The 110,798-nt window shown below is 71.6% G+C and carries 109 protein-coding genes and 8 pseudogenes (2 of these 117 cut by a window edge); 56 read left to right on the top strand and 61 right to left on the bottom strand.

Annotation, left to right across the window (positions count from 1 at the left end; all coding sequences use genetic code 11):
- The 5 genes and pseudogenes from glgB to LN251_RS31125 form a co-directional block, all read right to left on the bottom strand.
- Nucleotides 1-1,188 carry the 5' portion of a 1,4-alpha-glucan branching enzyme gene (glgB, locus tag LN251_RS31145; RefSeq protein ID WP_458247493.1) on the bottom strand. 1,020 nt of this gene lie to the left of the window's left edge, so only the first 1,188 of its 2,208 coding nucleotides appear in the window; its start codon is at nt 1,186-1,188; its stop codon lies beyond the left edge, outside the window.
- A 4-nt stretch (nt 1,189-1,192) separates the two neighbouring features.
- Nucleotides 1,193-2,515 (bottom strand): maltokinase N-terminal cap-like domain-containing protein, encoded by a 1,323-nt coding sequence (locus tag LN251_RS31140; protein WP_458247492.1) that lies wholly within the window; start codon nt 2,513-2,515, stop codon nt 1,193-1,195.
- A 28-nt stretch (nt 2,516-2,543) separates the two neighbouring features.
- On the bottom strand, nt 2,544-4,262 hold the full coding sequence (gene treS / locus LN251_RS31135) for a maltose alpha-D-glucosyltransferase (protein ID WP_458247491.1): 1,719 nt from the start codon (nt 4,260-4,262) through the stop codon (nt 2,544-2,546).
- 25 nt (nt 4,263-4,287) lie between these two features.
- Nucleotides 4,288-6,256: pseudogene (locus LN251_RS31130) on the bottom strand (alpha-1,4-glucan--maltose-1-phosphate maltosyltransferase).
- A 119-nt stretch (nt 6,257-6,375) separates the two neighbouring features.
- Complete coding sequence (locus LN251_RS31125; protein WP_058928620.1) at nt 6,376-6,627, bottom strand: DUF5133 domain-containing protein; 252 nt, start codon at nt 6,625-6,627, stop codon at nt 6,376-6,378.
- Nucleotides 6,628-6,870: 243 nt separating this feature from the next.
- On the opposite strand from LN251_RS31125, the gene LN251_RS31120 reads away from it, so the two are divergent.
- Both LN251_RS31120 and glgX read left to right on the top strand, forming a co-directional pair.
- Nucleotides 6,871-7,374 carry a hypothetical protein gene (locus LN251_RS31120; protein ID WP_058927355.1) on the top strand — a complete coding sequence of 168 codons (504 nt, stop codon included), beginning with the start codon at nt 6,871-6,873 and terminating at the stop codon, nt 7,372-7,374.
- A complete protein-coding gene (gene glgX, locus LN251_RS31115; RefSeq protein ID WP_458247490.1) occupies nt 7,371-9,518 on the top strand; it encodes a glycogen debranching protein GlgX in 2,148 nt (715 codons plus the stop codon). The genes LN251_RS31120 and glgX overlap by 4 nt, the downstream gene beginning before the upstream one ends.
- Nucleotides 9,519-9,521: 3 nt before the next feature.
- On the opposite strand, the gene LN251_RS31110 is transcribed toward glgX, so the two are convergent.
- A complete protein-coding gene (locus tag LN251_RS31110; RefSeq protein ID WP_458247489.1) occupies nt 9,522-10,322 on the bottom strand; it encodes a VOC family protein in 801 nt (266 codons plus the stop codon).
- A 195-nt stretch (nt 10,323-10,517) separates the two neighbouring features.
- Here LN251_RS31110 and LN251_RS31105 point away from each other — a divergent pair, with 195 nt between their 5' ends.
- Complete coding sequence (locus tag LN251_RS31105; RefSeq protein WP_458247488.1) at nt 10,518-10,838, top strand: ANTAR domain-containing protein; 321 nt, start codon at nt 10,518-10,520, stop codon at nt 10,836-10,838.
- A gap of 36 nt (nt 10,839-10,874) precedes the next feature.
- Here the strand turns inward: LN251_RS31105 and LN251_RS31100 are convergent, their stop codons facing one another.
- Nucleotides 10,875-11,669 carry a SigB/SigF/SigG family RNA polymerase sigma factor gene (locus LN251_RS31100; RefSeq protein WP_458247487.1) on the bottom strand — a complete coding sequence of 265 codons (795 nt, stop codon included), beginning with the start codon at nt 11,667-11,669 and terminating at the stop codon, nt 10,875-10,877.
- Nucleotides 11,670-11,929: 260 nt separating this feature from the next.
- On the opposite strand from LN251_RS31100, the gene LN251_RS31095 reads away from it, so the two are divergent.
- The 4 genes and pseudogenes from LN251_RS31095 to LN251_RS31080 all read left to right on the top strand — a co-directional run bounded on the left by LN251_RS31095 (nt 11,930) and on the right by LN251_RS31080 (nt 14,791).
- The gene (locus LN251_RS31095; RefSeq protein WP_458247486.1) at nt 11,930-12,382 is read left to right on the top strand and encodes a MarR family winged helix-turn-helix transcriptional regulator; all 453 of its coding nucleotides are present in this window, start codon (nt 11,930-11,932) and stop codon (nt 12,380-12,382) included.
- Nucleotides 12,379-13,261: pseudogene (locus LN251_RS31090) on the top strand (ATP-binding cassette domain-containing protein). The gene LN251_RS31095 and the pseudogene LN251_RS31090 overlap by 4 nt, the downstream one beginning before the upstream one ends.
- Complete coding sequence (locus LN251_RS31085) at nt 13,221-14,075, top strand: ABC transporter permease (protein ID WP_458247485.1); 855 nt, start codon at nt 13,221-13,223, stop codon at nt 14,073-14,075. Before LN251_RS31090 ends, LN251_RS31085 begins: the two are co-directional and overlap by 41 nt.
- A gap of 194 nt (nt 14,076-14,269) precedes the next feature.
- Nucleotides 14,270-14,791: a hypothetical protein gene (locus tag LN251_RS31080; protein ID WP_058927361.1), complete on the top strand. Its 522-nt coding sequence runs from the start codon at nt 14,270-14,272 to the stop codon at nt 14,789-14,791.
- A gap of 12 nt (nt 14,792-14,803) precedes the next feature.
- On the opposite strand, the gene hemC is transcribed toward LN251_RS31080, so the two are convergent.
- The 3 genes from hemC to LN251_RS31065 form a co-directional block, all read right to left on the bottom strand.
- The gene (gene hemC, locus LN251_RS31075) at nt 14,804-15,739 is read right to left on the bottom strand and encodes a hydroxymethylbilane synthase (protein WP_458247484.1); all 936 of its coding nucleotides are present in this window, start codon (nt 15,737-15,739) and stop codon (nt 14,804-14,806) included.
- Nucleotides 15,740-16,055: 316 nt separating this feature from the next.
- Complete coding sequence (gene ligD / locus LN251_RS31070) at nt 16,056-17,036, bottom strand: non-homologous end-joining DNA ligase (protein WP_458247483.1); 981 nt, start codon at nt 17,034-17,036, stop codon at nt 16,056-16,058.
- A 71-nt stretch (nt 17,037-17,107) separates the two neighbouring features.
- Complete coding sequence (locus LN251_RS31065; protein WP_458247482.1) at nt 17,108-17,857, bottom strand: SDR family oxidoreductase; 750 nt, start codon at nt 17,855-17,857, stop codon at nt 17,108-17,110.
- A 114-nt stretch (nt 17,858-17,971) separates the two neighbouring features.
- On the opposite strand from LN251_RS31065, the gene LN251_RS31060 reads away from it, so the two are divergent.
- Nucleotides 17,972-18,673, top strand: a complete 702-nt coding sequence (locus LN251_RS31060) for a TetR/AcrR family transcriptional regulator (RefSeq protein ID WP_458247481.1) — start codon at nt 17,972-17,974, stop codon at nt 18,671-18,673.
- A gap of 272 nt (nt 18,674-18,945) precedes the next feature.
- On the opposite strand, the gene LN251_RS31055 is transcribed toward LN251_RS31060, so the two are convergent.
- Nucleotides 18,946-20,424: an MFS transporter gene (locus tag LN251_RS31055; RefSeq protein WP_458247480.1), complete on the bottom strand. Its 1,479-nt coding sequence runs from the start codon at nt 20,422-20,424 to the stop codon at nt 18,946-18,948.
- 287 nt (nt 20,425-20,711) lie between these two features.
- On the opposite strand from LN251_RS31055, the gene LN251_RS31050 reads away from it, so the two are divergent.
- The 3 genes from LN251_RS31050 to LN251_RS31040 all read left to right on the top strand — a co-directional run bounded on the left by LN251_RS31050 (nt 20,712) and on the right by LN251_RS31040 (nt 22,306).
- Nucleotides 20,712-21,362 (top strand): TetR/AcrR family transcriptional regulator, encoded by a 651-nt coding sequence (locus tag LN251_RS31050; protein WP_458247479.1) that lies wholly within the window; start codon nt 20,712-20,714, stop codon nt 21,360-21,362.
- Between the two features lie 96 nt (nt 21,363-21,458).
- Entirely contained in the window at nt 21,459-21,839 is a 381-nt protein-coding gene (locus tag LN251_RS31045; protein WP_403954333.1) for a DoxX family protein, read from the top strand.
- Complete coding sequence (locus LN251_RS31040; RefSeq protein WP_458247478.1) at nt 21,836-22,306, top strand: peroxiredoxin; 471 nt, start codon at nt 21,836-21,838, stop codon at nt 22,304-22,306. Before LN251_RS31045 ends, LN251_RS31040 begins: the two co-directional genes overlap by 4 nt.
- A gap of 57 nt (nt 22,307-22,363) precedes the next feature.
- On the opposite strand, the gene LN251_RS31035 is transcribed toward LN251_RS31040, so the two are convergent.
- From LN251_RS31035 to LN251_RS31020, 4 genes are all read right to left on the bottom strand, one after another.
- Complete coding sequence (locus LN251_RS31035; protein WP_458247477.1) at nt 22,364-22,798, bottom strand: cupin domain-containing protein; 435 nt, start codon at nt 22,796-22,798, stop codon at nt 22,364-22,366.
- Between the two features lie 116 nt (nt 22,799-22,914).
- Nucleotides 22,915-23,064: a hypothetical protein gene (locus LN251_RS31030; RefSeq protein WP_458247476.1), complete on the bottom strand. Its 150-nt coding sequence runs from the start codon at nt 23,062-23,064 to the stop codon at nt 22,915-22,917.
- A gap of 6 nt (nt 23,065-23,070) precedes the next feature.
- Nucleotides 23,071-23,688: a DNA polymerase ligase N-terminal domain-containing protein gene (locus LN251_RS31025; protein WP_458247475.1), complete on the bottom strand. Its 618-nt coding sequence runs from the start codon at nt 23,686-23,688 to the stop codon at nt 23,071-23,073.
- A gap of 55 nt (nt 23,689-23,743) precedes the next feature.
- The gene (locus tag LN251_RS31020) at nt 23,744-24,574 is read right to left on the bottom strand and encodes an aldo/keto reductase (RefSeq protein WP_458247474.1); all 831 of its coding nucleotides are present in this window, start codon (nt 24,572-24,574) and stop codon (nt 23,744-23,746) included.
- A gap of 125 nt (nt 24,575-24,699) precedes the next feature.
- Between LN251_RS31020 and LN251_RS31015 the strand changes: the two genes are divergently transcribed.
- The gene (locus LN251_RS31015) at nt 24,700-25,674 is read left to right on the top strand and encodes a TauD/TfdA dioxygenase family protein (RefSeq protein ID WP_458247473.1); all 975 of its coding nucleotides are present in this window, start codon (nt 24,700-24,702) and stop codon (nt 25,672-25,674) included.
- A gap of 2 nt (nt 25,675-25,676) precedes the next feature.
- Here the strand turns inward: LN251_RS31015 and LN251_RS31010 are convergent, their stop codons facing one another.
- On the bottom strand, nt 25,677-26,705 hold the full coding sequence (locus LN251_RS31010; RefSeq protein WP_458247472.1) for an LLM class flavin-dependent oxidoreductase: 1,029 nt from the start codon (nt 26,703-26,705) through the stop codon (nt 25,677-25,679).
- A gap of 92 nt (nt 26,706-26,797) precedes the next feature.
- Nucleotides 26,798-28,303: a metallophosphoesterase family protein gene (locus LN251_RS31005; RefSeq protein WP_458247471.1), complete on the bottom strand. Its 1,506-nt coding sequence runs from the start codon at nt 28,301-28,303 to the stop codon at nt 26,798-26,800.
- A gap of 115 nt (nt 28,304-28,418) precedes the next feature.
- Between LN251_RS31005 and LN251_RS31000 the strand changes: the two genes are divergently transcribed.
- Entirely contained in the window at nt 28,419-30,695 is a 2,277-nt protein-coding gene (locus LN251_RS31000; protein ID WP_458247470.1) for a zinc-dependent metalloprotease, read from the top strand.
- Nucleotides 30,696-30,735: 40 nt separating this feature from the next.
- Here the strand turns inward: LN251_RS31000 and LN251_RS30995 are convergent, their stop codons facing one another.
- From LN251_RS30995 to LN251_RS30980, 4 genes are all read right to left on the bottom strand, one after another.
- On the bottom strand, nt 30,736-31,875 hold the full coding sequence (locus LN251_RS30995; protein ID WP_458247469.1) for a site-2 protease family protein: 1,140 nt from the start codon (nt 31,873-31,875) through the stop codon (nt 30,736-30,738).
- 186 nt (nt 31,876-32,061) lie between these two features.
- Nucleotides 32,062-33,114: a class I fructose-bisphosphate aldolase gene (locus tag LN251_RS30990; RefSeq protein WP_458247468.1), complete on the bottom strand. Its 1,053-nt coding sequence runs from the start codon at nt 33,112-33,114 to the stop codon at nt 32,062-32,064.
- Nucleotides 33,115-33,231: 117 nt separating this feature from the next.
- Entirely contained in the window at nt 33,232-34,257 is a 1,026-nt protein-coding gene (locus LN251_RS30985) for a 6-phosphofructokinase (protein ID WP_458247467.1), read from the bottom strand.
- Nucleotides 34,258-34,506: 249 nt separating this feature from the next.
- Nucleotides 34,507-35,049 carry an FABP family protein gene (locus LN251_RS30980; protein WP_458247466.1) on the bottom strand — a complete coding sequence of 181 codons (543 nt, stop codon included), beginning with the start codon at nt 35,047-35,049 and terminating at the stop codon, nt 34,507-34,509.
- Nucleotides 35,050-35,840: 791 nt separating this feature from the next.
- On the opposite strand from LN251_RS30980, the gene LN251_RS30975 reads away from it, so the two are divergent.
- Nucleotides 35,841-38,234, top strand: a complete 2,394-nt coding sequence (locus tag LN251_RS30975; protein ID WP_458247465.1) for a M4 family metallopeptidase — start codon at nt 35,841-35,843, stop codon at nt 38,232-38,234.
- Between the two features lie 50 nt (nt 38,235-38,284).
- Here LN251_RS30975 and LN251_RS30970 read toward each other — a convergent pair whose 3' ends face one another.
- The 4 genes from LN251_RS30970 to LN251_RS30955 all read right to left on the bottom strand — a co-directional run bounded on the left by LN251_RS30970 (nt 38,285) and on the right by LN251_RS30955 (nt 41,647).
- Nucleotides 38,285-39,484: a glycoside hydrolase family 64 protein gene (locus tag LN251_RS30970; protein ID WP_458247464.1), complete on the bottom strand. Its 1,200-nt coding sequence runs from the start codon at nt 39,482-39,484 to the stop codon at nt 38,285-38,287.
- 161 nt (nt 39,485-39,645) lie between these two features.
- Nucleotides 39,646-40,401 carry a dienelactone hydrolase family protein gene (locus LN251_RS30965; protein WP_458247463.1) on the bottom strand — a complete coding sequence of 252 codons (756 nt, stop codon included), beginning with the start codon at nt 40,399-40,401 and terminating at the stop codon, nt 39,646-39,648.
- A gap of 121 nt (nt 40,402-40,522) precedes the next feature.
- On the bottom strand, nt 40,523-41,143 hold the full coding sequence (locus LN251_RS30960) for an L-threonylcarbamoyladenylate synthase (RefSeq protein ID WP_249837811.1): 621 nt from the start codon (nt 41,141-41,143) through the stop codon (nt 40,523-40,525).
- 9 nt (nt 41,144-41,152) lie between these two features.
- Nucleotides 41,153-41,647, bottom strand: coding sequence for an FBP domain-containing protein (locus tag LN251_RS30955; RefSeq protein WP_458247462.1), 495 nt, complete (start codon nt 41,645-41,647; stop codon nt 41,153-41,155).
- Nucleotides 41,648-41,719: 72 nt separating this feature from the next.
- Between LN251_RS30955 and LN251_RS30950 the strand changes: the two genes are divergently transcribed.
- The 7 genes from LN251_RS30950 to LN251_RS30920 all read left to right on the top strand — a co-directional run bounded on the left by LN251_RS30950 (nt 41,720) and on the right by LN251_RS30920 (nt 48,320).
- Nucleotides 41,720-42,298, top strand: a complete 579-nt coding sequence (locus LN251_RS30950) for a TetR/AcrR family transcriptional regulator (protein ID WP_458247461.1) — start codon at nt 41,720-41,722, stop codon at nt 42,296-42,298.
- Between the two features lie 16 nt (nt 42,299-42,314).
- Nucleotides 42,315-43,502 carry a GDSL-type esterase/lipase family protein gene (locus LN251_RS30945; RefSeq protein ID WP_458247460.1) on the top strand — a complete coding sequence of 396 codons (1,188 nt, stop codon included), beginning with the start codon at nt 42,315-42,317 and terminating at the stop codon, nt 43,500-43,502.
- A 103-nt stretch (nt 43,503-43,605) separates the two neighbouring features.
- Entirely contained in the window at nt 43,606-45,138 is a 1,533-nt protein-coding gene (locus LN251_RS30940; protein ID WP_458247459.1) for a helix-turn-helix domain-containing protein, read from the top strand.
- A 283-nt stretch (nt 45,139-45,421) separates the two neighbouring features.
- Nucleotides 45,422-46,771, top strand: a complete 1,350-nt coding sequence (locus tag LN251_RS30935; protein WP_458247458.1) for a transaminase — start codon at nt 45,422-45,424, stop codon at nt 46,769-46,771.
- Nucleotides 46,772-46,853: 82 nt separating this feature from the next.
- Nucleotides 46,854-47,294 carry an Lrp/AsnC family transcriptional regulator gene (locus LN251_RS30930; protein ID WP_383679131.1) on the top strand — a complete coding sequence of 147 codons (441 nt, stop codon included), beginning with the start codon at nt 46,854-46,856 and terminating at the stop codon, nt 47,292-47,294.
- A gap of 63 nt (nt 47,295-47,357) precedes the next feature.
- Nucleotides 47,358-47,594, top strand: a complete 237-nt coding sequence (locus LN251_RS30925; protein ID WP_458247457.1) for a hypothetical protein — start codon at nt 47,358-47,360, stop codon at nt 47,592-47,594.
- Between the two features lie 198 nt (nt 47,595-47,792).
- Nucleotides 47,793-48,320, top strand: coding sequence for a hypothetical protein (locus LN251_RS30920; RefSeq protein WP_458247456.1), 528 nt, complete (start codon nt 47,793-47,795; stop codon nt 48,318-48,320).
- Between the two features lie 78 nt (nt 48,321-48,398).
- Here LN251_RS30920 and LN251_RS30915 read toward each other — a convergent pair whose 3' ends face one another.
- On the bottom strand, nt 48,399-48,965 hold the full coding sequence (locus LN251_RS30915; RefSeq protein WP_458247455.1) for a hemerythrin domain-containing protein: 567 nt from the start codon (nt 48,963-48,965) through the stop codon (nt 48,399-48,401).
- Between the two features lie 178 nt (nt 48,966-49,143).
- Here LN251_RS30915 and LN251_RS30910 point away from each other — a divergent pair, with 178 nt between their 5' ends.
- Nucleotides 49,144-50,340, top strand: coding sequence for an amidohydrolase (locus LN251_RS30910; RefSeq protein ID WP_458248201.1), 1,197 nt, complete (start codon nt 49,144-49,146; stop codon nt 50,338-50,340).
- Between the two features lie 523 nt (nt 50,341-50,863).
- Here LN251_RS30910 and LN251_RS30905 read toward each other — a convergent pair.
- Nucleotides 50,864-51,736, bottom strand: coding sequence for an SCO6745 family protein (locus tag LN251_RS30905; protein ID WP_458247454.1), 873 nt, complete (start codon nt 51,734-51,736; stop codon nt 50,864-50,866).
- Nucleotides 51,737-51,933: 197 nt separating this feature from the next.
- On the opposite strand from LN251_RS30905, the gene LN251_RS30900 reads away from it, so the two are divergent.
- The 6 genes from LN251_RS30900 (at nt 51,934) to LN251_RS30875 (ending at nt 58,130) form a co-directional block, all read left to right on the top strand.
- Complete coding sequence (locus tag LN251_RS30900; protein ID WP_458247453.1) at nt 51,934-53,310, top strand: diacylglycerol/lipid kinase family protein; 1,377 nt, start codon at nt 51,934-51,936, stop codon at nt 53,308-53,310.
- A complete protein-coding gene (locus tag LN251_RS30895) occupies nt 53,307-53,933 on the top strand; it encodes a phosphatase PAP2 family protein (protein WP_458247452.1) in 627 nt (208 codons plus the stop codon). The genes LN251_RS30900 and LN251_RS30895 overlap by 4 nt, the downstream gene beginning before the upstream one ends.
- A gap of 227 nt (nt 53,934-54,160) precedes the next feature.
- Nucleotides 54,161-55,069, top strand: a complete 909-nt coding sequence (locus tag LN251_RS30890) for a peptidoglycan-binding domain-containing protein (protein WP_458247451.1) — start codon at nt 54,161-54,163, stop codon at nt 55,067-55,069.
- 93 nt (nt 55,070-55,162) lie between these two features.
- The gene (locus LN251_RS30885; RefSeq protein ID WP_458247450.1) at nt 55,163-56,086 is read left to right on the top strand and encodes a PfkB family carbohydrate kinase; all 924 of its coding nucleotides are present in this window, start codon (nt 55,163-55,165) and stop codon (nt 56,084-56,086) included.
- 93 nt (nt 56,087-56,179) lie between these two features.
- Nucleotides 56,180-57,016 (top strand): lysozyme, encoded by an 837-nt coding sequence (locus tag LN251_RS30880; protein WP_458247449.1) that lies wholly within the window; start codon nt 56,180-56,182, stop codon nt 57,014-57,016.
- A 49-nt stretch (nt 57,017-57,065) separates the two neighbouring features.
- Entirely contained in the window at nt 57,066-58,130 is a 1,065-nt protein-coding gene (locus tag LN251_RS30875; RefSeq protein ID WP_458247448.1) for a P1 family peptidase, read from the top strand.
- A gap of 18 nt (nt 58,131-58,148) precedes the next feature.
- Here LN251_RS30875 and LN251_RS30870 read toward each other — a convergent pair whose 3' ends face one another.
- A complete protein-coding gene (locus tag LN251_RS30870) occupies nt 58,149-58,358 on the bottom strand; it encodes a DUF4177 domain-containing protein (RefSeq protein WP_200699863.1) in 210 nt (69 codons plus the stop codon).
- Between the two features lie 134 nt (nt 58,359-58,492).
- Here LN251_RS30870 and LN251_RS30865 point away from each other — a divergent pair, with 134 nt between their 5' ends.
- Nucleotides 58,493-59,260, top strand: a complete 768-nt coding sequence (locus LN251_RS30865) for a DUF4097 family beta strand repeat-containing protein (RefSeq protein ID WP_458247447.1) — start codon at nt 58,493-58,495, stop codon at nt 59,258-59,260.
- A 48-nt stretch (nt 59,261-59,308) separates the two neighbouring features.
- Here LN251_RS30865 and LN251_RS30860 read toward each other — a convergent pair whose 3' ends face one another.
- Together LN251_RS30860 and LN251_RS30855 are read right to left on the bottom strand one after the other, a co-directional pair.
- Nucleotides 59,309-61,375 (bottom strand): SpoIIE family protein phosphatase, encoded by a 2,067-nt coding sequence (locus LN251_RS30860; RefSeq protein WP_458247446.1) that lies wholly within the window; start codon nt 61,373-61,375, stop codon nt 59,309-59,311.
- A gap of 170 nt (nt 61,376-61,545) precedes the next feature.
- The gene (locus LN251_RS30855; RefSeq protein ID WP_458247445.1) at nt 61,546-62,061 is read right to left on the bottom strand and encodes a GIY-YIG nuclease family protein; all 516 of its coding nucleotides are present in this window, start codon (nt 62,059-62,061) and stop codon (nt 61,546-61,548) included.
- Between the two features lie 455 nt (nt 62,062-62,516).
- Here LN251_RS30855 and LN251_RS30850 point away from each other — a divergent pair, with 455 nt between their 5' ends.
- The 3 genes from LN251_RS30850 to LN251_RS30840 all read left to right on the top strand — a co-directional run bounded on the left by LN251_RS30850 (nt 62,517) and on the right by LN251_RS30840 (nt 63,532).
- Complete coding sequence (locus tag LN251_RS30850) at nt 62,517-62,834, top strand: hypothetical protein (RefSeq protein ID WP_458247444.1); 318 nt, start codon at nt 62,517-62,519, stop codon at nt 62,832-62,834.
- Nucleotides 62,835-62,967: 133 nt separating this feature from the next.
- Entirely contained in the window at nt 62,968-63,324 is a 357-nt protein-coding gene (locus LN251_RS30845; protein WP_458248200.1) for a PRC-barrel domain-containing protein, read from the top strand.
- 34 nt (nt 63,325-63,358) lie between these two features.
- Entirely contained in the window at nt 63,359-63,532 is a 174-nt protein-coding gene (locus LN251_RS30840; RefSeq protein ID WP_458247443.1) for a hypothetical protein, read from the top strand.
- A 155-nt stretch (nt 63,533-63,687) separates the two neighbouring features.
- Here LN251_RS30840 and LN251_RS30835 read toward each other — a convergent pair whose 3' ends face one another.
- Nucleotides 63,688-63,828 carry a hypothetical protein gene (locus LN251_RS30835; RefSeq protein WP_458247442.1) on the bottom strand — a complete coding sequence of 47 codons (141 nt, stop codon included), beginning with the start codon at nt 63,826-63,828 and terminating at the stop codon, nt 63,688-63,690.
- 115 nt (nt 63,829-63,943) lie between these two features.
- Here LN251_RS30835 and LN251_RS30830 point away from each other — a divergent pair.
- The 3 genes and pseudogenes from LN251_RS30830 to LN251_RS30820 form a co-directional block, all read left to right on the top strand.
- Nucleotides 63,944-64,399, top strand: a pseudogene (locus tag LN251_RS30830) (discoidin domain-containing protein); the annotation flags it as partial.
- 699 nt (nt 64,400-65,098) lie between these two features.
- Nucleotides 65,099-65,296, top strand: a pseudogene (locus LN251_RS30825) (hypothetical protein); the annotation flags it as partial.
- 82 nt (nt 65,297-65,378) lie between these two features.
- Nucleotides 65,379-66,368, top strand: a complete 990-nt coding sequence (locus LN251_RS30820) for an alpha-L-rhamnosidase C-terminal domain-containing protein (RefSeq protein ID WP_458248199.1) — start codon at nt 65,379-65,381, stop codon at nt 66,366-66,368.
- A 21-nt stretch (nt 66,369-66,389) separates the two neighbouring features.
- Here the strand turns inward: LN251_RS30820 and LN251_RS30815 are convergent.
- A pseudogene (locus tag LN251_RS30815) lies at nt 66,390-66,740 on the bottom strand (MMPL family transporter); the annotation flags it as partial.
- A 118-nt stretch (nt 66,741-66,858) separates the two neighbouring features.
- Here LN251_RS30815 and LN251_RS30810 point away from each other — a divergent pair.
- Nucleotides 66,859-67,677: an SAM-dependent methyltransferase gene (locus LN251_RS30810; protein WP_458247441.1), complete on the top strand. Its 819-nt coding sequence runs from the start codon at nt 66,859-66,861 to the stop codon at nt 67,675-67,677.
- Between the two features lie 110 nt (nt 67,678-67,787).
- Here the strand turns inward: LN251_RS30810 and LN251_RS30805 are convergent, their stop codons facing one another.
- Nucleotides 67,788-68,708, bottom strand: a complete 921-nt coding sequence (locus LN251_RS30805) for a helix-turn-helix domain-containing protein (protein WP_458247440.1) — start codon at nt 68,706-68,708, stop codon at nt 67,788-67,790.
- Between the two features lie 94 nt (nt 68,709-68,802).
- Entirely contained in the window at nt 68,803-69,024 is a 222-nt protein-coding gene (locus LN251_RS30800) for a DUF397 domain-containing protein (RefSeq protein ID WP_458248198.1), read from the bottom strand.
- A gap of 252 nt (nt 69,025-69,276) precedes the next feature.
- Here LN251_RS30800 and LN251_RS30795 point away from each other — a divergent pair, with 252 nt between their 5' ends.
- Nucleotides 69,277-69,732, top strand: coding sequence for an ATP-binding protein (locus tag LN251_RS30795; protein ID WP_458247439.1), 456 nt, complete (start codon nt 69,277-69,279; stop codon nt 69,730-69,732).
- A 1-nt stretch (nt 69,733) separates the two neighbouring features.
- A complete protein-coding gene (locus LN251_RS30790) occupies nt 69,734-70,261 on the top strand; it encodes a hypothetical protein (protein WP_458247438.1) in 528 nt (175 codons plus the stop codon).
- 14 nt (nt 70,262-70,275) lie between these two features.
- Here LN251_RS30790 and LN251_RS30785 read toward each other — a convergent pair whose 3' ends face one another.
- Entirely contained in the window at nt 70,276-71,064 is a 789-nt protein-coding gene (locus LN251_RS30785) for an SAM-dependent methyltransferase (RefSeq protein WP_458247437.1), read from the bottom strand.
- Nucleotides 71,065-71,475: 411 nt separating this feature from the next.
- On the opposite strand from LN251_RS30785, the gene asnB reads away from it, so the two are divergent.
- From asnB to LN251_RS30760, 5 genes and pseudogenes are all read left to right on the top strand, one after another.
- A complete protein-coding gene (gene asnB / locus LN251_RS30780) occupies nt 71,476-73,317 on the top strand; it encodes an asparagine synthase (glutamine-hydrolyzing) (protein WP_458247436.1) in 1,842 nt (613 codons plus the stop codon).
- Between the two features lie 116 nt (nt 73,318-73,433).
- Complete coding sequence (locus LN251_RS30775) at nt 73,434-74,165, top strand: hypothetical protein (protein WP_458247435.1); 732 nt, start codon at nt 73,434-73,436, stop codon at nt 74,163-74,165.
- A 68-nt stretch (nt 74,166-74,233) separates the two neighbouring features.
- Nucleotides 74,234-75,298 (top strand): YihY/virulence factor BrkB family protein, encoded by a 1,065-nt coding sequence (locus LN251_RS30770; RefSeq protein ID WP_249837842.1) that lies wholly within the window; start codon nt 74,234-74,236, stop codon nt 75,296-75,298.
- A 131-nt stretch (nt 75,299-75,429) separates the two neighbouring features.
- A pseudogene (locus LN251_RS30765) lies at nt 75,430-76,151 on the top strand (flavodoxin family protein).
- Nucleotides 76,152-76,239: 88 nt separating this feature from the next.
- Nucleotides 76,240-76,779, top strand: coding sequence for a MarR family winged helix-turn-helix transcriptional regulator (locus LN251_RS30760; RefSeq protein WP_058927405.1), 540 nt, complete (start codon nt 76,240-76,242; stop codon nt 76,777-76,779).
- Nucleotides 76,780-76,807: 28 nt separating this feature from the next.
- On the opposite strand, the gene LN251_RS30755 is transcribed toward LN251_RS30760, so the two are convergent.
- Nucleotides 76,808-77,572: a DUF4142 domain-containing protein gene (locus LN251_RS30755; RefSeq protein WP_458247434.1), complete on the bottom strand. Its 765-nt coding sequence runs from the start codon at nt 77,570-77,572 to the stop codon at nt 76,808-76,810.
- A gap of 169 nt (nt 77,573-77,741) precedes the next feature.
- Nucleotides 77,742-78,215 (bottom strand): annotated as a pseudogene (locus LN251_RS30750) (CBS domain-containing protein); the annotation flags it as partial.
- Between the two features lie 203 nt (nt 78,216-78,418).
- Between LN251_RS30750 and LN251_RS30745 the strand changes: the two are divergent.
- Nucleotides 78,419-78,820: a hypothetical protein gene (locus LN251_RS30745; RefSeq protein WP_458247433.1), complete on the top strand. Its 402-nt coding sequence runs from the start codon at nt 78,419-78,421 to the stop codon at nt 78,818-78,820.
- Nucleotides 78,821-78,869: 49 nt separating this feature from the next.
- Here LN251_RS30745 and LN251_RS30740 read toward each other — a convergent pair whose 3' ends face one another.
- A complete protein-coding gene (locus LN251_RS30740) occupies nt 78,870-79,220 on the bottom strand; it encodes a hypothetical protein (RefSeq protein ID WP_458247432.1) in 351 nt (116 codons plus the stop codon).
- A 115-nt stretch (nt 79,221-79,335) separates the two neighbouring features.
- Complete coding sequence (locus tag LN251_RS30735; RefSeq protein ID WP_458247431.1) at nt 79,336-81,108, bottom strand: glycoside hydrolase family 15 protein; 1,773 nt, start codon at nt 81,106-81,108, stop codon at nt 79,336-79,338.
- Between the two features lie 526 nt (nt 81,109-81,634).
- Between LN251_RS30735 and LN251_RS30730 the strand changes: the two genes are divergently transcribed.
- The 3 genes from LN251_RS30730 (at nt 81,635) to LN251_RS30720 (ending at nt 83,244) form a co-directional block, all read left to right on the top strand.
- Complete coding sequence (locus tag LN251_RS30730; protein WP_458247430.1) at nt 81,635-82,651, top strand: YihY/virulence factor BrkB family protein; 1,017 nt, start codon at nt 81,635-81,637, stop codon at nt 82,649-82,651.
- 163 nt (nt 82,652-82,814) lie between these two features.
- Nucleotides 82,815-83,009 (top strand): hypothetical protein, encoded by a 195-nt coding sequence (locus LN251_RS30725; protein WP_458247429.1) that lies wholly within the window; start codon nt 82,815-82,817, stop codon nt 83,007-83,009.
- A complete protein-coding gene (locus LN251_RS30720; protein WP_458247428.1) occupies nt 82,963-83,244 on the top strand; it encodes a hypothetical protein in 282 nt (93 codons plus the stop codon). The genes LN251_RS30725 and LN251_RS30720 overlap by 47 nt, the downstream gene beginning before the upstream one ends.
- 25 nt (nt 83,245-83,269) lie before the next feature.
- Here LN251_RS30720 and LN251_RS30715 read toward each other — a convergent pair whose 3' ends face one another.
- From LN251_RS30715 to LN251_RS30705, 3 genes and pseudogenes are all read right to left on the bottom strand, one after another.
- Nucleotides 83,270-83,521 carry a DUF6069 family protein gene (locus LN251_RS30715; protein ID WP_458247427.1) on the bottom strand — a complete coding sequence of 84 codons (252 nt, stop codon included), beginning with the start codon at nt 83,519-83,521 and terminating at the stop codon, nt 83,270-83,272.
- A 6-nt stretch (nt 83,522-83,527) separates the two neighbouring features.
- On the bottom strand, nt 83,528-83,770 hold the full coding sequence (locus tag LN251_RS30710) for a hypothetical protein (protein WP_458247426.1): 243 nt from the start codon (nt 83,768-83,770) through the stop codon (nt 83,528-83,530).
- A gap of 92 nt (nt 83,771-83,862) precedes the next feature.
- A pseudogene (locus LN251_RS30705) lies at nt 83,863-84,277 on the bottom strand (VOC family protein).
- Between the two features lie 143 nt (nt 84,278-84,420).
- Between LN251_RS30705 and LN251_RS30700 the strand changes: the two are divergent.
- Nucleotides 84,421-85,398 (top strand): helix-turn-helix transcriptional regulator, encoded by a 978-nt coding sequence (locus LN251_RS30700; protein WP_458247425.1) that lies wholly within the window; start codon nt 84,421-84,423, stop codon nt 85,396-85,398.
- 84 nt (nt 85,399-85,482) lie between these two features.
- Here the strand turns inward: LN251_RS30700 and LN251_RS30695 are convergent, their stop codons facing one another.
- The 4 genes from LN251_RS30695 to LN251_RS30680 form a co-directional block, all read right to left on the bottom strand.
- Nucleotides 85,483-86,334 carry an MBL fold metallo-hydrolase gene (locus LN251_RS30695; protein ID WP_458247424.1) on the bottom strand — a complete coding sequence of 284 codons (852 nt, stop codon included), beginning with the start codon at nt 86,332-86,334 and terminating at the stop codon, nt 85,483-85,485.
- 8 nt (nt 86,335-86,342) lie between these two features.
- Nucleotides 86,343-86,846 carry a winged helix-turn-helix transcriptional regulator gene (locus LN251_RS30690; protein ID WP_458247423.1) on the bottom strand — a complete coding sequence of 168 codons (504 nt, stop codon included), beginning with the start codon at nt 86,844-86,846 and terminating at the stop codon, nt 86,343-86,345.
- Between the two features lie 117 nt (nt 86,847-86,963).
- Complete coding sequence (locus LN251_RS30685; protein ID WP_458247422.1) at nt 86,964-87,833, bottom strand: class II glutamine amidotransferase; 870 nt, start codon at nt 87,831-87,833, stop codon at nt 86,964-86,966.
- Nucleotides 87,834-87,997: 164 nt separating this feature from the next.
- Nucleotides 87,998-88,876, bottom strand: coding sequence for an AraC family transcriptional regulator (locus LN251_RS30680; protein WP_458247421.1), 879 nt, complete (start codon nt 88,874-88,876; stop codon nt 87,998-88,000).
- Between the two features lie 143 nt (nt 88,877-89,019).
- Between LN251_RS30680 and LN251_RS30675 the strand changes: the two genes are divergently transcribed.
- The 3 genes from LN251_RS30675 to LN251_RS30665 all read left to right on the top strand — a co-directional run bounded on the left by LN251_RS30675 (nt 89,020) and on the right by LN251_RS30665 (nt 91,078).
- Nucleotides 89,020-89,874 carry an alpha/beta fold hydrolase gene (locus tag LN251_RS30675; RefSeq protein ID WP_458247420.1) on the top strand — a complete coding sequence of 285 codons (855 nt, stop codon included), beginning with the start codon at nt 89,020-89,022 and terminating at the stop codon, nt 89,872-89,874.
- Between the two features lie 131 nt (nt 89,875-90,005).
- Nucleotides 90,006-90,380, top strand: coding sequence for a hypothetical protein (locus tag LN251_RS30670; RefSeq protein WP_458247419.1), 375 nt, complete (start codon nt 90,006-90,008; stop codon nt 90,378-90,380).
- A gap of 41 nt (nt 90,381-90,421) precedes the next feature.
- A complete protein-coding gene (locus LN251_RS30665; RefSeq protein WP_458247418.1) occupies nt 90,422-91,078 on the top strand; it encodes a hypothetical protein in 657 nt (218 codons plus the stop codon).
- Nucleotides 91,079-91,114: 36 nt separating this feature from the next.
- Here LN251_RS30665 and LN251_RS30660 read toward each other — a convergent pair whose 3' ends face one another.
- Together LN251_RS30660 and LN251_RS30655 are read right to left on the bottom strand one after the other, a co-directional pair.
- Entirely contained in the window at nt 91,115-92,380 is a 1,266-nt protein-coding gene (locus LN251_RS30660) for a cytochrome P450 family protein (protein WP_458247417.1), read from the bottom strand.
- 146 nt (nt 92,381-92,526) lie between these two features.
- Complete coding sequence (locus LN251_RS30655; protein ID WP_458247416.1) at nt 92,527-93,288, bottom strand: 2-phosphosulfolactate phosphatase; 762 nt, start codon at nt 93,286-93,288, stop codon at nt 92,527-92,529.
- 236 nt (nt 93,289-93,524) lie between these two features.
- Between LN251_RS30655 and LN251_RS30650 the strand changes: the two genes are divergently transcribed.
- Nucleotides 93,525-94,628, top strand: coding sequence for an ABC transporter substrate-binding protein (locus tag LN251_RS30650; protein ID WP_458247415.1), 1,104 nt, complete (start codon nt 93,525-93,527; stop codon nt 94,626-94,628).
- A 177-nt stretch (nt 94,629-94,805) separates the two neighbouring features.
- Nucleotides 94,806-95,480 carry a phosphate signaling complex protein PhoU gene (gene phoU / locus LN251_RS30645; protein ID WP_458247414.1) on the top strand — a complete coding sequence of 225 codons (675 nt, stop codon included), beginning with the start codon at nt 94,806-94,808 and terminating at the stop codon, nt 95,478-95,480.
- A gap of 38 nt (nt 95,481-95,518) precedes the next feature.
- On the opposite strand, the gene LN251_RS30640 is transcribed toward phoU, so the two are convergent.
- From LN251_RS30640 to LN251_RS30625, 4 genes are all read right to left on the bottom strand, one after another.
- Nucleotides 95,519-96,451 carry a L,D-transpeptidase gene (locus LN251_RS30640; protein WP_458248197.1) on the bottom strand — a complete coding sequence of 311 codons (933 nt, stop codon included), beginning with the start codon at nt 96,449-96,451 and terminating at the stop codon, nt 95,519-95,521.
- A gap of 152 nt (nt 96,452-96,603) precedes the next feature.
- On the bottom strand, nt 96,604-97,791 hold the full coding sequence (locus LN251_RS30635) for a DUF2235 domain-containing protein (protein ID WP_458247413.1): 1,188 nt from the start codon (nt 97,789-97,791) through the stop codon (nt 96,604-96,606).
- Nucleotides 97,792-97,984: 193 nt separating this feature from the next.
- A complete protein-coding gene (locus tag LN251_RS30630; protein WP_458247412.1) occupies nt 97,985-98,680 on the bottom strand; it encodes a polysaccharide deacetylase family protein in 696 nt (231 codons plus the stop codon).
- Nucleotides 98,677-99,339 (bottom strand): glycoside hydrolase family 11 protein, encoded by a 663-nt coding sequence (locus LN251_RS30625; RefSeq protein WP_458247411.1) that lies wholly within the window; start codon nt 99,337-99,339, stop codon nt 98,677-98,679. Before LN251_RS30625 ends, LN251_RS30630 begins: the two co-directional genes overlap by 4 nt.
- A gap of 862 nt (nt 99,340-100,201) precedes the next feature.
- Between LN251_RS30625 and LN251_RS30620 the strand changes: the two genes are divergently transcribed.
- The gene (locus tag LN251_RS30620) at nt 100,202-101,743 is read left to right on the top strand and encodes a lysyl oxidase family protein (RefSeq protein WP_458247410.1); all 1,542 of its coding nucleotides are present in this window, start codon (nt 100,202-100,204) and stop codon (nt 101,741-101,743) included.
- 125 nt (nt 101,744-101,868) lie between these two features.
- Here the strand turns inward: LN251_RS30620 and LN251_RS30615 are convergent, their stop codons facing one another.
- Nucleotides 101,869-102,630 (bottom strand): hypothetical protein, encoded by a 762-nt coding sequence (locus LN251_RS30615; RefSeq protein WP_458247409.1) that lies wholly within the window; start codon nt 102,628-102,630, stop codon nt 101,869-101,871.
- A 225-nt stretch (nt 102,631-102,855) separates the two neighbouring features.
- Nucleotides 102,856-103,734, bottom strand: coding sequence for an SDR family oxidoreductase (locus LN251_RS30610; RefSeq protein WP_458247408.1), 879 nt, complete (start codon nt 103,732-103,734; stop codon nt 102,856-102,858).
- A gap of 223 nt (nt 103,735-103,957) precedes the next feature.
- Between LN251_RS30610 and LN251_RS30605 the strand changes: the two genes are divergently transcribed.
- On the top strand, nt 103,958-104,515 hold the full coding sequence (locus tag LN251_RS30605) for a phosphatase PAP2 family protein (RefSeq protein WP_458247407.1): 558 nt from the start codon (nt 103,958-103,960) through the stop codon (nt 104,513-104,515).
- Between the two features lie 9 nt (nt 104,516-104,524).
- On the top strand, nt 104,525-104,908 hold the full coding sequence (locus tag LN251_RS30600) for a hypothetical protein (RefSeq protein WP_458247406.1): 384 nt from the start codon (nt 104,525-104,527) through the stop codon (nt 104,906-104,908).
- Between the two features lie 15 nt (nt 104,909-104,923).
- Here LN251_RS30600 and LN251_RS30595 read toward each other — a convergent pair whose 3' ends face one another.
- The 7 genes from LN251_RS30595 to crtI form a co-directional block, all read right to left on the bottom strand.
- Nucleotides 104,924-106,030: an AI-2E family transporter gene (locus LN251_RS30595; RefSeq protein ID WP_458247405.1), complete on the bottom strand. Its 1,107-nt coding sequence runs from the start codon at nt 106,028-106,030 to the stop codon at nt 104,924-104,926.
- A 56-nt stretch (nt 106,031-106,086) separates the two neighbouring features.
- Nucleotides 106,087-106,956 carry an alpha/beta fold hydrolase gene (locus tag LN251_RS30590; RefSeq protein WP_458247404.1) on the bottom strand — a complete coding sequence of 290 codons (870 nt, stop codon included), beginning with the start codon at nt 106,954-106,956 and terminating at the stop codon, nt 106,087-106,089.
- Between the two features lie 78 nt (nt 106,957-107,034).
- Nucleotides 107,035-107,922, bottom strand: coding sequence for an oxygenase MpaB family protein (locus LN251_RS30585; protein ID WP_458247403.1), 888 nt, complete (start codon nt 107,920-107,922; stop codon nt 107,035-107,037).
- Between the two features lie 157 nt (nt 107,923-108,079).
- Nucleotides 108,080-108,250, bottom strand: coding sequence for a DUF5670 family protein (locus LN251_RS30580; protein ID WP_058927432.1), 171 nt, complete (start codon nt 108,248-108,250; stop codon nt 108,080-108,082).
- A gap of 125 nt (nt 108,251-108,375) precedes the next feature.
- Entirely contained in the window at nt 108,376-109,371 is a 996-nt protein-coding gene (locus tag LN251_RS30575; RefSeq protein ID WP_458247402.1) for a DUF5914 domain-containing protein, read from the bottom strand.
- Nucleotides 109,368-110,399, bottom strand: a complete 1,032-nt coding sequence (locus tag LN251_RS30570) for a phytoene/squalene synthase family protein (protein WP_458247401.1) — start codon at nt 110,397-110,399, stop codon at nt 109,368-109,370. Before LN251_RS30570 ends, LN251_RS30575 begins: the two co-directional genes overlap by 4 nt.
- Nucleotides 110,396-110,798 carry the 3' end of a phytoene desaturase family protein gene (gene crtI / locus LN251_RS30565; RefSeq protein ID WP_458247400.1) on the bottom strand. 1,142 nt of this gene lie beyond the right edge of the window, so 403 of the gene's 1,545 nt are visible here — the last part of the coding sequence; its start codon lies off the right edge, out of view; it ends in the stop codon at nt 110,396-110,398. The genes LN251_RS30570 and crtI overlap by 4 nt, the downstream gene beginning before the upstream one ends.

Raw genomic sequence — 110,798 nt, 5'->3', positions numbered from 1 at the left:
GAAGTTGCGCACCTCGGTGCGCGCGTAGTCGAACTCGTACGTCCCCCAGTCCGGGTGCTCGGCCCGTCGCGCGTCCCCGGGCTCGTACAGGGGGTCGCCGTCGAAGCGCGCCAACGCCCAGTCGTCCTTGGGGAAGTGGGCCGGCACCCAGTCCACGATCACGCCGATGCCGGCCCGGTGCAGGGCGTCCACCAGATACTTGAAGTCGTCGGGCGTGCCCAGCCGAGAGGTCGGGGCGTAGAACCCGGTGACCTGGTAGCCCCAGGAACCGGCGAACGGGTGCTGGGCGACGGGCATGAACTCGACGTGCGTGAAGCCGAGGTCCTTGACGTACGACGGCAGCTCCTCCGCCAGCTGACGGTAGGTCAAGCCCGGCCGCCAGGAGGGGAGGTGGACCTCGTACACCGAGAAGGGCGCCTCGTGCACCGGGACGTCACCGCGGTGCGCCATCCACTTCGCGTCACCCCACTTGTGATGGGAGGCGTGCACGATCGACGCCGTGTCCGGCGGCACCTCCGCACAGCGCGCCATCGGATCGGCCTTGAGGAAGCGGTGGCCGTGACGGGAGGTGATCTCGAACTTGTAGCGCGCGCCCTCACCGATGCCGGGCACGAACAGCTCCCAGACGCCCGAGGAGCCCAGTGAGCGCATCGGCAGGGCCGTGCCGTCCCAGCAGGTGAAGTCACCGGCGACACGCACGCCTTGGGCGTTGGGGGCCCACACCGTGAACCTGGTGCCGGCCACGCCCTCGTGGGTCATCGGCTCGGCGCCGAGCGCCTTCCAGAGCTGCTCGTGCCGCCCCTCGGCGATCAGATGCAGGTCCAGTTCGCCGAGGGCGGGCAGGAAACGGTATGGATCGGCCGTCTGGTGCTCGCCGTCCTCATAGGCCACCGCCAGCTTGTACTTGCGCGGGATCGACTTCAGCGGGAGCACGCCGGAGAACAGACCGTCGCCCTCCGACGTCAGCCGGTGGCGCTTCCTGCCGATCACGACGCTCACCGCGCGGGCGTAGGGCCGCAGGGTCCGGAACGCGATGCCGCCGGGGACCGGATGGGCGCCGAGCAGCGCGTGCGGATCGTGGTGGCGGCCGGACAGCAGCCGCTCACGGTCGCCGTCGTCCATCGGCGGGGCGGCCCCGGACAGGGCAGGGCCGGAGGGCTCGGGAAGCGAGGTCTCGCGCAGAGCCATGGGGTCAGCCTCCTCTTACGGCGAGACGCTCGATCGCCGCCATTGGTACGGGTAGCCAGTCGGGTCGGTGCCGGGCCTCGTAGAGCACCTCGTACACCGCCCGGTCGGTCTCATAGGCACGCAGCAGGCCGTGCTTCTTGCGCGGGTCCCAGCCGGCCCGGTCGGCGTAGCCCGCGCAGTACGCCTCCCGGCAGCGGCGCGCCCACTCCGGGCGCCAGGGGCGGCGCTGCCGGGCCGCGTAGTCGAAGGAGCGCAGCATCCCGGCGATGTCCCGCACCGGCGACTGGGCGCCGCGCCGCTCGGCGAGGGGCCGGGACGGCTCGCCCTCGAAATCGATGACGAACCACTCCCGGCCGGCCCGCAGGACCTGACCGAGGTGCAGGTCGCCGTGGACGCGCTGGGCGGGCGGCCCGGGGTCGCAGGCGACCAGGGCGCCGAACGCGGCGCGCAGCCCGGGGACGTACGGGCGCAGCGCGGGGACGGCGTGGGCGGCGGCGTCCAGGCGCTCGGACATCGCCGCGGCCGTGCGCGCCCCCTCGTCATGGGTGCCGGTGGGAAAGGCGGCGCTCAGCGCCAGGTGCACCTCCGCCGTCGCCCGGCCCAGCTCGCGGGCCTGCGCGGCGAAGTCGTCGCCCGTGGCCAGCGCGCGCAGCGCCAGCGTCCAGCCGTCGGAGGCACTGCGCAGGAAGGGCTGCAGCACTCCCAGCGTCGCCTCGTGCGGATAGGTCGTCCGGAACCACGCCACCGGCGCCGGCACCCGCCGGCAGCCCTCGTCGGCCAGCGCGACCGGCACCTCCAGGTCGGGATTGACGCCCGGCTGGATGCGCCGGAAGACCTTGAGGATGAACTCCTCGCCGTACACCAGCGACGAGTTGGACTGCTCGGCCTCCAGGACCCGCGGAACAAGCCCGGCGGGCACCGGCATGGAGGGCGCCGCCTCGAAGAGCAGCGGACCCGACCTGCCGGGGCACCGCAGCCGCTCCAGCAGCAGCTGGGCCGACCGGGGGTCCTGCAGCGCGTCGTACACCGTCAGGCCGGCCAGCGGACCGGTCTCGGCCCTGCCGATCAAAGCCCGGCCCAGACGCGGCGAGACATGCTCCCGTACGCCGAGCAGCAGCTGGTAGCAGTCCGGTCCGGCCTGCACCAGCAGATGCAGACAGCCCGGAAACACCTCGGTCAGGGACAGCAGGTCGAGTTCGGTGACCGGCCGGTCCTTGCCCGCGAACCAGCGCTGCCTGGGCAGCCACTCGCGCAGCAGCCCGTCGAGCGAGGCCATGGGATCGGTGACGACGGCCTGTCTCGGACTCAGTGATGCGGTCTTCGGCATGGTGACGCGTCCTTTCCTCGGCGCACGTTCAAAGGCGTCGGCCGATGCGGGATGCGACTCGGGAGAGCCGGAACCAGTAGAAGCCGTGGCCTGCGAGGGTCAGCAGGTAGGGGAGTTCGCCGATGGCGGGGAAGCGCACGCCGCCGATGAGCTCCACCGGGTGCCGGCCGTCGAACTCGCGCAGATCGAGCTCGGTGGGCTGGGCGAACCGGGAGAAATTGTGCACGCACAGGACGAGATCGTCCTTGTACTCGCGCAGGAACGCCAGCACCGCCGGGTTGGAGGACTGCAGTTCGGTGAAGGTGCCCAGTCCGAACGCGGGATTCTGCTTGCGGATCTCGATCATGCGGCGGGTCCAGTGCAGCAGCGAGGAGGGCGACGACATCGACGCCTCGACGTTGGTGACCTGGTAGCCGTAGACCGGGTCCATGATCGTGGGGAGGTAGAGCCGCCCCGGGTCGCAGGACGAGAAGCCCGCGTTGCGGTCCGGTGTCCACTGCATCGGGGTGCGGACGGCGTCGCGGTCGCCGAGCCAGATGTTGTCGCCCATGCCGATCTCGTCGCCGTAGTACAGGATCGGCGAGCCGGGCAGGGACAGCAGCAGGGCGGTGAACAGCTCGATCTGGTTGCGGTCGTTGTCGAGGAGGGGGGCCAGCCGCCGGCGGATGCCGATGTTGGCGCGCATCCGCGGGTCCTTGGCGTACTCGGCCCACATGTAGTCGCGTTCCTCGTCGGTGACCATCTCCAGGGTCAGCTCGTCGTGGTTGCGCAGGAAGATGCCCCACTGGCAGCTCGACGGGATCGCGGGGGTCTTGGCAAGGATTTCCGACACGGGATAACGGGACTCACGGCGTACGGCCATGAAGATGCGTGGCATGACGGGGAAGTGGAACGCCATGTGGCACTCGTCGCCGCCGGACTGGTAGTCGCCGAAGTAGTCGACGACGTCCTCGGGCCACTGGTTGGCCTCGGCCAGCAGCACGGTGTCCGGGTAGTGGGCGTCGATGTCGCGGCGGACGCGTCTGAGAAACTCGTGAGTGGCGGGCAGGTTCTCGCAGTTGGTGCCTTCCTCGGCATAGAGGTAGGGCACGGCGTCGAGGCGGAAGCCGTCGATGCCCAGGTCTAGCCAGAACCTCAGCGCGGCCAGGATCTCCTCCTGGACGGCCGGGTTCTCGTAGTTGAGGTCCGGCTGGTGGGAGAAGAACCGGTGGAAGAAGTACTGGCCCCGCACGGGGTCGAAGGTCCAGTTGGACGCCTCGGTGTCGACGAAGATGATCCGGGCGTCTCCGTACTGCTTGTCGTCGTCGGCCCACATGTAGTAGTCACCGTAGGGGCCGTCGGGATTGTTGCGGGACTCCTGGAACCACGGGTGCTGGTCGCTGGTGTGGTTCATGACGAAGTCGATGATGACCCGCATGCCGCGCTGGTGGGCGGCGTCGACGAACTCGACGAAGTCGGCGAGGTCGCCGAACTCCGGCAGGACGGCCGTGTAGTCCGAGACGTCGTATCCGCCGTCACGCAGCGGTGACTGGAAGAAGGGCGGCAGCCACAGACAGTCGACGCCCAGCCATTGCAGGTAGTCGAGTTTGGCGGTGAGGCCCTTGAGGTCGCCGACGCCGTCGCCGTCGCTGTCCTGGAAGGAGCGGACGAGGACCTCGTAGAAGACCGCGCGCTTGAACCACTCCGGGTCCCTGTCCTTGGCGGGGGTGTCCTCGAAAGTGTCCTGGACGGGCTGGTTGACAGTCATGAGGCTCTGGCCCTCCGATAGGTGACTACGCCGACGACCTCTGGATGTGGAGCACGTGGGCCGGGGTCCGCCCGGGCTCGAGCCGCACATAGTTGTCCCTGCCCCAGTGATAGGTCTCACCCGTCAGTTCGTCGCGTGCGGACATGAACGTGTGCCACTCCAGGCCGAGTTGCGGCATGTCCAACGAGACCGTGGCCTCCTGGGTGTGGTGGGGGTCCAGATTGGCGACAACGAGGATCGTGTCCTGGCCCGCGGTCTTGCTGTAAGCGATGACCGCGTCGTTGTCGGTGCTGTGGAAGCGTAGATTGCGCAGGCGCTGCAGAGCCGGATGACGCCGCCGGATGGTGTTGAGTTTTGTGATCAGGGGGGTGATGGTGCGGCCCTGGCGTTCGGCGGCTTCCCAGTCGCGGGGTTTGAGCTGGTACTTCTCCGAGTCGAGGTACTCCTCGCTGCCCTCGCGCAGCGGGACGTTCTCGCACAGTTCGTAGCCGGAGTACACCCCCCAGGTCGGCGAGAGGGTGGCGGCCAGGACGGCGCGGACCTCGAAGGCGGGCCGGCCGCCGCGCTGGAGGTACTCGTGCAGGATGTCGGGGGTGTTCACGAAGAAGTTCGGCCGCATATAGGCGGCCGTCTCCTTGGACAGCTCGGTGAGGTAGTCGGTCAGCTCCTGCTTGGAGGTGCGCCAGGTGAAATACGTGTACGACTGCTGGAAGCCGACCTGGGCCAGGGTGCGCATCATCGCCGGCCGCGTGAACGCCTCGGCCAGGAAGATCACGTCCGGGTCGGCGGCGTTGATCTCGGCGATCACCCGCTGCCAGAACACCACCGGCTTGGTGTGCGGGTTGTCGACCCGGAAGATCCGCACCCCGGCCGCCATCCACACCCGCAGCACCCGCAGCGTCTCGGCGACCAGACCGTCCATGTCGGCGTCGAAGGCGATGGGGTAGATGTCCTGGTACTTCTTCGGCGGGTTCTCGGCGTAGGCGATGGTGCCGTCGCTGCGGTGATGGAACCACTCCGGGTGCTTGTGCACCCACGGATGATCCGGAGAGCACTGCAGGGCGAAGTCCAGGGCGATCTCCAGCCCCTGGGCCCGGGGCCTGCTCCACGAACCAGGTGAAGTCCTCCATCGTGCCCAGCCGCGGATGCACACTGTCGTGCCCGCCCTCCGGCGAACCGATCGCCCACGGCACCCCCACATCCGCCGGCCCCGGCGTCAGGGTGTTGTTGCGGCCCTTGCGGAACGTGGTGCCGATCGGATGGATCGGCGGCAGATACACCACGTCGAAACCCATCGCCGCGATCGCCGGCAACCGCCGCGCCGCAGTGCGGAAACTGCCGTGCGGCTCCTCCGCGGTGCCCTCCGAACGCGGAAAGAACTCGTACCAGGCGCCGTACAGCGCCCGCTCCCGCTCCACCAGCAACGGCAACGTCTCCGAAGCCGTCACCAGCTCCCGCAACGGATGCGCCGCCAGCACCGCGTCCACCTCCGGCGTCAACGCCGCCGCCAGACGCGTGGCGACGGGCAGCGTGTCGTCGCGCATCACTTCCGCCGCCGCCAGCACGGCCGCGCGCCCGGCTCCCGCGGGCACTCCGGCGGCCACCCGCTGCATGAGGTCGGCGCCCTCCTCCAGGACCAGGCCGACGTCGATGCCGGCCGGGACCTTGATGCGGGCGTGGTGGCGCCAGGTGGCGACCGGGTCGCTCCAGGCCTCGACGCGGTAGGTCCACCGGCCCTCGGAGATGGGCGTGACCTCCGCGCCCCACAGGTCGGTCCCGGGGGCCAGTTCGCGCATCGGCGTCCACGGGCCGTGCGTGCCCTCCGGATCGGTCAGGACGACGTTGGCCGCGACCGCGTCGTGGCCCTCACGGAAGACGGTCGCGGTGACCTCGAAGGTCTCACCCGCGACCGCCTTCGCCGGACGTCTTCCGCACTCCACGACCGGGCGGACATCACGCACCGGGATTCGGCCGATGGCCGGGATCGAACTCATGGGTCTCGCCTCCGCCGTGCTCAGGACCGGGCCGTTCGCCCGATCTGGGATTTCCAGCCGCGCCGGAAGGACCTGCCTCCCCGCGGGTCATGCCGGTCCGCCGACGGCGGACCTCCGAACTAGGCGGTGCCTGCCCGGGGCCGCTCGTTCTGCTCCCCGAGGTAGGCGCCCAGGCTGCTGCGCAGATAGCGCTCGGCGGCGTCCGCGGCCTCGCGGGCACAGCGTTTGCCCATCAGCACGCACAGCGTGTAGCCGGAGTCCTCGAAGGTGGCCCGCACGGTGCGGTCGGTGGGGGAGGCGAGCATGACGCGCTCCCAGGCCCGGTACCGCCGCAATTGCCGGGCCACTTCGGCTTTGGCCGGTAGCAGCATGACGCCGTTCACCTTCCGGGATGTGACGAGCACGGGCAGAGAGAGGTCTTCACACATGGTGCATGTATGGCCACGCAACGTCTTGTTGGGGCTTCAACAACGCGCTCGTGTTGCACGAATGGCGTACCGCTCTCACGCTTGAGGTGACTCAGAAGCGATCAGTGCTCACGCTCCGCGTTCGGTGGCCCCGTCCCGCCCGGGACGAGGAGGAGCGGGAGCTTCGCCGGTGAGGAGCCAACGAAGATGAAGACCGCAGTGCCCTGCTACTACCACCTCGACGTGGAAGTCAGTCCGGAGCGGGTCGGACAGGTCAGGCGCATCCTGGCCGCACACCTCAGGCTCTGGGACCTGGAAACACTGGTCGAGCCGGTCTGCCGCGGCGCCGAGCTGCTGCTGAAGGCCATCGACGAACACGCCACGGACAAGAACACGTCGATCGAGTTGTGGTGGAACGGTCAGCACCTGATCACCGCCATCGGGGAGAACGACTGCGAACTGCGCCCGGACCAGGACCTGCGGGCCTGCCTGGAGCACATCGCCGTCATGAGCGACGGCTGGGGGTGCTGTGCCACCGACACCGGCTGCAAGGTCATCTGGTTCTCGCAGCGCGCCCGCGCCGGCGAACGTGTGCCGCTGGTCCCCGTGGCCCCCGCGCCCAGCCTGCGCGAGGTGCTGCAAGTGCCCCGCGAGGTGCCGGTCGCGGCTCTCGCGAGCGAGTCGGGCGGCGTTCTGGAGGCCGCCCGGTGACCGCGAAGCGCCGCCGCAAGGCAGGGGTGCCCGTGTGGAGCGGGCACCCCTACCCGTTGGGAGCGTCCTTCGACGGCGAGGGCACCAACTTCGCCCTCTTCAGCGAGGTCGCCGAACACGTCGAACTGGTGCTGGTCGAGGAGGACGGCGCCGAGCGCCGCGTCCCGATGGCCGAGGTCGACGGCTTCGTCTGGCACTGCTACCTGCCGAAGGCCGGCCCCGGCCAGCGCTACGGCTACCGGGTGCACGGGCCGTGGCAGCCCGAGCTGGGCCACCGGTGCAATCCGGCGAAGCTGCTCCTCGACCCGTACACCCGGGCCGTGGACGGCCAGGTCGACAACCACGCCTCGCTCTTCGAACGGGCGTCGCACGGCCGCTCCCGGGCCGACAGCGCCGGCCACACCATGCTCGGCGTGGTCACGGACGCGGCCTTCGACTGGGGCGACGACCGGCCGCCGCAGCATTCGTACGCCGAGACGGTCATCTACGAGGCCCACGTCCGCGGACTGACCCGCACCCACCCCGACGTCCCCGCCGAACTGCGCGGCACCTACGCCGGTCTCGCCCACCCCGCGGTCACCGAGCACCTGGCCGCGCTGGGCGTGACGGCCGTCGAACTGATGCCGGTGCACCAGTTCGTGCAGGACGGCGTGCTGCAGGACCGCGGCCTGTCCAACTACTGGGGCTACAACACGATCGGCTTCTTCGCCCCGCACAACGCCTATGCCGCCCACGGCACCCGCGGCCAGCAGGTCACCGAGTTCAAGGCGATGGTCAAGGCGCTGCACGCGGCCGGCCTCGAAGTGATCCTCGACGTCGTCTACAACCACACCGCCGAGGGCAACGAGAAGGGCCCCACCCTGTCCTTCCGCGGCATCGACAACGCCTCCTACTACCGTCTGGTGGACGGCGACTGGCGGCACTACTACGACACCACCGGCACAGGCAACAGCCTGCTGATGCGGCACCCGTACGTGCTGCAGCTGATCATGGACTCGCTGCGGTACTGGGTGACCGAGATGCACGTCGACGGCTTCCGCTTCGACCTCGCGGCCACCCTGGCACGGCAGTTCCACGAGGTGGACCGGCTGTCGGCGTTCTTCGACCTGATCCAGCAGGACCCGGTCATCAGCCGGGTGAAACTCATCGCGGAACCGTGGGACGTGGGCGAGGGCGGCTACCAGGTGGGCAACTTCCCACCGCTGTGGTCGGAGTGGAACGGCAAGTACCGTGACGCCGTACGGGACTTCTGGCGCGCGGAGGAACACACGCTCGGCGAGTTCGCCCTGCGCCTGACCGGCTCCTCCGACCTCTACCAGCACAATCGGCGCCGCCCGCGCGCCAGCGTCAACTTCGTCACCGCGCACGACGGATTCACCCTGCGCGACCTGGTGTCGTACAACGACAAGCACAACGAGGCCAACGGCGAGGGCAACCGGGACGGCGAGAGCGACAACCGGTCCTGGAACTGCGGCGCCGAGGGCGACACGGACGTGCCCGGCGTGCTGGAACTGCGCGCCCGCCAGCAGCGCAACTTCCTCGCCACACTGTTGCTTTCGCAGGGCATTCCGATGCTCTGCCACGGCGACGAACTCGGCCGCACCCAGCACGGCAACAACAACGCCTACTGCCAGGACAACGAGGTCTCCTGGATCGACTGGCGGCTGACCGGCGACCAACGCGAACTGGTCGACTTCACCCGGTACGTCATCGGGCTGCGCGCCGCCCACCCGGTGCTGCGCCGGCGGCGCTTCTTCCGCGGCGAGACCGCGACCCACGCCGGCCAGCCGCTCCCGGACCTGGTGTGGCTGGCGCCGGACGCGCGGGAGATGACGGAGGAGGACTGGCGGCGAGGCGACGCGCACTCCGTCGCGGTGTTCCTCAACGGCGACGCCATCGTCGAACCCGACCCGTGCGGCCGCCCGGTCGTCGACGACTCCTTCCTGCTGCTGTTCAACAGCTACTGGGAGCCGGTGGAGTTCGTGCTGCCTGACGTTTCCTACGGCGAACGGTGGACGACAGTCCTCGACACCGCGATCCCGCAGGGGCCCCCGGACGAGGCCGAGCACAAGGCGGGCGCGCAGACGACCGTCGAGGCGCGCAGCCTGGTCCTGCTGACCCGGCCCTCGCGCACCGCCCGCTGAGGCTCAGCGCTCCTTGCGCGAGGTCACCGTGAACTGCGCGCCGTCCGTGTCGCGCAGCACGGCCTCGTCGCCGCCCTTGGACAGGACGCTGCCACCGTGCCGCTCCGCGGCCCGCACACAGGCCGTCACGTCCTCGACCGCGAAGTGGATCTGCCAGTGCGGCCGAATGGTGGGGTCGGGGGCCGCCCCCAGCGCACCCGACTCGATGCGGGCCACGATCGCGCCCTGGCTGCGCAGCACCACCTCGCCGCCCTCGTAGCGGACCTCGCAGCAGCCGGGGCGCTCGGTCGCCCAGTCCAGGACCTCGCCGTAGAAGATGGCGGCGTCGAAGGCGTCGCGGGTGTGCAGCCGGATGAAGGCCGGGGCGGCCGCGCGCCACTTCTCCCAGTCGGAGAACAGCTCGCCCTCCCAGATCCCGAAGGTCGCGCCGTCCCGGTCGGCGAGCAGCGCCGCCCGGCCGGGCGGGAAGGAGAGCGGTCCGACGGCCGCCGTGCCCCCGCGCTCCTGGGCACGGGCCGCGGCCTCGTCGGCGCTCGGCACGGCGAAGTAGGGGGTCCATGCCACGGCCATCTGCCACATGGAGGCAACGGCTCCGATTCCCGCCACCGGGGTGTCGCCCACCATGGCGATCCGGAAGCGGTCGCCGAGCTTGGCGGGGCGCAGCCGCCAGCCCAGAACGGCGCGGTAGAAGTCCTCGGTGACGTCGAGATCACGGCTGGTCAGGCTCACCCAGCAGGGTGCGCCGAACACGGAGTGCGAGGAGACCACCTCGGTGGTGGCGGGGCGTGTCGTGTCGTCGTTCATGGCAGTCGCGTCCTGGTCTCGTCGACGGGCCGTCACCGGTCTGCCACCAGTGTCCGGCCGGAATCGCCCCGTGCGCCTGCCGAGTACCCCCGCCAGGGCTGCGAAACGGCTGACGAGCCCGGTGGCGCGGGCCTGCGGGAGTGGCGACCATGGAGGTGACCGGCAGCGTTGTGAACAGGCGCCTGGGAGGTGGCGATGCCCACGAACGGGGGCTCGGACCGGATCTTCGAACTGCAGGAGGAAGTGCAGCAGCTCAAGGAGGCGGTCGCTTCGCACGCCGTCGTCGATCAGGCGATCGGCATGGTCGTCGCGCTCGGCCGCGTGGGACCCGACGAGGGCTGGCAGGTGCTGAAAGAGGTCTCCCAGCACACGAACATCAAGCTGCGGAACGTGGCGGAGCTCATCCTCATCTGGGGCCGCAGCGGGGTCATGCCCGAGGAGATACGGGCGGAGCTGGAAGACGCGCTGGACCGCTTCGGCCCCACGCAGATCCCGGGGGAGCCACCGGAGAAGTGACCGCTTCGGTCCGCGCGGGGCCGCCGGGCACGGCGCTCAGCCGGTCTTGGCGAGGAGTTCCTCCCGCAACTGGGCGAAGCATCCGCTGAGCAGCCGGGACACGTGCATCTGCGAGATGCCGAGGTGCTGGGCGATGTGGCTCTGCGTCATGCCGCGGAAGAACCGCAGATAGAGGATGGTGCGCTCACGCTCGGGCAGTGCCTGCAGGCAGGGCGCGACCGCCACGCGGTCGACGACGACGTCGTACGCCGGATCGGGGCCGCCGATCGCGTCCGCGAGGGCGTACCCGTCGGTGCCGGGCATCTCGGCGTCGAGGGAGAGGGCGGAGAAGCACTCCAGGGCCTCCATGCCGATGCGCACCTCGTCCTGGCTCAGCCGCGTGTGCAGGGCGATCTCGGCGACGGTCGGCGGCCGGCCTGAGATGGTCTGGGACAGCTCCTTCGTGGCCTGCCGGACCCGGTTGCGCAGGTCCTGGACCCGGCGGGGCACGTGCAGCGTCCACATGTGGTCGCGGAAGTGCCGCTTGATCTCGCCGGTGACGGTCGGCACCGCGTACGCCTCGAAGGCGTGCCCGCGGGCCGGGTCAAAGTGGTCGACGGCCTTGACCAGACCGAGGGCCGCGACCTGATAGAGGTCCTCGAGGGTCTCGCCGCGCCCCTTGAAGCGGACGGCGATCCGCTCGGCCATGGGCAGCCAGACCCGGACCAGCTCGTCCCGCAGCGCCTTGCGCTCGGGGCCGTCGGGGAGCTCTGCCAGCCGTCGGAAGGACGCGGCCGTGTCGGGGGCGTCGTCGTGCGGGTGGGGCTTGTTTCTACCGGTGGTGACGCGCATCGCGCGCACCTCCCTCGGGCGGTGCCGGGTGGACAGACACCATGGGAGGAACGGAGGCGGACCAGCGAAGACATCCGGGACCCGGCCGGCTCCCACGGACGTGCCTCCTGTCCGAAGCACTCAGTGCACATGCCCGGAGTGGGCACATCCGAAACAAAAAGGGCATTCCGTCCACGTGTGGTGCGACGTGGCGCGGGTCGCCGTGGGGCTTGACCGTCCCTTGGGTTCATTACCTCTGCTACAGAGGTAAAAGTGGGAACGTGGACTCGGAAACCTTCCCGGACGAACTGGTCGACGCCCTCGTCGGCCTCCAGCGGCTCCTCAGGCGCAGGCTGCGCCGGCAGATCGCCCCGCAGGTGCGCGGCGCCGAGGCCGAACTGCTGCGCCTGGTCGTGTCCCGGCCCGGCATCGGCATCTCGGACGCCGCCAAGGACCTCCGCCTGGCGGGCAATTCGGTGTCCACACTGGTCAACCAGCTGTCCCGGCAGGGCTACCTGGTCCGCGAGACCGACCCCGCCGACCGGCGGGCCGCCCGGCTCCTGCCGACCCCCACCGCCGAGGCGCGGATTGCCGAATGGCGCAAACGGCGCGGAGAACTCGTCCGTGACGGACTGTCCGGACTGGACGAGGCGGACCGGGAGGCGCTGCGCGCCGCCGTCCCCGCGCTGCGCAAGCTCGCCGGGAACCTGCACGAGGAGGCGGAGGAGTCATGACGAACGACGCGGGCGCACCCCAGGCGGGGGTGGACGCCGCAGGCGGCGCGGGCAGCGCACCGGCCGACGCCGTCACCTGCACCGGACTCGCCTACGAGTTCGGCGAGACCCGCGCGGTCGACGGCCTCGACCTGTCGGTCGCGAAGGGCGAGGTCTTCGGACTGCTCGGCCCCAACGGAGCGGGCAAGACCACCGCGATCCGCTGCATCACCACCCTGCTTCCGGTCCCCGCCGACATGGTCCGGGTCTTCGGCCACGACGCCGCCAAGGAACGCATGGCCGTACGCCGCCTGCTCGGCTACGTGCCCCAGCAGCTCTCCGCCGACGCCGGTCTCACCGGACGCGAGAACGTCGCCCTGTTCGCCCGCGTCTTCGACGTCTCCCGCCGTGAACGCGGCGAGCGGGTCGCGCAGGGCCCTGGCCGCCGTCGACCTCACCGACGCCGCCGACCGGCTCGCCGGCACCTACTCCGGCGGCATGATCCGCCGCCTCGAACTCGCCCAGGCCCTGGTCAGCGCGCCCCGGCTGCTGATCCTCGACGAGCCCACCATCGGCCTCGACCCCATCGCCCGCACCGGCGTGTGGGAGCACGTCAACGCCGTACGGGACGCCACCGGCATGACCGTGCTGGTGACCACGCACTACATGGACGAGGCCGACCAGTACTGCGACCGCGTCGCCCTGATGCACCGCGGCCGCATCCGGGCCCTCGGCACCCCGGACGAACTGCGCCAGGGCCTCGCCGAACGCCGGGGGACCGAGACCCTGCCCACCCTGGAGGACGTCTTCCGCGACGTCGCCGGCAGCGGCCTCGACGACACGTCAGGAGATTTTCGAGATGTCCGAAGCACCCGCCGCACCGCCCACCGCGTCGGCTGACCGCGCCGACGGCATCGACCTGCTGCTGCGCCCGCCCCAGCCCCGTGCCGGCTGGCGTGTGCTGCCCGCCCGCGTGGCGGCGATGTGCGCCGTCGAACTGCAGAAACTGCGCCACGACCGCACCGAGCTCTACACCCGCGCCGTGCAGCCGGCCCTGTGGCTGCTGATCTTCGGCCAGACCTTCACCCGGATCAAGGCGATCCCGACCGGCGGCATCCCCTACGTCGACTACCTCGCACCCGGCATCATCGCCCAGTCCGCGATGTTCATCGCCATCTTCTACGGCATCCAGATCATCTGGGAGCGCGACGCCGGCATCCTCAACAAGCTCCTGGTGACGCCCACTCCACGCTCGGCGCTGATCACCGGCAAGGCCTTCGCCGCGGGCGTGAAGTCGCTGATCCAGGCCGTCGTCGTCATCGTGATCGCCGCCCTTCTCGGCGTGGCGCTGACGTGGAACCCGCTCAAACTCCTCGGCGTGGCGGCCATCGTCGTCCTCGCGTCCGCCTTCTTCTCCTGCCTGTCCATGACCATCGCAGGCGTGGTCCTCAGCCGCGACCGGCTCATGGGCATCGGACAGGCCATCACCATGCCGCTGTTCTTCGGCTCCAACGCCCTGTACCCGGTGTCCGTCATGCCCGCCTGGCTCCAGGCGATCAGCACGTTCAACCCGCTGAGCTACCAAGTGGACGCCCTGCGCGGCCTCCTCCTCGGCACCCACGCGCACGTCGCCCTCGACCTCGCGGTGCTCCTCGTGTCCGCCGCGCTGGGCATCACCGCCGCCTCCTCACTGCTCGGTCGCCTCGCCCGCTGATCACACCGTTCGGAACGTGATGTGCGGCACGCCCCCTCGCAGGAGTGCGTGGCACATTTCGCCGATTGTTCCTGCGCACGGCTTGATCAGTGATCAAAGGGGATGAATTCGCTGGCCACAGCGCATTCTGCTCATTTGACAGTGCGCTGAGCACACAGATAGGAAGCAGCTCTCTGAGGTCGAAGAGGTGGATTGTGTACGAGCCGAACGTGGTCGGGGACTGGCAGGAGTACGACGAGCATGCCGGTCTGCGTGTCCGCGTCCACCGTCTGGAAGCCGCCGAGCCGCCGCGCGGCCGGGACGACGCGGCCGCCGGCCTCACCTACTTCTGCGTCCGCGTGACCGTTGAGAACCGCGGCGAGCGGCCCTCGACCATCCACCTCGAGGACGGTCAGATCGACGTGCGGACCGGCCCTGACGGCGAGGCCGCGTTCATCGACTGGCGCAACTCGCAGTTCATCGAGGGCTTCGACGTCTATCCGCTGCGCCGGGCCACCGCCGTGCTGTTCGCGGCCGGCCCGGAGGCCTCGTTGAGCCAGGTCGACGTGCAGATCCAGCTGCGTGTCGACGAGGAGTGGGCCGACCGCCGGCTGTGGGCCGGCGGTATCGGACTGCACGAGGAGACGGTGGGCGCCCACGCGGTCTCCGCGCGGGACGTCCTGGCCCACCAGGTCAGCACCTTCCTGCGCGAACAGGCGGAGGAAGGCACCGCCTGATCCGCGCCCGCGTCAGTGCGGGATGCCGTCGATGATCTCGCGGGCACCCTGACGCAGCAGCGCCACGGCGACCGACGTGCCCAGCGTGGCCGGATCGAGCCGGCCGGCCCATTCGTGGGCGTTCAGCCGCGTCTTGCCGTCGGGCGTGAACACGCAGGCCCGCAGGGACAGTTCGCCGCCGTGTTCCACGCGCGCGTATCCGGCGATGGGGCTGTTGCAGTGCCCCTGCAGCACATGCAGGAACATGCGCTCCGCCGTCGCCTCACGACGCGTGTCCGGGTCCCCGAGTCCGCTGACCGCGTCGATGAGATCGGTGTCGTCCTGCCGGCACTGCAGGGCCAGGATGCCCGCGCCGATCGGCGGCATCATCGTCTCCACGGAGAGAACGTCCGTGATCACGTCCTGGCGTCCGATGCGCTCGAGGCCGGACACCGCGAGCAGCAGCGCGTCCGCCTCGCCGGCCTCCAGCTTCGCCAGCCGCCGGTTGGCGTTGCCGCGGAACGGCACGCACTCCAGGTGCGGATGGCTGGCGGCGAGCTGGGCGACGCGGCGCACCGCGGAGGTGCCGATGCGCGTGCCCTCCGGCAGCTCGTCCAGCGTCAGACCGCCCGGATGGACGAGGGCGTCGCGGACGTCGTCGCGCTTGAGGAACGCGGCGAACGTCGTGCCCGCCGGTAGCGGCCGGTCGGCCGGAACGTCCTTGACGCAGTGCACCGCGAGATCGGCCTGGCCGGCCAGCAGCGCGGCGTCCACCTCCTTGGTGAACGCCCCCTTGCCCTCCACCTGGGACAGCACGCCCATCCACTTGTCGCCGGTCGTCTTCACCGGCACGACCTCGGTGCGCACACCGGGGTGCAGGGCCGCCAACTCGGCGCGGACACGCTCCACTTGGGCGAGCGCCATGGGCGAGTCGCGGGAGACGATACGGATCATTTCGGGGACGGACATGCGGACACGATAGACCCCCCGAAGGGCGCGTCCGGACGGTACCGGCCCATTCGGGCGCGCATCACACAGGCGTGGGGCCGACGCCGCAGCCGCCCGGATCGGCCACCGGCTGCCGCCGTCGCCTTGGCGCGAAGCCACCACCTGCGCAGTCCCACCCGGTCGGCGCCCGCGGCGGTGAACCCGGGTCGTGCGGGCGGGAGTCGGACGCGGCTCGCCGCCCGCACGCACACGGTTTCGTTTGTCTGCCTCTGGAATGCCCACGGTTGCCCAGGAGCCACTGCCGCCGGGTGTTCGATGAGCCGGCCATGACGGCGGGTCAGAGCAGGTCGTCCGGGAAGTTCGCCGCCGCCTCCTCGGGGGTCAGGTCCGGGCGCAGTCGCAGCCAGGAGGGCTGGCGCAGCATTCCGGCGCGGGTCCGCGTGCTGTAGCGGACCTCGCCGACCAGCCGGGGCACCACCCAGTGGGCGCCGGGCACCGAGGGGACGGGATCGAAGGGGCACACGGGGGTCCCGGCATCCCGCAGCAGCCCGGCGAGCCGGACGCGCTCGGCCTCGCTCCAGCCGGTGCCCACCCCGCCGACGTACCGCAGCCGCCCCGCCGCCCGCTGTCCCACCAGGACCGCACCGGGCAGCCCCGACAGCCGCCCCTTGCCCGCCAGCCAGCCGCCCACGACGACGTCCTCGCTGCGCATGTTGCGGATCTTGATCCATGCCCGGGAGCGCACCCCGGGTTCGTACGCCGAGTCCAGCCGCTTGCAGACCAGGCCCTCCATGCCGTGCTCGCGGGTGGCGCTCAGCGCCTGCCGTCCGTGCCCGACGAGGGCGGCGGGCACGGACCAGAAGGGCCCGTCGAGCCCCAGCTCCTCTAGAAGCCCCCGGCGCCGGACGTAGGGCAGAGCGGTGAGGTTCTCGCCGGCCAGGTGCATCACGTCGAAGAGCACCAGGTGAGCGGGCACCTTGGCGGCCTGACGTGCCGCCCGCGCGGGCGCGTGTGCGAGGCCCATCCGGGACTGCAGCAACTGGAAGTCGGCACGACCGTGTTCGTCCAGCGCCAGCACCTCCCCGTCCAGCACCGCGGCGGTGGCCCCCAGCGCCGCGCCGAGCTCCCGAAGCTCCGGATACGCGCCGGTGATCTCCTCCCCGGACCGGGCGCGCAGCCGCACACGGCCGTTCCCTTCGAGGTAGGCCACGACCCGCTGGCCGTCCTGCTTGGTCTCGTAGGCCCAGCGGGCGTCCTGCGACGCGGGCGGAAGTGTGCCCGGCGTGGCGAGCATGGGCGGGATCAGGGGGAGGGTCACGGGTGAGTTCTCGACGCTGCCGCCCGCCGTCACGCGCCCGGCCCACCGGTTTCCCCTGAACGGCGCTGCCGTCAGATGATGCCGCCGTTGGCCCGCAGCACCTGCCCGTTGACCCAGCGGCCCTCGCGGCCCACGAGGAAGGACACGACACCGGCTATGTCCTCCGGCGTCCCGAGGCGTTCCAGCGGCGGCTGTGCGGCCAGCCGGGCGACGGTCTCCTCGTCCTTGCCGTCGAGGAAGAGGTCGGTCGCCGTCGGGCCGGGTGCCACGGCGTTGACCGTGACGTCACGGCCCCGCATCTCCCGGGCGAGGATCAGCGTGAGCGCCTCGACCGCGCCCTTGCTCGCGGCGTAGGCGCCGTAGCCGGGGAAGGCGAGTCCCACGACGGAGCTGGAGAAGTTGACGAGTGCTCCGCCCGGTCGCAGCCGGCGCGCGGCCTGCTGGTCGACCACGAACGTGCCGCGGATGTTGGTGCGGTACAGGGCGTCCAGCTCGTCCAGATCGAGCTCGGAGACGGGGGACAGGGGCATCCGTCCGGCCGCGTGCACGACCGCGTCGACACCGCCGTAGGTGGCCTCCGCCAGATCGAACAGGGCGGCGACCTCGGCCTCGTCGCCGACGTCCGCGCGGGCGGCGTACGCCGTGCCACCTGCCGCCTCGACCGCCTGGACGACCTCGTCCGCGGCGTCCTTGTTGCCCGCGTACCCGACGACGACCGCGAACCCGTCGGCGGCGAGCCGCCGGGCGACCTGCCGCCCGATGCCGCGTGATCCACCGGTCACGATCGCCACCGGCCGGTCCTGCTGGGTCTGAGTGGTCATGACGTCATCCTTTGTTATCGCCGTTACGGCTTCTTCGTATCGACGATAACACGGCTGCGTAGCGTTGGTACAGGAGATTTCGTATCGACGCTACGCGTGGCGTACGGTGGTCCCATGGATGCGCGGGAGAAGATCCTGGAAGCGGCCACCGAGCTGCTGGCCGAGGCGTCGGTCGCCGACGTCTCCACACGGGCGGTGTGCGAGGCGGCGGGTGTGGGCGCGCCGATGCTCTACCGGTTGTTCGGGGACAAGGCCGGGCTGCTGGCCGCCGTCGTCGACCACGGCTTCGAGGCGTACCTCGCCTCCAAGCGGGCGGCGCGGCCCGGTGACGATCCCGTCGCCGACCTGCGCAGTGGCTGGGACAACCACATGCGCTTCGCGCTGGAGCACCCCAACCACTACCGGCTGATGTACTCACCCGAACTGACGGTCCCGCCCGCCGCTGCGCAGGAGGCGCACGCCCTGCTGCACGGGATTCTGGAACGCTGCGCCGCCGCCGGCCGGCTCACCGTCCCGCCCGCCCTCGCCACACAGATGATCATGTCCGCCAATGTCGGGGCGGCCTTGTCCCTGCTCACCAGACCGGAGCAGTACCCGGACCCGGCGTTCGCCGAGCGGCTGCGCGACGCCGTGCTCGACTCGGTCACCCGGCCGCCCTCCGACGAGTCGGCCGGCCCCGCGGGCGACGGGGACACGGGCGTGCCGGTTGCCGCGGCCACACTGGCGGCCCGGCTGCGTGCCGCGCGGTCCCCGTCCTTCACCCCGGCCGAATCGGCCCTCCTGGGCCAGTGGCTGGACAAGCTGTCCGCCGGCTGACCGGCGGGCCACTACGGGAGGGGGCGCCGTTCGCCGCGCGGCCTCGTAGCGCTCCCGCGGTGCACGGACGCCGAGGTTCCGTGGGGCGACGCGGCTTCGCGCGGGCTGCCGGGCGCGGCCTTCATGCGGTGGTCGCGAATGCGCCCTGGAGATCCGCCGGGGGAGCTTGCCGGCCCCTCGAAGACCCCCGCAAAAGGCCCCACAGTACGACCCGCAGAGGGCGCGGCTGGTGGCCGCGGGCCGTCGGTCCGCGGCCACCGGTGGCAGGCGGGTCAGCCCACCTTGGAGGTGTCGGCCGAAGGCTGGGCCGCGGGTGCCGGCGCGTCCGTGACGGCGGTTCGGCGGTTCGGGATGAACCACGCCACGGCGAAGGCCAGCAGCGCGGCTCCGGCGCCGAGGGCCATGACGACCTTGAAGCCGTTCTGCGACGGCAGCGCGTAGCCGCCGAGGTCGATCGTCAGGTGGGACAGGACGACACCGGCGAGCGCACTGGCCACGGAGGTGCCGATCGACCGCATCAGCGTGTTGAGGCTGTTGGCGGCCGCGGTCTCCGACGGGTCCACGGCACCCATGATCAGGGCCGGCATGGCGCCGTAGGTGAAGCCGATACCGGCGCCGATGACGCACGACACCAGCACCAGGTGCCACACCTCGGACATCAGCACGATGTTCAGGCCGTACCCGCAGGCCACGATCAGCGCGCCGATCATCAGCGTCACCTTCGGTCCCTTCGCCTTGGAGACGGCCGCGGACACCGGAGCGAACGCCATCATCACCAGACCGGACGGCGCCATCACCAGGCCGGCGGTCAGGAGCGACTTGCCCAGGCCGTAGCCCGTCTGCGAGGGCAGCTGCAGCAGTTGGGGCAGGACCAGGGACATCGCGAACATCGAGAAGCCGATCGCGATCGAGGCGAGGTTGGTCACCAGGACCTGACGGCGGGCGGTGGTGCGCAGGTCCACCAGGGGTTCGGCCGTACGCAGTTCGAAGAAGCCCCACGCGAGGAGCACCACGACCGCCACGGCGAACAGCCCGAGGGTCGTGCCGTCGGTCCAGCCCCAGTCGGCGCCCTTGGATATGGCCAGCAGCAGGGACACGAGCCCCACCGCCATGCCGACGCCGCCGACGGCGTCGAAGCGGCCCCCGGAGCGCACCTGGGACTCGGGCACGAAGAGCAGGACCAGCGCCAGGGCCACCGCGCCCATGCCGGCCGAGGCCCAGAACAGTACGTGCCAGTCGAAGTGGTCCGCGATCAGTGCCGCCGTCGGCAGGCCCAGAGCGCCGCCGACGCCGAGGGAGGCGCTCATCAGCGCCGTGGCCCCGGCCAGCCGCTCGGTGGGCAGCTCGTCGCGCATGATGCTGATGCCCAGCGGCACGACCGCCGCCGCAAGTCCCTGCACCGCCCGTCCGACGATCATCGGGGCCAGCGACTCGCTGAGCGCGCAGACGACCGAGCCCGCAACCAGCAGCACCACGCTGACCAGCAGCATGCGCCGCTTGCCGAACATGTCGCCGAGGCGGCCCACGACGGGCGTCGCCACCGCGGCGGCCAGCAGCGTGGCGGTCACCGCCCAGGCCGTGTCCGCGGCGGGGGCGTCCAGCAGCTTCGGCAGCTCCGGGACGATCGGGATGACCAGCGTCTGCATCAGCGATACGACGATGCCGGCGAAGGCCAGCACGGCCACCACGGCGCTGGACCGCGGTGCGGCCGGTCCGCCCGGGATCGCCGGACTGGGAAGGACGTCGGACATGAAGAAGCCTCCATGGGCAGGGAGAAGCCGGAAACCCGATCTGCTTTTAAGGCAGGCGATTGACTTAGTTTACGGGTTCGGTGCGCCCGGCGTCCGCCGGGTCCTCGCCGGACGTGCGTGAAGGGCGCGGCGATGGGCGGCTCGGTCCGGCGGGGAGCCGCAATCCGTCCTGAACAGGGGATTGCGTAGGCTTCCCTAGCTGGAACCCGCCGCACGCGCGGCGGACCTGCGACGGCTCGAGGGACTGGTCGGCGCGGGCTGAACGAAGTCCCGGTGCGGTGGTGAGCATGGCGGCCAGGACGGCACGGGCGGAACAGGTCAGCGCGACCAGGGAGCTGATCCTGACCGCCGCCGAGCGGCTGTTCGCCGAACGCGGGGTCAACGCCGTCTCCAACCGTCAGGTCAGCGAGGCCGCCGGACAGGGCAACAACACCGCTGTCGGCTACCACTTCGGCACCAAGGCCGACCTGGTGCGCGCCATCGTCCGCAAACACGCGACGCAGATCGAGGAGATCCGCGCCCGGCTGCTGGCCGGCATCGGCGACTCACCGGACGTGCGCGACTGGGTGGACTGCCTGGTGCGCCCCGTCCCGCAGCACCTCGCGGCCTTGGACGGTCCCACCTGGTACGCCCGCTTCTGCGCGCAGATCATGACCGACCCCGTACTGCACCAGATCGTCGTCGAGGAGTCCCTCACCTCCCCGTCGCTTCGGCGGATCATCGACGGACTCACCGCCTGTCTGCCCGACCTGCCGCCCGAGGTCCGCGCCGAGCGGGGCGAGATGGCACGTCATCTGATCGTGCAGATGCCCGCCGAACGCGAGCGCGCGCTCGCCGAGCACCGGCCCACCCCGCGGGCCACATGGGACGACGCCGCGACCGGTCTCGCCGACGCGCTCGTCGGCCTGTGGCTGGCGCCCGTGGCGAACCGGCCCTGACGCGGTCGGCAATCCCGGCTGCCTTGTGGGGAGGGCGATCACGAGGCCTCTCTACCCTCCGGTAACATCGCCCGGCAGGTCATCAGAGGAGGAACCGTGCCACGGTCCGAACGCTCGCCCCTGCTGCTCGCCGGTCTGCTTGCCGCCGCGGGCACCGCCCACTTCGCCGTTCCCCGCCAGTTCGACGCGATCGTCCCGCGCTCCCTGCCGGGTGCGCCGAGAACCTGGACGTACGTCAGCGGTGCCGCGGAACTCGCGCTCGCGGCGGGCATCGCGCTGCCCCGCACCAGGAAGACGGCGGCCCTCGCCGCCGCCGCGTTCTTCGTCGGCGTCTTCCCCGCCAACGTCAAGATGGCCGTCGACTGGGCGGACCGGCCCGCGCCGCAGAAGGCCGCCGCTCTGGGGCGGCTGCCGCTGCAGTTGCCCCTCGTCCTGTGGGCCCGCAGCGTCGCGAAGAACGGGGAGGGTGCCGCATGAGCCGGTCCGTGAACCTCGGCGACAAGGTCGACGACTTCGAACTGCCCGACGAGACCGGCACCGTCCGCACCCTGTCCGAACTGCTCGCCGACGGACCGGTCGTGCTCTTCTTCTACCCCGGCGCGCTCACCGCGGGCTGCACCGCGGAGGCATGCCACTTCCGCGATCTGGCCGCCGAATTCGCCGAGGCCGGCGCCCGGCCGGTCGGCATCAGCGGCGACACCGTCGAACGGCAGCAGGAGTTCGCCGACCGGCACACTCTCGGCATGCCGCTGCTGTCCGACGCCGACGGCGCGATCCGGGAGCGGTTCGGCGTCAAGCGGGGCTTCTCCCTGGCGCCGACCAAGCGGGTCACCTTCGTCATCGGGCAGGACCGCACCGTCCTCGAGGTCGTCCGCAGCGAGCTGCGCATGAACACCCACGCCGACCGGGCCCTCGAGGCCCTGCGGGCCGCACGACAGAAGTGACCGCACGGAAACGGAGGGCCGTGCCGGCCCTCCGTTTCGCCGCCGCCCCCGGTGTGGTCACTGGAAGGAGCAGCCCGGGTTCGGGACGTCCTCCGAGTACGGCGCGCCGTGCGGCAGCACGTACAGCACGTCGAGGACCAGCGGGGTGTCGCCCTCGTTGCGGCCCAGGTGGACGTCGCCGGGGCCGCCCGGCTCGCGGACCGTGGTGCCCTTCCGGTAGACGCCGTCGCGGGCGCAGTCGGCGTGGTAGTGGTTCAGCGTGCCCTGGCGGACGAAGCCGTAGACCACGCCGTCGTGGTAGTGCCAGCCGGTGCTCTGGCCCGGTGGGACGGTGATCTCGCGCAGCACGTAGTCGGTGTCCCCGACGGTGGTCGTGCTGATCAGCTTCGCGGTCACCCCCGGTCCGGGCGGCGTGGCCCCGGCGGTGCCGCAGGTCAGGACAGAACCGGTGACGATCGCGCCGACGACGGCGCTGCGGAGTGCGGTGCGCATGCTTGAACGGCCTTCCGGACGAGGGGCGAAGATCGAGTACCGCCGTGAAGATAGAGGCCCGGAAGGGCCGTTGGGGCCGGAACGCGTCAATCCGGCCACCTCGTCACCCGGTTCGCTCAAGCCGAGTCCCACTCGCCCGCCTCGGAGAACTCCCGCCGGTCGCTCAGCGTGGCCGGCATGGGCCGTGCGGCGATGTCCGTCCCCGAACGCGACGTGCGCAGCAGCCCGCGCTGTTCCTCGGAGAGCGAGTCGAACAGCCCCGGCACGGCCGCTCACTTCCGTCCGTCGTCGTCCGCGGCGACCTGCGCGAGCGTACGGCCGCTGGTCACCGAGCGGGCCCGCCGCGGATCGGGCGTCCCGTGCCCTTGGCCCCGTTCGCCGCCGGCCTTCACCAGCAGCCAGGACTCCCGCCCGTCCTCGTCCTTGCCGCCGCGGAACCGGGTCAGCGCGTACTCGCCGTGGAGTTTGGCGCCCTTCAGCCGGAACCGGGCGTGCCCGTGCTCCAGTGACTCCTCGAAGTCGACCGGCCGCCCTCGGCGGTCGTGGCTGAGCGGCTGATAGGTGCCGTGGTCCCAGACGATCACGGTGCCGCCGCCGTACTCGCCCTCCGGGATGACGCCCTCGAACTCCTCGTACCGCAGCGGATGGTCCTCCGTGGGCACGGCCAGCCGCTTGTCGTGGGGGTCGTCGGAGGGGCCCTTCGGGACGGACCACGACTTCAGCACGTCGCCCACCTGGAGCCGGAAGTCGAAGTGCAGGGTGGAGGCGTCGTGGATCTGCACGACGAAGCGGGGTGCGCCGTCCGCGGACGCGGACCGTCCCTCCGGCTCCCCGCTCCGCCGGACATCGCGTTTGCCGCGGTACTCCCGCAGCCGGTCCCGGTCACCCACTTCCGCTCCCTTCGTGCGTCCTGCCTCGCGGGCCCGCGAGTACCCCGCGGGCGCCTCAGAACTCCTCGTGCACCTCGGGGTCACCGCCCAGGCGGCGGTGGGCCCGGCCGGCGACGGCCCGCATCTGCCCCGCGTCCAGTTCGAAGCCGAACACGTCGAGGTTCGCGCGCTGCCGCCCCGGGTCCGACGACTTCGGGATGGGCACCGCGCCGAGCTGGATGTGCCAGCGCAGCACGACCTGGCCGGGGCTCACGCCGAGGTCCTCGGCGATCGAGACGAGCGCCGGGTCGTCGAGCAGGTCGCTGCCGCGGCCCAGCGGGCTCCAGCTCTCGGTGAGGATGCCCTTGGCGGTGTGGAAGGCGCGCAGCTCCTCCTGCGGGAAGAGCGGGTGCAGCTCGATCTGGTTGACGGACGGCAGGACTCCGGTCTCCTTCTCCAGCCGCTCGATGTGCCCCGGGGTGAAGTTGGAGACGCCGACGGAGCGGACCAGGCCGTCCTCGCGGAGCTTGATCATCGCCCGCCACGCGTCGACGTACCGGTCGACCCGGGGAAGCGGCCAGTGGATCAGATACAGGTCCACGTACTCCAGGCCGAGCCGGCGGCGGGAGGCCTCGAAGGAGGCGAGGGTCTCCTCGTAGCCGTGGTCGCGCCCCGGGAGCTTCGTGGTGACCACGATCTCCTCGCGGGGCACGCCGCCGCGGGCGATGCCGAGGCCCACTCCGGACTCGTTGCGGTAGTTGGTGGCCGTGTCGACCAGGCGACAGCCCAGGCCCAGCGCCTCGGCGACGGCGCGTTCCGCCTCGGCGTCGCTCATCGGCCAGGTGCCCAGGCCGACCGCGGGAAGCCGTGTGCCGTCGTTGAGCGTGTGCGTCGGGATGCTGACCACGGGGGGGACCCTTCCCTCGACTGTGCCGGACCTCCAGCGTCACGCACGGAACGGGGCTTGATCAAACGCACAGGTGGGGATGAGGGGCGTGGGGGAGAACGATGCGCACGAGTGACGGAGTGGCTATGACGACGGAGTGGGACGCGGTGGCGGAAGCGGGCCGGGCCGCGGGCGTCGAGGTGCAACCGGTCGCCGGACACATCGGAGCCGAGATCACCGGCGTCGACCTGGCCGACGCCCTCGACGACGCGGTGGTCGCCGCGATCCGGGCGGCCGTGCTGCGCTGGAAGGTGGTGTTCTTCCGCGGGCAACGGCTCGACCACGCCCGGCACGTGGCCTTCGCGCGCCGCTTCGGCGAACCCGTCGTCCTGCGCAAACGGGGCAGCGCCTCACCACCGGACGTCCCCGAGGTGGAGACCACCGCCGACCGGCTGGAACTGGGCGGACGGTTCGGCATGGAGCACGACGAGTGGCTGCAGCGCCGGCGCCACACCCTGCTGCGCGGCTGGCACTGCGACCACGGTGCCCGGATCGACCCGCCCGCCGCCACGATCCTGCGCGCCGAGACCGTACCGCCCTACGGCGGCGACACGACCTGGGCCAATCTGGCGGCCGCGTACGCCGGGCTGTCCGCGCCGGTGCGGGAGTTCGTCGACGGACTGCGCGCCGAGCACCGGCTCGGGGTGGGCTACCAGCCCCGGCCCGGCGACGACGCGTACCTGCGGCACCTGCTGGACCACCAGGTCGCCTCCGTCCACCCGCTGGTGCGCGTGCACCCGGAGACGGGGGAGCGGGTGCTGTACGTCAACGGCTACTACGTCGAGCAGATCGTCGACGTGTCCCGGCCGGAGAGCCGGGCCCTGCTGGAGATGCTGCTGGAGCAGGCGGTGCGGCCGGAGTACACCGTGCGTTTCCGCTGGGAGCCGGGCAGCGTCGCCTTCTGGGACAACCGGGCGACCATCCATCTGGCGCCCGGCGACAACGCCCACCTCGGCTTCCCGCGGATCATGCACCGGGTCATGCTCACGGGCGACGTACCGGTCGGCGTGGACGGCACGCCGTCGCAGCCCGTGGTCGGCACCGAACCCGGGAAGTGGTGAGCTCAGACGGAGGGCCGCCACCCCAGCGCCGGGCCGAGCCGCGTCGCCATGTCGGTCAGGATCTGCACATAGTCCTCGTGCGCGAAGGTGAACGGCAGGGCGAACGCCACCTCGTCCACCTCGCGGAACGCGGCATGCGCGTGCAGCCGCTCGGCGATCTCCTGCGAGGTGCCGACGATGTCCGGTGCGAACAGCAGCCGTGCCGGTCCCTGCGGTGACGTCGTGCGAGGGGTGCGTCCGGCGGCGTACTCCTCGTACCTGGCTCGCTGTTCGGGCGAGGCGGAGTCGGTGGGGATGACCACCAGGCCCTGGGACACCCGGGCGTGCTCGCCGTCGGGGTGGTGGGCGCGGAAGGCGCGGATGTGGGACAGCTGGATCTCGGCGAAGTCGAACGGCCCGTCCGCCGCCTCGGCCTTGACGACGCTGCTGGTCAGGAAGTTCATGCCGTGCTCGCCCGCCCAGCGCGCCGAGCTCAGGCTGCCGCCGCCGTACCACAGGCGCTTGCCCAGACCGGGCGAGTGCGGCTGCACGCGGTCGGAGAACACCTCGAAGCCCCGCACCCCGCTGAAGTCGGTGGCTCTCGTGCCGCGCACCAGGTCCAGCAGCCGCCGCACCCGCTCGTAGGAGAAGTCCTCGGCGGCGGCCGTGTCCGGGTAGAGCGCCTCCTTGACCTGGTCGAAATGCATCGGCGGGCCCACGCTGACGCCCGGGTTGACCCGGCCGCCGGACAGGATGTCCACGGTCGCCAGGTCCTCGGCCAGCCGCAGCGGGTTCTCCCAGCCCAGCGGGATGACCGCGGTGCCGAGTTCGATGCGTCGGGTGCGCTGCGAGGCCGCCGCCATGACGGCGACGGGGGAGGAGATGCCGTACTGCAGATGCCGGTGGCGCAGCCAGGCGCTGTCGAAGCCCAGCCGCTCACCCAGCTCGATGATCTCCAGGGTGGATTCGTGGCCCCGGCGGGGATCGTCCTCGTCGAACAGGCCGATGGTCAGGAAACCGAGCTTGCGCAGAGGACGGGAGATCGGCGGCACCGGCTGCTCCGTAGGTGTTTGACGTGTCAAGCAGTACGGCAGTGCCAACCAGGTCCCCGCGGCAGGTGTTCCCCGCCGCCGGGAGCGCATGGTCAGGCCAGCGGAATGGTCACCTCGTCCTCGACGGGCGGCTCGATCTCCTGGGCGAGAGTGCCGGTGGCCGCGAAGCACCGCAGCCGGACGGCGTCGGGGGTGACATCCAGGCGCAGGAACTGCTTGAAGAAGGGCGGGCTGTAGGTGGCCGAACCGGGGGAGAACAGCTGCGTGTAGATCTTGCGGACCGGGAGGCGGAAGCGGGAGGTGCGGTCGGGGCGACCGCCCGCGCCGAGCAGGCTCGCCACGAGGCGGATGCGGCGGGTCACGCGGACGGGGCCGCCGGGCGCGCGCGTGGGCGTGATGCCCAGCCGTTCGGCGACGACCGCCGTGGCCTCGGCCTCGGTGAGGGTGAAGAAGCGGCGCAGGCGCAGGCGGCGCCCGTAGAGCCGGCTGTAGAAGGCCAGGGAGTCACCGCGCAGCGGATAGCAGCGGAAGTCCTTCTCCGTCACGTTCGCGATGTTCACACGGGGGATGGTGTGGGTGGCGTGCATGAACGCCCCGCCGCCGCCCGAGACGACGTACTGGATGGTGCGGCCGTCCACCTGGACCGGATAGCGCTGGTAGTTGTGGATGTCGCCGCCGATCGCCGCCACGAAGTGGTGCTCGGGGTCGCGGACGATGTCGTCGACCGTGCCGCCGCCCCCTTCGATCGTGCACGGGTGGTGTTCACCGTCGACGTACAGGGGCGAGCCGGTGATGAGGATCTTCGGGCGGGGTCCCTGGGAGACCTCCCGCAGCCAGGCGCCCTGTTCGGCGTCGATGGTGCCGAGCAGACCCGTGTCGATGCCTATGAGCCGCAGCGGACCGGCGTCGATCGCCCAGTACGGGCCCGGCTGGACGGACTGTTGTGTGACGGCGGACCGCAACCGCCGCGCCTCGTCGAGATGCTGACCGTCCGTCGGGCGCGGGCGGTGCCACAGCAGCGACCTCCACCAGGCCCGGCTGAGCCGTCGCGGCGCGGGCTCCGCGGGAAGCGGCGGGGCGTCCCCGCAGAAGACGCGCATGAAGGCGCCGAGGCCCTCGTACCAGTCGTGGTTGCCGGGTATCGCGTAGATCGGCGCAGGGTAGTCCCGGTAGGGGCGGAAGAACTTGGTGCCGTAGTCGTCGGCGCTGCCCACCGGGTAGATGACGTCGCTGGTGATGACCGCGAAGTCCGTGCCCTGACCCACCTTCAGGAAGCCCGGCACGACGGCGTACTGGGGGGCGTCGCCCTCACCGGTGTCGCCGACGACCATGAAGGAGAACCGGTCCGGGTCCGCGCGCCGGATCACCTTGTCGGCCGGGGCACCGGCCGCTTCCCGCTCGGCCACCCAACGGCTGCGGGTCTCGCCTGTGGGGTCGCCGAACCAGGAGGCCAGTACACCGTTGCGGGCGGACCACAGCGTCCTGGGGTCGAGCCAGGAGAGCTTCTCGACCTTGGCGGGCATCAGCCGCTTGTACTCGCCGGGTTCCGCGGCGCCCCAGCCGGCGCCCTCGGCGGTATCGCGTGAGGAGTCAGACACCGGTGCACGGTAACAACGATCAAGCGGCGGACGAGAGGGGGGTGCGTCGCCATGGCGGCGGTGCCGGGCCTGAGGGAGGATCACGACCGAGGTCCGTCCGCGCGAAAGGTCCCGTATGACCGCCGACTTCATCGACCTGGTGCCCGATCCGGACCGGCCGGGCGGCCGGCTGCTGCTGGGCATCCGCCACTTCGACGAGCCCTTCCTGCTCACCGTCTCCCTCTCCCAGGGCCTGGGCTCCAGCGAGTTGCGGCTGGACCGGGGGAGGGCGGGCAAGACGCGGCTCGCGGAGTTCCGGCGGATCGGGGACCGGGCGCTGCTCGTCGTCCGCAACAAGCACTTCCAGACCTACGGCGACGCGGCCGCCGTGCGCGCGGGGCAGGAGTCGTTCCCGGTGTCCGTGGTGTGGAGCGGCCCGGTGCTGAGCGAGGAGAACGGCGCGGCGGTCGTGGACGCCACCGGCCTCGCCCTGGCCGACCACGACCGGATCGCCCAGTACCTGTACGACGAGGACCAGGGAGAGTACGCCGTCGACGACTCCCGCAGTCTGCCGCTCGTCGCGGACAGCCGCACCGGCCCGTCCGGCACCCGGCTGCCCGCCCTTCTCACCTTCGCCGGACCCGGCCGCGGCACGGCGGTCCGAGCGGTCGCCGCCGACCCCCGTGCCCTTACGGTCGTCCAGCAGCTCAACCTGGTCCGCCTGCCGTCCGAACCGCTGCCGGTGCGGCGCTTCCACCCCAACTCCGGCGGATACGGGATCGGTTACGCCGATCACGGCCGGATCGGCGTGGGCGACACACAGGTGAGGATGCAGCCGCGCTTCCGGGCCGGCCCGGAAGCCGAGCCGATCGTGTTCCGGGTCGACCCTGCCGTCCCGGAGCCCTTCCGCTCGGCGGTGATCGAGGGCGGCAACTGGTGGCGGGAGGCCTTCGCGCTGATCGGGCTGCCGGACGCCTACCGGGTCGAGGCCGGCGACGAGACGTTCGACCCGTACGAGGTGGGCGTCAACGGCGTGGTGTGGGTGCACCGTTCGGGCCGCGGCTGGTCGCTCGGGCAGGGACTGACCGACCCTCGCACCGGCGAGATCCTGCACGCCCGGGTCCGCCTCGGCTCCCAGCGCCTGGAGCAGGTCCGCGCCCTCGGCGAGGCCCTGCTCGCCCCCTACGGGCAACCCGACGAGGCCGAACGGCTCGCGGCCGTCGAGGAGTTGGTGCTCGCGCGACTGCGTCACCTGGCCGCCCACGAGATCGGCCACGCGCTGGGGTTCATGCACAACTTCGCCAGTACGACCCACCCGAAGCCGTCCGTCATGGACTACCCGCACGCCCGCGTCACCGTCACCGGCGACGACCGCATCGGCCTGTCCGACGCGTACAGTACCGGGCTCGGCCCCTGGGACCACTTCCTCGTCGCCCACGCCTACGGGCAGTTCGCCGACGAGGACGCGGCCCTGGCCCAACTGCGCGCCGAGGCCGCCGGATCGGGTCTGCGCTTCGTCTCCGACGAGGACGCCCAGGGCTCCCGGGCGGCCCACGCGGACGCCGTCACCTGGGTGACGGGCGGGGACGCGCCGCAGGCCCTGGAGACGATGCTGCGGGTCCGGCGCATCGCGCTGGAGGGGTTCTCGCGCGGTGTTCTCCCACCCGACCGGCAGACCGGCGAACTGGAGGAACGGCTGACGCTCCTGCACCTCCTGCACCGCCACGAGGTGATCGCCGTGGCCCGGCTCGTCGGCGGGGTCCGTTACGCCTACGGCCTGGCCGGCGAGGACGGCCACGGCACCGAAGCCGTGGACGCGGCCATCCAGCGGACGGCCCTGACCGGCCTGGCCGGGCTCCTGCGCGCCGAACAACTCGGCCTGCCACAGGCGGCGTTGAGTGCCGTGACGCCGCCGGCGATCCGCTACGGCCGCACGGATCAGTACCTCGACAGCGCCGCCGGACGGATCTTCGACCCGCTCGACGCCGTCCGGGTCGCCGTCACCCTGGTCACCGAACAGCTCCTGGAACCGGCTCGCCTCAACCGGGTCGCCTGGCAGCACGCCACCGACCCGGCCTCCCCCGGCGTCACCGAGCTCGTCGACACGCTGCTGACCGTCACCTGGCGCCGCACGGACCCGGTGCCGACGGATCTCCCCGGTGGAGTCGCCGTCCAGTACACGGCCGCCTGGACGCTGCTGAACCACCTGCTGACCGTTCTGCGGGAGGGCGCTCTGCACGCCGCCGTCCGCACGGCACTGCGCAGCGCCCTGGGCCGGTTCGCCGCCGAGCTGCGGCAGGGTGGCCACGACGGGCAGCGCGAGGCGGCCGACCTGATCAGTGGCTTCCTGGCCGACCCCGGCACGGTCCGTCTGGAACCGCTGCCGAGGGTGCCGCCGGGCGCCCCCAACTGAGGCCGCGAGGCCGGTCGCCGGGCCGACGGACCCCGAGGTGTCACGCCTGGGGACGGGTGGTCGTGGTGAGCCAGGACAGGGCCCGGGTGATGTCGGCGAGGGCGACGATGCCGACGACGCGACCGCCGTCGAGCACGAGGGCGCGCCGGTCCCGACTCGTCTGCAGCCGGGGCAGGAGGTCCACGACCAGGTCGTCCGGCACGGCGGTGACCACCTCGGGAAGCGGGCGCATCACCTCGCCGATCGTCGTGGTCGAGCGGGCCCGGAGCGGGCTGTGCTCGATGAGGCGCACGGTGACGAGACCGGCGGCGGTGCCGTCCGGGGCGAGGACGGGGAAGGCGGAGTGGCGGTAGCGGCCGAAGGGGCCCTCGGACAGGAAGGCCGCCAGGGGCATGGTGCCGGGGACGGTGATCGGGTCGGGGGTCATCACGCGGCCGACGGGGGTCTCGTCCAGTACTCCGCGCAGCTGTGTCTGGCGTTCTTCGGCGGTCGCGGTGGTGACCAGGAACCAGCCGATGAGCGCGGGCCAAAGGCCGGTCAGGTCGCCGGTGAGGACCATGGCGCCGAATCCGGTCACGATCATGAACCAGCCGAGGGCGCGTCCCGCGGCCGCGGCGCCGTGCGTGGCCCGCATCCGGTCCCCGGTGCGGTGCCACAGGAAGGCGCGCAGCAGCCGTCCGCCGTCCAGCGGGGCGGCCGGCAGCGCGTTGAAGACGGCGAGCACGATGTTGATCGCGGCGAGCCACGCGACCGCCTCGACCACCAGCCCCGAGACGTGCAGGGCGTCCAGCCACACGGCCAGCCCCAGGAACCCCCCGCCCGCCACGGCACTGGTCAGCGGCCCCACCCCCGCGATGCGCAGCTCCGCGGCGGGCGGGGGAGCCTCGCTGTGCAGGCGGGCGACGCCGCCGAGCATCCACAAGGTGATGCCGTCGACCTGCACGCCGTTGCGGCGGGCGACGACGGCGTGGGCGAGTTCGTGCGCGAGCAGCGAGGCGAGGAACACCACCGACGCCGACAGTGCCGATGCCCAGTAGGCCCAGGCCGGGTGGCCGGGGTGGGCGTCGGGGAAGCGGCCCTCGGCGAGGGTGAAGGCCACCAGGGCGATGATGAACAGGACGCTCCAGTTCAGGCCGACCCGGACGCCGGCGATCCGCCCCAGACTCAACGTCTCCTTCATCGGGCTCACCGCCTCGAAACGCCCGGTCGGCGGGAGCGGTGACCGGTGCGCGTGTGCCCCGCCGCCCGCTCCCGTACTGTCATCGTCGCGCGGGAGCGGGCGGCGGGGCGTGGGTCGATCGGGCCTTGTCCGGGACGGTCGGACGGTTCTGCCCGCCCCTTGCCCGGCCGGTCCGGGGCGTCACCGTCAGGCGATGGTGACGCTGTCGTCGAGGTAGACGTCCTGCACGGCGTTCAGGAGTTCGATGCCCTCGACGGTGGGCCGCTGGAAGGCCTTGCGGCCGGTGATCAGGCCGGTGCCCCCGGCCCGCTTGTTGATGACCGCGGTCCGGACGGCCTGGGCGAGGTCGCCCTGGCCGGCCGACGCGCCCCCGCTGTTGATCAGTCCGACGCGGCCCATGTAGCAGTTGGCCACCTGCCAGCGTGTGAGGTCGATCGGATGGTCGGTGGTGAGGGTGTCGTAGACGAGCGGGTCGGTCCTGCCGAAGCCCAGGGCGCGGTAGCCGCCGTTGTTCTCCGCCTGCTTCTGCTTGACGATGTCGGCCTCGATGGTCACGCCGAGGTGGTTGGCCTGGCCGGTGAGGTCGGCCGACGCCGAGTAGTCCACGCCGTCCTTCTTGAACGCCGTGTTGCGCAGGTAGCACCACAGCACGGTGAACATGCCGAGCTCGTGGGCGCGGGCGAAGGCCTCGCCGACCTCGCGCAGCTGGCGGTCGGCCTGTTCGGAGCCGAAGTACACCGTGGCGCCGACGCCGGCCGCGCCGAGGTCGAAGCACTGCTGGACGCTGCCGAACATGACCTGGTCGTAGTGGTTGGGGTAGGTCAGCAGTTCGTTGTGGTTGAGCTTCACGATGAACGGGATGCGGTGCGCGTAGCGCCGGGACACCGCCCCGAGCACCCCCAGGGTGCTGGCGACGGCGTTGCAGCCGCCCTCGACGGCCAGTTCGACGATGTTCGCGGGGTCGAGGTAGCGGGGGTTGGGGGCGAACGCGGACGCCGCCGAGTGCTCGATGCCCTGGTCGACGGGCAGGATCGACACGTATCCGGTGCCGGCCAGCCGGCCGTGTCCGAAGAGGGCCTGGAGGTTGCGCAGCACGCGGGGTGAGCGGTCGGTGTCGGCCACGACCCGGTCGACGAAGTCGTGGCCCGGCAGCACCAGGTCCTCTTTGGGAATCCCCAGGGCGACATGGGTCAGCAGGTCCTTCGCCTCGTCACCCAGCAAGCCTTGGATGTCGGTCATCGTCACACCCCCACCGCGGTCGTACGGCCGTCTCTCGGCCCACTGCCACCGTGCGGCGCGGCGCGGCGCGGTGGCAGAGCCCGTTGGGCACCCGGCGGAGGTCGAACGGCCCTCCCCTCAGCCGAAGAACACCTCGAACTCGTCGTACAGCGCCGGATCGACCACCTTGATCCTGCCTCGCGTCTCGTCGAGCGGGATCCGGACGATGTCGGTGCCGCGCAGGGCGACCATCGTGCCGAAGGCTCCGTCCTTGACCGCGTCCACGGCGTGCAGGCCGAAGCGCGTGGCCAGCCAGCGGTCGAAGGCGCTCGGGATGCCGCCGCGCTGGACGTGCCCGAGGACCGTGGTGCGGGCCTCGGTGCCCGTGCGTCCCTCGATCTCCCGGGCGAGCCATTCGCCGATGCCGGACAGCCGCACATGGCCGTACTCGTCATGTGACTGGTCCTTGAGGACCATCTCGCCCTCTTTGGGAACGGCTCCCTCGGCGGCGACGACGATCGGGGCGTAGTTGGTCTCGAAGCGCTTCTTCACCCACGCGCAGACCTGGTCGATGTCGAACGGCCGCTCCGGGAGGAGGATCACGTTGGCGCCGCCGGCGACGCCGGCGTGCAGGGCGATCCAACCGGAGTGACGGCCCATGACCTCCACCACCAGGGTCCGCATGTGCGACTCGGCCGTGGTGTGCAGCCGGTCGATGGCCTCGGTCGCGATGCCGACGGCGGTGTCGAAGCCGAAGGTGTAGTCGGTGCCGGCCACGTCGTTGTCGATGGTCTTGGGGACACCGACCAGCTTGATCCCCTGCCGGCTCAGCTCCGTGGCGGCTCCGAGCGTGTCCTCGCCACCGATCACGATCATCGCCTCGACGTCGTGCGCGGCCAGGGTCTCCCGGATGCGCCGCACCCCGTCCTCGTGCTTGAACGGGTTGGTGCGGGAGGACCCGAGGATGGTTCCGCCGCGCGGCAGGATGCCGCGCACCGCGGAGACGTCGAGCGGGATCATGTTGTTGCGCAGCGCGCCCAGCCAGCCGTCGCGCACACCGACGAACTCGAAGCCGTAGTCCTGGACGCCCTTCCGGACGACGCTGCGGATGACGGCGTTGAGACCGGGGCAGTCGCCGCCGCCGGTCAGCACTGCGATCTTCATGGCTTCCTCCCTATCCCCCCGGGCGGAGGCCGGCCTTCGATCCCGGCGTGACGCGCCGCACGACGCCCGCATGCCCGGCGACGTCGTCGGTCCACCTCCGCGGATGGGCACCCGGAGAGCCAGGTGTCTCTTCCTCCATCATGGGCGCCAGGAGTCCCGGCGGCGACTCCCGGGCGGCCCGCCGGCGAGGACCTTCGGCCCCGTGACGGTCTACCGCACGCGGCCGAGGACCTTCGACGCCGTGACGGTCTACTGCACGCGGCGCAGGGTCGCGGACAGGTGATGCTGCAACGGCAGGCCGACGGCCGCGAGCTCGTGCTCGAACGCGAGCGTGTCGTCGTCGGTGAGGGTGTAGCGGCGACCGGTGGCGTCGACGCGCTTGGCGGTCGGGGTGAGTGCCACCTGGTGCGTGGCGAGTTCGAGCGTCCCGCCGGCCGCGCGGCCGACCGCGATCTCGGCGATGCCGGTGGGCTGGGTGATCATCGCCTCCACCCGCCCGTCGGGCTGCAGCCGCCACCAGCCGCTCTCCCGCGCCGCGGGCCGCAGCGGCGCACCGTCCGCGTCCAGCAGCCAGGCCTGTGCCTCGTAGCGCAGGAAGGGCCGGCCGTCGTGGCTGAGGACGACGTTCTGGGCGTACGCGAAGTCCCCGTCGAGGGTGGGGTAACCGCCGTGGCCCCGCCCGTGCCACCTGCCCAGGAACCCGAGTACGGGCGCGAGCAGCGTGTGCGGCTCGGGCGCCGCGTCGGGCCGCACGCCGTCGGGATAGGGGCACTCCACCGCGGGGTCGAACACGTCTGCACTCCTCAAGCCGTTCCCATCCGGGCTGCAAGCCTAGGGGCACACCCGCTGACGTGGGTGGTCGCGGCGCTGTCGTTCCGCGCTCAGTCGAACCGGACCACGAGCCGCGCGTACGAGGACCCGTGCAGACCGGCGAGCGTGCGCATCACGTCCCAGACCGCCGCCCACCGGGTCCCCGGCTCGGCGACGCACCTCCGGCTCACCCGGCCGGACGCGTCCGTCTCGTCCCAGTCGGCGGCCTCCAGCCCCGTCCAGCTGATCCAGGTCGTACCGCGTGCGTCGCCGCCCCATGCCCGGAAGGTGGCCGGCAGGCCGTCCGAGGCGTCCGTCGGCAGACCGCTTCCTTCGGCGAGCAGGTGGAAGCCGAAGCTGTTCCGGATGCCGAAGAGGCAGCCGAGAGGGTCGTAGGCGTTGCCGGGGTCGAGGGCCCGGCCCGCCGACCACGCCGCAACCGATTTCCGTCTCCGGCGAGCGCGGTGCCGGAGGTCGCCGGCACCCCTTCGGCGAAAGTGACCGAGATTTTCATGAACGTGAAATCAGTTCGTGGCAGGAGGAGTTCGGGGTTTCCCGAGCGATGTCCCCGGCGCAGAGGGATAACCCTCGATTAGCCCTGACGTCGCTGACATGCCACGGTCAACCTGCCATTCTCCCTCCAACCGCCGCACACACCCCCCACGTTCTCGACACGCAGTCGGTCCCGCACAGCTCGGCTCGTCCCGGTCAGTACGCCCGTCTGTCCGGTCTGTCATCGGCCGCCCCACGCGGCCACCGCAGTAGGAGAACGAGTGAGACCCAATCCCCGCAAGCGGATCGCGGTGGGAGCCCTGCTCTCCACCGCCGCCCTCTTCGCCGTCGGCATCCAGTCGGTCCCGGCGAACGCGCAGCCCGCAGCCCCCCACCCCACCCCCCTCCGCACCGGTGGCCTGGAGGCGAAGCTCTCCCCGGCCCAGCGCACCGCTCTGATCAAGAGCGCGTCCGAGAAGACCGGCGCGACCGCCCGCACCCTCGGCCTGGGCGCCAAGGAGAAGCTGGTCGTCAAGGATGTCGTCAAGGACAACGACGGCACGGTGCACACCCGCTACGAGCGCACCTACGCCGGGCTGCCCGTCCTCGGCGGCGACCTGGTCGTGCACACCCCGCCCGCCTCCCTCGCGGCCGGCACGGTGAGCTCGACGTTCAACAACAAGCACACCATCAAGGTCGCCTCGACCACGGCGGACGTCGCCAAGTCGGCCGCCGAGACGAAGGCCCTCACGGCGGCCAAGGCCCTGGACGCCAAGCAGCCCAAGGCCGACAGCGCCCGCAAGGTCATCTGGGCGGGCACCGGCACCCCGAAGCTGGCCTGGGAGACCGTGGTCAGCGGCTTCCAGGACGACGGCACGCCCAGCAGGCTGCACGTCATCACCGACGCCACCACGGGCAAGGAACTCCACCGCTTCCAGGCGATCGAGACCGGCACCGGCAACACCCAGTACAGCGGCACGGTCACGCTGAACACGACACTGTCGGGCTCGACGTACCAGCTGTACGACACCACGCGCGGCGGTCACAAGACGTACAACCTCAACAACGGCACGTCGGGCACCGGCACCCTGATGACGGACTCCGACGACGTCTGGGGCACCGGTTCCGGCTCCAACACCCAGACCGCCGGCGCGGACGCCGCCTACGGCGCCCAGATGACGTGGGACTTCTACAAGAACACCTTCGGCCGCTCCGGCATCAAGAACGACGGGGTCGCCGCCTACTCCCGCGTCCACTACAGCAGCAGCTACGTCAACGCCTTCTGGGACGACAGCTGCTTCTGCATGACCTACGGCGACGGCTCGGGCGGCACCCACGCGCTCACCTCGCTGGACGTGGCCGGGCACGAGATGAGCCACGGCGTCACCTCCAACACCGCGGGCCTGGACTACAGCGGCGAGTCCGGCGGCCTGAACGAGGCGACCTCCGACATCTTCGGCACGGGCGTGGAGTTCTACGCCAACAACAGCAGCGACGTCGGCGACTACCTCATCGGCGAGAAGATCGACATCAACGGCGACGGCTCGCCGCTGCGTTACATGGACAAGCCGAGCAAGGACGGCGGCTCCGCGGACAGTTGGTACTCGGGCGTCGGCAACCTCGACGTGCACTACTCCTCGGGTCCGGCGAACCACATGTTCTACCTGCTCTCCGAGGGCAGCGGCACCAAGACCATCAACGGCGTCACCTACAACAGCCCGACCTCCGACGGCGTCGCCGTCACCGGCATCGGCAGGGCCGCGGCCCTGCAGATCTGGTACAAGGCGCTGACGACGTACATGACGTCGAGCACCAACTACGCCGGGGCCCGCACCGCCGCGCTGAACGCCGCCGCCGCGCTGTACGGCACCGGCTCCACCCAGTACGCCGGAGTGGGCAACGCCTTCGCCGGTATCAACGTCGGCAGCCACATCACCCCGCCCTCGTCGGGCGTCACGGTCACCAACCCGGGCAGCCAGTCCTCCACCGTCGGCACCGCGGTGAGCCTGCAGATCTCGGCCGGCAGCACCAACAGTGGCTCGCTGTCCTACGCCGCGAGCGGACTGCCGACCGGTCTGTCGATCAACAGCTCCACCGGCGTGATCTCCGGCACCCCGACCACGGCCGGCACCTACAGCTCGACCGTCACGGTGACCGACAGCACGGGTGCCACCGGCACCGCCTCCTTCACCTGGACGGTCAGCTCCAGCGGCGGCGGCACCTGCACCTCCGCCCAGCTCCTGGGCAACCAGGGCTTCGAGTCGGGCAGCACCACCTGGTCGTCCACCAGCGGGGTCATCACCAACTCCACCGGTGAGAGCGCCCACGGCGGCTCGTACTACGCCTGGCTGGACGGCTACGGCTCCAGCCACACCGACACCCTGTCGCAGTCGGTGACCATCCCGAGCGGCTGCAAGGCGACGCTCACCTTCTACCTGCACATCGACACCGCGGAGACCACCAGCAGCACCGCGTACGACAAGCTGACGGTCACCGCCGGTTCGACCACCCTGGCGACGTACTCGAACCTGAACGCCGCCTCCGGCTACGCGCAGAAGTCCTTCAACCTGAGCTCGTTCGCGGGCTCGACCGTCACCCTGAAGTTCAGCGGTGTCGAGGACTCCTCGCTCCAGACCAGCTTCGTCGTGGACGACACCGCCCTGACGACCGGCTGATCCCCTCGCACCAAAAGGGCCTCACCCCCGTGGGTGAGGCCCTTTTGCCGTCAGTTGAACGGGTCGAGCGTCAGATACGCCTGCTGCGGGCTGCCGTCCTGGACGAGCGACTCGTGGTTGCCGACGTCGTCGAAGGCGAACGCGTAGGCCTTGCCGTCGGCCATCTGCGCGTGGATGGCGCGCGCGTACTGGTTGGTCACCGCGTCCTGGTAGAAGTTCGCCGATGAGCTGTCCGGCTGGCTGGGGTTGGTCAGGAGCGTGGTGCGGTTGAAGCCCGCGCACAGGGTGCGCGAAATGGGTCCGCGCACCTGGTCGTTGGGGGCGTCGAGCAGTTTGTGGCAGCCGAAGACGCTGTCCGCGTCCGGCTTCTGGAAGCTGGTGACGACCGCGCCGGAGCCGTTGGTGAAGTTCATGACGCCGCCCGAGACCTTGCCGTAGTACTTGGTGTTGGGCTGGTCGGTGAAGGGAGTGACGGTCAGGGTCGACGAGGCGTACTTCTGCCAGACGCGGTTGATGTAGTCGTCCATGACGGACGCCGGCAGGGCGCCGGACTCCAGCCCGTGGCCCGGGGACAGCGCGCGCAGCACCGTGCCGTCGGAGCGGGTCTGGATCAGCCCCGCCCAGCCGCCGGACCTGCCGCGCAGGTCGTTCAGCACGCCGTTGTACCCGCCCGACTTGAGGTGACCGGTGGAGGCCGTGCTGCCGTCGGCCCGCTGCACGCCCACCGCGTAGGGCGCGGAGAACATGTCGACCTGCGTGCTGTTGATCCACAGCCCGGAGTCGTTGAGGGTGTACTCGGACCAGTTGAAGAGGATGTCGTGGTTGGGGTCGCTCGGGTTCTGCACCGCGGGCTGCACCAGACCGCCGGTGGTCAGCTTGAACACGAGCTTCTGGCCGTAGGAGAAGTAGATCCGGCCGGAGAACTTGGGGATCTGGATCGTCTTCGACTGGCCGGCGGCGGGACCCGGGATCGACGCGTCCGGCGCGGGTGTCGGCGGGTTGCCGCCGGCGGGCCACGCGTGGAAGGTGCCGCTCGCGTCCGCCCAGCCCTGCTGGCCCGTGGAGAGCAGGGTGCCGATCGTGTAGACGTAGACCGCGTCGCCGCGGCCCGAGTTGTTGGTCACCTTCAGCGGGATCGTCGCGGGGACGGCCGCCTCGGCCGTCGATGGCGACTGGACGGCGATCGCCGCGGCGATCAGTGCGGCTGCGGCTGTGGGGGCCGACAGCCGTCGAAGGAGCTTGTGACGCACGCTCCACCTCCGTGTGTGGGGTCACTCGAGGGGTTGGTCCGTACCTGTTTCTGAGAGCGCTCTCAAAGTGACATCCAGGTTGCGTGCATGTCAACAAATTCGCCGTGTGGGAAATGGGGGGGCGCCCGCCGAGCGAACCGGCGGGCACCCGAAGCGACATGTCAGAAGGTGCGTCCCAGGAGGTCGAGCAGCGTGGCCCAGTGCCGCTCCGCGCCCTCCTTGTCGTAGGCGGCCGTGTCCGCCTGCGTGTACCCGTGGTGCGCGCCCGGGTAGACCTCGCACCGGTGGCGCACGCCCGCCGCCGTCAGTGCCTCCTCCAGTCGCTGCTGCTGCTCGGGCGACATGGAGGGGTCCTCGTCGGCGTGACCGAAGTACACCTCGGCGGTGACGTCCGGGATCACCGTGTGCGGGCTGTCCGGTGCGTCCGTGGCCAGGTGACCGCCGTGGAAACCGGCCACCGCCGCGACCCGGTCCGGGTAGGTGCCCGCCGTGTACAGGGCCAGGCGTGCGCCCATGCAGTAGCCGGTCACGGCGACCTTGCCCGCGGCCACCAGCGGGGAGTCGGCCAGCCACCGCAGATACACGCCGGCGTCCCGCTTGGCGAGGTCCGGGGTGTGGGACATCATCACCGGTGCGACCTGCTCCCAGATCTGCGGCCGGGCCGCGGGATCGATGAACTCCGGCAGGTCGAACACCGGTGAACGGCCGTGCCGGTAGAAGACGTTGGGCACCAGCACCGCGTAGCCGGCCTCGGCCAGCCGGCGAGCCATCGACTCCAGGTGCGGACGCAGGCCGAAGGCGTCCATGTAGAGCAGGACGCCGGGGTGCGGCAGGCCGTCGTCGGGATGCGCCACATAGGCGTCCGCGACGCCGTCCTCGGTGGTGATGTCGACGGCTGTTCCCTGTACGGAGGTCATGGGGGGGGTGCCTCTCTGCGTGCTCGGCGACGGCCAACTGTCCGGCCCACGGGCCGGGCCCGGCCATCGTTGCACGCACCACCGACCTGGCCGACAGGACCCCCGGCCGAAGCGGAGCGCCCTATTCGAACCGGGTGACGTCGCCGGCGCCCCGCCGGATGATCTCGGCCTCGCCGCCGGAGAAGTCGATGACGGTGGTCGGTTCGGTGCCGCACTCCCCGGAGTCCACCACCCCGTCGAGCACATGGTCGAGCCGGTCCTTGATCTCCCAGCCCTGCGTCATCGGCTCCTCCTCGTCGGGCAGGAGGAGCGTGCTGGACAGCAGGGGTTCGCCGAGCTCGGCCAGCAGGGCCTGGGTGACGACGTGGTCGGGGATGCGGACGCCGACCGTCTTCTTCTTCGGGTGCTGCAGCATGCGCGGCACCTCCCGGGTCGCCGGCAGGATGAAGGTGTAACTGCCGGGCGTCGACGCCTTGATGGCGCGGAACACGTCGTTGTCGATCCGCACGAACTGGCCGAGCTGCGCGAAGTCCTGGCACACCAGGGTGAAATGGTGCCGGTCGTCCAGGTGGCGGATGGTGCGGATCCGCTCGATCCCGTCACGGCTGCCGAGCCGGCAGCCGAGCGCGTAGCAGGAGTCGGTCGGGTACGCGATGAGCGCACCCGACCGGATGCTCTCCGCGACCTGCGAGATGGTGCGCGGCTGGGGGTTGTCGGGGTGCACGTCGTAGTACTTCGCCATCCGCTGAGCTTATGCCGTGCGCACCTTGGCGACGAACGCGGCGAGGTTCGCCACGGTGCGGCGGATCTTCTCCTCCAGCGTGATCGTCTCGTGCATCCGCGCGCCGGCACCCGCGTCCTTCCGGCCGCGCACGTACAGCGAGCAGGCGAGGTCGTCGCAGAGGTAGGCGCCGACCGAGTTGCCCTGCTGCCCGGCTTTGCCCGCCTTCGGCGCGACAATCAGCGACACGCCGCCGGAATGGACGGTCAGGCATATCGAGCACATGCTGCGCCGCGCCTGCCACGAGCCCGCGGAGGAGGTGCGCAGCACGACGGCCACGGGGCGCGCGTCCAGTGCGGCGGCCAGGTAGGCGCGGTCGGGCGCCTGGGGGTCGCGCCAGCCGAGGTAGTCCAGGTCGTCCCACGGGCGGTCGGCCAGGTCGCGCGGTACGTGCAGCCGCTTCGCCTCGCCCTTGGTGCAGTTCACGAAGGCGGCGCGGATCTCTTGCTCGGTCAGCGGTTCCATAAGGCCACGCTAATTTGCCTAAAGCTTTTAGGCAAACGCATAATCGATGCAGGCGAGGGAAGAGGGCTGATCATGGGACGTGTGGGGCTGACCACGGAACGCGTGGTCCGGGCGGGAGCGGAGCTCGCCGACGAAGTCGGGTTCGAGCAGGTGACCGTCTCGGAGGTGGCCCGGCGCTTCGACGTGAAGGTCGCGAGCCTGTACTCGCACGTAAGGAACTCCCAGGACCTCAAGACCCGCATCGCCCTGTTCGCCCTGGAGGAACTCGCCGACCGGGCGGCCGACGCGGTGGCCGGCCGGGCGGGCAAGGACGCCCTGGTGGCCTTCGCCAACGCCTACCGCGACTACGGCCGCGAACACCCCGGGCGCGCGACGGCGGCCCGCTTCCCCCTCGACCCGGAGACGGCCGCCGCGAGCGCGGGCGTCCGCCACGCCCGCATGACACGGGCGATCCTGCGCGGCTACGACCTCGCTGAACCGGAACAGACGCACGCCGTACGGCTTTTGGGCAGCGTCTTCCACGGTTATTCGAGTCTGGAGACCGCCGGCGGCTTCAGTCACAGCGCCCCCGCCTCCGAGGAGTCCTGGACGCGCGTCCTGGACGCCCTCGACGTTCTGCTGCGCAACTGGCCCGCCACCCCCACCCCTTGATCGACAGGCTGAGGACATGGACACCGAGCACGACTGGATCACCACGCCCGTCACCGCCGAACTGCTGCGCGGCGCGATCGACGTGGAGCACACGGAGCGCGGTCTGCTGCCGCACCGGCTGCCCGCCTGGGCCCGGGACCAGTACGACGACGGGCAGCTGGCGATGGCGGAGTCCCAGCCCTCCGGGGTCCGGTTGGTCTTCCGCACCCGGGCCACCGCCGTCGAACTCGACGCCCTGCCCCTCAAACGCGCCTACACCGGCGCGCCGGCCCGCCCCGACGGCCTCTATGACCTCCTCGTCGACGGCCGCCCGGCCGGTCAGGCATCCGTGGCGGGCGGCGACACCGTCACCATCGACATGAGCACGGGCGGCACCGAACTGCGATCCGGCGAGCCCGGCACCCTCCGCTTCACGGACCTGCCCGACCGCCTCAAGGACATCGAGATCTGGCTCCCGCACAACGAGACCACCAGGCTCGTGGCCCTGCGCACGAACGCTCCCGTCGAATCCGCGCCCGACCACGGCCGCAAGGTCTGGCTCCACCACGGCAGTTCGATCAGCCACGGCTCCGACGCCGCGAGCCCCACCACCACCTGGCCCGCCCTCGCCGCCTCGCTAGCCGGTGTGGAACTGATCAACCTGGGCCTGGCCGGCAGCGCCCTCCTCGACCCCTTCACCGCCCGCACCCTGCGCGACACACCCGCGGACCTGATCAGCGTCAAACTCGGCATCAACGTGGTCAACGCCGACGTGATGCGGCTGCGCGCCTTCACCCCGGCCGTGCACGGCTTCCTCGACACCATCCGCGAGGGCCACCCCACCACGCCCCTGCTGGTCGTCTCGCCCATCCTGTGCCCCATCCACGAGGACACACCGGGTCCCACCGCCTGGGACATGAGCGCGCTGAGCGCCGGCCGCCTTCGTTTCCAGGCGGCGGGAGACCCGGCGGAGCGGGACAGCGGGAAGCTGACCCTGACCGTCATCCGTGAGGAACTGGCCCGGATCGTCGAGCAGCGCGCCGCCGACGACCCGCACCTCTTCCACCTCGACGGCCGCAGCCTGTACGGCGAGGCCGACCACGTCGAACTGCCCCTGCCCGACGACCTCCACCCGGACGCGGCCGCCCATCGGCGCATCGGCGAACGCTTCGCCGACCTGGTCTTCGCCGAGGACGGCGCCTTCGGCAAGAGCGGCGGTTCCTGAATTCCGGCGCGGCGGGACGGTGCGCATACGGCGCTCGGGCACTCGTGGGGTAACGTCCCCGCGACATGCCGAGGCCGATGCGATGCACGAGGAGAAGGGCGACATGACTGGCCCGACGGACGACGCCCGTCCCGCGCGGACGACGGGCGCCGCCGACGCCTCCTGGGCGCGGGAACTGCTGGAGCTGACGCGGCCCGGCGGGCGCGATGTGCACCGGGTCGTCGAATGGCTCGCCCGAACCGTGCGGGGGGCCGCCTGCCTGTACGACGGCGACGGCACCCTCCTCGCCGGAACACCGGTCCCGCTCGACCCCGACCTGGTCACCGACATCACCGCGGGCCGCATCGCCTCCGCCGCCTGGGGCGACCCCGGCCGCCACCTGCGTCTGGTCGGCGTGGGGCTGCCCCACCCCGGCACCTCCGGCGTCCTGGCGGTGTCCCGCACGAGCCCCTTCGACCGGCGGGCCTCGGACATCGTCACCCACACCGCACAGGTTCTCGCACTCCTGCTCCGGGCACGCGAGACGACGCAGGCGGCGCGGCGGCTCCGGCGGGCCACCTCCGACCTGCGTCTGGCCATCCTGCAACTGCTGATGGTGGAGGACACCGTCTCCGCGCGCCGCGTGGCCGCCGGTCTGTGGCCCGGCCTGCTCGACACGGACACCGCGTGCGTCTACGTCCTGGAAGGCGACGTGGGGGAACGCGACCACATCGCCGAGGAGTGTCTCGACGCCACCCGGGAGCGGGCGTTGGTGGTGCGCTGCCCCGCGATGGACGCCCACGTGATCGTCCTGGCCCCGCACGACGACGCCGCCGACGCCCTGCGCTCCCTCACGGCGCGAAGGCCCGGCCTGCTCCTGGGCGGCAGCGCACCGCAGAGCCTCGCCCGCACCGCCACCGCGTACGGACAGGCCGTCAGCGCGCTCGCCGTGGCCCGCTTCCGCCCCGACAAACAGGCCGTCTACGCCGAACGCACCCACCCCGAACGCCTGATGGACCCCTCCGTGCTGCGTGTGTGGACCGCCTCGCTGCTGGAACCGCTCGACGCCCTGACCCACCACACCCGTGCCGAGCTGCTGGCCACCTCCCGGCTCGGCCTGGAGTTCACCGCCGTGAGCGCCGCCAAGGTCCTCGGCGTCAGCCGCAACACCGTCCGCGCCCGCATGGAGCGCGTCGAGGCGCTGCTGGACGCGGACTTCTCCGACCTCACCGCCCGCGCCGTGGTCCACCTTGCGCTCAACACCCAGGTCGGCCTGGCCGACGACGACCGCCGGCCCGACCCCGCCGAGGCCGACCGAGCCCGGCTCGGCGACCTGCTCGCCGGCCCGGCACTGCGCACCTGGGCCCACGACCTGCTCACCCGCCTGGAGACGGACGCCCGCGACCTGCGGCGCACCCTGCGCACCTGGATCGCGTCCGGAGCCAACGCCGAGCGGGCGGCCCAGTGCCTCGGCATGCACGCGCAGACCGTCCGCGACCATGTGCGCAGCGCGGAATGCGTCCTCGAACGCCAGCTCCTGACCGGCGGCAGCGACCTCTACGAGGTCGTCCTCGCCCACCTCGCGCTCGGCGACCTGGACGAGCCGCCCCTCCACGGTACGAAGCGGGGCCATTCGGGCTCACCTGTGCACGGGTGAGCCTCGCGGTGCTCGCAGCGGGCACGGACGCGGTACCGGACGGATCCGCAGGTCACGTAAGTTCGGCAGACAGCAGGGCGCGACCGGGACGGGGGACTGGTCGCGCCCTTCGTGCGTTTCCGGGCCGGTGCGAGCACTGTCTCTCCAACGTTGTGTACCGCATTTGTAGCGCATGATTCGATCGTCGCGACGCGTGAATCCTTCGCCAGGTCTTGTCCTCGCCGCTTTTTCTGTCGTACGGTCCGATTGTTCGACTGTTCGCGCCCACGCCCCGAGGTGAACCATGGACCGCTCCCGCCTGCAGGACCTGCTGGCCCGCGAGACGGCGGAGGCCGTACGCCGCTGCCCGCGTTCGAAGGACGCCTACGGGCGCGCCGACCACCTCTTCGGACGGGTGCCGATGACGTGGATGAACAAGACCGCCGGCTCCTTCCCGCGCTATCTGGCGGCCGCCCGGGGCGCCCGGGTCACGGACATCGACGGGCACGAGTACATCGACTTCTGCCTCGGCGACACGGGCGCGATGACCGGGCACTCGCCGGCGGCCGTGGCCGACGCCGTCCAGCACCGGTTCACCGACCTGGGCGGCGCCACCGCGATGCTGCCGACGGAGGACGCCGAGTGGGTCGGCGCGGAGCTGACCCGCCGCTTCGGACTGGCCCGCTGGAGCTTCTCGCTGACGGCGACCGACGCCAACCGATGGGCGATCCGGCTCGCCCGCGCCGTCACCGGACGCCCCAAGATCCTCTTCAACAGCTACAGCTACCACGGCAGCGTCGACGAGTCCCTCATCGTGGTCGGCCCCGACGGCCGGGGAGAGGCCCGCCCCGGCAACGTCGGCGCCCCGTGCGACGTCACCCTCACCAGCCGCGTCGCCGAGTTCAACGACCTGGAGCAGCTGGAGCGCGAACTCGCCCACGGCGACGTGGCCGCCGTTCTCATGGAACCGGCCCTGACCAACATCGGCATCGTGCTGCCCGAGCCCGGATACCTCGAAGGCGTCCGCGAGCTGACCCGCCGTCACGGCACCCTGCTGATCAACGACGAGACCCACACTTTCTCCGCCGGCCCCGGCGGCTGCACCGCGGCCTGGGGCCTGGACCCGGACCTGCTCACCATCGGCAAGGCGATCGGCGGCGGCATCCCGGCCGGCGCCTACGGCCTGTCCGCCGAGCTCGCCGACCGGCTGCTGGGCCGTACCGACCTCGACCTGATCGACATGGGCGGCGTCGGCGGCACCCTCGCAGGCAACGCCCTGTCGGTGGCCGCGATGCGGGCCACCCTCGAACACGTCCTGACGGACGACGCGTTCGCCCACATGTCGAAGCTCTCCGAACGTTTCGAGGCGGGCGTCCGCGCGGGCATCGACGCCCACGGCCTGCCCTGGACGGTCAGCCGCCTCGGCGCCCGCACCGAGTACCGCTTCGCCTCCCCGGCGCCGCGCACCGGCACCGAGTCCGCGGCCGCCGCCGACGCCGTCCTGGAGGACTTCCTCCACCTCTACCTGGCCAACCGGGGCATCCTCCTGACGCCGTTCCACAACATGGCCCTCATGTGCCCCGACACCACCGAGCAGGACGTCGACACCCACACCGAGCACTTCGCCGCCGCGCTGGCAGAACTGATGTCCTGAAGGACGTGCACGGGCCGACCGGCGCCACGAGCCGCCGCGGATAGGGTCGGACGAGCCGACCGGACGAGGGAGAACGAGGAACGTGGACGAGATCGACCGGGCCATCCTGCGCGAACTGCAGACCGACGGCCGTATCGCCTACGCCGACCTCGGCCCCAAGGTCGGCCTGTCCGCGTCGGCGGCCCGCCAGCGCCTGCAGCGGCTGCTGGACACCAAGACCGTCCAAGTCGTGGGCGTCACCGACCCGATGTCCATGGGCGGGCAGGCCATGGCCCTGCTCGGCATCGCCGTCGACGGCGACCCGCGCGCGGTCGCCGACGAACTCGCCCGGCGGGAGGAGGTCGTCTACGCGGTGCTGACCTCCGGCGGCTTCGACCTGTTCGCCGAGGTCGTCGCACCCGGCCCGCGCGAACTCCTCGACTTCGTCAACGACGTCGTACGGCCCGTCGAGGGCGTCCGGCAGATCCAGTCGTTCCCGTACTTCGGCATCCACACGCACCGATTCCTCTGGGACGTCGGCTGATTGCCCGGCGTGGGACGGGTACTCGGACCTCTCCGGAACGACAACCGCTGGAGGAGGGTTCTGATGACCAGCAGCACGGAGACCGGCGGCGTGACCGGTACGCCGGACAAGGACTACAACCTCATCTGGTACGTCGAGGCGTGCCTGAGCAACGCCCTGCGCCTGGAGAACTACATCCAGGACGCCGAGCGCGAGAAGGACAGCGAGGTGGCCGACCTGTTCCGCAAGGCGCAGGCGGACAGCCGCAAGGGCGCCGAACTCGGCAAGAACCTGCTGCGCGCACGCCTCAACGGCGGCTGATCGACGCCGCCCGCACCGGGCCCGGACGCCGTGCACGCCACGGCGCCGGGCCTTCGACGCGTCCGGTGTCCGGCAGGGGAGCCGGCCGGCGCGGGTGTGGCAGATCCCACGCGTCCTGGCGGCCGAGAGGCATGTCGTCGCGGCGGGGCCGGAGGTTACCGTCTTCGCACAGCTCCCTCGCAGTACGGACGGCCAGCAGTGCTCACTGACCTCTCCCCGCTCATCGCCGCGACCGCGGAATGGCTCACGCGCGCCTACCCGGCGAGCGGCGGCGCGCTCGCCTCCGCGCTCTGCGAGGTACAGGCACGCCAGGCGGTGACGGTCGCCGCGTGGCTGCGCTACCCGACCGCGACGGACGCCGCGCTCGTCGGCATCGCCGGGCCCGGCGGATCCGGCCGGCTCGACTGGATCACGGGCGCCGACGCCGGCACGCACTCCGGCGACGACGCGCACGCCTGGCGCACCTGGGTCGACGAGGTCGTGGCGAGCTGGGCGGCCGCGCTGCTGACCGACCCGGAGCTGGCCCGCCTCGCGGTGACCGCGCTCGCCGAGGGCGGTCACACCACCGGCACACCGGTCCGCTTCCGCCGCCTCCTCGCGCCCGACGCCACCGACCGGCGTGCCGCGGCCCTCCTGCGCCACCCCGATCTGCTCGCTCCCGTCGCCTCGCTCCACCAGGACCAGCTCATGGACCTGCTCAAGCCCGGCCGGGCCCTCATCGCCTGACGGGGCGGAAACGCACACCCGTGGGGGCCCGCCGTATGCTCGGCGGGCCCCCACGGGTGTGACGCGGCGCGGCGTGCGTCAGTGGTCGAGCTTGCCGCGGCCGCTGAGCGCGTCGCGCATCCGGTCGACCAGGCCCGCGCCCGGCGCCAGAAGCTTGTTCGCCGGAGGGGTGTCCGGTGCGGAGGGGTGGGGCCGGGTCGGCGCCATCTTCTTGGCCTGACGGATCTTGTCGCCGAGCTTGTCCAGCGCCTCCGGAGGACACGCTGCACGCAACTTCGGGAACAGGTTCTGCTCCTCGTCGGCGATGTGAGAACGGACCTCCGTCATCAGCTTCCCGATGAGCCGGTCGAACTCACCGTGGTCCGCCTCGCAGCTCTCCAGGTCCTTCATGAGCTGCTCGGCCTCGGAGTGGTCCTCGATCTCCTTGTCCGCGATGGCGTTCCCGCCCGCGACGTGCTCGCGCACGGCCGGGTAGAGGTACTCCTCCTCGGCGACCGAGTGCCGAATGAGCTCCATCGTGGCCTGATCGGCGTACACCTTGCGGTCCTTGTGTCCCATCGGCAGGGCCTCGATCCGGCCGAAGATCTCCTCGACCTCGCGATGGTCGGTCATCAGCTCGTCGATGACGTTTCCGCCGTGTCCCATGCTCTTCACCTCCAGCCAGGAAGTGGCGGCTCCCGGTCCGGATCCGCCACGGCCATCGAGTGCCCTGGCGTCCGGCGAGCTAACGCACCGCTTCCGAAGCGGTGCTCTTGGTGTGGTGTCCCTCCTCCTTGGAACCCGGCTCCACGACATCGACGCGGAGGGCGAAGGGGAGGCCGACGTGGGGCACGCTGTGGACGAGGCGGTCGGACGAGTGGCGGGCGAGGTGGCCGTACGGGCGGACCGGCTGTGGGAGACGGCACGGACGCTGCACGGCGATCCCGAGTACGCGTTCGCGGAACACCGGGCGGCCGAGTTGCTGAGCGGAGAACTCGAACGGGAGGGGTTCACCGTCGAGCGCGACCTGGCCGGTCTGCCCACCGCGTTCGCCGCCCGGTCGGGCACGCCCCGGCGGCCCGCCGTCGCCCTGCTGCTCGAGTACGACGCCCTGCCCGGGCTCGGGCACGCCTGCGGCCACAACCTCATCGCCGCCGCCGGTCTCGGAGCCGCCCTCGCGGCCCGGGCCGTGCTGGGCGACGGGGACGGCACCGTGTGGGCCGTCGGGACACCCGCCGAGGAGGGCGGGGGCGGCAAGGTCATCGAGACCGACGCGGGCGTCTTCGACGACCTCGACGCCGCGCTGATGTTCCATCCGGGGGTCCACGACTGGCGGTGGGCGCCGCTGACCGCCCAGGCGCAGTACCGCGTCGGCTTCCACGGGCGCGCCGCGCACCCCACCGGCAACCCGACCGAGGGCATCGACGCCCTCGCCGCGCTCATCCAGCTGTTCAACACCCTCGCGGTCGTCGAGCGGCGGCTGCCGCAGGGCTCGCACGTCCAGGGCATCATCACCGACGGCGGCCGGGCGACGAACATCGTTCCCGAATACGCCGAAGGGCTCTTCGGGCTGCGCGCCGCGACGACCGCCGGTCTGGAGGACCTCGCGGGCGAGCTGCTGACCTGCGCGCACGGGGTGGCCCGGGCGACCGACACGACCGTCACGGTCGAGCGCGCCACGCCCCGCTACGAGCACTTCCGCGACAGCGGCGTCCTGTCCGGGCGGTTCGCCCACCACCTGTCCCATGCGGGCATCGACCTCACGCCTCCGCAGCCCGGCGTGTTCCTGGGCTCCTCCGATATCGGCAACGTCAGCGGCCGCGTCCCCGCGATCCACCCCTTCGTCGCCGTCATGGACGAGGACGGCTCCGACCACACCCCCGAGTTCGCGGCCGCAGCGGCGTCCGACCGAGGCCGCCGCGTGATGCTGGCGGCCACGGAGGCGCTCGCCTGCACGGCGGTGGAACTCCTGCTCTCCCCGGACCTGCGCGACCGAGCCTGGTCCGAACACGAACGCCACACCGTCGCGCCAGTGGGGTGAGCGGCGCAGAGGCTACGAGCGGTGCCGGGCCACGGTGACCGGGGCGTCGCGGGTGCCCTTTGCCGAGGCGAGCGGGTCCGAAGCGTAGGCGCTGCCCAGGTACGCGTGCGTTCTGCGGCCGGTCACCGTGTTGCGGTGGGTGGGGCTGTGGCACGCGTGCGCTCCGCGGCCGGCGTGCCGTCGTCGCCCCTCTGGTCGCTCACGCGCCGTCGGCCCCGGCCGGGTTGCCGCGTGATGGCGCTGCTGTCGGGCGCGGTGGTGTGGCCTCGCCGTCGCTTATGCGCTGTCGGTTCGGCGGGGTTGAGGTCGCTGCCGCGTGATGGCGCTGCTGTAGGGCGCGGCGGTGCGGCCTCGCCGTCGCTTATGCGCTGTCGGTTCGGCGGGGTTGAGGTCGCTGCCGCGTGATGGCGCTGCTGTAGGGCGCGGCGGTGTGGCCTCGCCGTCGCTCACGCGCCGTCGGCTCGGCCGGGTTTGCCGTTGCTGCCGCGCGATGGCGCTGTGGCAGGCCACGGCGGTGCGGGCCTCACCCACCCGCCCCCGCGCGGGTGACCCCGACCGGGTTGCCGTGCGGGAGGAGGCCGGACGTGGCGACCGTGGTTGCCAGCGGGTCGAGCAGGTCGGCCAGGCGGGCGGTGCCGTCCTGGCCCAGTGCCCTCCACGGCGCCTCGGCCACCGCGTCGGTCTGCGCCTCGATCGCCGCGCGCCCGGTGACACCCGCGGGGGTCAGGGCTCCGGCCTCGTCGAGCCAGCCCCGCTCCCGCAGCTGCGCCTCGGCCGCTCGCCAGTCCGCCGGGTCCCACTTGCGGCCCTCCCGCAGCAGCGCCGCGTCGGACTCCCCGGCGGCCGCCTTGAGCACCATCGCCTCCACGGGGGCGACGCCGTGGCCGACCAGGGTGGCGACATGCCCGTCGCCGCGGTGCTCCCGCAGCGTGGTCAGGGCCTGCCAGAGCCTCGTGTGGGGTCGCCGGGGCCGGTCGAGGGCCTGGTTGGCGGCGGCCAGCGGCCGGCCTGCCGTGTCCGCGGCCTCGGCTGCCCGCCACGCCAGTTCCGCCGCCTCCGTCATGAACGCGGAGGAGACGACGTCGGTGCCGAGCAGGCGCGTCATGGCCGCGTCCATCGCCTCTTCCCGTGCGTCGAGGACGTCGCCCGGAGCGGCGTACCGCCAGGCGTCCGGCAGGGCCCGCGCGACCCGGTCGGGGTGGAAGACGTAGAAGCACGCGGTGACGACCGGGGCGGACACCGGCCCCAAGGGTGCCGCGCGCAGCGCGAAGTAGCCCATCCAGAACCCGCGCATCCCGAGTCCGTCCGCGGCCTGGCGGGCCTCGGGCGCGAAGTACACGAGATCGTGGACCGGCTCGTACCGCCCCCACATGGCCCGTGCCGCCTGCGTCACCATCCCAGCTTCCTCCCGCTCGCCCGGTCGCCCGCTCAGGAGGCAGCATCTGTCATGACAGCCGTCATAACAAGCGGTTCCTGGAATCGGGATAGCCTCGTGGCGGAAACGCCCGGCCTGTATTCTTGATCCACTTCGCGGTGCAGGCCATTCACCCGCTCGACGACGACTGTCCGATCCAGCCGTGACGGGAATCGACATTGAACGCGACCCGAACGACGAGTGCGGCGGAGCCGGACGGCTCCGGCAGAACACCCCTGTCGGCGCGCGCCCTGGCCCGGTTCGCCCTGCTCTGCGTGGGCGGCGCCGTCGCGGCCGTGCTGGCCGGAGCCGGCCAGTGGTTGATCCTCCTGCTGGGCCTGGCCGGGCTCGCCCTGGCCGGCGCGGGCCTGTGGTGGGCCCTGGCACACCGCGGACTGGCCCGTCTGTTCGGCGCCCTGCTGGCGATCGGTGCGCCGATCGGCGTCCTCGTGCTGTACGCGGTCTCGGGCCTGTGGGTGGTGGCCGTGGCCGCCGTCGCGGCATGGACCACCGCGGTGGCCTGCGCCAGAAGCGCCCTGCGGCGGCTGCGCTCACCGCACGGCATGCGCCACCGCTCGGCCCGGCCCTTCCGGCGCGCCGTGTTCATCATGAACCCGCGTTCGGGCGGCGGAAAAGTCGGTCAGTTCGGCCTGGTGGAACGGGCCGAGGCGCTGGGCGCCCGGGTGATCCTCCTCGACCTCGACACCGCCCCCGACCCCGCGGCGCTGGCCCGTGAGGCGGTCGCCGAGGGCGCCGACCTGCTCGGCGCGGCGGGCGGCGACGGCACCCAGGCCCTGGTGGCGAGCGTGGCCGCGGAACACGGGCTGCCGTTCGTGGTCGTGGCCGCCGGGACCCGCAACCACTTCGCCATGGACCTCGGCCTGGACCGCGACGATCCGGGGAAGAGCCTGGACGCCCTGACCGACGGGGTGGAGCTCCGCGTCGACCTGGGGGAGGTGGGCGGCCTGCCGTTCGTCAACACGGCCTCGTTCGGTACGTACGCGCAGATCGTGCAGAGCCCGGAGTACCGGGACGCCAAGGCGGCCACGGCGCTCGAGCAGCTGCCGGACCTGCTGACCGGCGACGCGGCGGCCCCGCTGACCGCCCGGACGGACGACGAGGTCGTGGAGGCCCCGCAGGCCGTGCTCGTCAGCAACAACCCCTACGCCCGGGCCGATCCGCTCGGTGTCGGCCGCAGGCCGCGGCTCGACGCCGGCAGTCTCGGAGTGATCGCGGTGCGGGTGGAGAGCGCGGCACGCGCCGCCGAACTCGCCCTGCGCGGTGAGCGGGCCAGCGGCATCACCTCGCTGACGTCCCGCCGGGTCGTGATCGAGTCCGACGACGAACTCATCCCGGTGGCCGTGGACGGAGAGGCGCTCACCCTGCCCTCACCGGTGGTGTGCCGGGTGCGGCCGGGCGCTCTGCGGGTACGTGTGCCCAGGCACCGCCCCGGTGCCCCGTACATCGCACCGTCCGTCGACTGGCGACGGGTGGTGCGCCTCGCCTTCGACCGAACCCCCGACCCACGCGAAAAGGAACCAGGAGCACAGCGATGACCGACTGCCCGCCGCGCGAACAACGAGTGCCGCGAGGCCTGTTGCACGATCTCGCCGCCCTCGACCAGGCGCTCTACGAGGCCGTGACGGTCACCAGCACGCCCACGCTGGACGTCGCCCTGCGGCGGCTGTCCGCGGCGGCCGACCACTCCAAGATCTCGTTCGCGGTCGCCGGAGCCCTGGCCCTGTGGCCGGGCAGCTCGCGCCGCGCCGCCGCCCTCGGGGTCGCGGCGATCGGTGTCGCCTCGGCGACGGCCAACCTGCTCGGCAAGCGTCTGGTACGGCGTCCGCGCCCGCATCGCGCCGAGGACTCGCCGTTCCCCGGACGGCACGTGCCCATGCCGGAGTCCGCATCCTTCCCCTCCGGTCACACGGCCTCGGCGGTCGCCTTCGCCGCCGCCGTGGGCACCGCGTTCCCGGCCGCCACCGTGCCCCTCGGCCTGCTGGCCTGCGCCGTGGGCTACTCGCGCGTGCACACCGGAGTGCACTACCCGGGCGACGTCATCGCCGGCGCCGTGCTCGGAACCGGTGCCGCGTCCGCGGTCCTGACGGCCGCCCGCTGGGACGGGCTCAGCGACATCCGCCCGTCTGCGCTCGCGCCGTTCAAGGCATCCCGGAAATAACCCAGGGGCAAGTTCTGGCCAAAGGTTTAACCGTCACTCACCGCCCGTCGACGCGGCAGTCCTGCGGTATCGCCGTGCCCGCGCGGACCGCAGGCCCTGTCGGGGCCTTCGCGCCATGGCCGTATTTCGCCCCCGCGGACGCTCCGCTTCCGAGTTCCGGGAGATCTTGAAGATTCCGTGTGGGAATCCTGTCTAGGATCTGGAGCCGGTACGGAGAGGATGCACGTGTGAGTGAACAGGCGGGTCCCGGCTGCCCCGAGTGCGGCGAACCCCGGGCGGCGGACGGCACTCCGACCTGCTCCTGCACGCTCCGCGCCGCCGACGTCCGCAGCGAGACGCGCACGGTCGAGGCGGCGGCCGCGGAGGACTTCGACCCGGTGCGCATCCGGCCGTACGTCGAGATCGACGTCGTGGCCGGACCGGCCGACGGGTCCGGCGCCGACGGAACCGCTCAGCACCCCGGCATTCCGGGAGAGTTCGACGACCTGATCACGGCAGATGACGAGCCGACGGAGCCGTTCCCGCCGTCGTCGGGCGACGCGCCCCCGGCCCGTCGCCGACGGTCCCGGGCGCTGCTGGTCACGGGCGTGGGCGCCGCGGCGGCCGTCCTGGTGACGGGCGGAGTCGTCGGAGGCATCTTCTGGTACGACAGCCCCGCGCGGAAGGACTCCGTGGCGGACGGCGTACGGGCGGGCCTGCCGGACCAGCGGCCCTCGGCGAGCGGTCCGGCTTCCGGGAGGCCGTCGGCCACGGCGTCCTCGGCGGGGCCGTCCACGACGCCGAGTTCATCGCCGAGCGCCACCGTGAGCGACGGCCCGGCCACCCCCACCGGGTCGGGCACCCCGAGCGGAACACCCACGGCTACCGCCACCGCCACCGCAGCCCCCGCGCCGACCCGGTCCGGCGGCCGCCCACCCGTCCTCCGCCTCGGCGACAAGGGCCCGGAAGTCGTGGAACTCCAACTGCGGCTGCGGCAGGTCGGCTACTACGACGGCCCCGCCGACGGCACGTTCGACAGCGACGTGGAGAACGCGGTCCGCGGCTACCAGTTCACCCGCGTCATCCTCCAGGACGACCCCGGCGTCTACGGCTCGGCGACCCGGGCCTCACTCGAATCGGAGACCAAGGAGCCGTGACCGCCCCGGCCGGCGACGGCGCCCGCCCCTCGGCTCCGTCGCCCGGGGTGTCGTCCCCGGCTCCGGCCCGGCGCCGCTTCGTACACTGACGCCGTGTCCGGGCGGCAGGAGGTGCTGGTGGGCGGAGCCGGTGGCGAGAGGCGTCCGGCGGGGCTGTTCGTCGGGCTGTGCACGCTGGACGTCATCCAGCTCGTCGATCACGCGCCGGGCCCCAACGAGAAGGTGACGGCCCGTCAACAGGAGGTCGTGGCCGGCGGTCCGGCCACGAACGCGGCCGTGACCTTCCATCATCTCGGCGGCTCCGCCACGCTGCTGACGGCCGTCGGAGCCCATCCGCTGGGGGCCGGTGTCGCGGCGGACCTGCTCCGGCTCGGCGTGACCGTGTCCGACCTGGCGGCCGACTCGTCCGAGCCGCCCGCGGTGTCGTCCGTCCTGGTGACCGCGTCGACCGGGGACCGGGCGGTCGCCTCCACCAACGCCGCCGGCCACCGTCTCGCGCCGCCCGACGACCTCGACGCGCTGCTGGCCGGCAGCGATGTCGTCGAGTTCGACGGCCACCACATGGAACTGGCCGTGGCCACCGCCCGCCGGGCCCGGGAGACCGGCCGCACCACCCTCCTCGACGGCGGCAGTTGGAAGGAGGGCACGCCGGCGCTGCTGTCGTCGATCGACGTGGCCGTCTGCTCGTCCGACTTCCGGCCGCCCGGGGCCGGCACACCGGCGGACACCCTGCGGTTCCTGCGGGAGCACGGCGTCGCCTGGGCGGCGGTCAGCGGGGGAGCGGAGCCCCTCGTGTGGGAAGGCCCCGACGGCGGGGGCACGGTGGACGTGCCCCGGGTCCGTGTCGTGGACACCCTGGGCGCGGGCGACGTCCTGCACGGCGCCCTCGCCCATCACCTCGCGCTGCCGGGCCCGATCACGGCGGAGAGGTTCGTCGAGGCGCTGCGCGCCGCGGCCGCCACGGCCGCGCGGGCCTGCGCGTCCTTCGGCACGCGGGCGTGGCTGCGGGACGGCTGAACGCCGGGCGGCCCGCGCCGGCGAGAGGGAGACCTGCCCCGCCAGGGCGTACGTGACGTGCGGTACCGGGCCACCGAGGGTCAGATGGATGACATGCGAAGATCCATATCCGCTCAGCACGGCCGCGCACGCCGGCGCCTCGTCGCCTCCCTGACCGGCCTCCTCGCCCTCTCGTCCGCCCTGACGGCCACCCCGGCCTCCGCCGAGTCCATACCCGAGCGCGGCACCGCCTACATGGGCATGGGCATCATGGCCCACGACGGATTCGCCGGCGGCCCCGACGGCTCGCCCCCCATGACGCGAGCCGTCCACACCGAGGGTGTCGACGTCTCCAGCCACCAGCGCGAGGTCTCCTGGTCCACCTTGTGGAGCAGCGGCGTCACATGGGCCTACACCAAGGCCACGGAAGGCACGTCCTACCGGAACCCCTACTTCGACCAGCAGTACGGCGGCGCCCACGACACCGGCATGATCCGCGGCGCCTACCACTTCGCCACCCCCGACTCCGGCAGCGGCACCGCACAGGCCGACTACTTCGTCGACCACGGCGGCGGCTGGTCCGGCGGCGGACGCACCCTGCCCGGAGCCCTCGACATCGAGTGGAACCCCTACGGCGACTCCTGCTACGGCAAGTCGAAGAGCGGCATGGTCTCGTGGATCCGGGACTTCCTGAACCGCTACCGCTCCCGCACCGGCCGCGACGCCGTCGTCTACACCTCCACCTCCTGGTGGTCCAGCTGCACCGGCGACTACACCGGCTTCGGATCCAACCCCCTGTGGGTCGCCCGGTACGCCTCGACCGTCGGGGAGCTGCCGGCGGGCTGGTCGTCGTACACGATGTGGCAGTACACCTCGTCGGGGCAGACGGTCGGCGACCACGACAAGTTCAACGGCTCCGCCGACAAGCTGCGGCAGTTCGTCGACGACTGAGCGGCGTCGTGCCGCACGGGTGCCGGGCGGCGGCGCTAGGGTGCCGGTCATGCGCGTGCCCGCACCGGATCCGCCCCCGTCACCCCCTCTCCCGCGCAGGGCCTGTGAACTCGGGCTGGGGGTGGGCGGCTTGCCCGTCGGGCCGCACAACGCGCTCACGGACGTGCCCGGCGTCCGTGTCGGCCACACGACGCTGGAGCAGCCGCCGCGCGTGCACAGCGGCGTGACCGCGATCGTGCCCGACGGTGTCGGCCCGGGCAGCCCGCTACCGGCCGGCGTGTTCGCGGGCAACGGCTACGGCAAGCTGCTCGGCACCACGCAGATCGTCGAACTCGGCGCCCTGGAGACGCCGATCCTGCTCACCTCGACCCTCTCCGCCTTCCGGGTCGCCGACGCGCTGGTCGGCTGGATGCTGCGACGGCCCGAAGGGGCGGCGGTCCGCAGCCTGAACCCGGTGGTGGGGGAGTGCAACGACGGTCTGCTGTCCGATGTCCGCTCCCGCCCGGTGCGCGAGGAACATGTCCGTGCCGCGCTCGACACCGCCGCCGACGGGCCGGTCGCCGAGGGATGCGTCGGCGCGGGCACCGGCACGGTCGCCCTCGGCTTCAAGGCCGGCATCGGCACCTCCTCCCGCCAGGTGCCGCTCGCCGGCCGACGCGCCACCCTCGGCGTCCTGGTGCAGGCGAACTTCGACGGGACGCTGCGCGTCGCAGGCCGCCCCGTCACCCCCGCCGACGTCGGCCTCCCGGCCCCGCAACCCGGCCCGGCGCAGGGCTCCTGCATGATCGTCGCGGCGACCGACGCGCCCCTGGACGCACGCCAGTTGACCCGGCTCGCCCGGCGGGCGGTGTACGCCCTGGCCAGGGTCGGCGCCGCGTACGGCCACGGCAGCGGCGACTACGGCCTCGCGTTCGGCACCCGTCCGCCGGGCATGCCGGCCGGCCCCGCCGCCGTACCGGACGACGGTCTCGACCCCCTGTTCACCGCGGTGCTCGACGCGGTGGAGGAGGCCGTCCTGAACTCACTGCTGACCGCCAGGACGACGACGGGCCCGTGTGGAGACATCCGCCATCCCCTGCCCGCGGCGGCGCTGCTCGATCTGTTGCGGCGATGACCGCCGCGGACCCGTCGGTTACGCGCGAGGCCGTTCGAAGGTGAGGAGCAGGCCCTCGACGGCCCCGGGGCCGATGCGGCCCTTGACGTCGGCGGAGGTGATGGCCTTCAGCTGCCAGCCGTCCTCCGCCTGCTTGTTGAGCGTCTTCTCCAGCTTGTCGCTGTCCAGCGCGTCGCCGATGAGCGACTCCCGGAAGGTGACGACCTTGTACTCGTACGCCTGACTCATGGCTGCAACGTCCTTCTGTCTCTCCGGAACCGCGGATCGGTCGCGGTGACGGGGCCAAGCCAATCACGGTGGGACGCGGGCCTGCGCCGCGGGTGCCGGCCATGACGGGGCGATGCGGGGGCAGTCGTACGCACATGAAGGCGACGACGACAAGGCGGGTCCTGTCCCTGGCCCTCACGCTGACCGTGCTCCCGGCCGCCGCGGCGTGCGGCGGCCACGGAGACGCCGCGTCCCCCGCTCTCGCGACGGCGCAGCCTCCCGCCACGGGCGTACCGGGCGGCCGTCTCGTGGTGACCACCGACAACGGGCTACGGCTGCGCCCCACCGACGGCCACCGGGTCACCGTCGACGACCGCGTCCACGCCGAGTGGTCCCACCGGGGCCGCACCTGGACCCTGGACCTGTCGTGCCGCGACGGGAAGGGGACCGCCGACGGCTCGTGTCCGCGCATGCCCGCTGTGCGGGTGCCGGACGGCCTGAGCGTCACCGTCAGCGCCCGCAACGCCGGCATCGACGCCGCGGGCGTCGCCGCCGCACTGGACCTGACGACCGTCGACGGCGACATGACGGTGACCCGTTCAGGACGCGCGGACGCGCCCGTGCGGCTGGCCACCCGCAACGGCTCCGTACGTGTGACGGGTCTCGACGCCGCACGCGTACGGGCTGCGACCACCAACGGGGACGTGGTCCTCGCCTGCGCCACGGCACCGTCGAGCGTGACGGCGACGACCACCAACGGCTCGGTCGACGTCACTGTCCCCCACGACGCTCCCGCCTACCGGGTCACGGCGGACACCGACAACGGCCGCGCCACCACGAACGTCCCGGCCAGCAAGGGGAACCGGGGCCCCGACATGACCCTGACCACGGTCAACGGGGACGTCGAGGCCCGCCTCGGCTGAACCGGCGCGGCCGGCTGCAACTGCCGCCTTGCCACGGCCACTTCGCGCCTAGACGGCCCGCGCGATCAGCAGGGCGACATCGTCGTGGTCGTCGGGGTGGCGCAGGCCGTAGAGCAGGAGGTCGCAGGTCTCCTCCAGGGGGCGCTGGGGCTCGTCGAGGAAGCCCAGCAGCACGTCGAGCCGGTCGTCGATGGGGTGCTGCCGGGTCTCGACGAGTCCGTCCGTGTAGAGCACCAGCAGGTCACCGGGGTCGAGCCGGACGGTGGTGGCCTCGAAGGGGACGCCGCCGACGCCGAGCGGCGCGCCGGAGGGCAGGTCGAGGAGTTCCGGGGAGCGGCCGGGGTGGGCGATCGCGGGTGGCATGTGCCCGGCGTTGGCGAGGTGGCACAGCCGCGTGCGGGGGTCGTAGACGGCGTAGAGACAGGTGACGATGTAGTGCTCCAGATCGCAGGTGATCTTGTCGAGGTGCTGGAGTACGTCGGCGGGGGCGAGATCGAGGTCGGCGTAGGCGCAGGTGGCGGTGCGCAGCCGGCCCATGGTGGCGGCCGCGTCGATGCCGTTGCCCATGACGTCCCCGACGACCAGGGCGGTCTTGTCGTCGCTCAGCGGAATGACGTCGTACCAGTCGCCGCCGACCTCACTGGTGGCCTGCGCGGGCTGGTAGCGGGAGGCGAGCTCCAGGCCCGAGTGCTCCGGCGGATGGTCGGGCAGGAGGCTGCGCTGCAGGGTGAGGGCGGTGTTGCGCACGCTCTGGAACCAGCGGGCGTTGTCGATGGCCACGGCCGCGCGTCCGGCCAGTTCGGTGGCGAGGACGACGTCGTCCTCGTCGAAGGGGATCGGATTGCTGGTGCGCTTGAGGTCGAGCGCACCGATCACCTCGCCATGGGCGATCAGCGGCACCGCGAGGTACGAGTGGACTCCGGCGCGCGCCAGGAGCGACCCGGCCTCCGCGTCCCGGGCGATGCGCGGCAAATCCTGGGCGTCGACGTGCCGCACCAGCACCGGGCGGCCGGAGTGCACGCACAGCGTGACCAGCCGGTCCCCGTCGTAGGCGGCGAGTCCGCCCGGGGGGTCGGCCGCGCGCAGCGCCTCGGACGGATGGGCCGCCTTCAGCGCGAGGGCGCGGAAGAGCTCGGGGCCGTCGTCGGGCACGCGTGAGCGGCGGCAGGCCAGCGCGGAGTCGAGGATGTCCACGGCGACCACGTCGGCGAGCTGGGGCACCGTGATCTCGGCCAGTTCCCGGGCCGTCTCCTCCACCTCCAGTGTGGTGCCGACGCGCACGGAGGCGTCGGCGATCAGCGCGAGCCGCCGCCGGGCCCGGTCGGCCTCGGCCGCCGCACGGTGCCGTTCGGTGACGTCGACGACCGACATGGCCGCGCCCAGGACCCGCCCGCCGGGGTCCTCCAGCCGGTAGAAGGACAGCGACCAGGCGCGGTCGTCCTCAGCGTCCACCGAGAGACGGCCCACGTGGTACTGGTCGAGCATCGGTATCCCGGTGGTCAGCACCCGGCGCAGCGCCGACTCGATGGTGTCGATGTCGGGCAGCGGCAGGGTCTCCCGCAGCCCGCGGCCGACATGGTCCTCGGCGGACATGCCGTCGATGCGCGCCAGCGCCGGGTTGACCAGGACGTGCCGCAGATCGGGGTCGAGCAGGGCGAGACCGATCGGCGACTGGGCGATCAGCTTCTCGCACAGCGCCAGATCGGTCTCCACACGCTGGAGCAGGTTGTGGTCGGCGGCGATGCCCAGGGCGTAGAGGTCCCCGAGATCGTCCTGGAGCCGCATGTTGCGGAACTCCATCAGCCGGGTGCTGCCGTCCTTGTGCCGGATGGGGAAGGCGCCCGCCCAGCTCCGGCCCGTCTCCAGGACCTCCGTGAACAGTCTGACCACGGCCTTCAGGTGCTGGGGGTGGATGAACAGCCGGGCCGCGTACTTCCCGAGCGCCTCCTGTGCGCTGTAGCCGAAGAGTTCCTCGGCCTGCGGAGTCCAGAACACGATCCGTCCGTCGGCGTCGACGACCGTCGCGGCCACGCTCAGGACGTCCAGCAGCCGGGTGGGTGGGGGCGTGTCGATGCCGTACGCATCCCCCTCCGGCGGGAACGATTCGGCTGTCATCCGGACACCACCTCCACCGACCGCGGAATCAGGCGCTGCTTTCCGGCCACGCCGAAACTCCCGGATGCCGACCAACGGCACTTCCATGCTGCCTCCGGTCCGCGGACGGCGAAACCGCGGCCCGTCCCGGCCGCCGCCGACCGCTCCGCCCGGCACCCCGCCCACGCCCGTCATTCCACCCGCCTCACCTGCTGCGGGACCTGGGCTCGCGCGGCCTCGGCCTCCTCGATCCGCGCGAGCAGCTTCGCGATCCTGGCCCGCTTCGCCGCGATCCCGCGAGTGATCAGCCGCAGATGGGTCGTCGACTCGGGCACGGCCGCCTCGAATTCCGCCAACCTCCGCCGCTCTAGGGAGAGTTCGGTCCTCAGCCGGGCGACGCGGTCCGGGGGAGGGGGCGGGCGCACGCCGTTGAAGATCACGTTGTACTTGGGGCGCTCGGTCCACATCGCCTCGCGTTCTGCGGCCTCCGCGTCCTCCGGGTAGTCGATCCGTATCCCGACCACGAGCGATCTCCACGGCTGTTCCCGCAGATGCGTGCGTACCCGGGTGAGCGGGGCCACGGAGATCCCGACGTACAGCAGGCCCTCCAGGCCGTACAGCCGGTACAGCGCCGTCCGGCCGCCCGCGTGCAGGCTGCCCTCCTCGTCGAACAGGCCGCGCAGGAACTGCGCATCGACGTCGGCCATGACGCGGCCCTCCTCGGCTCTACGCGCACGGTGCCGGTCCCCTCACGCTCTCACGGAGGTCTGACAGCGGCCGTCGCGCGGCGGAACCGTCGGGGCCAGGGGGTGCGCTGAGCGCTGATCGGCGGGGGCGCCGCCGCGGTCGTCGTCGTAGGCGGTGACGCCGTCCTCCTCGTGCGCCGCCGGCGGCGCACGAGGCATGAAGCCTCTCGCGGGGCGCGTTCTCGCCGCCACGGCGCCGGCCGCCCTGCTCGTGGGCTGCAGCGACGGTGGGCGGAACTCCGCATCCGCGGCGGGGCGATCGGTCCGGGTCGGTCTGTGGATTCCCGCCGTACGGGGCGACCCCCGGCGCTGCGGCCGGGCCCGGCCGCAGACGGCGCCGTGCGGGCGACTGCGCAGACGCCCGGGATCTTGACGCCCGAGCGGGGTAGACGGAAAGGGACCGAGGGAGGAGAACAGTGACGACGTACGTCATCTCGGTGCCGGGGACCTTCACCGGCGACGCCGGGCAGCAGACACAGGACGAACTCGCCCGGGCCCTGCGCCCGGCGGACCCGCACCACACGCACATGGGCAACGAGGAGGATCTCGACGTCCTCACCGTCAACGACGACGGCACCTTCACCGTCCGCGTCACCGTCGACGCGCCCAGCGGCCCGGAGGCGGAACGGGAGGCCCGCCGCTATGCGGAGGCGGCGCTGGACTCCGTCGGGCTCGACGAGGGCAGCGCGCCGCTCGGACCGGCGGTGATCACGGGCATCGACTCCGGCGACTGAGCCCCGCGCGGGACGGCCGGCGTCACAGCCGGCGGCGGCGAGGGTCCAAAAAGCCGAACGGGACGTCGAGCGAGTCCTGTCCGGCAAGACATCGGGAACGCAGTCGGGGGTACCCCCAAGTCGGAGGTTGATGATGTTCGAGGCAAGCGACATCCGTGAATGGCGTGGCCACGACGTGGTCGACCCGAACGGACACAAGATCGGTGTCCTGGAGGCGATCTACGTGGACACCGCGACGGACCAGCCCTTCTTCGCGACGGTGACCGTGGGGCTGCCCACGCGCCGGCGCCTGGCCTTCGCGCCGCTGCCCGGCGCGACCGTGGGTCCGGGCTATCTGAAGATCGTCCATCTCAAGGACGTGGTGAAGAAGGCCCCGACCATCGACACCGACGGTGAGCTGCCGGCCTCGGACGAGCCCGACATCTTCGCGCACTACGAACTCGACTACGTGCCGGGAAGCGGCGGCGAGCGCCGCCTCGCCCGCCGCTGACGCCAGTGAACCACCGAAGCCACAGGGAGCGCCGATGAGCCTCTTTCTCTTCCTCGTCCTCGTGGCCCTCGTGCTGGGCATCATCGGATTCGCCGCACACGGCCTGTTCTACCTGCTGATCATCGGCGTGGTCGTACTGCTGGCCGATCTCGTCTACGTCGCCGTGCGCTTCCGCCGTGGAGGCAGGAGGCACCGCATCGCGCGCTGATCACCGCGCGAGGCGGACGGCTCTTCGTCCCGGTGCCGGGACCGGCGACGGTCCCGGCATCGACGAGGGCTGCTCGGGACCGAGTGCCTGCGCGGTGTCTGTACGTGTTGCGGGTCATGGGATAGCGTCGCCCTGCCCCAGCGTATTGAATCGTTTCAATGCGCGGTCCGGGGCAGCAGCCGCTTTCCAGGACGAGGTGCCATGACATCGATCAGCACGTCGGAGAACGCCGAACCGCCCGCCCCGCGCCGCCGCACCGTCATCGCGGCGGGCGCCGGGGCCGCAGCCCTGATCATCGGTCCGCCGGGTACGGCACCCGCCGCCGCGGCCCCCGGCGCGGACGCCGCCGTCAGAGCCCCGCGCCCGGGGACCGGCTGGCAGCGCTACGTCCACGGGCCCGCATCCCGCACCGTGCGGCCCGAACGGATCCTCGACCCCACCGGCGACGTACGCCACCCGGACGCACTGCTGAAACCCGGCGGCGCCGGCACCGTGCTGCACCGCCCGCAGCCCGCCCCCGCGCCCCGCTGGCCGGCGGGTACCACGGCCGAGGCGTCGACCACGCACGCCGGAAACAACGGCAACGACGGGCGACCGCGCACCTACGACGCCACCAACGCCGTCGACGGAGATCCCGACACCTTCTGGAACGACGACACCCCGGGCGCCTACCCCGACGTCCTGACCATCTCCCTGCCCGAGGCCCGGCAGCTGTCCGGGATCACGGTGATCTCCAACAGTGACGGGGTGCCCACCGCCTTCACGGTCGAGGTGGGGGCGGACGGCATCTGGACGACCGCCGCCACGGTCTCCGACAACGATGTCATCCAGCGGGCGGTGCCCTTCCGCGCCGCGGTCCTGGCGAGCCGGGTACGCATCACCGTGACCGCCGTCCAGGACACTCCTCACGGGGCGTTCACCAGGATCAACGAGGTGTGGCCGGAGCCCGTCGAACCACCGGCCCCGCCGCCCGCCGTCACGGTCGACTTCGGCAAGGTCGTCGTCGGGTACCCGCGCATCCGCTTCACCTCCGCCTCCGACAACGCGCCGGGGGTACGCCTCGCGTTCTCCGAGACCCTGCGCTTCCTCACCGACCGCTCCGACTTCACCCGCTCCGACCAGTCCGGCGGCGCGGGCCGGGGAACCGACCAGTTCGCCGTCCCGCCGCAGGGCGCCGACTGGACCGACCACAAGGGCTTCCAGGCGGGCGACAAGGTCTACGCCGACGGCCTGCACGGCTTCCGCTACCTGCGGATCAGCCTCGACGCCCTGCCGTCCGACGCCCCGGCGGCGCAGCCCTGGGGGACGGTCGAGATCGACTCCGTCAGCCTGGACTTCACCGCCTACCGGGGCACGCCCGCGACCTACCGCGGTTGGTTCCTCTGCTCCGACGACGACCTCAACCGCTACTGGTACGGCGCCGCGTACACCAACGAGCTCGTCACCGACACCTTCCGCCAGGACGACGTCGACCCGCGGGGCGCCTGGAGCGCCTCGCTCGAAGGCAGGCTCGTCCTGCACGACGGGGCGAAACGCGACCGCGACCCCTACGTCGGTGATCTGGCCGTGTCGGCACGGACGTTGTACCTCACCCACGACGACGCGGCGGCCGCCGCCCGCAACGTCCTCGCCGATCTGGCCCACCACCAGCGCGCCGACGGCTGGATACCCCCCGCGTCCATCTCCGGCTACACCCTCCCCCTGTTCGACTACCCCCTGTGGTGGGTCACCTGCAGCTGGGACTACGTGCTGTACACCGGCGACCGGGCCTACGCGGCGCGCTACCACCCGAACCTGGTGAAGGTGCTGGACACCTGGTACCCGAGCGTCACCGACGAGGGCCGGGCTGCTCAGCAAGGGGCTCAACGGCACCGGCGGATACGGCGACTACGCCTTCCTGAACCGCACCGGCCGGGTCACCTACTACAACGTCCTGTACATCCAGGCCCTCAGGGACGCCGCCCGACTCGCCCGGCTGTTGGGCCACGCGTCCGACGCGGCCCGCTGGACCCAGCGGGCCGAGGCGGTCACGGGCGCGATCAACACGCATCTGTGGGACGCCGACGCGGGCGCCTACCTCGACTCCGCCACCGGTCCGGTACGCCACGCCCAGGACGGCAACGCCCTCGCCGTCACCGCGGGCGTAGCCGACGCCGGGCGCGCGGCGGCGGCCCTCGCCCATCTCGACGCCACGACACGACTGCCGTACGGCAACGCGTTCATGGACAACGACACCCTCTTCGACGGCGCCGCCCAGCGCGTGTACGCCTTCACGTCGTACCCGGAGATCGTGGCCCGCTTCCTCACCGGGCGCACGGACTCCGCGCTGGACCAGATCCGGCGCACCTACGGGTGGACGGACGGGCACGATCCCGGCACCACGCACTGGGAGGGCGTCGGCCCCGGGGGGTCCCTGTACGAGGACGCCTACACCAGCATGGCGCACGGCTGGTCCACCGGTGTCCTGCCGGCCCTGACCCACCAGTTGCTGGGGGCGGTCCCGACCTCACCGGGATACGCCACCTGGCAGGTGCGTCCGCATCCGGGCGACGTGGCCTGGGCGCAGGGCCAACTGCCCACTCCCCACGGCGCTTTGCGGGTCGCCTGGGAGAACTCCGGACGGACCTTCCACGTCGTACTCGACGTCCCCACGGGGACGCGGGGCACGCTGGTCCTGCCGGGGGAGGGCCGACGGCTGACCGTGCGGTCCGGCGGCCGCACCCTGTGGGACGGGCGCCACGCCGTATCCGACGGGGTCGGTGTCATCGACGCGAGTGTCACGATCCGTGGAATGGGCCCGGGGACACACGAGTTCACCGCCCACCGCGACAGCTGACCGCTTTCTCGGCTCGGCCGCTCAGGAGGTGTGCGCAGCCGGCCCGTCCGTCTCGCGGCAGCCGATCCGCGACCACGGCAGCCGACGGGGCAGGTACCAGGTCCGTTCGCCCAGCAGCGACAGCACCGACGGCAGCAGCACGCCCCGTACGACGGTCGCGTCGAGCAGGATGGCCACGCCGAGCCCGACGCCCATCTGCTTGAAGTCCTGCATGGACAGGGTGGCCAGTACGGCGAACACCGCCACCATGATGACCGCCGCGCTGGTCACCACGCCGGCCGTGCTGCGGATGCCGTGGGTGACCGCCTGCCGGGTCGGCAGCCCGGAGTCGTGCGCCTCGCGGATCCGCGACACCACGAACACGTGGTAGTCGCCCCACATCGGCGGGGGCAGCCGGGCCAAGGAGGTGGCCGAGTCAAGTGCCCACTCCCTAGGATGGGTTGCCTGGCGCGCCGGGCCCTCGGCGCGCGACGTGCGGCTGGGGGAGACGATGGAGTCCGGGAAGCGGCTGTCCACCAAGATCGATGCCACGGTTCCGACGGCCGCGCGCATGTACGACCACTACCTGGGCGGCAAGGACAACTACGCGGTGGACCGGGCCGCCTGCGAGGAACTGGACAAGGTGGTGCCCAGCACACGAGCGCTGGCCCTGAACAACCGGCGTTTCCTGCAGCGGGTGGTCGCGGTGCTGGCCAAGGAGTACGGCATCCGGCAGTTCCTGGACCACGGATCAGGTCTGCCCACCCAGGACAACGTGCACCAGGTGGCGCAGCGGATCGATCCCGAGTCGCGGGTGGTGTACGTCGACAACGATCCGATGGTCCTGGTGCACGGCCGCGCCCTGCTGGACCAGAACGACCGCACCGCCGTCATCCAGGCCGACCTGCGCGACACCGAGGAGATCTTCTCCCACCCGGACACCGAGCGGCTGATCGACTTCTCGCAGCCGGTGGCGGTGCTGTTCAACTCGGTGTTCCACTGCATCCCGGACAGCGAGACCGAAGGGCCCGTCGCGGTGGTGCGCCGGGTGCGCGAGCGGCTCGCGCCGGGCAGCTGCCTGCTGATGTGTCAGCTGGTCAGCGAGGACGCGGAGGTCCGGAAGTTCGTCACGGACTTCATGGACCAGGCGACGCAGGGCCACTGGGGCCGGGTGCGCCAGGAGAAGGACGTCGCGGAGTGGTTCGAGGGTCTGGAGATCCTCGAACCGGGACTGGTGGAGGTCTCCACCTGGCGGCCCGACAACGACGTGGCCCCGCGCCAGGCCACCCAGGAGTGGATCGAGTTCGGCGGAGTGGGCCGGATGCCGTAGCCGTCACCGGACCGTGGCTCACACGACGCCGCAGCGCTGCGGGCAGGATCACCTGATGCCGTGGCGCTGCGGAGCGGATCACGTGACGCCGCAGCGCCGTGGGCCTCGGCTCACCCGAGGCGGTAGCGCTGTTCGGCCGTCTCGCGCAGGCGGGCCAGGGACTGGCGGGGGTCGAGGGCGTCGTCGGCCAGTTGGTCGAGCGTCACCCGGTACTGCTCCGTCTCGTCGCGGTCCTCCAGGAACGTGGCGCTCTTGATGTGCTCCAGGTAGACGACGTCCGGCAGGTCGAGTCCGCCGAAGCGCAGATAGGTGACGGGGATGGCCGGCGCGGAGGCGTTGGTCACGTCCAGCGGGACGATCTGCAGCGTCACGTGCGGAAGTCGGGCCATCTCGATCAGGTGCTCAAGCTGCCCGCGCATGATGTCCCGGCTGCCCAGGACGCGCAGCAGCACGGACTCGTCGACGACGGCCCACAGCTGTGGCGGGTCCGCACGCTGCAGCAACTCCGCGCGCTTCATGCGCAGTTCGACGCGCCGATCCACCTCGCGGGTCGGTGCCGACGGCAGCCCGCGCTGCACCACGGCACGGGTGTAGGCCGGGGTCTGCAGCAGTCCGGGAACGTACTGGATCTCGAAGGTACGGATGGAGTCGGCCGCTTCCTGCAGGCCGACGAGCCGGTCGAACCACTCGGGCATCAGACGCTTGTCGAAGCGCTGCCACCACCCCGGTTCCCCGGCGCGCCGCAGCAGTTGCAGCAGCACCGAGGTCTCGTACTCCTCGGTCTTGTACAAATCCAGCAGAGCGCGCACATCGACCTCGGTGGGTGGCCTGCGTCCCTTGCCCGCCTCGATGCGCGACAGCTTCGCCGGGCTGAACCCCACGGAGCGGGCGGCCTGTTCCTGCGAGAGCCCGGCGTCCTCTCGGAAGCCCGCCAACTGCACGCCGACCAGCATCTTCAGCAGAGTCGGCGCGGGCTCGGTGCGGTCCAGGTACGGTTCGAGGCGGGAGACGCGGGGTGACTCCGAGGGCATCCTGACTCCCAGTGGGCAGTGGGCAACAGCATGCATTATCGCATCTGTACGCCTCCTGCCGTAGGCGTCGGCCGAAGAGATTGCGTCCGTGCCGTCACAGCAGGTGGTCGAACTCGCCGTCCCGGACGCCCGCGAGGAACGCGGCCACCTCGGCCGGCGTGTAGATCAGCGCGGGCCCGTGCGGATCACGGGAGTTGCGCAGCGCCACGCCGCCCTCGGCCAGCGCCGCGACCTCGACACAGTTGCCCTCGGCGTTGCTGTGCCGGCTCTTGAGCCAGCGGACGTCCAGTGAGCTGGCTCGCACCCCGTTCGGAATCGAAGACACCGCTCTCTCCTCGCATGTGTCGCGCCACGCGGTCGCCACCGCTTTCGAGGCGGCCCTGTCCCAAGTGGCGCTGGCTGGCTGGAACTGCGCGCAATTTCTCGTGAAATTGCACGGAGTCGCTCTCAGGGTGGATACTAACCACGACGCCGACCTTCATGCCTGCCCCGTCCTGACGTCACTTCAGGAGATGCCGTGTCGCTCCCCGCGCACCCAGCACCCTGGTCCGGTCCCACCGCGTTCCCGGTGGGACGGGCCGCAGTCACCGGTACCACCCGGCCCGCCGCACCCAGGACGGTCCAGCTCTGCCTCTCCGGTGATCTCACCGGATGTGGCCAGGCCCGCGCGTTCACCCAACGCGCGCTCGTCGACTGGGGGTTGGACCGGTGTCTCGACGACGCCCTGATGGTCGTCTCCGAACTGACGGCGAACGCCATGCTGCACGCCCGTACCTGTGAACCGGGCGACGAAAGAGGGTCCGACGTGCGCCTGAGGCTCACGCGTCGGCGGGCTCACCTGGTGTGCGCTGTCACCGACCGGAGCGACGCCGTCCCGGTCAGCCCGCACACCCCGGACTCCTTCCAGGAGCACGGCCGCGGCCTGTTCCTGGTCGAGGCGCTCGCCCAGCACTGGGGCTGGACCCGCTACACCCCGGTCGGCAAGACGGTCTGGGCCATCCTGCCCACAGAGGCGCTCGCCTGACATGACGTCACAAGCCGGTGTCCTCGGCGGTCAGCGCCCGGTGGGGGAGGAGGGACTCCCCGTAGCGCTCCGGGACGTCGGCCTCATCTCCTGGCGCGACATCGAGGACGCCTCGGGATCCGCCGCGGCCATCCCCTTCTTACTCGCCGCCGTCGCCTCGGGCGACGAACCCGCCGCCCGCAACGCGCTGGAGCGGCTGCAACACCGCATCTGCCAGTACGGATTCGTCGTCGGGCAGGCGACCGCCGTCACCGTTCCCTTCCTGTGGGACCTCGCGCAGCGCCCGCAGACCGCCTGCCGGGCGCAGATCCTGCGGCTGCTGCGCAACATCGCCGCCGCCCGGCAGTGGGAGACCATCGCCGCCGCCTATCCGAAGCTCCGCCGTCTCCATGGCGACCACGTCGAATGGGAGAGCGCGGCCCGCAGCGCGGTGAGGGCCCAGCGCGGCGTGATTCCGGGTCTGCTGGCCGAGCCGGACGCCGAACTCGTCCACGCCACCAGGGAACTCGCCGCGACCCTGGCCGACTGAGACCCGCCAGGATCTCAGCCGACGCGGGCCACGCCCGCGTAGATGCCGCTGTCCTCCGCCTCCGTGGCCGCGGTCGAGAGCCCCCACTCGGTGGCGGTGACCAGGCCGGGTGACACGAGCTCCAGACCGTCGAAGAAGCGCTCCACCTCCGGACGCGTGCGGAAGCCGAGCCGGATGCCGCCCTTCGCGTACTCGGCCGTGACGCGTGCGGCGAGTTCCGGAAAGAGGTCCGACGCGGCGTGCGTCAGCACCAGATGGCTGCCCGGCGGGAGCGTGGCCACCAGATTGCGGACGATGCCGTGGGCGTCCTGCTCGTCGGTGATGAAGTGCATCAGCGCGATGAGCGACAACGCGATGGGCCGGTCGAAGTCGAGGACGTGCCGTGCGTGTTCGACGATGCCTTCCGGATGCCGAACGTCGGCCTCGATGTAGTCGGTGACCCCTTCGGGGTGGCTGATCAGCAGCGCCTCGGCATGGCGCAGCACGATCGGGTCGTTGTCGGCGTAGACGACCTTCGCCGCCGGCACGATCTTCTGCACGATCTGATGGAGGTTCGGCTCGGTGGGGATCCCCGTGCCGATGTCCAGGAACTGGTCGATGCCCCGCGCGGCGAGCCACGCGGCCGCCCGGTGCATGAACTCCCGGTTCTGCCGGGCCGCGTCCCGTGCCTGGGGAGGCAGTTGCTCCCCGACGGCTTCGTCGACCGGGTAGTTGTCCTTGCCGCCGAGCAGCCAGTCGTAGACCCGTGCGGGATGCGGCCGGCCGGTGTCGATCCGGGCGGAGGACTGTGGGCCGGTCGTCATGGCAGCTCCAGCGCGGCGGGTGTCAGAAGGGGGCCGAACACTCGATCATCGTACTCGCGTGCCAACTCGCCCCGACCACAAGGGAGTCGGGCCTCCGAAGGACCGACGTCAGGCCCTTTGCAGAGCCGATGAGGAGCACGCCCGGAACTGAAGAAGATTTTGCCTGTGGCCGATTCCCGTGGGGACCGCTCCGGCGACACCGGCGTCCCCGGGTTTTGCGTCTGCCAAGTGGGTCCGAAAACAAGGGGGTCGGCGCCTGGGTGACGTTACAGCCGTGTTGACCACCCCGAGCACACGGGGCACGCTCGAAATGCATGGCAGTTACAACTTATTTGTCCGTGAGCCGTCGTAGCGCGAGCAAAACCCCACGTGGCAGGGCGGCCCGGGCGGGCCCGGAGCGGGAGGCACCACATGTGCGGCATCACCGGCTGGATCTCCTTCGACCGCGAACTGAGCACACAGACAGCCGCATTGGATGCGATGACGCACACGATGGCCTGCCGGGGACCGGACGACCGCGGCACCTGGATCCAGGGCCACGCGGCCCTCGGGCACCGCAGGCTGGCGATCATCGACCTTCCCGGCGGCAGGCAGCCCATGAGCGTGGACACCCCGCACGGGACCGTGGCGCTCGTCTATTCCGGGGAGACGTACAACTTCACCGAGCTGCGCCGTGAACTCACCGGCCGCGGCCACCGTCTCACCACCCAGTCCGACACCGAAGTGGTCCTGCACGGCTACCTCGAATGGGGCGAGGACATCGCGGAACGGCTCAACGGGATGTACGCGTTCGCCGTCTGGGACGGCCGCCGGGACAAGCTGGTGATGATCCGCGACCGCATGGGCATCAAGCCCTTCTACTACTACCCGACGCCCGACGGAGTGCTGTTCGGCTCCGAACCCAAGGCGATCCTCGCCCACCCGCTGGCCACCGCCCGCGTCACCGCGGACGGCGTGCGGGAGCTGTTCACCATGGTCAAGACGCCGGGGCACGCCGTCTGGGACGGCATGGCGGAGGTTGAACCCGGCACCGTCGTCACCGTCGACTGGGCGGGGATCGACCGCCGCGCTTACTGGCAGCTGGAGACCAGGCCGCACACGGACGACCGCCACACCACCATCGCCACCGTCCGCTCCCTCCTCGACGACATCGTGCGCCGCCAACTCGTCGCCGACGTGCCTCGCTGCACCCTGCTCTCCGGCGGCCTCGACTCCTCCGCCATGACCGCGATCGCCGCCCGCCGGCTCGGCGAGCAGGGCGAGAAGGTGCGCAGCTTCGCCGTCGACTTCGTCGGCCAGGCCGACCACTTCGTCGCCGACGACCTGCGCGGCACCCCCGACACACCGTTCGTCCACGACGTGGCCCGCACCGCCCACACCGAACACCAGGACATCGTCCTCGACGCGCAGACCCTCGCCGACCCCGACGTCCGCGCCAAGGTCGTCCGGGCCCGCGACCTGCCCGCCGGGCTCGGCGACATGGACGCCTCGCTGTACCTGCTGTTCCGGGCCATCCGGGACCAGTCGACGGTCGCCCTGTCCGGCGAGTCCGCCGACGAGGTCTTCGGCGGCTACCAGCAGTTCTTCGACGAAGAGGCCCGCGCCGCCGCCACCTTCCCCTGGCTGGTGCGCTTCGGCCGCCACTTCGGCGAGGACGCCGAGATCCTGCGCCCCGGCCTTCTCGACACCCTCGACCTCGACGGGTACATCGCGGACGGCTACCGCACCGCCGTCTCCGGCATCGTCCGCCTCGACGGGGAGAGCGACTTCGAGTACCGCATGCGGCAGATCTGCCACCTGCACCTCACCCGGTTCGTCCGCATCCTGCTCGACCGCAAGGACCGCGCCAGCATGGCCGTCGGACTGGAGGTCCGCGTCCCGTTCTGCGACCACCGGCTCGTCGAGTACGTCTACAACACCCCCTGGGCGCTGAAGTCCTTCGACGGCAGGGAAAAGAGCCTGCTGCGCGAGGCGACCGCCGACCTGCTGCCGAAGTCCGTGTACGACAGGGTCAAGAGCCCCTACCCCTCCACCCAGGACCCCAAGTACGCCGTCGCGCTCCAGGATCAGGCCAAGGACCTGTTGTCCCGGACCACCCACCCGGTCTTCGACCTCGTCGACCGCGACCGTCTGCACCGCGTCGCACACCGGGAGACGGCGGTGAGTTCGCAGGCCGGGCGACGCGGCCTGGAACGCGCACTCGACCTGGCGCTGTGGCTGGACCTGTACCGCCCCGAGATCACGCTCGACTGACTCCTCGCTCCCCGCATACGGGGGGCGTGCGCTGATTGGGGGCCGGTGCCCGGCAACTCGCGGACGGCTCTTTCGCGTGATGGCAGGAAAGAGGCCGGGCACCGGAGGAGGCGGGCGTGCAGTTCATCGAGGTGACCGGGCTGGCCGGGGTGCGCTCGGCCGTGATCCGGTTCACGCGGCCGGGGACGGACCTGGCCTTCGTGCTCTTCCCCATGGTCCATCTGGCGGAGGCGGCCTTCTACCGGGAAGTGGCGGCACGGCTGCGCCGCACCTGCCACCTGGTCGTGGCGGAGGGTGTCGGGGAGGGCTCGCCCGGCGCCGACGCCTTGGTCGCCTCCTACCGCCGGCTGGACGGTCACGAACGCCTGGGCCTGGTGGTGCAGGACCTGGACTTCGACGCGCTCGGGCTGCCGGTGGTGTGCCCGGACATGAGCGCCGCTCGGTTCCAGGAGGGGTACGCGCGTCTGCCGTGGAGGGAACGCGCGCTGGTGGCCACCCTCGTCCCCGCCTTCACCACGGGGATGCGCCTGCTGGGCACCCGCCGCTGGCTCGCCCGGCATCTCGAGCTGGAAGACCTGATGAGCGAGGGGGAGGAGGCCGCGGCGGACTTCTGGCCGGGCCTGGACGACCTGGTGCTGCGACGCCGCGACCGGCTGCTGACCCAGGCCCTGACCGGCCTCGACGGGGCCTACGCGGGCCGCACCGGAGCCTTCTCCATCGCCGTCGTCTACGGCGCCGGACACATGCGTGCCGTCGCCGAGGCCCTGGTCGACCTCGGCTACCACGCCGCGGACGCCGAGTGGATCACGGTGTTCACCCTGGATCCGCCGGAAACGTCACGGCCTTGAGCAGGCCGGGAACGGTGCCCGCTCGGATACCCCTGCTTGAGGCGGCGTCGCCGGGTTACCCGGCAGCCATGGCGAAGCTGCATCTTCCGGGACGTAAAGACCAGGACCACCGCGACGACCACCCGGACTCCCGGGTGCCTTCGCCGCAGGAGGCAGGACCGGACGGGGAGGTCGAACGGGCCGCCCCCGACACCCCGGCCAAAATGCCGAAGGGCGCCTGGGGCGCCGTGTTCAAGGGCAGCCTGAAGGAGTTCAAGGACGACGAGCTCACGGACCGGGCGGCGGCGCTGACCTACTACGGGGTGCTGTCCCTGTTCCCGGCTCTGCTGGTGCTGGTGTCCCTGCTGGGCATCACCGGCAAGTCCGCCACGGACAAGGTGCTGTCCAACCTCAAGACACTGGCCCCCGGCTCGGCGCGCGACATCATCACCCGCGCGGTGGAACAGCTGCAGAACAACTCCGGGGTCGGCTCGGTGATGGCCCTGGTCGGTATCGTGCTGGCGATCTGGTCGGCGTCCGGCTACGTGGCCGCCTTCATCCGCGCGGCGAACGCCGTGTACGACATGCCGGAGGGCCGGCCGGTGTGGAAGGTGCTGCCGGTACGGGTCGGGGTGACGGTCGTGCTCATGGTGCTGGCCGTGATCAGCGCGCTGATCGTGGTCTTCACCGGTGGGCTGGCCCGCCAGGCCGGGCAGACACTCGGCATCGGTGACACCGCGCTGACGGTGTGGGCGATCGCCAAGTGGCCCGTCCTCGTCCTACTGGTGACCGTGATGATCGCGCTGCTGTACTGGGCGACCCCCAACGCCAAGGTCAAGGGCTTCCGGTGGATCACCCCGGGCAGTCTGCTCGCCCTGCTGATCTGGCTGGCCGCCTCCGCCGGGTTCGCGTTCTACGTCGCCAACTTCGCCTCGTACAACAAGACCTACGGCACCATGGCGGGCGTCATCGTCTTCCTCGTCTGGCTGTGGATCAGCAACCTCGCGATTCTCCTGGGCCTGGAGTTCGACGCCGAGACCGTACGGCAGCGGGCCATCGCCGGCGGCCTCCCGCCCGAGCGCGAGCCCTACACCCAGCCTCGCGACACCCGCACCTGGGACGAGGAGGACGTCCGCCGCCTGGAGACCGAATGACGGTCCACGACATCGGTCGGAATGATGACGGATGACCGGCAAAGCGCGACAAACGGAGATCCGCACGAGAGGCTGCGGCTGAAGCGGTCCTTCCCCGGGAGGGACCGCGGTCCCCTGCTCGAGGAGTCACCGTGAACGCGACCGACGACAGCTACCGCTTCGACGACCTCACCGCCCTGTTCATCAACTGCACACTCAAGCCGTCACCCCAGCGGAGCCACACCCAGGGCCTGATCGACAAGAGCCGGGCGATCATGACGGCGCGGGGGTGCGGACGGACGTGATCCGCGCCGTCGACCACGACCTCGCCCCCGGTGTCTACCCGGACATGACCGAACACGGCTTCGCGACGGACGAGTGGCCGGCGCTGTACGAGAAGGTCATGGCCGCCGACATCCTGGTGATCGCCGGACCGATCTGGCTGGGCGACAACAGTTCGGTCACCAAGCAGGTCGTCGAACGCCTCTACAGCTGCTCGGGCCTGCTCAACTCCGAGGGCCAGTACGCCTACTACGGCCGCGTCGGCGGCTGCCTGATCACCGGCAACGAAGACGGCGTGAAGCACTGCGCGATGAACATCCTCTACAGCCTCCAGCACCTGGGCTACACCATCCCGCCGCAGGCCGACGCCGGCTGGATCGGGCCGGCGGGGCCGGGACCCTCGTATCTGGACCCCGGGTCGGGCGGACCGGAGAACGACTTCACCAACCGCAACACGACCTTCATGACCTGGAACCTCATGCACCTGGCCGCGCTGCTCAAGCGCGCCAAGGGCATCCCGGCCCACGGCAACCAGCGCTCGGAGTGGGACGCGGGCTGCCGCTTCGACGCCCCCAACCCCGACTACCGCTGAGGTCTGTGCGCCCCCGTGGGGCGTCCGGTCCGGGGGAGCGGCGGTGACAGGTGAGTCGGCCGTGACGTCGGCACGGTAGAAAGGACCCATGCCGGAGCGCGACACCCCTGAGGGGGCCATGGACGATGTTGATGCTGTCACCAGGGCGGTACTGACCGCCTCCCGCCTGCTGGTGGCGGTCTCGGCCCGTTCCCTCGGCGAGGTCGAGGAACGGGTGACCCTCCCGCAGTTCCGGATGCTGGTCGTGCTGCACACCCGGGGTGCCACCAAACTGGTGGCGCTGGCCGAGCTGTTGCAGGTGGCGCCGTCGACGGCGATGCGCATGGTCGACCGGCTGATCGCGGCCGGGCTCGCGGACCGGCAGACCAACCCGGACAATCGGCGTGAGACGCTGCTGCAGCTCACCGAGGAGGGGCGGCGCACGGTCGAGGACGTCACCGCCCGGCGCCGCTCCGAGATCGCGGCCATCGTCGCCCGGCTCGGCCCCACGCAGCGGCTGGCCCTCATCGAAGCGCTGGGCGCCTTCAACAGGGCGGGCGGAGAGCCCCCGGCCGCGCCGTCGGCCGACAGCTCCGAACTGCACCCGCTCGGCTGGAGCATGGACGAGACGGTCGCCCACGACGTGTGAGAACCGCGGCGACCCCACGTGAGTCCGGTCATCCGGCGGCCGGTGACGCGCCGGGCGCGGGGGTGTCGGCCGGACCTGTCGTGACTCCCTGTGCCGGGACTCCCGGGGGCACGGTGATCGCGACCATCGGTGCCCCGGGTTGCGGCGCCGGGGGTGTGACCTGACTGGAGGGCAGTGTCGGCGGGCTCGTCTCCTGGACGTTGACCTGGTTGAAGTTGACCAGTCCGGTCGTCTCCATCTGGGTGATGTGGTCGAGGACCACGTCGTTCGCCTGGTCGGCGAGCCGGCGCACGAGGGTGTTCTGCGTGGTGGAGCGGACCTTGGCGATGGTGTTGAAGATCGAACCGTGAGTGACGCGCAGGGTGTTCGCGAAGTCGCTGTCGAACTGCTTGCCGGTATCCGACTTGAAGGTGTCCAGGAAGCCCTGCTGCTGCGGTGTCGGCTGGTTGGGGAGGGTGATGTTCAGCATCGGGGCGATCCTGCGGCAGCTCGCGTCGAGAGCGGCGTGCCCGATGACCAGGTGCCGGCCGGCTTCGCGGACGGCCGCGGTCGTTCCCTTCCGCAGGGCCAGCTCCCCCGAGGGGCTCTCCCACAGGCCGGCGGAGCGCACGAACACGACGAAGTTCCGGTCGGACTCGGTGAGCGGCCCCCACTGGGTCTGAGCGATCACGCGGGACTGGTTGGCCGACGTCGTCTGGACACCGAGCATGCTCGGATAGGCCAGGGCGGCCAGGGTCACGCTCAGTGCCCCGCCGACGAAGACGGTTCCGATCGTGCTGCGCGACTTGGGCATCGTGCCTCCTGGGGCGGACGGGACGTACGCCCACAGGTACGAGCCTCCACGGAAAGAGAACCTTTACCCGGAGTAAAGCTTGCACTATGCCAACATTCCGCTCCAGGCCGGCTGCTGACGGCCCTGCTCGGACGCACGAGCCCTTGTGGCGTGGTCCGGTGCCGGTGCGTCAGCCGGGTGCGTGGACCGTGCGGAGGGCGCTTTGGTGGCTGAGCCATCCGACGGGCCTGCCGTGTGCGTCGTCGAGGACGGGCAGGCCGGTGCCGGCGGCGGACAGCAGGGTGTGCAGGGCGTGGGCCAGGGGCTGGTCGGCGGTGATCGGGGACGGGGGTTCGGCGAGCTGCCCGACCCGGGTCGGTGCCGCCTCGGGCTGTTCCGCCAGGGCCTCGTCGACTGCCTGCGCGGTGACGACACCGACGTACGCGCCCCTGTCGTCGACCACCGGCAGTGCTCCGTGGCCCGACAGGCTCAGCAGGTCGGCGGAGTCCGCCAGGGTCGTGGACGAGGGCAGGGGTGAGGGCAGCGGTTCCATGACGGCGCCGACGTGCGGGGAGCCGATCGGGGCGCCGGGAGCGGGGCCTTCGAGGTCGATGCCGCGGCGGCGCAGTTTCAGGGTGTAGATGATGGCGCGGGTCAGCAGCTGCGCCTCGCCGCCCTGCCCGGCGCGAGCCGCCTGGTCGGCCTAGCGCCGGCCGGGAGGCGGCGGCCCGCCTTGCGGCAACTCGCCGCGGTGAGCCCGTGGTTCGTGGACAGCCCGGCTTCGAGCCCTCGCTTCCTGCGCTGCACGTCCCTTGTCGGGAAGGGTGCGGTGCCGCCTCGTTCCACAGACCCGGGAGGCCCCCATTGGTGACACGTCCGCAGCCCGGCCCCGCAGTCGTGGCCGCCCGACTGCGCGAAGCGCTGGAGGCCGCGGACTGCCGGCTGCTGGCCGCCGTCCTGCATCCGTACGTGTGCTGGAACCCCTCCGGACAGGCCGGTGCGAGCTGTCACACCCGCTCGCACGTCCTCAGCCGGTGCGCCCGCCTGCACGCGCTGGGACTGCGGGCGCGAGTCGAGGAGACCTTCACCTACCCGTCGGCCGTCGTCCTCGGACTGCGGATGCACGGCGCCGTGCCTCCCGCAGACCCGCAGACCGTGGTGTACCACGTGTTCGACGTCGGCGAAGGGCTGGTCACCCGCATCGGCGACTTCACCGACCGCGGCCGGGCCCTCGACGCCGCCTTCCCGCTCGTGCGTCGCGTCCGGTGAATCCTCGGCAGGACGCAGGTCCCCAGAGCGACGTCGGTGGCCGTCCTTTTCAGGCGGCCGCGACGAAGGTCGCGTCGATGGCGGTGTCGGTGCGGGCGTGAACGACCAGCCGGGGGCTCACGCTGTCGGCGTCGGCCTCCAGCAGGCGGCGCGCGGGCGCGCTGTGCGTGGCCACGGACATCAGGACGCCGAGCCGGCTGCACATGCGATGGGCGCGCAGTACCGCGCTGACCACCGGTGCTCCCGTGGCGGCCTCCTCGAGCACCACGACGACGGGCATCGGCCGGTAGGCATGGATGAGATCACTGATCTCGGTCGTGAGCGTGGCACGCCGGGCGATCCCGGGATCAGTGGAGACCGTGACGACGAGGACGCCACGTTCGAACGTATGAGACACCATGCCCCGTCCCCCTCCGCTTCCGATCGTTCATCGCGCAAGTACCCCGGGGGGATGGTGTGAATCAGGGGATTTGCGTGCTTTGTCGGGACGCACGGAACGCAGTCGGTGCGCGGCCTCAGGCCGGCGGGGCCGAGGTGCCGGCCAGGCGGACCGCGCACTCCAGCAGCAGAGCGTGGACGAAGGCCTGGGGCAGATTGCCACGCAGCTGCCGCTGACGAACGTCGTACTCCTCGGCGAACAGCCCCGACGGGCCGCAGGCCGAGCGGCTGCGCTCGAACCACCGGAACGCGTCGACCCGGTCGCCCAGGCGGTGCGCGGCCAGCGCCATGGCGAACCCGCACAGCAGGAAGGCGCCCTCGGCCTCGCCGAGATGTACCCCCGCGTGGTCGAAGCGGTAGAGGTACCCGTCCTCGGCCAGCCGGTCCGCGACGAGGGCCCGGGTGGCCGTGGCGGTGGGATCGCCCGCGGCGTGCAGACCGCGCGCCAGGGGCACGAGCAGGGCGGCCTCGGGGCCGTCGTCGTCGGCGGCCCGGCGCCAGTACCCGCCGGGGTGCAGGCAGCGACGCCGGGTCTCGGCATAGACGGCGTCGGAGAGGTCGGCGCAGCGGCGGCCGTCGGCGCCCGGCAGCACCTCGGCGATCTGGCGCAGACCGCAGACCACGCTCAGCCGGGAGTGGGTCCACCAGCGGTTCTCCAGTTCCCAAGGCCCGGCGTCCGGCCGCGTCCAGTTGCGTTCGATCGCACGCACCGCGACCCGGGCGGCCTCTTCGGTGTCGCGGGTGAACCGGTCCTGGCGGGCGGCGGCGGTGAACAGCTGAAGGACCTCGCCGAAGGCGTCGAGCTGGAACTGGTCGCCCGCCCGGTTGCCGACCCGGTCGCTGCCGCCGGGATAGCCGGGCAGCGGCAGCGTCTGCTCGCGTGGCATGGGGTCGCCGGTGACGGTGTAGGCGGGCCGCAGGCCGTCCCCGTCGGCCAGGACGCGTTCGGTGGTGAAGCGGACCGCGTCGTCGAGCAGTTCGTGCGGTCCGTGCGCGGCGACGGCCAGGCCGGCGTAGCACTGGTCGCGCAGCCAGGCGTACCGGTAGTCGTAGCTGCGCCCGGAGTTGGCCCGTTCGGGCAGGGACGTCGTGGCGGCGGCGACCATGGCGCCCGTAGTGGAGGTCAGTCCGCGCAGCACGGCGTAGGCATGGCCGGCGTCACGAGGCGCGGCCAGTCCTGAGCAGTCCGGCACCCGGTGCCCCCACGCGTGCTCCGTCGCGCGCCACAGCTCCCCGGCGTCCAGAGGGGGCGCGTCGTCACCGCGGGTGAGCTCCAGCACCAGATCGTGCTCCTCGCCCCGGCGCAGGTGGAACTCGCCGCTCAGGCCCTGCCCGGGGTCCCATGACGCGTGCCGTGCCCCGAGGAGCCGGAGCCGCAGCCCCTTGGCCTGCGCGACCCAGGTCCCGTCCTCGAGGCGTGGGCCGCTCATCCGGTGCTCGCCGAAGCCGGGACGCGCGTCCAGGCTCAGCCGCAGCCTGGCCTCACCCCGTACGACCCGCATCCGGCGCAGCAGGACGAGACGGTCCGGCGAGGCGGGCAGCGCCAGGGCGTCACGGCACTCGATCACGGAGTCCGGGCTCACCCACCGGTTCACCCAGATCAGGGAGCCCTCCGCGTAGGAGCCGCCCCACACGTGCCAGGGGTCGACCGGTGTCACCGCGAAATGCCCGGAGCCGCCGATCAGCGCGGAGAAGACGGCGTCGTCGTGCCAGCGCGGAGCGCACAGCCAGACGATCCTGCCCTCCGGATCGACCACCGCGCCGCGCTCGCCGTCGGCCAGCACCGCGTACTCGCGCAGCACCCAGGGCGGGCAGTCGCTGTCTACCGCGGAGGTGGGCGTATCGGTCATGTCTCCCGTCCGGCTCGGACCTACCGGGCTGGTCGGACGGAGACCGGCGGGGTGCTCCGGCCGGACCGACGGCGCCCGGAACCTGCTCGCCCGGCGGCCTCGCGAAGCAGGGCGCCGGTCGGTGACGCGCCGCCCAGGAATCCGCACATGCCGTCGGACTCGGCCCGTCACGTACGCGGCTCCGTCTCCGGGGCCACCGGGTGACCGGGGAGTACCCGAGTCCCGTGGCCGGAAACGCCCGCACGCGAACGGCCGGCGCCCCGCATGCCGCCGCGTCCGCCGGGAAACCTCGGTGGGGCAACTCGTCCGACCCGCGACCGCTTGACCTGCACTCCTGCGGGTACTGAAAGGTGTTGGTCAACGTCGGCGACCGGACGGGTGAGGAACATGGAAGCGTGCGCACAGCCTGGGGCCCTCGGGCCGCTCGACGTCGCCTTCGCCCGGGCGCCCGGCACCGTCTTGCAGCACTTCGCCGCCGCCCGTGCGGGCCTGACGGAGAAAAGCTGACCTCGCGTTGGGCGGACCCATGGGATTCCTGGCCCGCGTGGATGCCTACCAGCGACGCCACCGCTGGGTGGGCCTGCCGCTCGGGGTGGTGTACAAGTTCTACGACGACCAGGTCACCTACCTGGCCGCGCTGCTGGCCTACTACGCCTTCTTCTCCCTGTTCCCGCTGCTGCTGATCCTCGTCGCCGTCCTCGGAGCCCTGCTCCACGGCGACCCCGGACTGCGGCACCGTGTCATCGACTCCGCGCTCAGCGAGTTTCCCGTCATCGGCGACCAGATCGGCGAGAACGTCCACTCCTTCCACGCCAGCGGCGCCGCACTCGTGGTGGGCATCGCGGGCAGCCTCTACGGCGCGCTCGGTGTGGCCCAGGCCGCGCAGTACGCCCTCAACAAGATCTGGGCGGTGCCCCGGCACGCGCGGCCGGACCCCCTGCGTTCACGGCTGAAGGGCCTGCTGTTCCTGTCGATCCTCGCGGTGGGCCTGTGCGTGGCCACCGGGCTGACCACCGCCGAGGCCGCGGCCGGCGTCTTCGGCACCCGCCTCGCCATCGGCATCCAGATCGCCGCCGCGCTGGGGGCGACCGTCCTCAACGCCGCCCTGCTCCTGCTCGCCTACCGGGTGCTGATCCACCGCCGGCTCCCGGCGCGGAAGCTCTACGGCGCCACGCTCGGCGGCGCCTGCGCCTGGCAGGTGCTGCAGTGGGGCGGCTCGTACTACGTCGAGCACGTCCTGCGGGGCGCCACGGCCACCTACGGCATGTTCGGCATCGTCCTCGGCCTGCTGGCCTGGCTGTATCTCGGTGCCCTGATCTTCCTGACGACGGCCGAGGTGAGCTCGGTGCGCGTGATGCGCCTGTGGCCCCGCAGCCTGCTCACGCCGTTCACCGATCAGGTGCTGCTGAGCCCGGGGGACCGGCGCGCCTACCGGTCGTATGCCGAGACGGAGACCTTCAAGGGCTTCCAGAAGGTCCGCGTGCGCTTCGAGCCGCCGACCCGAACGCCGGGCGACGATCTGCCCGGGGAGGAGGGATCGTAGGGTCCCTGGCGCACCGTTTGGTGGTGAGCCGGTCGGGCACCCGGGCCGCCGCGGGAGGATCCGCACGTCACCGCCTCGCGCGGTCGCAGCGCCGCCGTGACGCGCGTGCCCGCCGGATCACCCCGCGGTCATGACGCCCGACGATCCTGCGGGAGGCCAGCCGATGAGCGAGCACACACCGTCCCAGGCCGAGGGCGAGCGAGACGACGACCCGTCCGGCACCCGCCCCGCCTACGACCCGCCCTGGACGACCCCCTCCCAGGCGGAGGGCGAGCGCGACGACGAGACCGAGGAGGAACGTCCCCTCGCGGGTGGAGAAGGACGACCGTCCGCAGACCCCCGGGCCCGTCACCCATGACCCTGTACGAGCGCTGCTCGCCGCGCGCGAGGAGGCGGCCACGCTCGTGCTCGTGGAGGGTCGGGCCGAGGTGGTCACCGTCGAGGAACGGACGTCGGACCGCTACTCCGGAGCCATGGACGTCATCTCCGGGGAAGACCTCGCCCGCCGGGCGGGCACCCGAGCACCGGGGGAGCAGGATCTGGAAGCCCTGGTCGGCATGGTGAACACCCTGGTCGGCAAGCTCGGGGCCTGAAGCCCGTGTTCCGGCAGGTCCCTGATCACCACCGGCCGTAGGTCCGGTCGGGGGCGACGGCGGGAACGGCCGCGGACAGCAGACCCGTGATGGTCGCGCCGATCACCAGGAAGACGGCGGCGCTCGCCAGTTGGGCGCCGATGTCCAGGGCGTGGGTGAAGGGCAGCAGCATCATGGCGACCGTCACCAGACCCGCGATCGTCGTGAAGAACGCCCGCGGCCGGGCGACGGTGACCAGCAGCAGATGCAACAGTCCCGTGGCCACCAGGGCGGCCACCACGGCTCACGCGGCGAGGTAGCCGGTGGTGGCGTCGCCCCACACACCCGCCCCGCGCGGCGCGAAGACCGCCACGTCCAGTACGCCGCGGATCAGCAGCGTGACCACGACGGCGGCGAGAGCTGCGACCACCGCCGTGGCGGCGCCGGTCGCCCACAGCCGTCCCGCCGCCACGCCGGTCGCCTGCCCGTCCTGGTAGCCGACCGGGCCGCGCGGCGGATAGTCCCCGTACGGAGCGGAGCCTGACACAAGATCACCTCACGGAGGTAGGTAACTGCGTGCTCCTTCGGGTGCCCCGCCTGCGCTGCGTGATGTGGCACCTGCGCCACGGGCGGCGGCGATCAGGCGGGCGCGGACGTCCGCCGGAACTTCTCGACGGCGGGCCGGCGTGACCGGGGTGAAGAAGTTGACGAGGTTGCCGTCGGGGTCGCGGAACAGCAGAGACCGGTTGCCCCAGGGCATCGTGGTGGGCTCGGTGACGAAGTCCGTGACGTACTCGGCCAGGTTCTGGTGCACGCGGTCCACGTCGTCGACGAGGAACTCGGTGATCACGCTCTGGTTGGCCGCCGGGCGGGCGGAGTCCGGGGCGAACAGGGGGACGGTACGGGTACCGGCGATCACGAGAGTGGCGTGTGCCGTCCTGATCTCGGCGAAATCCTCGGTCGCCCGGACCGCCGGCAGTCCCGTGGCCCGTTCGTAGAAGGCGACGAGACGGGCGACGTCGCCGGTGATGATGCGGATCGAGACGAACTCCATGGTGATCTCCCTGGCTGCTGAACCTGCTGTGGACTTCTTCGGAGAGGACCGCGTCGAACGGGCCGCCTCGGAAGCGCGCTGCACTTCGCAGACTAGGAGCAATAGAGGACAGAATCCGTCCTGTATCCGCTTAGGCTGTTCGCATGTCTGGACCCACCGGCCGTGTGCTGACACTCCTCGAACTGCTGCAGTCGGGCGGCACCCGGACCGTGGCCGAGCTCGCCGACCGGCTCGGCGTCGAGGGGCGGACCGTGCGGCGCTACGTGGACCAGTTGCTCGACCTCGACGTGCCCGTGGAGTCGGTGCGCGGCCGCTACGGCGGCTACCGGCTCGCCCCCGGGTACCGGCTTCCCCCGCTCATGCTCAGCGACGACGAGGCGCTGGCCGTACTGCTCGGACTGATCGCCGGTCGCCGGGCCGGGCTGACGCCGGAGCACACGGCGAGCGAGACCGCGTCGGCCAAGATCCGGCGTGTCCTGCCGAAGCGCACCGCCCGCCGCCTGGACGCACTCCTGGAATCACTCGACTTCACCGATGGGCCCGGAGCGGCCGCCGCCCCGGACACCGGAGTCCTGCTCACCGTGACCGACGCGGTGCGCCACCTCCGGCCCGTGTCGGTCCGCTACACCGACCGCGACGGACGGGTCAGCGAACGCGTCCTGCACCCGTACGGGGTGGTCGCCCACTCCGGTCGGTGGTACGTCACGGGACGGGACGCCCGGATCGGCGAGGACCGGACCTTCCGACTCGACCGCATCGCGGACGCCCGCACCCTGCCCGGCACGTTCGAGGTTCGCGAAGGCCCCACGCCGGCGCAGCGCCTGCTGTCGGGGTTCGCCACGGCCGAGTACCGGCACGAAGTGACCGTCCGGGTCCAGGGGACGGCCGAGCAGATCCGCGCCCGCCTGCCCGTCGGCGTCGCCACCCTGGCGGAGTGCGAACCGCCGGAAGGCGGGGGCGGAGGGTGGCTGCGTGTCGAGTTGCGGGCGGAGCGCCTCGACTGGCTGCCCGCGACGCTCGCCTCGCTGGACCGCCCGTTCGTGATCGAACGCCCCGACGAACTGCGCGACCGCGTCGCCGAGTTCGCCGCCCGGCTCGCGGCCTTCGCCCACCGGACCTGACACCGGGGCGTGGGTCCAAGGCTCCCGGCACCCGCAGTCGGCGGCGGGGCCATCGCGGCGGGCCCCGCGCGGGAGCGCCTACTGTTACAGCTGCTTGTACAGCGCGACGGCTCCGCCCCACAGGGCGCCCGGGTTCAGGCGGTCGGGGAAGCGTTCCAGCATGGCCTCGAAGAAGCCGAGCGCGTCGTCGTGCTTGCCGAGAAGCTCGTCGACGGCGTCGAGGTAGCGCCGGGTCTCGGCGATGGCACGGTCGGCGTCGTCGTCCAGTCGCTTGTTCTTGTGGCCGGTCACGATCCGGCGCGGGCGGAGCTCTTCCACCGCGGCGATGGCCGTGCGCCAGGCGTCGCGGCCCCCGTCACCGGACTCGGCCAGGTACTGGTGCACGCCGTTGTAGACGACGTCGCCGGCCACGACGAGTTCCAGGTCGGGGACGTGCAGGACGCTGGTCTCGTCGGTGTCGCTGTGGCCGACCTCGACGATGAGGAGAGCGTGTCCTTCGAGGGTGAGCCGGTTGCCCGGCACGGTGACGGCGGTGACCGGCGCGTCCGGGATCTGCTGGGGGAAGAGCCTGTCCCAGAAGACCGGGCGGAGGGCGACATTGCGGTGCATCTCGCTGATCGTGCCCTCGGTGGCGACGACCTGCGCCCCGAACCGGTCCGCCAGGACGCCGGCGGTGAACCAGTGGTCACCGTGGCCGTGGGTGGCGAAGATGTGCGTCAGGTTCTTGCCCGTCGCCTCCACCCAGTCGCCCACGGCCTCGGCCTGGGCCGACGTCAGCGGCGGGTCGATCAGTACGGCGTCCCGTTCGGCGTGGACGAGGGTGACGGACAGGGGCGAGAACATCCGCCGCTCTCCGTTGGGGACCGGTTCGGCGACGTTCTGCGCGATGGGGTCGGCGACGAAGACCTCGTAGCCGAGCGGACTGCTGGTGGACATGGGCGTTCCTAGTGATGGTTCGGGTGGGGATCGGGTGACCGGCCGGCGGCGGCCAAGGCGGCGTGGTAGGCCGGGCCTCGGACGACCGAGACATCGTCCTGGTGGACCAACTCGCCCTGGTCGTCCCTGAACTCGAGGTGTACAGGCCGGTCTGTGGCGGCCGCGTAGAGGATTCCCTGGCCCGTCTCCTGCGGGCGGTGACGGTCCCCCCACGCGCTGAGGGCGGCCAGGACCGGCAGGACGTCGCGGCCGGCCTCGGTGAGGACGTACTCCTCGCGGCCGCGCTCTCCCTCCTGCTGGTACGAGCCGCGTTCCATGAGTCCAGCGCACACCAGGTCGTTCAGCCGCTGGCCGAGGGTCGCGGTCGGGATGCCGATGCGCTGGAACTCCGCGAACCGGGTGCGCCCGAGGAAGGCCTCGCGCAGCAGCAGGAGGTTCCACTTCTGTCCCAGCACGCCGAGTGTGCGTGCGATCGAGCAGTGCTGATTGGCCGGCAGCGACAGGGCGTCCATGACCGGCAGCCTACTCTGACTCTGAAAACTGAAGCCAGGATCTGGCATCAGAATCTGAAGTCAGGGTGTGTGAGGTGCGTCGCAGGGTGTGCGGAGGGGGTGACCGGTGGGACGCGGTCAGGCGGCCTGCTGGGAGGCGGCCGCGTCGGGGTGCAGGTCGTCGAGGGTGAGCGGGTGCGCCGGAGGATCCGGCAGGGCGATCTGGCGGGTGACGTGGAGGTCGGGGCCGACGTGGAGCAGCTCGCCGGGCTCCAGCGGGCGCCAGTGGGGGTTGTCGTCCATGCGCTCGCTGGCGACGACGACCGCGGGATGAGCGGCCAGGTGCGCCGAGTGGACGCGCATACGGCCGTGGCTGCCGCTGTGGTCCAGATGCCTGCTGCCGTGCTGACCGCCCGCCGGGCGCTCCAGGACGTAGAGGTCGTGAGTGTCCGGGTAGCGCAGCGCCCACAGCTCGCTTGGGGTGATGAGGATCAGGTTCAGGGCGAAGAGGGGCACGTGCGCGGCGATCCAGCGGGCGGCGTCCCGCAGGCCGGCCGTGACGTCACCGTCGTGCCGGCGCGTCTCCCGGGTGATCAGCGCGAAGAACCGCTCGGAGTCGGTGTCGCCCCGGACCAGGGAGCGGTCCTCGCCCAGATGCTCGTCGAGCCGGTCGAGGCCGTCGATGACTCCGTTGTGCGCGAACAGCCGGCCGTCCTGCTCGAAGGGGTGGGTGTTGCGGACGTCCAGGCTGCCCGTGGAGGCGAAGCGCACATGGGCGACGAAGGTCGCCGACTCCTCCTGCCGGGCCTCCTGCGCGAAGGCGCGGTCGCGGTAGGCCGCGATGGGGGCCTTGTCCACGCGCGGGGTGCCGTCGGCGGCGAAGAGGCCGAGGCCGGTGCCGTCGGGGTCGCGGTGGCTCTGCCGGCTGAGGCTGTCCGGGGCGTCGAGGAGCCAGAAGGTGGCGTGGGTGCGGAGCGGGGCGCTGGTGAGGCCGAAGAGGCGGCACATGAGGTTCCTCCAGGACAGCCGGTCTGTGGTTCCGCGTGCGGGGTCGGCCGCGAACGGCGCTTTCTGTGGGTGGGGCGACGGAGGAGGGCTCTATCAGGAGTGTCCCCTCAGGCCCGGTGTGAATCCCGCACTCGCCGCCGCGTCTCCGGGGCCGGTGTCTCGCCTCACGGGGAACCGGCCTGACCGTACGCCGCGCGCCAGGCGGCGGGAGGCACGGCCTCCTGCCGTCGGAAGAAAGTGGTGAAGTTGCCGACGTCGCGGAAGCCGAGGCGCCGTGCGCAGCCGGTGACCGGGAGGTCGGTGTGGGCGAGGAGCCTCTTCGCCTCCAGCAGGATGCGCTGGTCGAGGAAGGTCTTGGCGCCCGTGCCGGCGGCGGCGCGTGTCGCCCGGGTGAGGGTGCGCGCGTCGTAGCCGAGTGCCCGGGCGTAGTCGGTCACCTGGTGCCAGTCGGTGAAGTGCGCCTCGACGGCAGCCCGGTAGGCGCGGAAGACAGCGGTGTGCCGGGTGCCGATTTCCGGCGCGTCGGTCGCGGTCGCTGTCTCGGGCAGCGTACGCAGGAGCAGTGCGGCCAGCAGGTGGGAGAGCAGGGCGGGAGAGGCCAGGTGCGGCGCGTGGGCCGCCGTCTCGTGCTCGCGGCTCAGGTGTTCGGCCGCGAGCAGGGCGAGGTCCAGGCGCTGCCCGTCCATCCGCCAGCTCACCGGCGCGGTGGTCTCCACGCTGGTGAAGCCGGGGAGGAAACCGGGCCGGAAGAGGACGAGCGGCCCGTCGCAGGCGTCGACGTCGCTCCAGCGGTGCACCGTCCCGGGCCGGATCCAGACGGCGCTTCCCGCCGACAGCGTGAAGGCGTGGAAGTCCGCCTCGTGGCTTCCGGTGCCGGAGCGGACGAGGGCGAAGACGTGGAAGTCGGGGCGCTGGGGGAGTGCGCGCCGCCGGCGGGGGTCCATGGAGCGCAGCCCGGCGAAGTCGAGCACCTCCACGCCATGGGGTGAGCCGATGGCGGGCAGGTAGCGCAGCTGTCGTACCGCATCGTGTCCGTTTTCCACAATCGCTGAGTCCCTTTTCACCGAGGGCCGGGATGCGCCCCACGTACCGTCGAAATCGACCTGAAAAGCAGGTCAGATAGTGCGGTCGAGAGTACGGCAGGGCGATGAACAGGTGCTTCGCCGAGCCGATGAGAGGTGCGGAGATGACGGAAACGACAATCCCGGTGACGGTCGCGGGCGGAGCGCTGGAGGTACGCGCCGGAGGCACGAGCGGGCCGGCGCTGGTGTTCGCCCACTACTGGGGCGGTTCCGCCGGGACATGGAACGGTGTGATCGTCCGGCTGCGACCGGAGCAGGCGACCGTCCGCTTCGATCAGCGCGGCTGGGGGGCCTCACGGGACCTGCCCGGCCCCTATCACCTCGACCAGCTCGCCGACGATCTCGCTCGCGTCGTAGAGACGTGCGTGTCGGGGCCGTACGTGCTGGTCGGGCACTCGATGGGCGGCAAGGTGAGCCAGCTGCTCGCGGCACGTCGGCCCACCGGACTGGCCGGGCTGGTCCTCGTCGCCCCGGCGCCGCCGCAGCCGCCCACCACGGTGACGGCTGAGTACCGCCGGGGTCTGTCCCACGCGTACGACTCGCCGGAGACGGTGCGCCACGCCGTGGAGCAAGTGCTGGCCGCCACCCCGCTGCCCGAGACGGAGTTGGGCGCCGTGATGCACGACAGTCTCGCCGCCGGTGACGCGGCCCGGCAGGAGTGGCCCCTGCGGGGGATCGCGCAGGACATCACCACGGCCGTACGCGGCATCGACGTTCCGGTGACGGTGCTGGCGGGGGAGAAGGACGTGGTGGAACCGTCGCGGGTGCTGCGCGAGTGCCTTCTGCCGCACCTCCCGCACGCCACTGTGACCACCGTCCCGGGTGTCGGGCATCTCGTCCCCCTGGAAGCACCGGAGGCCGTCGCGGCGGCTCTCCATGACTTCCTGGCCCACATCACGGGCCGAGCGGAGGCCGTGGCCGACGGCGGAGAAACGACAAACGGCGCCGGCATTCAGTGACCAAACAGGCGATTAGCGGCGGTTGCGGGCAAACCCAGACCTTGCGGTCGGCTGCCGGATAACTTCCTCATGTTGTCACACCGGGTGATCGTCCCGGTGCGATCCCGAGGAAGCCGTACGGAGGTGCGCCCATGGATCCGGCGACGTTGGTGGTGCAGGCCCTGGTCACGGGCGCGACGACAGGTCTCGGCGGTGCCGCTTCCGCCGCCGTGACCGATTCCTACCGGGCGCTGAAGGAAGCGCTGAGCAGCCGCCTCTCCGGCCGCCCCGGAGCCCTGGAACAGCTCAGCGCTCTGGAACGGCGGCCGGGGGCGCCCGCCGAGGGGCTGGTCCGCGAACTCTTGGTGACGGGGGCCGTGGACACGGAGGTGATGGAGCACGCCCAGCGCCTACTGGTCCTCCTCGCCCCGCCCGCGGCACCCCCCTCGGCCGGCGGGATCGATCTCCGCGAGGCCAAGGGCGTCCAGGTAGGCAACGGCACCACCCAGAACAACACCTTCCACTGAGCGGCCGTCCGCACCCGGAGAATCGAAAGAGCACGCAGCAGATGAAGAACAGCCGGATCAAGGGCGCCCAGGTCGGCGACGGGAACGTGCAGAACAACACCTATCTGCCCCCGCAGAGAGGCGGGCACCGCTCGCGGGTCCACGACTCCTCGGCGACCGTCACCGCGGGCGACCACGCCACGATCAACCAGAAGAACACCCACCTGAAGTTCTCGATCCCCGTGATCGGGCCTCTGCTGTCCATGACAGCCGCACATCCCGTGATCGCCGGCGCCGCGGCCCTCGTGGTCGTCGGGGGCGGAGGCCTCGCCACCAAGGCCGCCCTGTCCGACCCGCCCGCCACCGCGTCGACCGCACTGGTACGCGGCTTCCACCTGCAGGACAGCAACGAGGGCGCGCCCGTCGGGTACGACTTCTCCCACACCCCGCCCTCACGGGCGGGCACGAACACCGACGCGATCTATGTCTCGGGCGGCTATCTGAACGCCACCAACGGCAAGCTGGCCGACTGGGATTCGAAGAAGCTCCCCACCGCGTCCGACTGCCGTAAGGCGGTCGCCCGACATCCGGTCCGCCAGACCGTGCTCTGGTCCCTCGGCATCACCTGCTACGTGGACCGCGACGGCAACCCGGGGTACATCCAGGTGACCGGCTCCGACAGCGAGTCCACGATCGTCGACACCGCTCATCTGCGATGAGCGGGCCCGCCGACGCCGCTCGCGAGGCGGCCGCGATCAGCGCAGGCGGACCGGAAGGGAACGGTGGCCGTTCGAGATGAAGGAATCGACCGGCTTCAACTCCTCCTGGCCCACCGCGAGTCGCAGTTGCGGGAAACGGCCGAACAACGCCGGCAGCGCGATCCGCGCCTCCAGCCGTCCCAGCGGTGCGCCCAGGCAGAAGTGCGCTCCGTAGCCGAAGGCCAGGTGCTCCTTGTCGACGCGGGTGACATCGAAACGGTCCGCGTCGACACCGTGGCGGCCCGGGTGGCGTCCGGCGGCGGCGTACGCGGCCAGGATGGCCTCGCCCTTGCCGATCACGACTCCTTCGGGACCGCCGAACTCCGCCATCGCCAGGTCTTCCACGGCGTACCGCAGCGGCAGGCTGGCGACCGGTGCCTCGACGCGCAGGGTCTCCTCGACGACGTCGTCCCAGGAGGCGTCGCCGCCACGGACCAGGGCGAGTTGGTCGGGGTGGGTGAGCAGGGCGTGGACGGCCTTGTCGAGGAGGTTGACCGTGGTCTCGTGACCCGCGCTGACCATGAGCATCAGCGTGTCGAGGAGTTCCTGCTCGCTCAGGCGGGTGTCGCCCTCGTCGTCATGGGCCGCGATGAGCGCGGTGGTCAGGTCGTCACCGGGCGACTTCCTTCGCAGCGCGACGAGTTCGGCGAGGACGGCGTAGAACCGGGCGTACGTTTCGGTGACTTGCTCGGACGTGGCGGAGGTGTGGAAGACACCGTCCACGACGGCCCGCAGTTCGGTCCCCAGTTCCTCGGGCAGGCCGAGCAGTTCGCCGATCACCCGGATCGGCAGGGGGTAGCAGAACTCCTCGCGCAGATCGACGGTTCGTCCGCTCTCGCCCGCCGACTCGACCTGGTCCAGCAGGACTTCGGTGATCTCCTCGACCCGCGGCCGGAGCGCAGCGGTACGGCGTGCGGTGAACGCCTTGGAGACCAGGGCGCGCAGGCGTTTGTGCTCGTCCCCGTACGCGGTGAACATGTTCTGCACGGCCACCCAGCTGAACAGGGGCCAATCCGGCGCGATGTCGCCCCTGATGAAGCGGGACCAGTGCCGACGCGCGTCCTTCGAGACGCGGGGGTCGGTGAGCAGGCGCTTGAGCAGGCCGGGGTCGCTGACGGCCCATGCCTCGACGCCGTCGGGGAGCGCGACCGGGGTCACCGGGCCGCGGTCGCGGATCCGGGCGGCCTCGCCGTGGATGTCGCCGCCGGTCGCGTCGATCACTAAGGGGTTCTGGCCGACGACCAGGGGATCGGGGTGTGCCATCGCAGCCTCCGAGGATCAGGAAGATCACCGTACGCACGGCAAATTACGTCGCCGTGGCGTGGCCGCACGAGACCGCCCGGCACGAACCGTCACGATTCGTGCCCGCGACCGGCACGATCCGGCCGAACCGCACCTGCCCGGTGCCGCTATGACCCGGTGCCGTCGTGGAAGGCTCCGTCCGTGAGGACCGGCACCACGGCGCACGCGTCGAGTTCGGTCGCGACGGCCACGTCGTCGGCGAAACCGCTTCGGGCCAGTTCAAGGCCCGAGGAGCACGAGGCCACGGCGGCGGCGACGTCGGACGTCTGGGTGAAACAGGCCCGGGCGGCGGCCGCCTCGGGGGAGAGGGGGCCGGCGCCTCGCGCCCCCAGTGCGTCGATGACGGCCCCGGCGCCCAGCAGGTCCTCCAGCGCCGGGCGCAGGCTTCCGTCCGGCCACCGCTCACCCGCGGCGATCACCACGAGGGGACGCTGCGTGGTGCCGTGCCCCTGTCGCGCCAGCAGACGTCCCACTGCCGCGGCATTGCGCAGACAGCCCGCCACGACCGTCGAACCGGCCGCCGCCGCGGAGATGGCCGACCCGTTGGGCGAGGGGAGCACGAGACGGGGCGTGAACGGCGCCCGCCGGAGGGCCGCCGGAGACAGCGACCACGGCGAGGCCGAGGTGACGGCTCGCCGGCCCACGGCCAGTGCCGCCCCCTTGTCCCGGGCGAACGCGGCTGCCGTCTCGTCACGCCACGCACAGGGAAAGACCCGGGTGCCCGCCTCGACGGCGACGGTCACCGATGTCGTGAACGACAGCACGTCGACGACGACCAGGCAGACGGTGTCGGACGCCAGGTGCCGGGCGCCGACGGGGCCCCACTCGAACCGGACTCCGTACCGCCGTTGCAGGAACCAGTCGCTCATGGCGGCGAAGTCTGACACCGGGGCGATCGACGAGGAGGGAGATCCAGCATTCTGCTCCCGCCGCGGATCGAGGCAGCGGAGCAAATAATCGGTTGTCTCCCGGCGGTGGCCGTGGATGCAATGACCGGCATGGTCACCCAGGTGCGCCCGCAGGGCCGAGACGCGCGTCGGCCAGTCCTGGTACGCGGCGATCGGGGTGAACCGCCGACGACTCGCGAGGCGGGAGCTGCCGACGCATGAACACCTCACCCTCTCCGTCCGGTGCCGAGCGGGCCGTCCGGATCGGTGTCCTCGTTCCGCTCACCCGGCCCGGCTGGGTCGAGTCCGGCCGGCACCTGCTCGCCGGACTCGAACTGGCCGTCGAGGAGGTCAACGAGGCCGGAGGGATCGGCGGGAGACCACTGGAGCTGGTCGTCCGCGACACCGCGGCCGACCCGGGCAAGGCCACGGCGGCCGTGGAGGAACTGGCTCAGCTGGGTGTCGCGGCCCTTGCGGGGGAGTACCACAGCGTCGTCGCCCGCGCCGCAGCCGCCCGGGCCGACGCCCTCGGTCTGCCCTTCCTCTGCTCGTCGGCGGTGCTCGACGCGCTCACCGAGTGGCCGACGGACTGGGTCGCGCGCATCGCCCCGGCGCAGTCGTACGGCTGGCGCGGCTACGCGGACTTCCTCCTCGGCGCGGGCCACCGCCGCGTCGCCGTGGCGACCGAACCGAGCGTGTACTGGGCCTCGGGAGTCGGCATCCTCCGCGACCGACTCGCCTTCCGCGGCGTGACCTTGACCGAATGCGATGCGCGTACGCTCACCCCCGCCGCCCTGTGCGACGAAATCGCCGGCCACCGGGCGACCGCCCTCCTCCTGCTGGTCGGCTTCCCCGAACCGGCCGTGCCGATCGTCAGGCGCGTCCGCGACGACCCGCGCCTGGCCGGGATCACGCTGGGCGCTCCCGCCGGGCAGCCGGAGCTGGCCGAGTGGGCGGCACTGCTCGGTGACGACGGTGCCGGCGTCCCGTTCCTGCGCTACCTGCCCGAGCGGATGACCCCGCTGGGCGCCCGCGTCGACGCGGTGCTGCGCGAGCGGCTGGCCGGGGCGCCCTCCTTCGTGGCCTTCGAGGGGTACGACACGGTCCTCGTCCTCGCCGAGCTGCTGCGAGCGCACGGCACGGACCGGGCGCGCACGGCCGCGTCCTGGCCGCGCGTCGCCGTCGAGGGCACCCGTGGACGGATCCGGTTCACCCGCCGGCCCGGCATCGGCGTCTGGCAGTGGGCCTGGGCGCCGGTCCAGGTCGTCGACCGGGATCCGGAGCATCCCGACCGCTTCCGCGTCCTGCACACCGTCAGGTAGCCCACCTCGGGCCCTCATGGGCGTCGGCTCCGGCGGGCGCACCCGGCACACCGGCCCTGGTTCCCCCCCGGCGCTGTTCGCGCGAGCGACGAGTCGAGGCGGGCGCCGAGGGCGTCGAGGGGGTGTGCGAGTCTGGGCAGCGTTGCAGACGCGCTGTGGGACTGGAGGATGAGGGCGATGCGGGAGGCCTATCACAAGGAACTGGAGTCGATCAGCGAGGCGCTGGTGGAGATGGCGAACCTCGTCGGCTCGGCCATGGGCCGCGCCACCGGCGCCCTGCTCGACACCGATCTCCGGCTCGCGGAGAGCGTGATCGACACCGAGGGCCAGGTGGAGGAGCTGCAGCGGAATCTGGAGGAACAGGCGATCGCGGTACTGGCACGCCAGCAGCCGGTCGCCACGGACCTGCGCGTGGTGGTCACCTCACTGCGGATGAGCGCGGACCTGGAGCGCTGCGGCGTCCTCGCCCAGCATGTGGCCAAGCTGGCCCGGCGCCGCCACCCGCAGCACGCCGTGCCCCGTGATCTGCGCCGGACGATCCTGGAGATGGGCCAGCTCGCCCAGCGCCTCATGGCACAGGCGGCCGAGGTCCTCATCACCCAGGACGTCGACGCCGCCCTGCAGTTGGAGCGGGACGACGACCGCATGGACGAGCTGCACCGCATGATCTTCCAGCACCTGATGGACGAACGCTGGCACCACGGCGTGGAGACGGCCGTCGACGTCACCCTGGTGGGCCGCTACTACGAACGCTTCGCCGACCACGCCGTCTCCATCGCCCGCCGGGTGGTGTACCTGGTCACCGGCGAACACGCGGACGACTACCAGCCGGACACCCCGGTCATCCACTGAGAGCGGTGAGCCCGCGCGACCGGCGGGCTCGCCGTCCGTCACAGGGTCGCGGTCGTCTGCTCCCCGGCAGCGCTGCCCGTCAGCCACTGGTCCCAGGACAGGTTGAAGTCGGCGTAGCCGTTGTCGGCCGGCGCCTTGGCGCGGGGTGAGCCGGTGATGGTCACCGGGTCGCCCTGCTTGACCTGGCCGTAGAACCACTTGGCGTCCGACATGGACAGGTGGACGCAGCCGTGCGAGCCGCGGGCGCTTCCGCTGCCCGGGTAGGGGTCGCCCGTCGAGTAGTGCACATAGGTGCCGGACTGGGTGAGGTGGACGTCCCAGGGCAGGGTGAGGTCGTAGTAGTTGGCACTGCCCTTGTCGCAGCTGATGCCGACACTGCAGGAGGTCATGTGGACCTTCTCCTGCTTGTCGATGACGGCCATCGTGCCGTTCCAGGTCGGGTACTCGGCGCTGCCCGCGTTGATCGACAGGGTGCGCACCAGCTTGCCGTTGCGGGTCACCTTCATGGTGTGGCCGGTCACCGAGACGTCCGCGCGCACGTCGTCGCCGATCTTGAAGGTGTGCGTGTAGCCGTGCACGCCGTAGCGTCCGTTGCCGTTGCTGACGCCCTTGAGATCGGCGTCGATCTTGACGGTCGTACCGGAGGGCCAGTAGTTCTTCGGCCGCCAGTCGGCGCGCCTGTCGCCCATCCAGTGCCAGGCGCCCGCCACCGGCTGGGAAGCGCTCACCTTCATGTGCTTCTCGACCGTGGCCCGCGCCTTCGCCGCCACCGGGTTGCTGAAGATCACCGAGATCGGCATGGCCACGCCGACCGTGTTGCCCGTCTGCGGGGTGATGGTGTCCAGCAGCATCGGCGGGCCCGCGGGCTTCGTCGGCTTGGGCGAGCTGCTCGCGCTGGCCTTGCCCGAGGCCTTCCCGTCGTTCGCACTCGCCTTGTCGCCGCCGCCCCCGCCGCAGGCACTCGCGCCCATCAGCGTCGCGACCGTGACGAGTGCGATCCCTATGCTGCCCTTGCGCCGTCCCACGCCGTGCTCCGCTCTCTCTCGCTCCCCGGCCCTGACGGGCCCGCCTTTCTGTCAGACAGTGATGCACGGGGGCGCAGTTGCGTGCGGCACATAGATCTTTAGTGATCCACGTCACTTGAGCTGCCGGATCGGGCCGGTGTCGCGGGCCGTGGCACGCGCTGCGGGACGAGGCCCGCCGCGGCGGCTGTCAGGGGAACCTGGGCGATGTCGAGTCGGGTCGGCTCGGTGAGGTACCGGGCCAGTGCCGGGGAGCTCTCGCGGTAGGCCGGATCGTCGTCGTAGCGTCGGCGGGCGGTCGCCGAGACGTACTGCCTGTCCTCTCGATGGCCGATGGGCCGGTGCAGGGGCCTGAAGAGGCGATAGAGGCCCGTCCGGGACTCGTGCACCGGGCCCATGGGGTCCGCCCGCACGCGGAAGTCGATGCTCCGGTCCGGTTTCATCACGGCCGGTCCGCGCGCGCTGAACGCCTCGGCGTCGAACTCCAGACCGGCACGACGCGCCTGTTCCACCATCCACAGCAGGGCGATGTCGGACAGCCCGGTCTCCCGCTCGCCGCCGCCTACGTCGCAGTGCACGCCGGTGAACCAGACCTGCTCCAGCGTCTGGCCACCCGCCGCGGCCTCGGGCCGCTGGTTCCACAGCGTCGGCCGGAACGCCTCGCGCCGCTCGTCGATCGCCAGCGCGTGCCGGGCCACCCGGACCCGAGGACCGAGGTCGGTGTCGTGGAACGCCCAGCGGCGGTTGACCAGACGCACGACCGGAGCCAGCCAAGGGGGACCCGGTACGGGGATGCCGAGGGCGCCGACCGTGTCCCACACTCCGATGAAGTGGATGTCCGTCTCGTGCGCGTAGGCCCGCCGGAAGAGGGTGGAGGCCGCGCCGTTCGGCTTCTCGATCCGGCTGCGGTACAGCGCCCACGCCTCCTTGGTGCGGTGGGCGTTGCGGCGGCGCAGGATTCCGCTGTTGTTGATCAGCCCGGCCAGGCTGCGGGCGGTGAACGCGCCCCGGCTGAAGCCGAACAGGTAGACGTCGTCGCCGGGTTCGAAGTTCTCGACGAGGAAGCGGTAGGCGCTCAGGACGTTGTGGGACAGGCCCACGCCGAACGCCCCGCCGCGCAGGTGTTCTCGCCGGCGGGTGCCGACGCCGCTGTGGTAGTACACGCGCTGTGGTGTCCCGTCGGCGGAGCTGGGGAGAACGGCCAGGGCGACCTTGGTGACATTGGTCTTGCTGGGCTGGTCGGCGAGATTCCATGTCCCGTCGCAGCAGACGACCAGACGTCTGGCCATGTCGGGCCTCCTTTCGGGCGCCTCACACGGCACAGGGGTGCCGCCTTCATGGTCGCACCGCCGACGAGTCCTGCGAACCGTCCGTACACGACTTCGCCGTTGCCCGAGGCAAGCCGAGCGACCGCGCATCGGAGGCGCCGGGGACGGGCGCCGTTGTTTTCCGATGCGCGGTCGCTGCGGACCACGGGTGCCGTCAGGGTGCTGTGGCGCGGCCGGTCTGGGGCGAGATCCGCCCCGCGCACAGGCCGCGGGCGGCGAGCCCCTGCGCGATGCGCGGGATCGCGGCGACCGTGTTGGCGGGCCAGTCGTGCATGAGGATCACCTGGCCGTTGGTCAGGCGTCCGGCGGCCGCCACGATCGCGTCGGTACTGGCGCCGTTCCAGTCCTGCGAGTCCACGTCCCAGATGATCTGCGTCAGGCCGTACTTGGCCGCCACAGTCCGGACCGTGGAGTTGGTCTCGCCGTACGGCGGCCGGAACAGCTGGGGCGTTCCCCCGCCCGCCGCCGAGACGGCCTGCTGGGTGCGGGAGATCTCCGAGTCGATCTGGGCCTGGCCGAGCGTGGTCAGATGCGGGTGGGTGTAGGTGTGGTTGCCCACCCACATGCCTGCCGCGACCTGGGCCCTGACCTGGGCCGGGTAGGCGGCCGCGTACTGCCCCTCGTTGAACATCGTGGCCCGCAGCCCGCTCTGCTTGAGTGCGTTCAGCAGGTTGGGTGTGTTCCCGGACGGGCCGTCGTCGAAGGTCAGGCCGACATAGCCGTTGCACGTGGCGGCCCGGGCGGGACCGGCGTGCGCGGTCTGGACGGCGAGGGTGGCCGCGGCGGCCAGCGTGACAGCCGTGAGGGCCGTCGTCACGGGGCGGTGCGAGCGCCGGGTCGCGCCGCTCATCCCGACACCGTGATGTTGGAGCTGCCGCTGCTCTGGTATCCCTCCGTCGCCAGGATCATGTAGTACTTGAAGCTGCCGAGCGGCATCCCGGCCCGGCCCCAGGCGTCGAAGTGGTTGCCGGTGGTGATGGTGCCGCCGGTGCGCCTGGACTGGCGGACGCTCCAGTACTGGTTGAAGGTCTTGTTGCCCTCGACTGACGGGGCGTTGTACCGGGTCGTCTGGTAGATGTCGTAGGTGCCGCCGTCACTGCTGACGGTGCCCTTGTACGTTCCCGTGGGCCGGTAGGTGCCCCAGTTCTCGACGATGTAGTACTCGACGAGCGGGTTGGACGTCCAGCCGTACAGCGACAGGTAGCCGTTGCCGGACGGGTTGAAGCTGCCCGAGTACGTGACGTTCCTGCGGGCGCCGGTGCTCCAGCCCTTGCCGGCGACGAAGTTGCCGGTGTTGCGCCAGCTGGTGCTGTAGTTGCCGCCGGAGTTCAGGGTCATGGAGACCGTGCCCTGGGCGTCCGTCCAGAACGAGTAGTAGAAGCCGTTGTTGGTGCCGGTCTGGTTGGTCGTGACGACGGTGGCCGCGCGGGCGGTACCGGGCAGTGCCAGCGCGGCCGCGCCGCCCAGCAGCAGGGCGCCGACGCCCCTGCGGGTGATGTCGTGCGTCATGTGGGGGTCCTCCTCGTCCAGAGAGGCCGGGGTTGTGGTTCGGTCCGCCAGTTTTGGCCTGCACCCGTCAAGCGTCAATAGTTTCGGTAGGTATTTCGAAACATTCGACATTGATTCGTCACGGTCAGATGAGTTTTGGCCAAGAATGGAATCGCTTTTTTAGATCAACTGGAGGGAATTGATCTATCGAATGTTTCGGAGTTCTTCCGGTGTGAATAGGGCGGTCCGAATTCAGGTGTCCCCTTCGGGCCCGATCGTCTGCGTCCGTCGACCGCCTGGGCTCAGGGGCCCCGCGACCCGCTCGGCCTCCGACCGTACGGTGGGCCGGAGCCGGTCGGTGAACGTCTGCACATACGGCCACATGACCTGCTCGCCGGCGTACAGGGCGCGAGGAGCGGCCCGGACGACTCCGTCGTGGTCAATCCAGCGGGGCCAGTGCACGGCACCGCCCTGCTGGAGCCCGCGAACTCGGCACCTCACTCGGTGTCGCCCTGCTCGGCGCGCTGCTGTCCGCCGGATACCGAAGCGCCATCGACACCCGGCTGGATGCCGTGCCCGAAAGCAACGCCGACACCGCACGCCAGGGGATCGCCGACGCCGTCGACGCCTCCCGCGAGGCAGGGCCCCGGGCTCAGGTCCTGGTCCGCGCCGCACGGGACGGGAGTTGGATTCCGGGTAGCACGGCCTCAGGGTGCTGCCCGGCCGATGCGCGTCCGCGGCAACCCGGTTCGGAGAGCACGCAGTTGGTGGCTGCGGCGAGGCAACCAACGTGCTCCCGCACCCCTGTTCACATATGGCACACAGATTCCGACGTGCCTCACCATCCGCCCGATGCCGTCAGGCACTTGTGAACGAGGATTCGATGACCACGTACCACAGAAGCACGTTAGGTCGTTCGGCGATCGTCACCGCCGCGACGCTCACCATGGCCGCCGCCGCGGCCGGGGTCGCTCCCACCGCCGGAGCGGCGACGCCCGTCGCGCCGAAGCTCAAACTGATCGCCGCGTCCAACTCCGTGACCCTCGAACGGTGGAGCGGGGAGCCGGGCGTCTACCTGGACCTGGGGACCTACATCACCGTCGACAAGGCGGCCCTGGAGTTCCGGGTGACCCGCAAGTCCTACAACGACCCCGTCGTCGCCCAGCAGATCATCCGCAGTGGCGGAACCACGCACACCAAGACCCTTCCGGCCGGCCTGGTCAAGGACTTCACGGGCCTGCCCGGGTTCCTCGAGGTCACCGTCACCGACGCCGCGGGCAAGAAGGTGCTGAGCACGAAGCAGGCCTTCTGCCCGAACAACCGGGCCGGACGCATCCGCCCGGACGCCCCGGCGACCTCCCGCTACCCCGGCGGCTGCTCGGACAACCCCTTCACCCTCGGCGGTGTCTGGGGCACCGAGCAGGGCTGGGCGGCCGGGGTCGGCCAGAGCTGGGACAGCGCACCCGCGGACCTGGCCGCCGGTCAGTACACGGCGACGGTGCGGGTGGCCAAGAAGTACCGTGACCTCTTCGGCATGACCGACGCCCCGCAGACGATCAAGGTGAGCGTGCAGGACGCCGGCGAGGGCGGCGTGGGCGCGGCCCCGCGCACCCGTGCCGCCGACGGCACGGTGAAGGGCAAGGCCTCCTCGGGGGCGGCCTCACGCGTGCTGAAGCCCAACAAGCACCGCCCGACCGGCGCCCGTACCGACGCGGCCGCTCTGCCCAAACCCGACCTGCGGGCCCTGCCGGCGTACGGCATCTCCATCAACGACGGCTCGGACGGCGGCGCGGGAGCGGCCGCGGGCAAGGACTACCTGGCCTTCGGCGCCACCGTGTGGAACGGCGGCCCCTCCCCGCTGGTCGTCGACGGGTTCCGCAAGCCCGGCGCCGACACGATGGACGCCTACCAGTACTTCTACGACGCCAACGGCAAGCAGGTCGGGTACACGCCCACCGGCAGCATGGAATGGGACCCCAGGGAGGGCCACCAGCACTGGCACTTCCACGACTTCGCCAGCTACCGGCTGCTGGGCGCGGACAAGAACGAGATCGTCCGCAGCGGCAAGGAGGCGTTCTGCCTGGCCAACACCGACGCCATCGACTACACGGTGAAGAACGCCAACTGGCACCCGGACAACACCGACCTCGCCACCGCCTGCGGTGAGGAGAACTCGGTGTCCGTGCGGGAGGTGCTGGACGTCGGCAACGGCGACACCTACAGCCAGATCCGTCCCGGCCAGTCGTTCGACGTCACCGGCCTGCCGAACGGCACGTACTACATCCAGGTCATCGCCAACCCCGACCACCGCCTGAAGGAGACGAGCACCACGAACAACGTCTCCCTGCGCAAGGTCGTCCTGGGCGGCACGACCGGCGCCCGCACGGTGACCGTGCCGGCGGTCGGCCTCGTCGACGCGCCCTGATCCGACAGCCGCATCGCGGGGTCGGGCGGTCCGGCGGGGCCGCCCGACCCCGCGTCATGCCGTCGTCGACCTGACCGGATACGTGCCGGTCGACGACGGTGACGCTGTTCCGGCGCGCGGGTCGGTCAGTTCGCCGACGGGTCCGTCCCCGTCCGCTGCGACACCTTGGCGGTGACGTCGACGGTCTGACCGGCCGGGGGAGCGGTGACGTCCACGGCGGTGCCGAAGTCGCTCAGGTCCATGACGACCTTCGCGCGGGCCTGGTGCGGAATGGCACTGGAGCCCGTCTGCGCGGAGTTCTTGACCGTCATCAGGATCTGCTGGCGGCGGGTGCGCCCGCCCTTGTCGATCCAGAGGTCCACGGGAACGCTGTCTCCGAGCCGGGCGCGCAGTTTCCGCTCCTGTGCCGAGTCGCCCTTGGCCAGCTTGGAGAGATCGAGCAGGACGCGGTAGTGCGTGGTGGACACGCCGTTCACCGTCTCCTCGCCCACCTTGCGCACGTCCTTCCCGGACAGGGACTTGGTGTAGGCGAAGGAGTCGGCCGGGTCGCTCATCGTGGCGCCACTGCCCTGTGAGGTGTCGAGCCGGCGCAGGTCCACTTTCATCCAGCTCTTGCCTTGGGGGAGTCGGCCGCCTGCCGCCGGGGCCTTCTCGTAGAGGACATGGTCGACGATGCGCTGCTCCAGCTGCCGACTGCCCTGGCCCATGCGCAGGCGACTCGTGCCGTCGCGGAGATCGAGCACTCCCGAACCGGTGATCGTCTGCTCGTCGGAGCCGGCGGAGACGGTGGTCGACAGCTTGATCCGCGCGGTCTTCGCCTGGCTGGTCTTCGCATGGGTCGCCTGGACCACCTTCGCCGACGACCGCTGCGTCCTGCCCTCCGACACCGTTCCGTCGGCGCCGCTCGCGCCTTTCCCGCCAGTGTCGTTGCCGCATCCCGCAAGCAGCGCTACGGACAGCAGACCGCACGTGCCCCACGCGGCCGGACGGGATGTGCATAAGGACCGTTTCATGCGGCTCAACTCCTGTTTTTTTCAACGGCGTTGTTCCATCGGTCCTCCGGTACCAGGGCCGGCGTCGGCGAAACCCCGGTCGAGGGCGCGGCGGCGGTTCTACGGCAGCGGGGTGCCGCCGGTGGCGTTGACGATCTCGGCCGTGATGAAGGACGCCTCCTGCGAGGCGAGGAACACGTAGGCCGGGGCCATCTCCGCCGGCTGCGCCGGGCGGCCGATCGGGGACTGCTTGCCGAACTCCGCGGTGTCCCGCAGTGTCGCCGGGATCAGCGGAGTCCACACCGGGCCCGGAGCCACCGCGTTGACGCGGATGCCGCGGTCGATCAGCATCTGGGCCAGTCCCTGGGTGAAGGTGACGATGGCGCCCTTGGTCATGGCGTAGTCGAGCAGATGCGGGCTGGGCTTGTACGCCTGTACGGACGCGGAGTTGATGACGCTGCCGCCCTCGGGGATGTGCGGCACGGCGAACTTCGTCAGCCAGAACATGCCGTAGAGGTTGGTGCGCAGCACACGGTCGAACTGCTCGGTGGAGATGGCGTCGATGCCGTCCGGCTGGGACATCTGGTAGGCCGCGTTGTTCACCAGCACGTCGATGCGGCCGAACTCGGCGACGGCCTGGTCCACGAGAGCCCGGCAGTTGTCCTCCTCGCGGATGTCGCAGACGACCGGCAGCGCGCGCCGGCCGGCGTCCTCCACCAGCCGTGCCGTCTCCCGGGCCTCGTCCTTCTCCTCCTCCAGGTAGGTGAAGAGGACGTCGGCGCCCTCCCGGGCGAAGGCCAGGCACACCGCCCGGCCGATGCCGGAGTCCCCGCCGGTGACCACGGCCTTGCGGTCCGCCAGGCGGCCACTGCCGCGGTAGGACTCCTCCCCGTGGTCCGGAGGCGGGTCCATCGGTCCGGTCCAGCCGGGATGCGGCTGGTCCTGGGAGGGGAAGTCTGGCTGCGGGTGCTGATGCGTGGGGTGCTGTGGCTGGGCCACGGTACGTCCTCCTCATGTGCCGCCGCGATGCCGGTACGGCGCCCGGCGCGACGTGCGTGGTGGGGTGCCCCCAAGTACCCGAACCGGCACGGACCACACCGGAGACCGCCGAGCGCCCCGATTCCGTTATGGACCGCGGTCTTGGGGAAACCCGCAGTTCATGAGGGTGCTGACGGGGTTGTGCGAGAGCGACCGGATCGTGACACAGCAGGCCGCCGTTCGAATGCCAAGGCGTGTCGGCAAGGCGCTGACGGTGGTGGAGAAGGCCGCGCAGAAGACGAAGCTGTGGTGCTGTGCCGCGGGGACGATGGCCCTGTTCGGTGACCGGCGCGGTCGCCGGGCCGCGGTCAGCGGACTGGGCGCCGTCGTGGTGGCCCAGGTGATCTGCAGCGGTCTGTGCAAACAGCTCACCGACCGGCCCCGGCCACCAGAGGAATGGTTTCCGCACGACGAGGTCGAGGACCGCCCCGACTCGTCGTCGTTTCCCTCGGGTCACACCGCCGCCGCTGCCGCCTTCGCCGGCGCCGTCGTTGCCGCCTGGCCGGTCGCGGGAGCCCTGTGCGCCGTGCCCGCCGCCATGGTGGCCGTCGAGCGGGTGTGGAGCGGAGCGCACTACCCCACCGACGTCGCGGCCGGCGCCGCCATCGGGCTCGCCAGCGCCGGTCTGGTGCGCTCCACGCCGCGTCTGGTGCGACGCTCGCTGACCGGCCAGCGCCGCACTGTTCGCCCCGCCCCGCCCGCGTGGCTGCCGGCATATGGTCCTTGGACGGGGTCCGCGTAGTCTCGCGGGATGCATTCCCATCGCAGCTTCCACAACCCTCCCGCGCTGCCTCACGAGGTGGTGGCCGAGACGTTGGAGCGGGCTCTGCGTGACCGCTCGGCGGAAGGTGAGGCCGCCGGAGTCCTGGTCGGCACCGCGTTGCACGACGACGATGCGGAGTTCGTCGAGCACTGGTGCGTGCAGGTCGGGACGCGGGCGGTGCCGGGCAGTCCGCTGCTCGGGCTGGCCGGGTTGTGCCTTGGCCATGCCGCTCGTCGCTTCGGGTGTCTCAGTGCTGAGGCCCGTGCCCTGGTGGAGTCACTGGCGGCGCGAGCCGAGGCGGACCCGTCGGACGTGGACGGTCGGGCACTCGACGGCCATGACGATGTCCGGAGTTTCCTGCGCCTGTGGTGACGGCAGGGCCCTGCTCTAGTCGGCGTCGCTGGTGGCCCGGACGGTCTTCTCGCGGGTCTCGTCACCCCGCATGGGCAGTTTCAGCGGCCGGCCTTCGCGGTGGGACCAGATGTCACGAAGGATCACCTGAATCATTCCGGTGACGGGAATGGCGAGCAGGGCTCCGAGAATTCCCGCGATCTCGACGGCCAGCAGAATCGCGACCAGAACGGTCAGCGGATTCAGTTTCACCGTCCGGGAGAGAATGAGCGGCTGCAGCAGATGGTTTTCGACCTGCTGGTAGACGACGAAGAAGACGATGGCGGCGATGCCGGCCGGAAGGGAATGGATGAACGCCGCGACGGAGGCGACGACGGCGCCCAGCGTGGCTCCCACGAGCGGAATGAGGTCGGCGATGGCGACGAAGAGAGCCAGCAGCCCGGCGAACGGCACCCCGGCGATCAGCAGCATCACATAGGTCAGGACGCCACAGATGACGCTGATCAGCAGGTTTCCGGTCAGGTAGCCGTTGACGGTCCGGGCGCACTCGGCGCCCACCCTACGGATGCGCGCCGCGCGGGCCTCGTCGGTCAGGGCGAGCGCGCCGCCGACGGCCTTGGGCCCCTCGAGGACCATCAGATAGGCCAGGACGAAGATGGTGACGGCGCCTGCGACGGTGGTGGCCGCGCTGCGGACGAACGCCAGGGCGGGTGTGCCGAGGCCGGTGGCGAAGGAGCGGATCTGCCCGCGATGCTGCTGGACGTAGCGCAGGGCATGGGTGCGCTCCAGCAGGTTCCCGACCGGTCCGCGGCCGGCGCGGGCGTCCTCGATGAGGTGGGGCAGCCGGCCGGCGAGCCGGGAGCCCTCCTGAGCCAGCGGCGTGACGAAGAGCGCCACCAGGCCGCCGACGACCACGACCGCGAGCAGGAAGACCAGCAGCGTGGCCACCGAGCGCCGGCAGCGCGTGACTCGTCGCTCCAGCGCGTCGACCGCCGGGTACAGGGCGACGGCGAAGAACAGCGCGATCACGATCCACACCAGGACCCGGCGGGTCTGGACCACCAGTTGCAGTGCGACATAGGCAGTGAGCACCAGACCGATGGCGGCGAGAATGGTGCGTACCGGAACGGGACGCCTTTCCATGGCCACAGGGTGCCCGGCACCCGCTGGTGGAAACGGGTCGCGCGTCGTCGTACGTCTCACTCGGTGCGCCCGGTGAAGAAGTCCGCCAGTGCGGACGCGAGGGTCTGAGGGGCCTGTTCGGCGATGTGGTGCCCGGAGTCGATGCCGTGGCCGCGGACGTCCACCGCCCACTGCTGCCAGATCTTCAGCGGGTCGCCGTAGAGGTCCTCGAGATCGTCCTGCAGCGACCACAGGATCAGGGCCGGGCAGCCGATACGCACTCCGGCGGCGCGGTCCTTGTCCTCGTGCTGTCTGTCGACGGTCAGCCCGGCCCGGTAGTCCTCCAGCATGGCCCGCACCACGTCGGGATTCCTCATGGCCGCCCGCCACTCGTCGTGGTTCTCGCGTCCCATGCGGTGCGGGTCGCCGCGGTACCAGCTGTCGGGATCGGCGTTGATGACGCGCTCGGGAATGTCCGGCTGCGCGAAGAAGAACCAGTGCCACCACTGGGTGGCGAACTCGGCGGTGATCCGGGACAGATGCTCCGTGATGGGCAGGCAGTCGATCAGCGCCACGCGCGAGACGACGTCCGGATGGTCGAGGACCAGGCGCAGGGCGACGGCGCCTCCGCGATCGTGCCCGGCCAGCGCGAACCGGTCGTGGCCCAGGGCGCGCATGACCGCGACCACGTCCCCGGCGACGGCCCGCTTGGAGTGCACGGCATGGTCCGCGGTGGGCTCCGGGCCGGTCGACCGGCCATATCCGCGCAGGTCGGGGCAGACGACGGTGAAGCCGCGCCGGACGAGGCGCGGGGCGACCCGGTGCCAGGTCGCGGACGTGCGGGGATGGCCGTGGAGCAGCACCACCGCGGGTCCCTGCCCGCCGTACCGGACGAAGGCCGACGCCTCGCCGACGTCCACCTGCCTGGTCTCGAAGTCCTCGAACAAGGCTGTGCCCTCCCGCTCCTGCCGACCGAGCCTCCCCGGTACCCCGCAGCCGGTGCGGCACACGGCCCGGCGAGGCCGTCAGCTCACGGGCGCAGCCGTCACCGGCCGCGACGGTGCCATGGCCCAGCGGACCGCCGAGGTGACGGCCTGCCCCAGCGGCCGGACACACCACTCGTCGACCAACGGCAGCCTGGGCAGGCGCAGTTCGCGGGCGGCCCAGTCGGGCAGCAGGGAGACGGCGTTGGCGGCCAGCACTCCGTAGGGAAGCCGGGCGGCGAGCGGCACGGGCGGGTTGAGCAGCAGGAAGCGGGCGGCCTCCCTGGCCTGCGGGGAGGCCCGCAGCTCCGGACGGTAGGCGTCGAGGAGGCGCGCGAGCTCCGCGCGGTCGCGGGGCGGGTCGAGCACGCCCAGCTCGGTGGCGATGCGCGCGGCGTCGGCGATGTAGCCGTCGCAGCCGTCGTCGGAAAGGGGCGCGGTGCCGAAGCGCTGGTGCGCGCGCAGGAAGCTGTCGACCTCGGCGGCGTGCACCCAGCCGAGCAGATGCGGATCGGCGGCGTGGTAGGCGTCGCCGTCGGGGGTGAAGCCCCGGACGCGTTCGTGCACCGCCCGGACCTGGGCGCAGGCCTCCTGTGCGTGCTCGACCGTCCCGAAGGTGGTCGTGGCGAGGAAGGTGCTCGTGCGCTGCAGCCGGCCCCACGGGTCGCCGCGGTAGCCGGAGTGAGCGGCGACGGCCGCCATGGCGTGCGGATGCAGGGACTGCAGGAGCAGGGCGGACAGTCCGCCGATGAACATCGACGCGTCAGCGTGCACCCGCCGGATGGGCCGCTCCGGACCGAACCAGCGCGGGCCGGGCGTGCCGTGGATGCGGGCGCGGTTGCGCGGGCCGTCGGGCCCGGCGACACGGGTGAAGAGGCCTTGGCCCAGCTGCTGTCGCAGCCCTGGGCCGCCGAAAGGAAGCAGTCTCATCAGCCGAGGGCCCTTCTCTCGGTCGCTGGTTGAGGTGAAGCGGGGCCTCCAGTGTCGGAGGGTGGTCCGGGCGGGCGGAACAGCGGGGACGCCGGAGAACGGACGAGCGGGTCCGTCGGCTGGGCAGCCGCGGACCCGCTCTGTCGTGCCGCTTTCCCTACCAGCGGTACCAGCGGCCCTTGCGGCCGCCGTTTCCGGCCGGCCGGACCACGAACCCCAGCAGCCACAGCACCAGGACGATGACCGCGATCCACCACAGTGCCTTGAGGGCGAAACCGGCACCGAAAAGAATCAGAGCAAGCAGCAGAACAAGAAGCAAAGGAACCATTTGTTGTCCACCTCCGGCGCTTCATGTGCCCCGGAAGATGCGCCCTAAGCAGGGAATTCACAGTTGTTTGATCCGGGCTCGGCCGGGAATTCGCTCTGTTTTCGCATCGCCCTTCCTCCGCCGGATCAGCCGGGAAAGCGGCCGGTGGAGCGCAGCAGCCAGCGGCGCTCCGCGTAGGCCAGGTCCTCGCGCCAGAGCCGGCCGGCCGCCGACACCATGAACCGGCGCAGCACCGGTGCCGCCGTGCGGGCCACGGCGAAGCCGGGACGCTCCGAGGAGGCCACGACCGCCTCCACGACGGCGGTGCGCGGCCGCCCCCGCTCGTCCGGCCCGAGGGGCGTGGCGTGCGTCTCGACGACGGATCCGCGGCCCTCGCCCTCGGTGATGCGCATGACGATCGTGCGCGGTTCGGGACTGGTGAACACCGCGCGTACCGGGACGACCAGCCGTCCGGCGACCTTGAAGGAGACGTCGACGGTGAACCCGTCGTCGTCCGGCGTGTCCGCGTCGGGCGCGTGGGCCACGGTCAGGTCGACGAAGGAGTGCGGGTGGAACCAGGCTCCGTGCCAGGGGTCGAGCCGGTTGGCGACGATGTCCTCGGGCTCGCAGATCCCGATTCCGCTGTACACGGCGGCGACGGAACCCGACAGCGGGGGGCGCGCGGGGACGACGGGCGCCTCCAGCGGTTCCTCGCCGCCGACCGCGTCCAGGCGCACCCAGACGAGAACCCCGTCGTCGTGCACCGGCACCGGGTCCCAGCCGGCGAACGACGTGCCCTTCAGGGCCATGCCGTGCCAGTGGCACACCAGCGTGCCGCAGCGCACCGGGCTCTCGGCGAGCGGCGCGCCCAGGTGCGGGCAGATGCCGGGGCCCGCGACGAGGCGCCCGTCGGCGGCCCGCCAGACCACGATCTCGTGTCCGGCCACCGTGCCGGACAGCGGCCGGTCCTCGCGTACGTCACGGGTCGCGCCGACGACGTACCAGTTGCCGGACGGACGGGCCTGGGCCCGCTTCAGGGCCTCGGCGATGGCACCGGGACGGGCCTGGCGCCAGGTGGGCTGCTGCTTCTCCCAGCGTGGCGGGTTCCGCCGCAGGGAGAGGGGGTAGCGGCGCGGCTTCATGTGACCTTCTCGTGCTCGTGCATCGGCTCGGGCGTGGGCGTGACCACCGGTGCGGGCGGCGCGGGGTGCGGGGGAGGGGCGGGGACCGCGGTCGCCCGGCTGCGCAGCCGGGCGACCACGACGCGGGTCAGGCCGTCGAGGGCCACGGCGGCGCGTCGGCGGCGGGAGACCACCGCCCGGCGCTGCACCGAGCGGTAGCCGTCCTCGGCGACGGCGTCCAGGATTCCGCCGTAGAGGACGAACGCCGTGCGGATGCAGGGGCGTGACACCGGTTCGAGCATGGCCAGGCCGGGGGCCGCCTCGTCGTAGACCCGGCGGTTCAGCTCCGCGAACTCACGCAGGGCGGCGGTGATGCGCCGGTCGGTCCGCCCGGTGTCGCGGCTCCAGCGCAGCAGCGGCCGGTCCACGTCGTGTGCGGCCAGCAGGTCGGCGGGCAGGTAGACGCGGCCGCGGTCGAGGTCCTCACCGACGTCCCGCAGGAAGTTGGTGAGCTGGAAGGCCACGCCCAGCGCCGCCGCGTGCGGTGCCGCTTCCTCGCGCGGTACGACCGTGCCGAGGACCGGAAGCATCTGCAGCCCGATCACCTCGGCCGAGCCGTAGGTGTAGCGGCGCAGGTCCGCGTAGGTGGCGTAGTCGGTGACGTCGAGGTCGGCGCGCATCGCGGCCATGAAGTCGGTGAAGTACCGGTGGTCGATGGCGTAGCGGCGGGCGGTGTCGGCCAGGGCGCGGACGACGGGTTCGGCACTGTCGCCGTCGCGCAGTCCGGCCAGCAGGTCCTGCTGCAGACGGGTCAGCTGGGCCCGGCGGTCCTGGTCCGTGGCGGCCGGGTCGAGGGTGTCGACGATGTCGTCGGCCCAGCGGGCGAATCCGTACAGGGCGTGCACGGCGGACCGGCGCCGCACCGGCAGGAGGCGGGTGGCGAGGAAGTACGTCTTGCCGTGCCGGGCGTTCAGCCGCCGGCACCGGGTGTACGCCTGGCGCAGGCCGGGGTCGGTGATGCCGGCTGCGTCGAGTTCGCGGTCCGTCACGCGGGCCTCCCTTCCCGGCGGGCGGCAGGCCGCGGGCGGACACCGGCGCGAGGGGAGGCATGGCCGCCGGTGATCCGCGCCGCGGCCAGCTTGCCCGACAGCAGCACGGTCGGTACGCCGACGCCCGGCGTGGTGCCGCAGCCGGCGAGGACCGCGTTGACGGTGCCGCGCAGCAGGTTGCGCGGTCGGAACGGCCCGGTCTGGGCGAAGGTGTGGGCGGCGGAGAAGGGGGTGCCGGCCGCGTGTCCCTGCGCGTGCCAGTCGGCCGGGGTGACCAGGCACTGTTCCTCGATGGAGGACGCGATGCCGTCCATGCCGCGCCGCTCGAGTTCGGTGAGCAGGTCGTGCCGGTAGTCGGCGGCGAGGTCGCCCCAGGCGGTGGCACTCGGGCCGAGTTGG

The sequence above is a fragment of the Streptomyces sp. MAI_2237 genome, assembly GCF_054189285.1.
This window is presented reverse-complemented; position numbering and strand designations above follow the sequence as displayed.

What these genes read in the sequence shown, in the direction of transcription:
- LN251_RS30670 (WP_458247419.1), top strand. Translation starts at nt 90,006, where the DNA reads ATGGATCCGGCGACGTTGGTGGTGCAGGCCCTGGTCACGGGCGCGACG.
- LN251_RS30650 (WP_458247415.1), top strand. Translation starts at nt 93,525, where the DNA reads ATGAACACCTCACCCTCTCCGTCCGGTGCCGAGCGGGCCGTCCGGATC.
- LN251_RS30625 (WP_458247411.1), bottom strand. Translation starts at nt 99,339, where the DNA reads ATGACGCACGACATCACCCGCAGGGGCGTCGGCGCCCTGCTGCTGGGC.
- LN251_RS30895 (WP_458247452.1), top strand. Translation starts at nt 53,307, where the DNA reads ATGACCGACTGCCCGCCGCGCGAACAACGAGTGCCGCGAGGCCTGTTG.
- LN251_RS30660 (WP_458247417.1), bottom strand. Translation starts at nt 92,380, where the DNA reads ATGGCACACCCCGATCCCCTGGTCGTCGGCCAGAACCCCTTAGTGATC.
- LN251_RS31035 (WP_458247477.1), bottom strand. Translation starts at nt 22,798, where the DNA reads ATGCGCACCGCACTCCGCAGCGCCGTCGTCGGCGCGATCGTCACCGGT.
- LN251_RS30725 (WP_458247429.1), top strand. Translation starts at nt 82,815, where the DNA reads ATGAGCGAGCACACACCGTCCCAGGCCGAGGGCGAGCGAGACGACGAC.
- LN251_RS30985 (WP_458247467.1), bottom strand. Translation starts at nt 34,257, where the DNA reads ATGAAGATCGCAGTGCTGACCGGCGGCGGCGACTGCCCCGGTCTCAAC.
- treS (WP_458247491.1), bottom strand. Translation starts at nt 4,262, where the DNA reads ATGACTGTCAACCAGCCCGTCCAGGACACTTTCGAGGACACCCCCGCC.
- phoU (WP_458247414.1), top strand. Translation starts at nt 94,806, where the DNA reads ATGCGGGAGGCCTATCACAAGGAACTGGAGTCGATCAGCGAGGCGCTG.
- LN251_RS31110 (WP_458247489.1), bottom strand. Translation starts at nt 10,322, where the DNA reads ATGAACGACGACACGACACGCCCCGCCACCACCGAGGTGGTCTCCTCG.
- LN251_RS30995 (WP_458247469.1), bottom strand. Translation starts at nt 31,875, where the DNA reads ATGAAGGAGACGTTGAGTCTGGGGCGGATCGCCGGCGTCCGGGTCGGC.
- LN251_RS31000 (WP_458247470.1), top strand. Translation starts at nt 28,419, where the DNA reads ATGACCGCCGACTTCATCGACCTGGTGCCCGATCCGGACCGGCCGGGC.
- LN251_RS30640 (WP_458248197.1), bottom strand. Translation starts at nt 96,451, where the DNA reads ATGGGCGCGAGTGCCTGCGGCGGGGGCGGCGGCGACAAGGCGAGTGCG.
- LN251_RS30965 (WP_458247463.1), bottom strand. Translation starts at nt 40,401, where the DNA reads ATGACCTCCGTACAGGGAACAGCCGTCGACATCACCACCGAGGACGGC.
- LN251_RS30630 (WP_458247412.1), bottom strand. Translation starts at nt 98,680, where the DNA reads ATGAGCGGCGCGACCCGGCGCTCGCACCGCCCCGTGACGACGGCCCTC.
- LN251_RS30915 (WP_458247455.1), bottom strand. Translation starts at nt 48,965, where the DNA reads ATGGGACACGGCGGAAACGTCATCGACGAGCTGATGACCGACCATCGC.
- LN251_RS31140 (WP_458247492.1), bottom strand. Translation starts at nt 2,515, where the DNA reads ATGCCGAAGACCGCATCACTGAGTCCGAGACAGGCCGTCGTCACCGAT.
- LN251_RS30865 (WP_458247447.1), top strand. Translation starts at nt 58,493, where the DNA reads ATGAAGGCGACGACGACAAGGCGGGTCCTGTCCCTGGCCCTCACGCTG.
- LN251_RS30950 (WP_458247461.1), top strand. Translation starts at nt 41,720, where the DNA reads ATGGGACGTGTGGGGCTGACCACGGAACGCGTGGTCCGGGCGGGAGCG.
- LN251_RS31060 (WP_458247481.1), top strand. Translation starts at nt 17,972, where the DNA reads ATGGATGCGCGGGAGAAGATCCTGGAAGCGGCCACCGAGCTGCTGGCC.
- LN251_RS30755 (WP_458247434.1), bottom strand. Translation starts at nt 77,572, where the DNA reads ATGCCCAAGTCGCGCAGCACGATCGGAACCGTCTTCGTCGGCGGGGCA.
- LN251_RS30785 (WP_458247437.1), bottom strand. Translation starts at nt 71,064, where the DNA reads ATGACGACCGGCCCACAGTCCTCCGCCCGGATCGACACCGGCCGGCCG.
- LN251_RS30665 (WP_458247418.1), top strand. Translation starts at nt 90,422, where the DNA reads ATGAAGAACAGCCGGATCAAGGGCGCCCAGGTCGGCGACGGGAACGTG.
- LN251_RS30585 (WP_458247403.1), bottom strand. Translation starts at nt 107,922, where the DNA reads ATGAGACTGCTTCCTTTCGGCGGCCCAGGGCTGCGACAGCAGCTGGGC.
- LN251_RS30700 (WP_458247425.1), top strand. Translation starts at nt 84,421, where the DNA reads ATGTCTGGACCCACCGGCCGTGTGCTGACACTCCTCGAACTGCTGCAG.
- LN251_RS30620 (WP_458247410.1), top strand. Translation starts at nt 100,202, where the DNA reads ATGACCACGTACCACAGAAGCACGTTAGGTCGTTCGGCGATCGTCACC.
- LN251_RS30770 (WP_249837842.1), top strand. Translation starts at nt 74,234, where the DNA reads ATGGCGAAGCTGCATCTTCCGGGACGTAAAGACCAGGACCACCGCGAC.
- LN251_RS30925 (WP_458247457.1), top strand. Translation starts at nt 47,358, where the DNA reads ATGACCAGCAGCACGGAGACCGGCGGCGTGACCGGTACGCCGGACAAG.
- hemC (WP_458247484.1), bottom strand. Translation starts at nt 15,739, where the DNA reads ATGTCCGTCCCCGAAATGATCCGTATCGTCTCCCGCGACTCGCCCATG.
- LN251_RS31125 (WP_058928620.1), bottom strand. Translation starts at nt 6,627, where the DNA reads ATGCTGCTACCGGCCAAAGCCGAAGTGGCCCGGCAATTGCGGCGGTAC.
- LN251_RS30805 (WP_458247440.1), bottom strand. Translation starts at nt 68,708, where the DNA reads ATGCCCTCGGAGTCACCCCGCGTCTCCCGCCTCGAACCGTACCTGGAC.
- LN251_RS31015 (WP_458247473.1), top strand. Translation starts at nt 24,700, where the DNA reads ATGACGACGGAGTGGGACGCGGTGGCGGAAGCGGGCCGGGCCGCGGGC.
- LN251_RS30940 (WP_458247459.1), top strand. Translation starts at nt 43,606, where the DNA reads ATGACTGGCCCGACGGACGACGCCCGTCCCGCGCGGACGACGGGCGCC.
- LN251_RS30740 (WP_458247432.1), bottom strand. Translation starts at nt 79,220, where the DNA reads ATGGTGTCTCATACGTTCGAACGTGGCGTCCTCGTCGTCACGGTCTCC.
- LN251_RS31100 (WP_458247487.1), bottom strand. Translation starts at nt 11,669, where the DNA reads ATGCGCGTCACCACCGGTAGAAACAAGCCCCACCCGCACGACGACGCC.
- LN251_RS31040 (WP_458247478.1), top strand. Translation starts at nt 21,836, where the DNA reads ATGAGCCGGTCCGTGAACCTCGGCGACAAGGTCGACGACTTCGAACTG.
- LN251_RS30860 (WP_458247446.1), bottom strand. Translation starts at nt 61,375, where the DNA reads ATGACAGCCGAATCGTTCCCGCCGGAGGGGGATGCGTACGGCATCGAC.
- LN251_RS30685 (WP_458247422.1), bottom strand. Translation starts at nt 87,833, where the DNA reads ATGTGCCGCCTCTTCGGCCTCACCAGCGCCCCGCTCCGCACCCACGCC.
- LN251_RS30690 (WP_458247423.1), bottom strand. Translation starts at nt 86,846, where the DNA reads ATGGACGCCCTGTCGCTGCCGGCCAATCAGCACTGCTCGATCGCACGC.
- LN251_RS31055 (WP_458247480.1), bottom strand. Translation starts at nt 20,424, where the DNA reads ATGTCCGACGTCCTTCCCAGTCCGGCGATCCCGGGCGGACCGGCCGCA.
- LN251_RS30845 (WP_458248200.1), top strand. Translation starts at nt 62,968, where the DNA reads ATGTTCGAGGCAAGCGACATCCGTGAATGGCGTGGCCACGACGTGGTC.
- LN251_RS30935 (WP_458247458.1), top strand. Translation starts at nt 45,422, where the DNA reads ATGGACCGCTCCCGCCTGCAGGACCTGCTGGCCCGCGAGACGGCGGAG.
- LN251_RS31050 (WP_458247479.1), top strand. Translation starts at nt 20,712, where the DNA reads ATGGCGGCCAGGACGGCACGGGCGGAACAGGTCAGCGCGACCAGGGAG.
- LN251_RS30840 (WP_458247443.1), top strand. Translation starts at nt 63,359, where the DNA reads ATGAGCCTCTTTCTCTTCCTCGTCCTCGTGGCCCTCGTGCTGGGCATC.
- LN251_RS30600 (WP_458247406.1), top strand. Translation starts at nt 104,525, where the DNA reads ATGCATTCCCATCGCAGCTTCCACAACCCTCCCGCGCTGCCTCACGAG.
- LN251_RS30880 (WP_458247449.1), top strand. Translation starts at nt 56,180, where the DNA reads ATGCGAAGATCCATATCCGCTCAGCACGGCCGCGCACGCCGGCGCCTC.
- LN251_RS30595 (WP_458247405.1), bottom strand. Translation starts at nt 106,030, where the DNA reads ATGGAAAGGCGTCCCGTTCCGGTACGCACCATTCTCGCCGCCATCGGT.
- LN251_RS30635 (WP_458247413.1), bottom strand. Translation starts at nt 97,791, where the DNA reads ATGGCCAGACGTCTGGTCGTCTGCTGCGACGGGACATGGAATCTCGCC.
- LN251_RS31105 (WP_458247488.1), top strand. Translation starts at nt 10,518, where the DNA reads ATGCCCACGAACGGGGGCTCGGACCGGATCTTCGAACTGCAGGAGGAA.
- LN251_RS30695 (WP_458247424.1), bottom strand. Translation starts at nt 86,334, where the DNA reads ATGTCCACCAGCAGTCCGCTCGGCTACGAGGTCTTCGTCGCCGACCCC.
- LN251_RS30855 (WP_458247445.1), bottom strand. Translation starts at nt 62,061, where the DNA reads ATGGCCGACGTCGATGCGCAGTTCCTGCGCGGCCTGTTCGACGAGGAG.
- LN251_RS30960 (WP_249837811.1), bottom strand. Translation starts at nt 41,143, where the DNA reads ATGGCGAAGTACTACGACGTGCACCCCGACAACCCCCAGCCGCGCACC.
- asnB (WP_458247436.1), top strand. Translation starts at nt 71,476, where the DNA reads ATGTGCGGCATCACCGGCTGGATCTCCTTCGACCGCGAACTGAGCACA.
- LN251_RS30605 (WP_458247407.1), top strand. Translation starts at nt 103,958, where the DNA reads ATGCCAAGGCGTGTCGGCAAGGCGCTGACGGTGGTGGAGAAGGCCGCG.
- LN251_RS30790 (WP_458247438.1), top strand. Translation starts at nt 69,734, where the DNA reads ATGACGTCACAAGCCGGTGTCCTCGGCGGTCAGCGCCCGGTGGGGGAG.
- LN251_RS30905 (WP_458247454.1), bottom strand. Translation starts at nt 51,736, where the DNA reads ATGGTGACGCAGGCGGCACGGGCCATGTGGGGGCGGTACGAGCCGGTC.
- LN251_RS31085 (WP_458247485.1), top strand. Translation starts at nt 13,221, where the DNA reads ATGTCCGAAGCACCCGCCGCACCGCCCACCGCGTCGGCTGACCGCGCC.
- LN251_RS30655 (WP_458247416.1), bottom strand. Translation starts at nt 93,288, where the DNA reads ATGAGCGACTGGTTCCTGCAACGGCGGTACGGAGTCCGGTTCGAGTGG.
- LN251_RS30675 (WP_458247420.1), top strand. Translation starts at nt 89,020, where the DNA reads ATGACGGAAACGACAATCCCGGTGACGGTCGCGGGCGGAGCGCTGGAG.
- LN251_RS30990 (WP_458247468.1), bottom strand. Translation starts at nt 33,114, where the DNA reads ATGACCGACATCCAAGGCTTGCTGGGTGACGAGGCGAAGGACCTGCTG.
- LN251_RS30735 (WP_458247431.1), bottom strand. Translation starts at nt 81,108, where the DNA reads ATGACCGATACGCCCACCTCCGCGGTAGACAGCGACTGCCCGCCCTGG.
- LN251_RS30875 (WP_458247448.1), top strand. Translation starts at nt 57,066, where the DNA reads ATGCGCGTGCCCGCACCGGATCCGCCCCCGTCACCCCCTCTCCCGCGC.
- LN251_RS30945 (WP_458247460.1), top strand. Translation starts at nt 42,315, where the DNA reads ATGGACACCGAGCACGACTGGATCACCACGCCCGTCACCGCCGAACTG.
- LN251_RS30955 (WP_458247462.1), bottom strand. Translation starts at nt 41,647, where the DNA reads ATGGAACCGCTGACCGAGCAAGAGATCCGCGCCGCCTTCGTGAACTGC.
- LN251_RS30810 (WP_458247441.1), top strand. Translation starts at nt 66,859, where the DNA reads ATGGAGTCCGGGAAGCGGCTGTCCACCAAGATCGATGCCACGGTTCCG.
- LN251_RS31065 (WP_458247482.1), bottom strand. Translation starts at nt 17,857, where the DNA reads ATGACCACTCAGACCCAGCAGGACCGGCCGGTGGCGATCGTGACCGGT.
- LN251_RS30760 (WP_058927405.1), top strand. Translation starts at nt 76,240, where the DNA reads ATGCCGGAGCGCGACACCCCTGAGGGGGCCATGGACGATGTTGATGCT.
- LN251_RS31120 (WP_058927355.1), top strand. Translation starts at nt 6,871, where the DNA reads ATGAAGACCGCAGTGCCCTGCTACTACCACCTCGACGTGGAAGTCAGT.
- LN251_RS30575 (WP_458247402.1), bottom strand. Translation starts at nt 109,371, where the DNA reads ATGAAGCCGCGCCGCTACCCCCTCTCCCTGCGGCGGAACCCGCCACGC.
- LN251_RS30580 (WP_058927432.1), bottom strand. Translation starts at nt 108,250, where the DNA reads ATGGTTCCTTTGCTTCTTGTTCTGCTGCTTGCTCTGATTCTTTTCGGT.
- LN251_RS30835 (WP_458247442.1), bottom strand. Translation starts at nt 63,828, where the DNA reads ATGATCAGGGCTGCGGCCCCGGCGCCCGCCGCGATGACGGTGCGGCGG.
- LN251_RS30730 (WP_458247430.1), top strand. Translation starts at nt 81,635, where the DNA reads ATGGGATTCCTGGCCCGCGTGGATGCCTACCAGCGACGCCACCGCTGG.
- LN251_RS30870 (WP_200699863.1), bottom strand. Translation starts at nt 58,358, where the DNA reads ATGAGTCAGGCGTACGAGTACAAGGTCGTCACCTTCCGGGAGTCGCTC.